General features: G+C 42.3%; 100 protein-coding genes, 1 tRNA gene and 3 pseudogenes (1 of these 104 cut by a window edge). 40 read left to right on the top strand and 64 right to left on the bottom strand.

The genetic code is table 11. The features are described 5' to 3' along the window. Together F897_RS08600 and F897_RS08595 are read right to left on the bottom strand one after the other, a co-directional pair. On the bottom strand, window positions 1–797 hold the 5' portion of the coding sequence (locus F897_RS08600; RefSeq protein ID WP_005235078.1) for an NAD(P)H-dependent glycerol-3-phosphate dehydrogenase. 277 nt of this gene lie to the left of the window's left edge; 797 of the gene's 1,074 nt are visible here — the first part of the coding sequence; its start codon is at window positions 795–797; the stop codon falls past the left edge of the window. A gap of 33 nt (window positions 798–830) precedes the next feature. After that, complete coding sequence (locus F897_RS08595) at window positions 831–1,409, bottom strand: nitroreductase family protein (protein ID WP_004782456.1); 579 nt, start codon at window positions 1,407–1,409, stop codon at window positions 831–833. Between the two features lie 265 nt (window positions 1,410–1,674). Here F897_RS08595 and F897_RS08590 point away from each other — a divergent pair, with 265 nt between their 5' ends. Further along, window positions 1,675–2,052 carry a hypothetical protein gene (locus F897_RS08590; protein ID WP_034170065.1) on the top strand — a complete coding sequence of 126 codons (378 nt, stop codon included), beginning with the start codon at window positions 1,675–1,677 and terminating at the stop codon, window positions 2,050–2,052. Window positions 2,053–2,114: 62 nt separating this feature from the next. Here the strand turns inward: F897_RS08590 and rhlB are convergent, their stop codons facing one another. Together rhlB and F897_RS08580 are read right to left on the bottom strand one after the other, a co-directional pair. Then, window positions 2,115–3,266, bottom strand: coding sequence for an ATP-dependent RNA helicase RhlB (gene rhlB, locus F897_RS08585; RefSeq protein ID WP_004782458.1), 1,152 nt, complete (start codon window positions 3,264–3,266; stop codon window positions 2,115–2,117). Window positions 3,267–3,362: 96 nt separating this feature from the next. Further along, a complete protein-coding gene (locus tag F897_RS08580) occupies window positions 3,363–3,578 on the bottom strand; it encodes a cold-shock protein (RefSeq protein WP_004782461.1) in 216 nt (71 codons plus the stop codon). Between the two features lie 383 nt (window positions 3,579–3,961). On the opposite strand from F897_RS08580, the gene F897_RS08575 reads away from it, so the two are divergent. From F897_RS08575 to F897_RS08550, 6 genes are all read left to right on the top strand, one after another. After that, on the top strand, window positions 3,962–4,195 hold the full coding sequence (locus tag F897_RS08575; RefSeq protein ID WP_175968201.1) for a sulfurtransferase TusA family protein: 234 nt from the start codon (window positions 3,962–3,964) through the stop codon (window positions 4,193–4,195). Between the two features lie 141 nt (window positions 4,196–4,336). Beyond that, window positions 4,337–5,206 carry an RNA polymerase sigma factor RpoH gene (rpoH, locus tag F897_RS08570; RefSeq protein ID WP_005235076.1) on the top strand — a complete coding sequence of 290 codons (870 nt, stop codon included), beginning with the start codon at window positions 4,337–4,339 and terminating at the stop codon, window positions 5,204–5,206. Between the two features lie 134 nt (window positions 5,207–5,340). Continuing rightward, window positions 5,341–5,706, top strand: a complete 366-nt coding sequence (locus tag F897_RS08565; RefSeq protein WP_005235075.1) for a DUF423 domain-containing protein — start codon at window positions 5,341–5,343, stop codon at window positions 5,704–5,706. 39 nt (window positions 5,707–5,745) lie between these two features. After that, a complete protein-coding gene (thiS, locus tag F897_RS08560) occupies window positions 5,746–5,943 on the top strand; it encodes a sulfur carrier protein ThiS (protein WP_005235073.1) in 198 nt (65 codons plus the stop codon). A 17-nt stretch (window positions 5,944–5,960) separates the two neighbouring features. Further along, entirely contained in the window at window positions 5,961–6,743 is a 783-nt protein-coding gene (locus F897_RS08555) for a thiazole synthase (protein ID WP_005235071.1), read from the top strand. Between the two features lie 309 nt (window positions 6,744–7,052). Then, window positions 7,053–7,778 carry a hypothetical protein gene (locus tag F897_RS08550; RefSeq protein ID WP_005235069.1) on the top strand — a complete coding sequence of 242 codons (726 nt, stop codon included), beginning with the start codon at window positions 7,053–7,055 and terminating at the stop codon, window positions 7,776–7,778. A gap of 40 nt (window positions 7,779–7,818) precedes the next feature. On the opposite strand, the gene F897_RS08545 is transcribed toward F897_RS08550, so the two are convergent. The 3 genes from F897_RS08545 to F897_RS08535 form a co-directional block, all read right to left on the bottom strand. Continuing rightward, window positions 7,819–8,130 (bottom strand): putative quinol monooxygenase, encoded by a 312-nt coding sequence (locus tag F897_RS08545; RefSeq protein WP_005235067.1) that lies wholly within the window; start codon window positions 8,128–8,130, stop codon window positions 7,819–7,821. Between the two features lie 15 nt (window positions 8,131–8,145). Further along, window positions 8,146–8,727, bottom strand: a complete 582-nt coding sequence (locus F897_RS08540) for an NAD(P)H-dependent oxidoreductase (RefSeq protein WP_005235065.1) — start codon at window positions 8,725–8,727, stop codon at window positions 8,146–8,148. A 156-nt stretch (window positions 8,728–8,883) separates the two neighbouring features. Beyond that, on the bottom strand, window positions 8,884–9,495 hold the full coding sequence (locus tag F897_RS08535) for a glutathione binding-like protein (RefSeq protein ID WP_004782472.1): 612 nt from the start codon (window positions 9,493–9,495) through the stop codon (window positions 8,884–8,886). A 216-nt stretch (window positions 9,496–9,711) separates the two neighbouring features. On the opposite strand from F897_RS08535, the gene F897_RS08530 reads away from it, so the two are divergent. Beyond that, window positions 9,712–11,157 carry a SulP family inorganic anion transporter gene (locus F897_RS08530; RefSeq protein WP_005235063.1) on the top strand — a complete coding sequence of 482 codons (1,446 nt, stop codon included), beginning with the start codon at window positions 9,712–9,714 and terminating at the stop codon, window positions 11,155–11,157. Window positions 11,158–11,307: 150 nt separating this feature from the next. Beyond that, window positions 11,308–12,024: a tRNA (guanosine(46)-N7)-methyltransferase TrmB gene (trmB, locus tag F897_RS08525; protein ID WP_005235062.1), complete on the top strand. Its 717-nt coding sequence runs from the start codon at window positions 11,308–11,310 to the stop codon at window positions 12,022–12,024. Window positions 12,025–12,067: 43 nt separating this feature from the next. On the opposite strand, the gene F897_RS08520 is transcribed toward trmB, so the two are convergent. From F897_RS08520 to F897_RS08500, 5 genes are all read right to left on the bottom strand, one after another. Continuing rightward, entirely contained in the window at window positions 12,068–12,844 is a 777-nt protein-coding gene (locus F897_RS08520) for a Rossmann-like and DUF2520 domain-containing protein (protein WP_005235060.1), read from the bottom strand. 83 nt (window positions 12,845–12,927) lie between these two features. Continuing rightward, window positions 12,928–13,725, bottom strand: coding sequence for a thioesterase family protein (locus F897_RS08515; RefSeq protein WP_005235058.1), 798 nt, complete (start codon window positions 13,723–13,725; stop codon window positions 12,928–12,930). Between the two features lie 62 nt (window positions 13,726–13,787). Next, entirely contained in the window at window positions 13,788–14,459 is a 672-nt protein-coding gene (locus F897_RS08510; RefSeq protein ID WP_005235056.1) for a class I SAM-dependent methyltransferase, read from the bottom strand. A gap of 242 nt (window positions 14,460–14,701) precedes the next feature. Further along, window positions 14,702–16,390 (bottom strand): AMP-binding protein, encoded by a 1,689-nt coding sequence (locus F897_RS08505; RefSeq protein WP_005235055.1) that lies wholly within the window; start codon window positions 16,388–16,390, stop codon window positions 14,702–14,704. A gap of 97 nt (window positions 16,391–16,487) precedes the next feature. Then, on the bottom strand, window positions 16,488–17,123 hold the full coding sequence (locus tag F897_RS08500) for a TetR/AcrR family transcriptional regulator (protein ID WP_004782481.1): 636 nt from the start codon (window positions 17,121–17,123) through the stop codon (window positions 16,488–16,490). Window positions 17,124–17,269: 146 nt separating this feature from the next. Here F897_RS08500 and F897_RS08495 point away from each other — a divergent pair, with 146 nt between their 5' ends. The 8 genes from F897_RS08495 to F897_RS08460 all read left to right on the top strand — a co-directional run bounded on the left by F897_RS08495 (window position 17,270) and on the right by F897_RS08460 (window position 26,755). Next, window positions 17,270–18,442 (top strand): isovaleryl-CoA dehydrogenase, encoded by a 1,173-nt coding sequence (locus F897_RS08495; RefSeq protein ID WP_005235053.1) that lies wholly within the window; start codon window positions 17,270–17,272, stop codon window positions 18,440–18,442. Between the two features lie 35 nt (window positions 18,443–18,477). Continuing rightward, window positions 18,478–20,079, top strand: coding sequence for a carboxyl transferase domain-containing protein (locus tag F897_RS08490; protein ID WP_005235052.1), 1,602 nt, complete (start codon window positions 18,478–18,480; stop codon window positions 20,077–20,079). A 12-nt stretch (window positions 20,080–20,091) separates the two neighbouring features. Further along, on the top strand, window positions 20,092–20,886 hold the full coding sequence (locus tag F897_RS08485; protein ID WP_005235051.1) for an enoyl-CoA hydratase/isomerase family protein: 795 nt from the start codon (window positions 20,092–20,094) through the stop codon (window positions 20,884–20,886). A gap of 19 nt (window positions 20,887–20,905) precedes the next feature. Continuing rightward, entirely contained in the window at window positions 20,906–22,900 is a 1,995-nt protein-coding gene (locus F897_RS08480) for an acetyl/propionyl/methylcrotonyl-CoA carboxylase subunit alpha (RefSeq protein ID WP_005235050.1), read from the top strand. Continuing rightward, a complete protein-coding gene (locus F897_RS08475) occupies window positions 22,897–23,799 on the top strand; it encodes a hydroxymethylglutaryl-CoA lyase (protein ID WP_005235049.1) in 903 nt (300 codons plus the stop codon). The genes F897_RS08480 and F897_RS08475 overlap by 4 nt, the downstream gene beginning before the upstream one ends. A 100-nt stretch (window positions 23,800–23,899) precedes the next feature. Continuing rightward, window positions 23,900–24,604 carry a CoA transferase subunit A gene (locus F897_RS08470; protein WP_005235048.1) on the top strand — a complete coding sequence of 235 codons (705 nt, stop codon included), beginning with the start codon at window positions 23,900–23,902 and terminating at the stop codon, window positions 24,602–24,604. Window positions 24,605–24,606: 2 nt separating this feature from the next. Next, the gene (locus F897_RS08465) at window positions 24,607–25,245 is read left to right on the top strand and encodes a CoA transferase subunit B (protein WP_004782495.1); all 639 of its coding nucleotides are present in this window, start codon (window positions 24,607–24,609) and stop codon (window positions 25,243–25,245) included. A gap of 97 nt (window positions 25,246–25,342) precedes the next feature. Beyond that, complete coding sequence (locus F897_RS08460) at window positions 25,343–26,755, top strand: short-chain fatty acid transporter (RefSeq protein WP_005235047.1); 1,413 nt, start codon at window positions 25,343–25,345, stop codon at window positions 26,753–26,755. Window positions 26,756–26,812: 57 nt separating this feature from the next. Here F897_RS08460 and F897_RS08455 read toward each other — a convergent pair whose 3' ends face one another. The 4 genes from F897_RS08455 to F897_RS08440 form a co-directional block, all read right to left on the bottom strand. Then, a complete protein-coding gene (locus F897_RS08455; RefSeq protein ID WP_005235046.1) occupies window positions 26,813–28,306 on the bottom strand; it encodes an OmpA family protein in 1,494 nt (497 codons plus the stop codon). Window positions 28,307–28,499: 193 nt separating this feature from the next. Continuing rightward, window positions 28,500–29,738 carry a dihydroorotase gene (locus F897_RS08450; protein WP_005235045.1) on the bottom strand — a complete coding sequence of 413 codons (1,239 nt, stop codon included), beginning with the start codon at window positions 29,736–29,738 and terminating at the stop codon, window positions 28,500–28,502. Window positions 29,739–29,748: 10 nt separating this feature from the next. After that, a complete protein-coding gene (locus F897_RS08445) occupies window positions 29,749–30,765 on the bottom strand; it encodes an aspartate carbamoyltransferase catalytic subunit (RefSeq protein ID WP_005235044.1) in 1,017 nt (338 codons plus the stop codon). Between the two features lie 224 nt (window positions 30,766–30,989). Continuing rightward, complete coding sequence (locus F897_RS08440) at window positions 30,990–31,322, bottom strand: hypothetical protein (RefSeq protein WP_005235043.1); 333 nt, start codon at window positions 31,320–31,322, stop codon at window positions 30,990–30,992. A gap of 655 nt (window positions 31,323–31,977) precedes the next feature. Here F897_RS08440 and rlmKL point away from each other — a divergent pair. Beyond that, window positions 31,978–34,182: a bifunctional 23S rRNA (guanine(2069)-N(7))-methyltransferase RlmK/23S rRNA (guanine(2445)-N(2))-methyltransferase RlmL gene (gene rlmKL, locus F897_RS08435; protein WP_005235042.1), complete on the top strand. Its 2,205-nt coding sequence runs from the start codon at window positions 31,978–31,980 to the stop codon at window positions 34,180–34,182. Window positions 34,183–34,248: 66 nt separating this feature from the next. Here rlmKL and clpB read toward each other — a convergent pair whose 3' ends face one another. From clpB to crp, 4 genes are all read right to left on the bottom strand, one after another. After that, entirely contained in the window at window positions 34,249–36,828 is a 2,580-nt protein-coding gene (gene clpB / locus F897_RS08430; protein ID WP_005235032.1) for an ATP-dependent chaperone ClpB, read from the bottom strand. 254 nt (window positions 36,829–37,082) lie between these two features. Beyond that, window positions 37,083–37,448: an MbcA/ParS/Xre antitoxin family protein gene (locus tag F897_RS08425; RefSeq protein WP_005235031.1), complete on the bottom strand. Its 366-nt coding sequence runs from the start codon at window positions 37,446–37,448 to the stop codon at window positions 37,083–37,085. 145 nt (window positions 37,449–37,593) lie between these two features. Beyond that, a complete protein-coding gene (locus F897_RS08420) occupies window positions 37,594–38,643 on the bottom strand; it encodes an NADP(H)-dependent aldo-keto reductase (protein WP_005235029.1) in 1,050 nt (349 codons plus the stop codon). Window positions 38,644–38,836: 193 nt separating this feature from the next. Beyond that, on the bottom strand, window positions 38,837–39,544 hold the full coding sequence (crp, locus tag F897_RS08415; RefSeq protein WP_005235028.1) for a cAMP-activated global transcriptional regulator CRP: 708 nt from the start codon (window positions 39,542–39,544) through the stop codon (window positions 38,837–38,839). A 147-nt stretch (window positions 39,545–39,691) separates the two neighbouring features. On the opposite strand from crp, the gene F897_RS08410 reads away from it, so the two are divergent. Beyond that, window positions 39,692–40,114: an OsmC family protein gene (locus F897_RS08410; protein WP_004782528.1), complete on the top strand. Its 423-nt coding sequence runs from the start codon at window positions 39,692–39,694 to the stop codon at window positions 40,112–40,114. A gap of 43 nt (window positions 40,115–40,157) precedes the next feature. On the opposite strand, the gene F897_RS08405 is transcribed toward F897_RS08410, so the two are convergent. The 10 genes from F897_RS08405 to efp all read right to left on the bottom strand — a co-directional run bounded on the left by F897_RS08405 (window position 40,158) and on the right by efp (window position 54,248). Next, complete coding sequence (locus F897_RS08405) at window positions 40,158–41,201, bottom strand: metallophosphoesterase (RefSeq protein ID WP_005235025.1); 1,044 nt, start codon at window positions 41,199–41,201, stop codon at window positions 40,158–40,160. Window positions 41,202–41,448: 247 nt separating this feature from the next. Beyond that, entirely contained in the window at window positions 41,449–43,686 is a 2,238-nt protein-coding gene (locus F897_RS08400) for an NADP-dependent isocitrate dehydrogenase (RefSeq protein WP_005235022.1), read from the bottom strand. Window positions 43,687–44,445: 759 nt separating this feature from the next. Beyond that, window positions 44,446–45,590, bottom strand: a protein-coding gene (locus F897_RS17055) for an IS3 family transposase (RefSeq protein ID WP_122959110.1) whose coding sequence is annotated in 2 segments (ribosomal slippage) — window positions 44,446–45,326 and window positions 45,326–45,590 — 1,146 coding nt in all. Because the reading frame shifts where the segments join, the coding sequence is not laid out codon by codon here. A 1,122-nt stretch (window positions 45,591–46,712) separates the two neighbouring features. Beyond that, window positions 46,713–46,789 (bottom strand) — tRNA-Val (locus F897_RS08385). A gap of 47 nt (window positions 46,790–46,836) precedes the next feature. After that, window positions 46,837–48,834, bottom strand: coding sequence for a transglutaminase TgpA family protein (locus F897_RS08380; RefSeq protein WP_005235019.1), 1,998 nt, complete (start codon window positions 48,832–48,834; stop codon window positions 46,837–46,839). Between the two features lie 11 nt (window positions 48,835–48,845). Then, window positions 48,846–49,751, bottom strand: a complete 906-nt coding sequence (locus F897_RS08375; RefSeq protein WP_005235017.1) for a DUF58 domain-containing protein — start codon at window positions 49,749–49,751, stop codon at window positions 48,846–48,848. Window positions 49,752–49,763: 12 nt separating this feature from the next. Next, a complete protein-coding gene (locus F897_RS08370; protein WP_005235015.1) occupies window positions 49,764–50,714 on the bottom strand; it encodes an AAA family ATPase in 951 nt (316 codons plus the stop codon). A gap of 381 nt (window positions 50,715–51,095) precedes the next feature. Next, window positions 51,096–51,398 (bottom strand): YbdD/YjiX family protein, encoded by a 303-nt coding sequence (locus F897_RS08365; protein ID WP_005235014.1) that lies wholly within the window; start codon window positions 51,396–51,398, stop codon window positions 51,096–51,098. Window positions 51,399–51,408: 10 nt separating this feature from the next. Next, complete coding sequence (locus F897_RS08360; protein ID WP_005235012.1) at window positions 51,409–53,508, bottom strand: carbon starvation CstA family protein; 2,100 nt, start codon at window positions 53,506–53,508, stop codon at window positions 51,409–51,411. 170 nt (window positions 53,509–53,678) lie between these two features. Beyond that, the gene (gene efp, locus F897_RS08355; RefSeq protein WP_004782608.1) at window positions 53,679–54,248 is read right to left on the bottom strand and encodes an elongation factor P; all 570 of its coding nucleotides are present in this window, start codon (window positions 54,246–54,248) and stop codon (window positions 53,679–53,681) included. 378 nt (window positions 54,249–54,626) lie between these two features. Between efp and epmB the strand changes: the two genes are divergently transcribed. Genes epmB through F897_RS08340 form a run of 3 tightly spaced genes read left to right on the top strand, consistent with a single transcriptional unit; the run spans window position 54,627 to window position 59,551 of the window. Continuing rightward, window positions 54,627–55,649, top strand: coding sequence for an EF-P beta-lysylation protein EpmB (epmB, locus tag F897_RS08350; RefSeq protein ID WP_005235010.1), 1,023 nt, complete (start codon window positions 54,627–54,629; stop codon window positions 55,647–55,649). 9 nt (window positions 55,650–55,658) lie between these two features. Continuing rightward, a complete protein-coding gene (locus F897_RS08345) occupies window positions 55,659–57,404 on the top strand; it encodes a hypothetical protein (RefSeq protein ID WP_005235008.1) in 1,746 nt (581 codons plus the stop codon). Beyond that, window positions 57,386–59,551 carry an EAL domain-containing protein gene (locus F897_RS08340; protein ID WP_005235007.1) on the top strand — a complete coding sequence of 722 codons (2,166 nt, stop codon included), beginning with the start codon at window positions 57,386–57,388 and terminating at the stop codon, window positions 59,549–59,551. The genes F897_RS08345 and F897_RS08340 overlap by 19 nt, the downstream gene beginning before the upstream one ends. A 98-nt stretch (window positions 59,552–59,649) precedes the next feature. Here the strand turns inward: F897_RS08340 and rpmE are convergent, their stop codons facing one another. The 4 genes from rpmE to F897_RS08320 all read right to left on the bottom strand — a co-directional run bounded on the left by rpmE (window position 59,650) and on the right by F897_RS08320 (window position 63,756). Then, window positions 59,650–59,874: a 50S ribosomal protein L31 gene (rpmE, locus tag F897_RS08335; protein ID WP_004782616.1), complete on the bottom strand. Its 225-nt coding sequence runs from the start codon at window positions 59,872–59,874 to the stop codon at window positions 59,650–59,652. A gap of 203 nt (window positions 59,875–60,077) precedes the next feature. Further along, complete coding sequence (locus F897_RS08330) at window positions 60,078–61,055, bottom strand: bile acid:sodium symporter family protein (RefSeq protein ID WP_005235005.1); 978 nt, start codon at window positions 61,053–61,055, stop codon at window positions 60,078–60,080. 144 nt (window positions 61,056–61,199) lie between these two features. Next, window positions 61,200–61,601 (bottom strand): lactoylglutathione lyase, encoded by a 402-nt coding sequence (gene gloA, locus F897_RS08325; protein ID WP_004782618.1) that lies wholly within the window; start codon window positions 61,599–61,601, stop codon window positions 61,200–61,202. A gap of 1 nt (window position 61,602) precedes the next feature. Next, a complete protein-coding gene (locus F897_RS08320; protein ID WP_034581150.1) occupies window positions 61,603–63,756 on the bottom strand; it encodes an AmpG family muropeptide MFS transporter in 2,154 nt (717 codons plus the stop codon). 196 nt (window positions 63,757–63,952) lie between these two features. Between F897_RS08320 and F897_RS08315 the strand changes: the two genes are divergently transcribed. Further along, window positions 63,953–66,604, top strand: a complete 2,652-nt coding sequence (locus F897_RS08315) for a Lon protease family protein (protein ID WP_005235002.1) — start codon at window positions 63,953–63,955, stop codon at window positions 66,602–66,604. 84 nt (window positions 66,605–66,688) lie between these two features. Here F897_RS08315 and grxD read toward each other — a convergent pair whose 3' ends face one another. Next, on the bottom strand, window positions 66,689–67,030 hold the full coding sequence (gene grxD, locus F897_RS08310; RefSeq protein WP_004782624.1) for a Grx4 family monothiol glutaredoxin: 342 nt from the start codon (window positions 67,028–67,030) through the stop codon (window positions 66,689–66,691). Between the two features lie 160 nt (window positions 67,031–67,190). On the opposite strand from grxD, the gene F897_RS08305 reads away from it, so the two are divergent. After that, the gene (locus F897_RS08305) at window positions 67,191–68,402 is read left to right on the top strand and encodes an aspartate aminotransferase family protein (protein ID WP_005235001.1); all 1,212 of its coding nucleotides are present in this window, start codon (window positions 67,191–67,193) and stop codon (window positions 68,400–68,402) included. Between the two features lie 56 nt (window positions 68,403–68,458). Here F897_RS08305 and F897_RS08300 read toward each other — a convergent pair whose 3' ends face one another. The 3 genes from F897_RS08300 to surE form a co-directional block, all read right to left on the bottom strand. Continuing rightward, window positions 68,459–69,388 carry a LysR family transcriptional regulator gene (locus F897_RS08300; RefSeq protein ID WP_005235000.1) on the bottom strand — a complete coding sequence of 310 codons (930 nt, stop codon included), beginning with the start codon at window positions 69,386–69,388 and terminating at the stop codon, window positions 68,459–68,461. Between the two features lie 91 nt (window positions 69,389–69,479). Beyond that, window positions 69,480–70,319 carry a peptidoglycan DD-metalloendopeptidase family protein gene (locus F897_RS08295; protein WP_005234999.1) on the bottom strand — a complete coding sequence of 280 codons (840 nt, stop codon included), beginning with the start codon at window positions 70,317–70,319 and terminating at the stop codon, window positions 69,480–69,482. A 107-nt stretch (window positions 70,320–70,426) separates the two neighbouring features. Then, a complete protein-coding gene (surE, locus tag F897_RS08290; protein ID WP_005234998.1) occupies window positions 70,427–71,203 on the bottom strand; it encodes a 5'/3'-nucleotidase SurE in 777 nt (258 codons plus the stop codon). Between the two features lie 108 nt (window positions 71,204–71,311). Between surE and F897_RS08285 the strand changes: the two genes are divergently transcribed. From F897_RS08285 to F897_RS08270, 4 genes are all read left to right on the top strand, one after another. Beyond that, complete coding sequence (locus F897_RS08285; protein ID WP_004782632.1) at window positions 71,312–71,683, top strand: MCR_0457 family protein; 372 nt, start codon at window positions 71,312–71,314, stop codon at window positions 71,681–71,683. Between the two features lie 159 nt (window positions 71,684–71,842). Then, window positions 71,843–72,223, top strand: a complete 381-nt coding sequence (locus tag F897_RS08280; RefSeq protein ID WP_005234997.1) for an MCR_0457 family protein — start codon at window positions 71,843–71,845, stop codon at window positions 72,221–72,223. A gap of 128 nt (window positions 72,224–72,351) precedes the next feature. After that, window positions 72,352–73,500, top strand: coding sequence for a D-alanyl-D-alanine carboxypeptidase PBP5/6 (gene dacC / locus F897_RS08275; RefSeq protein WP_004782636.1), 1,149 nt, complete (start codon window positions 72,352–72,354; stop codon window positions 73,498–73,500). A gap of 103 nt (window positions 73,501–73,603) precedes the next feature. Further along, a complete protein-coding gene (locus F897_RS08270; protein ID WP_005234994.1) occupies window positions 73,604–74,134 on the top strand; it encodes a gamma carbonic anhydrase family protein in 531 nt (176 codons plus the stop codon). Window positions 74,135–74,173: 39 nt separating this feature from the next. Here the strand turns inward: F897_RS08270 and F897_RS08265 are convergent, their stop codons facing one another. After that, window positions 74,174–74,689, bottom strand: a complete 516-nt coding sequence (locus tag F897_RS08265; protein ID WP_005234992.1) for a DUF1543 domain-containing protein — start codon at window positions 74,687–74,689, stop codon at window positions 74,174–74,176. A gap of 357 nt (window positions 74,690–75,046) precedes the next feature. Between F897_RS08265 and F897_RS08260 the strand changes: the two are divergent. Then, a pseudogene (locus tag F897_RS08260) lies at window positions 75,047–76,629 on the top strand (ATP-binding cassette domain-containing protein). Window positions 76,630–76,695: 66 nt separating this feature from the next. On the opposite strand, the gene F897_RS08255 reads toward F897_RS08260, so the two are convergent. Continuing rightward, complete coding sequence (locus F897_RS08255; protein ID WP_005234977.1) at window positions 76,696–78,630, bottom strand: acyltransferase family protein; 1,935 nt, start codon at window positions 78,628–78,630, stop codon at window positions 76,696–76,698. Between the two features lie 271 nt (window positions 78,631–78,901). On the opposite strand from F897_RS08255, the gene F897_RS08250 reads away from it, so the two are divergent. From F897_RS08250 to F897_RS08230, 5 genes are all read left to right on the top strand, one after another. After that, window positions 78,902–79,387, top strand: coding sequence for an NUDIX hydrolase (locus F897_RS08250; protein ID WP_005234974.1), 486 nt, complete (start codon window positions 78,902–78,904; stop codon window positions 79,385–79,387). Window positions 79,388–79,391: 4 nt separating this feature from the next. After that, window positions 79,392–80,531, top strand: coding sequence for a tRNA 2-thiouridine(34) synthase MnmA (gene mnmA, locus F897_RS08245; protein ID WP_005234972.1), 1,140 nt, complete (start codon window positions 79,392–79,394; stop codon window positions 80,529–80,531). A gap of 7 nt (window positions 80,532–80,538) precedes the next feature. Further along, window positions 80,539–81,270, top strand: a complete 732-nt coding sequence (gene hflD / locus F897_RS08240; RefSeq protein WP_005234970.1) for a high frequency lysogenization protein HflD — start codon at window positions 80,539–80,541, stop codon at window positions 81,268–81,270. Between the two features lie 57 nt (window positions 81,271–81,327). Further along, a complete protein-coding gene (gene purB / locus F897_RS08235) occupies window positions 81,328–82,716 on the top strand; it encodes an adenylosuccinate lyase (protein WP_005234964.1) in 1,389 nt (462 codons plus the stop codon). Window positions 82,717–82,805: 89 nt separating this feature from the next. After that, complete coding sequence (locus F897_RS08230; RefSeq protein ID WP_005234963.1) at window positions 82,806–83,447, top strand: DUF2238 domain-containing protein; 642 nt, start codon at window positions 82,806–82,808, stop codon at window positions 83,445–83,447. Between the two features lie 62 nt (window positions 83,448–83,509). Here the strand turns inward: F897_RS08230 and F897_RS08225 are convergent, their stop codons facing one another. The 10 genes from F897_RS08225 to F897_RS08180 all read right to left on the bottom strand — a co-directional run bounded on the left by F897_RS08225 (window position 83,510) and on the right by F897_RS08180 (window position 94,056). Then, window positions 83,510–83,746, bottom strand: coding sequence for a hypothetical protein (locus F897_RS08225; RefSeq protein WP_005234962.1), 237 nt, complete (start codon window positions 83,744–83,746; stop codon window positions 83,510–83,512). Window positions 83,747–83,773: 27 nt separating this feature from the next. Next, complete coding sequence (locus tag F897_RS08220; RefSeq protein WP_005234958.1) at window positions 83,774–84,235, bottom strand: hypothetical protein; 462 nt, start codon at window positions 84,233–84,235, stop codon at window positions 83,774–83,776. 107 nt (window positions 84,236–84,342) lie between these two features. Then, window positions 84,343–85,305 (bottom strand): protease SohB, encoded by a 963-nt coding sequence (gene sohB, locus F897_RS08215; RefSeq protein WP_005234956.1) that lies wholly within the window; start codon window positions 85,303–85,305, stop codon window positions 84,343–84,345. 138 nt (window positions 85,306–85,443) lie between these two features. Then, window positions 85,444–85,686, bottom strand: a complete 243-nt coding sequence (locus F897_RS08210) for a hypothetical protein (RefSeq protein WP_005234952.1) — start codon at window positions 85,684–85,686, stop codon at window positions 85,444–85,446. A gap of 202 nt (window positions 85,687–85,888) precedes the next feature. Continuing rightward, a complete protein-coding gene (gene pstB, locus F897_RS08205; RefSeq protein WP_005234950.1) occupies window positions 85,889–86,812 on the bottom strand; it encodes a phosphate ABC transporter ATP-binding protein PstB in 924 nt (307 codons plus the stop codon). A gap of 13 nt (window positions 86,813–86,825) precedes the next feature. Beyond that, window positions 86,826–88,217, bottom strand: coding sequence for a phosphate ABC transporter permease PstA (gene pstA, locus F897_RS08200; protein ID WP_005234946.1), 1,392 nt, complete (start codon window positions 88,215–88,217; stop codon window positions 86,826–86,828). Next, on the bottom strand, window positions 88,214–89,593 hold the full coding sequence (gene pstC / locus F897_RS08195; RefSeq protein ID WP_005234942.1) for a phosphate ABC transporter permease subunit PstC: 1,380 nt from the start codon (window positions 89,591–89,593) through the stop codon (window positions 88,214–88,216). The genes pstA and pstC overlap by 4 nt, the downstream gene beginning before the upstream one ends. 100 nt (window positions 89,594–89,693) lie before the next feature. Next, on the bottom strand, window positions 89,694–90,719 hold the full coding sequence (locus tag F897_RS08190) for a substrate-binding domain-containing protein (RefSeq protein ID WP_005234940.1): 1,026 nt from the start codon (window positions 90,717–90,719) through the stop codon (window positions 89,694–89,696). 194 nt (window positions 90,720–90,913) lie between these two features. Continuing rightward, a complete protein-coding gene (locus tag F897_RS08185; RefSeq protein WP_005234939.1) occupies window positions 90,914–92,296 on the bottom strand; it encodes an amino acid permease in 1,383 nt (460 codons plus the stop codon). A gap of 44 nt (window positions 92,297–92,340) precedes the next feature. Continuing rightward, a complete protein-coding gene (locus tag F897_RS08180) occupies window positions 92,341–94,056 on the bottom strand; it encodes an alpha-keto acid decarboxylase family protein (RefSeq protein ID WP_005234938.1) in 1,716 nt (571 codons plus the stop codon). Window positions 94,057–94,195: 139 nt separating this feature from the next. Between F897_RS08180 and F897_RS08175 the strand changes: the two genes are divergently transcribed. After that, entirely contained in the window at window positions 94,196–94,669 is a 474-nt protein-coding gene (locus tag F897_RS08175) for an Lrp/AsnC family transcriptional regulator (protein ID WP_034170074.1), read from the top strand. Window positions 94,670–94,721: 52 nt separating this feature from the next. Here the strand turns inward: F897_RS08175 and F897_RS08170 are convergent, their stop codons facing one another. Further along, entirely contained in the window at window positions 94,722–96,152 is a 1,431-nt protein-coding gene (locus tag F897_RS08170; protein ID WP_005234934.1) for an aldehyde dehydrogenase family protein, read from the bottom strand. A 304-nt stretch (window positions 96,153–96,456) separates the two neighbouring features. On the opposite strand from F897_RS08170, the gene F897_RS08165 reads away from it, so the two are divergent. Then, the gene (locus tag F897_RS08165; protein WP_005234931.1) at window positions 96,457–97,509 is read left to right on the top strand and encodes an aromatic ring-hydroxylating oxygenase subunit alpha; all 1,053 of its coding nucleotides are present in this window, start codon (window positions 96,457–96,459) and stop codon (window positions 97,507–97,509) included. Window positions 97,510–97,596: 87 nt separating this feature from the next. On the opposite strand, the gene F897_RS08160 is transcribed toward F897_RS08165, so the two are convergent. Both F897_RS08160 and F897_RS08155 read right to left on the bottom strand, forming a co-directional pair. Beyond that, window positions 97,597–99,129 carry a pyridoxal phosphate-dependent decarboxylase family protein gene (locus F897_RS08160; protein ID WP_005234929.1) on the bottom strand — a complete coding sequence of 511 codons (1,533 nt, stop codon included), beginning with the start codon at window positions 99,127–99,129 and terminating at the stop codon, window positions 97,597–97,599. Between the two features lie 3 nt (window positions 99,130–99,132). After that, the gene (locus F897_RS08155) at window positions 99,133–100,506 is read right to left on the bottom strand and encodes a diaminobutyrate--2-oxoglutarate transaminase (RefSeq protein ID WP_005234927.1); all 1,374 of its coding nucleotides are present in this window, start codon (window positions 100,504–100,506) and stop codon (window positions 99,133–99,135) included. Window positions 100,507–100,981: 475 nt separating this feature from the next. Here F897_RS08155 and F897_RS08150 point away from each other — a divergent pair, with 475 nt between their 5' ends. Continuing rightward, window positions 100,982–101,686 carry an SIMPL domain-containing protein gene (locus tag F897_RS08150; RefSeq protein WP_005234925.1) on the top strand — a complete coding sequence of 235 codons (705 nt, stop codon included), beginning with the start codon at window positions 100,982–100,984 and terminating at the stop codon, window positions 101,684–101,686. A 166-nt stretch (window positions 101,687–101,852) separates the two neighbouring features. Continuing rightward, a complete protein-coding gene (locus F897_RS08145; protein WP_005234923.1) occupies window positions 101,853–102,449 on the top strand; it encodes a phosphatase PAP2 family protein in 597 nt (198 codons plus the stop codon). Window positions 102,450–102,512: 63 nt separating this feature from the next. Here the strand turns inward: F897_RS08145 and proB are convergent, their stop codons facing one another. The 10 genes and pseudogenes from proB to F897_RS08085 all read right to left on the bottom strand — a co-directional run bounded on the left by proB (window position 102,513) and on the right by F897_RS08085 (window position 113,157). Then, entirely contained in the window at window positions 102,513–103,646 is a 1,134-nt protein-coding gene (gene proB / locus F897_RS08140; RefSeq protein WP_005234922.1) for a glutamate 5-kinase, read from the bottom strand. Window positions 103,647–103,673: 27 nt separating this feature from the next. Then, complete coding sequence (cgtA, locus tag F897_RS08135) at window positions 103,674–104,879, bottom strand: Obg family GTPase CgtA (protein ID WP_004782712.1); 1,206 nt, start codon at window positions 104,877–104,879, stop codon at window positions 103,674–103,676. 710 nt (window positions 104,880–105,589) lie between these two features. Beyond that, complete coding sequence (locus tag F897_RS08125) at window positions 105,590–105,898, bottom strand: hypothetical protein (RefSeq protein ID WP_005234917.1); 309 nt, start codon at window positions 105,896–105,898, stop codon at window positions 105,590–105,592. Between the two features lie 29 nt (window positions 105,899–105,927). Continuing rightward, window positions 105,928–106,302 carry a winged helix-turn-helix transcriptional regulator gene (locus F897_RS08120; RefSeq protein ID WP_005234916.1) on the bottom strand — a complete coding sequence of 125 codons (375 nt, stop codon included), beginning with the start codon at window positions 106,300–106,302 and terminating at the stop codon, window positions 105,928–105,930. Between the two features lie 209 nt (window positions 106,303–106,511). After that, entirely contained in the window at window positions 106,512–107,969 is a 1,458-nt protein-coding gene (locus F897_RS08115; protein WP_004782721.1) for a glyceraldehyde-3-phosphate dehydrogenase, read from the bottom strand. 246 nt (window positions 107,970–108,215) lie between these two features. Further along, entirely contained in the window at window positions 108,216–109,148 is a 933-nt protein-coding gene (rarD, locus tag F897_RS08110) for an EamA family transporter RarD (protein ID WP_005234915.1), read from the bottom strand. A gap of 169 nt (window positions 109,149–109,317) precedes the next feature. Beyond that, window positions 109,318–109,917, bottom strand: a complete 600-nt coding sequence (locus tag F897_RS08105) for a lipocalin family protein (RefSeq protein WP_005234914.1) — start codon at window positions 109,915–109,917, stop codon at window positions 109,318–109,320. 142 nt (window positions 109,918–110,059) lie between these two features. Continuing rightward, the gene (uvrB, locus tag F897_RS08100) at window positions 110,060–112,081 is read right to left on the bottom strand and encodes an excinuclease ABC subunit UvrB (protein WP_005234910.1); all 2,022 of its coding nucleotides are present in this window, start codon (window positions 112,079–112,081) and stop codon (window positions 110,060–110,062) included. Between the two features lie 223 nt (window positions 112,082–112,304). Next, window positions 112,305–112,715, bottom strand: a pseudogene (locus F897_RS17050) (transposase family protein); the annotation flags it as partial. A gap of 37 nt (window positions 112,716–112,752) precedes the next feature. Beyond that, window positions 112,753–113,157, bottom strand: coding sequence for a transposase family protein (locus F897_RS08085; RefSeq protein ID WP_005234907.1), 405 nt, complete (start codon window positions 113,155–113,157; stop codon window positions 112,753–112,755). Between the two features lie 252 nt (window positions 113,158–113,409). On the opposite strand from F897_RS08085, the gene F897_RS08080 reads away from it, so the two are divergent. Beyond that, the gene (locus F897_RS08080; RefSeq protein WP_005233117.1) at window positions 113,410–114,072 is read left to right on the top strand and encodes a hypothetical protein; all 663 of its coding nucleotides are present in this window, start codon (window positions 113,410–113,412) and stop codon (window positions 114,070–114,072) included. 380 nt (window positions 114,073–114,452) lie between these two features. Here the strand turns inward: F897_RS08080 and F897_RS08075 are convergent, their stop codons facing one another. Continuing rightward, window positions 114,453–114,902: a hypothetical protein gene (locus F897_RS08075; RefSeq protein ID WP_005233118.1), complete on the bottom strand. Its 450-nt coding sequence runs from the start codon at window positions 114,900–114,902 to the stop codon at window positions 114,453–114,455. A gap of 311 nt (window positions 114,903–115,213) precedes the next feature. Between F897_RS08075 and F897_RS17475 the strand changes: the two are divergent. After that, a pseudogene (locus F897_RS17475) lies at window positions 115,214–115,343 on the top strand (IS3 family transposase); the annotation flags it as partial.

The following is a 115,343-nucleotide window of genomic DNA, read 5'->3' as shown; positions in this document are numbered from 1 at the left end:
TTACAGGTGGCAAAAAGATCACCTACACCTGAAAGCCCAAGGAAAGTCAGCGGGTTTGCACCCAGCTTGACTGCAAACCGACTCATTTCCGCTAGAGCACGGGTCAGAATCATACTCTTGGTATTCTCACCAACATTATAGGCAGCCGCCATTCCCATTGCGACCGCATAAATATTTTTCAGTGCACCGCCCAGTTCTACGCCATGTACATCATCACTGGCAAAAACACGGAATAACGCACTATGGAGTGCTTGTTGCACTGCATAACGTACCAGTTCAGATTCACTGGCAATCACCGTACCTGCCGGCTGTCCTGCGACAATTTCCTTGGCCAGGTTTGGACCAGACAGCACACCATAAGGCACTTCCGGTAGTTCTTCACGAATGATGTCACTCATAAAGCTGAAAGTATTGGCTTCAATCCCTTTTGTCAGGGAAATCACCGCTTGAGATGTGATAAAAGGCTTGATCTGCTGCAATACATCACGGAAAGAATGGCTTGGAATCGCGACTAAAATAATATCGCGATCACGAACAGCCTTCTCCAGATCGGACACAGCAAGCAGATTTTCTTCCAGCTTAAAATCCGGAAGATAACGCTTATTGATATGTGTTGCATTAATATCTTCAGCTACTTCCGGGTCACGAATCCAGATCATGGTATCGCAGCCATTTCGAACCGCGGTATTGGCCATTGCAGTACCAAAACTACCACCGCCTAAAACTGTAATTCTTAAAGCCGTATTCTGGTTGACCGCAACCGGTTCAATCAAATTGGTAAAATTTAATTCTGACATCTTGCTTTCTAATATCCTGTGTCTTGAAATGCCTTAGTTTTGATTCCAATAACTTACATAATTCTGGGTTTGGATTTCAGCACGTGGTGCAATCGCTTTTGCCGCCGTACCGATATAGATAATGCCAGAAACCAGATCATCTTTACCAATGCCGAGCGACTGCTTGAAAAATTTTGATTCTACCACTGCGCCACTACGCCACATGGTTGAAAAACCTTGAGCCTGTAAAGACAGCAGGAAGTTTTGAATAGCGGCACCTGAACTCAGAATCTGTTCAAAATGTGGCACTTTAGGATGATCCTGCAAACGGGTTAATGCCAGTACCAGCAAAGGTGCACGAAAAGGATGATTTTTGACCCGTTCAATCTGAGCTGATTCAGTTTGACCCAAATCTATCAGTGCTTGTGATAATAGTTCGCCAAATGCTTCACGTTGCGCATCCGGGATGATCACAAAAGTGGTAGGCTTCAATCGGTGATGATCTGGTGCTGTCAAAGCAGCTTTAAATGCCAGTTCTAACTGCTCTGCATTCGGTGCAGGTGCCAGCAAATGCCCTATTGATTGACGTTGGTGAATATTTTGATGAACGATGTCGACCACAGATTCCGTCATTGCTTTATAGATCTATAACTTAAAAACTATGGTCAAGATTAGCATATTCCACTAACAATACTCTAGAAACTTGCAATAGCCTTTACCTTGAAAATATTTAAGGAAGATTACAATATTTTCCGTGGAATCAATAAAATGCCTCTTTCATTCACTTTTCTCTCATAGAGCGACATCAAAAATTGCCAAACTTATACAACAGCTCCTAATTCTGTGCTTTTTACTGTGTTTCAATATCCCCAGTTCTGTTTTCAAGCGAGATTTTATGATGAAAAAAACAATTGCGATCAGCGGACTAGCAGCTTCAGCTCTACTTTTAACTGCCTGTGCATCTAACCCGACTTCAGTAGCGGTTCAAAAGGAAAATAATCAGTTTGAAGTAACAGGATTAGGTAAAAACCAGTTAACCTCTAAAAATAATGCAGTGAATGCCGCCAGCAAAACCTGTGGCTCCAAAGCAACTGCGATTATTCTGGATGAAAAAACTTCTTATGATGGTGCACTAAAAGGTGTAGTCGATGAACAGACCGGACAAATGATTCAGGCTGCTGCGACTGTATTAGGCAATATTGCCGGCACCAATACCGGATTGAACCAGAATGATGATTATCAGACTGTTTTAACGTTCCGTTGTGAGGCTAAATAAGCTTCAACATGTGCAACAATAAAAAAACCGCTCTTTAAGAGCGGTTTTTTTTGCAATTTAGATTAGCAATAACCTTCCAAACGGGTCAGCGGTAATTTCTGTCCAATTGCTTTTTCAATCTCTGGCAGATAGAACGCATCATCTTCCGCCAGGAAACTGATACTTACACCACGCGTTCCCGCACGACCGGTACGACCAATACGGTGTACATAATCATCTGACTGTTCAGGCAAAGTAAAGTTAATCACATGGGATACGCCGTCTACATGAATACCACGACCGGCAACGTCTGTCGCAATCATGATGTTATGTTTACCATTTTTGAACTGGTCTAACATTTTCAGGCGTTTGTCTTGAGCAATTTCACCTGACAGCATCACCACCTTATAACCATCACGTTTTAAATGGTCATAGAGCTTACGCACCTGATCACGACGGTTAGCGAAAATCATTACCTTTTCAATCGGTTCATCACGCAGAATGTCTTGCAGCAATTTATATTTATCTGCCTTCGCGACCATATAAACACGTTGTTCAACGTCGGCATTGGTTTTCTTCTCTGGTTCGATTTCGACAGTGACCGGTTCAAACAACCATTGCTGTGCCAGATTCAACACATCATAGCTAAAGGTTGCAGAGAACATCAGTGTCTGACGCTGCTCTTTGCGTGGCGAGAAACGCACGATACGTTTTACTGATGGAATAAAGCCCATATCCAGTAGACGGTCAGCTTCATCAATCACCAGGAATTCAATCTGGTCCAGCCAGACTTCTTTTTGCTCGACGAAATCAATCAGACGCCCTGGCGTTGCCACCATGATATCGACTGGCGCTTTATCCAATTGAGCTTTCTGCTTGTCAAAATCTACACCACCCAGAAGTGTTACCACACTCAGGTCAGTAAACTTGGTCAGCTCATGCGCGTCGCTTTCAATCTGTAATGCCAGTTCACGAGTCGGTGCCAGAATCAGTGCACGTGGCTCACCACGATAACGCTGCTCTTTTACCGGATTGTTCAGCAAGTCATTAATCACGCTAATCAGGAATGCGGCAGTTTTACCCGTACCCGTTTGTGCACGACCAATAGCATCATGTCCTGCCAAGGTGAATTTTAAAACCTTCTGCTGAATCGGCGTCATGGAAGTAAAGCCTAAAGCATCAATTGCCTTTTTCAGTTGGGGATGTAAATTTAAGGTTTCAAAACCAGATGACATAAAGCGCTGCTCTAATTTGATAATCACTAAGATGGAATAGTATAAACAAAAAACGCCCCAATTTATATTGGGGCGTTTATTAGCTTAATCCGAAGATTAGTCTAATGGTTGAACTTCTTCAGCTTGGAAGCCTTTTTGGCCTTTAACTACACTGAATTCAACACGTTGGCCGTCACGAAGTGAACGGTGGCCTTCGCCTTGGATTGCACGGAAATGAACGAATACGTCATCACCGCCGTTGCGTTGAATAAAGCCGAAGCCTTTAGTGTCGTTGAACCATTTAACTACGCCTTGTTCACGAGCAGCTGTCATAAGTTAATCCTCATTGATACTAAAAAAAGGACCACCCGGTGTTGCAAACAGCAGAGCAAACAAGTTTGAAAATATTATTTTTAAGCTTGTAATCATTCTGTAAAACTATTAACAAAATCCCGGTTACATCCATTGTGTATAGGGCGAAAAACAATCAATTTGTTTATCTGAAATCCTAAATACGCAACGAGCTTAACATGGGTTTATGACAATTAATAGATATTTTTTAGCTTTGTTCCTTTTGATTTAGTTATTTTTTTCACAATATATATCAGAAAAATTATATATATTATTTCATGTAACTTTTTAGCCAAATAGTTGGGTTTTGGCATCCTATTTGCTAATATTTATAGCCTTTTTTTTGCGATATGAATAAAACGGAAATGAGTGATAACCACGGTCAAGCGCATATTATTGATGCCATGGGTAAACCCTGTCCGATGCCGCTCCTGATGTTAAAGCGTGCATTAAAAGCAGATCAGGGCAAAACATTCTTGCTAAAGTCATCAGATCCACATAGTCAAACTGATGTTACACGATATTGCCAAATGCATCAGTTAAAATGCGAATCTCAACAGATTTCTGCAACTGAATATCACTACCTGATTGAATCTTAAAAATTTTCAATTAAACTGGATGCTCTCCATACTCGTATAAAAGTTTACATTTCTCTACCCAAATATCCATTATTTGAGGAGAGTTTAGATTAAGATAAAACCTAGTTAAGGGTTAAATCCCCCGCACTTCAAGGAGAACACATGAGTGACAGCCGCAATCAATTGATGCCCCTGTCATTATCGGCGCCAGGTGTCAATCTTGGTGCTTATATTAGCACTGTCAATCAAATTCCTATTTTAACGGCCGAACAAGAAAAAGAGTTGGCCGAACGCTATTACTACGACCAAGACCTGGACGCAGCAAAAATGCTAGTCATGTCTCATTTGCGTTTCGTGGTACATATTGCACGTAGTTATGCAGGTTATGGCCTGCCTCAAGGTGACCTGATTCAGGAGGGCAACCTTGGCCTGATGAAAGCCGTTAAACGTTTTGACCCGAATATGGGCGTACGTCTGGTGTCATTTGCGGTGCACTGGATCAAAGCTGAAATTCATGAATATGTAATTCGTAACTGGCGTATTGTCAAAATTGCGACCACTAAAGCGCAGCGTAAACTGTTCTTCAATTTACGTAGCCTGAAAAAGTCATCTAAAAAGTTAACGCTTGAAGAAGCTCAGTCGATTGCCAATGACCTGAATGTAACGCCAGAACAGGTGCTGGAAATGGAAGGCCGATTGACAGCTTATGATGCGGCATTTGAAGCATCAGGTGACGATGATGACGAAAATTCAACTCACGTTGCTCCAGCACTATATCTGGAAGACAACCGTTATGATCCGGCACGTCTGATTGAAAATGAAGACTATGAGGAACAAAGTACCTCTGCCCTACATGAAGCGATGGAACAGCTTGATGACCGTTCTCGTAATATCTTGCAGCGTCGCTGGCTGGATGATGAAAAGTCAACCTTGCATGAACTGGCAGCTGAATATAATGTTTCCGCTGAACGTATCCGTCAGCTTGAAAAGAATGCAATGGAAAAAATCAAAGTGGCAATGTCTTCAAACTGACGTGTTGAATTAATAAGCTACTAATCTTAAAAAAGCCTTCATATATGAAGGCTTTTTTGTCTTTTAATGTCGTGTTTCGGTCTCTGCTTTTATGCTAAGGTTAAGCGCAAACTTTATTGAGAAGATCAATTCAAATGTGGATTGCGATTTCAGCACTGAATCTTGCGCTTGCGGTCATACTCGGCGCATTTGGTGCCCATGGTTTAAAGACTCGAGCGACTGAAGCACAGTTGACCTGGTGGCAAACGGCCACAGATTATTTCTTCTACCATGCTCTTGGCTTACTTATTCTGGCAGTGATCAGCCGAGTGATTCCTGAATTGCCAATCAAATGGAGTTTTCTCCTGATTCAGGCGGGGATTTTCCTGTTCTGTGGCTCACTCTATATCATGGCACTAGGTCTGCCGCGCGGTTTAGGTGCAATTACGCCAATTGGTGGTGCCTTAATGATTGCTGGCTGGTTAATTCTGGCCTGGAATGCCGTAAAATACCTCAAATAGGTCTGATGCTTTAATCAATAATCATGGAGGGTTGCCAAGATGCTGGTATATATCAATGGCGAACAACAAGAAACTCAATGCAAGAACCTGCTGGAACTGGTTCAAAGTCTGGCGCTTGAGGGTAAGCGCTTTGCTGTTGAGGTAAATGAAATGATTATTTCTAAAAGCAGATTGGGTGAAACGCCCATTTGCGAAGCGGACAAAATAGAAATTATTCACGCAGTCGGTGGCGGCTAATAACACTTGGAACAATTATGCAAGATTTATTACAGATCGGTTCACGCCAATTTCAGTCTCGTCTCTTAGTAGGCACAGGCAAATATAAAGATTTAAATGAAACAGATCAGGCCATTCAGGCCAGCGGTGCAGAAATTGTAACGGTTGCTATTCGCCGGGTGAATATTGGTCAGCATCCGGACCAACCGAACCTGCTTTCAGTAGTTCCACCAGAAAAATACACCATTTTGCCAAATACAGCAGGCTGTTTTGATGCCAATAGCGCAATACGCACCTGTATGCTGGCACGTGAACTGTTGGATGGTCATAACTTGGTAAAACTGGAAGTTCTGGGTGATGAAAAGACGCTTTATCCAAATATTACTGAAACCTTGAAAGCAGCGCGTACCCTGATCGATGACGGTTTTGAAATCATGGTCTATACCTCAGATGATCCGATCGTAGCACAAGAACTGGAAAGTATGGGCTGCGTAGCAATCATGCCTTTGGGGAGCCTGATCGGTTCTGGTATGGGGATTCTGAATCCACATACAATTTCGATCATTAAAGAAAATGCCAAAGTGCCTGTGCTGGTTGATGCAGGTGTCGGTACAGCAAGTGATGCAGCGATTGCCATGGAACTGGGCTGTGACGGCGTACTAATGAATACGGCGATTGCAGCAGCACAAAATCCGGTCTTAATGGCCTCTGCGATGCGTAAAGCGGTTGAAGCTGGTCGTGAAGCATTCCTTGCCGGCCGTATGCCATGCAAACGCATGGCCAATGCCAGCTCACCTGAAACCGGTTATTTCTTTAAATAATAATCAGGGCTAGAAGCTTAAAAGATTATTTGAATCATATCGATCTGTTCAGGAGTTTCTAGCAAACTCCTGAACTTTTAAATTTAGATACCCAAGTTAAATTTGAAGATTGAATATTAAAAGTTCACTTCTTGGTTTAGACAAATTTGAATAGGAACTTCAAATCCCCATAGTTGAATTTATAAAAAAGCTTTAAAGTTCACCATAAATATCTATCCAATATTCAAAGAAATGACTTAACCTTGTTGGCTAAACTTATTACTCAGCTTTGACCATCAAAAAAATTATAAATAAAAGGAATTTAAACCGATGCTTCATCAGATCAAACTGCCTTTCCTATTTAGCACCCTGCTGTGTATAGCATTTACACAAAATGCATGTGCAAAACCTCAGACAGATAGTTCTTTCAAATCAAGCTATCAATCTTTTATTCCGAAAAACTGGAAAGTTCTAGAAAAAACGCAAGGCGATTTAAATCAGGACGGTCAAGCAGATCTCGCGCTGATTATTGAAGATACTAATCCCGAAAACCTTGTTGCAAATGCAGGTGTAGGCAATCATGTTCTGAATACCAACAAACGAAAACTTTTGATTTTATTCAAGCAAGAAAGTGGTTATCAGCTTGCAGCTAGCAATACTACTTTGCCAAACGAAGGTGATGTTGAATCACCTTGTCTCGCTGATCCACTTGGTGAATCCGAAGCCTTAAGCATTCAAAAAGGTGTACTTCGGGTTCATTTATATTACTGGCTAAGCTGTGGTTCATGGTATGTCACCAATCATACTTATACATTCCGATACCAAAATAATGCTTTTAAGCTGATCGGCTATGATGTAGATGATTTTCACCGTGCTTCGGGTGAGAGTACAGCACTAAGCATTAACTTTTTAACAGGCAAGGTAAAAACTACAACAGATGAAAATGAATTTGCAGAACAGACGCAACCTGCCAAAGTTCAATGGTCCACTTTAAAACACCGCTACGCACTAAAATTTGAACAGGTTCAATTTAATCAGCCACAAGAGTTCAAATAAAATTAAATATCACAAACTCTTTCAAACTGAGAATTACAGCTTAAAGTGCTTCTAAAATTCGGATCTTTACACTCGCAACCGCACCTTGAGTGGCTTTAGCATGTTGCTGCATATTTACACTATGCATATGGGTTTCCAGATGCTGAATACTTTCCCATTTTTCAAACATCATGATTGAAAAAGGCACTTTGGTCTGTAATCGGCTCTCAATCTCTGGATGATCAATATAAACATCATAAAGATGACAGCCTGGCTCTTGTAATACCTGTGCGCGGATGTTGTTAAATGAATCCAGCACTGTTTTCATATCTTGTTCCGAATGACAAATGATTTCAGCAATAACGGTTAGCATGGTCATATCTCCTGGTTAAGCAAAAATTTGAATTAAATGTTCACGATACTGTGTAATATACGCTTCAACTTCAGGGGCTTTAATTACATCATTCACAATAAATGTCGGTAAAGCCTGCATCCCCAAGAATTGGTTGGCTTTATGAAAAGGTAGGTAAACGCCATCTACACCCACGCCATGAAAAAACTGCTCGGTATCCGTAAACGCATCCATCGGTGCATTCCAGGTAAGAGATAACATATAGTTTTTATCGTGAATCAGGCCACCTGAGCCGTATTGTTTTGAAGCATCTGAACGTGAGCGACCATCATTTGCATATAGGCTGCCATGCCCTTCGGTAAAAACATCATCAATATACTTTTTCACTGGCCACGGCGCACCCATCCACCAGCCTGGCATTTGGTAAATGACCGTATCTGCCCAAAGATATTTTTCCACTTCTGCTTTTGCATTATATTCACTATCAGCACGAGTCACCTGAACCTGATGCCCCAGCTTTGTTAATACTTCTTGAGCCAGTTCGGCCAAAGTATCATTTAACTGACCATTTGAATGGGCGAAAGCTTTTGCGCCGTTAATTAATAGAATATTTTTCATGGAAAGAACCTGAAACCAAAAATTTATACGGGCACTATATAGATTCTGCTTATTGCTAAAAAGCAGTGATTTTGCAAATCATTATTGACTAAATATCAACAATTACTTTGGAAGCAATAAAAAAGCGCCCTACGGCGCTTTTTCAAAATTTTGTGATTAAGGGATTAAACCTTCATCACGCATTGCAATCTGTACAGATTGACGTTCTGCAACCTTATTGCGGATATGAATAATATTTTTATATGGACTCAGATCATGTTCAATCTGGTTCGACCAGTTGGTCAGAACAAATAGGTAAGCATCTGCCGGACCGAAATTATCATCGACCAGATAATCATTGTCCGATTCACCAATGGCCTTATCGATATAACTCAATAAACGGTCAATTTCTGCATAGGCTTTTTCTTTGGCTTCATCTGATAATTTTCCTGTGAAGAAGACAGCATAAGCATCATGCAACTCTGAGTTGAGATAACCTAACCACTCCAGCACTTTGGCACGTCCCATGCCAGAAGGAGGAATCAGATCTTGTTTTGGATCGTGTTGAGCAAGAAACGGTAAAATTGCAACATTTTCTGTAAGAATTAAACCCGGATTAATTTCTAGTGCTGGGACATAACCCTTTGGGTTAATTTCGTAATAATCTGCACCTTTTTCTGTTTTATGGGTTTTTAAGTCAACACGTTCCAAATCAAAATCGACATTAATTTCATTTAAAATAATATGAGCTGCCAAAGAGCATGCGCCTGGCGAATAGTAAAGCTTCATTTCTGATCCTTGTTATACACTTCTCAATGTTTTAAATCGCTTCTGACAAACTTTCAAGTGATCAAACCTGTAAATTGCAAAAAAGCGTAACTGTGATTCGGCACAGTTACATATCCAATATTGAGGAATTTACAGGCTTTTGCAAGTCAATCTTGTGTAGATTTTTATCTGTATCTGTTTAAGATACGCAGGTTCTCAAAATTTAGATGATATTTCGTGATTAACCTGAAAAAAGAAGAATGGTTTTCCAATATCCGGACTGATGTGCTGGCAGGTCTGGTGGTTGGACTGGCCCTGATTCCTGAATCTATTGCTTTTTCTGCGATTGCAGGTGTTGATCCGCAAGTCGGCTTGTATGCCTCTTTCTGTATTGCGGTGTCCATTGCCTTTTTCGGTGGCCGTCCTGCCATGATCTCTGCGGCGACTGGTGCAATGGCGCTACTGATGATTACGCTGGTCAAGGATCATGGTTTGCAATATCTGCTTGCAGCCACAATTCTGACCGGGATTATTCAGGTGATTGCGGGCTTTTTTAAAGTTGCCAAGCTGATGCGTTTTGTGTCGCAGGCTGTGGTATATGGTTTCTTGAATGCCCTCGCGATCCTGATTTTTGTGGCACAAATCCCGGAAATTAACCGGATGGACAGTACGGGTTATCTGTTCATTTTAGTAGGTTTGATAATTATCTATCTGTTTCCTTATATACCGAAAATCGGTAAAGCGATTCCATCGCCTCTGATCTGTATCGTCGTGCTGAGCGCACTTGCGTTATTGCTTGGTGCAGATATGCGTACTGTGAGCGATCTGGGACAGTTTCCAGATACCCTACCCGTCTTTCTTCTTCCAGAAATTCCACTGAATCTGGAAACCTTGCAGATTATCCTGCCTTATTCCTTTACTTTAGCCACTGTAGGTCTGCTTGAAAGTATGATGACCACTACGGTCATTGATGAAGTTACCGGAACTGAAGGTGACCGCCATCGGGAATGTCGTGGTCAGGGTATGGCCAATATTGTCAGCGGTTTTATGGGCGGAATGGCCGGTTGTGCCATGATTGGTCAGTCGATTATCAATGTCTCTTCAGGTGCACGTACCCGTTTATCCACTTTGGTGGCTGGCGTGTTTTTGCTGTGTCTGGTGGTCTTCCTGAAAGACTGGCTGGCTTATATTCCAATGGCTGCGCTGGTTGCTATTATGATTATGGTGTCATTTACCACCTTCCAGTGGGGTGCAATCAAACAGTTTGGCAAGCATCCGCTAGAATTTAATACCGTGATGATTGCTGTGATAACTGTCGTGCTTGCTACTCATAATCTGGCGCTCGGTGTATTTGTCGGTGTATTGCTCTCTGCTTTGTTCTTTATTAATAAGCTAGAAAGAACTGTACATGTCTCGACTTATTTGCATGAGCCTAATTCACGTAGCTATAAAATTTCTGGACAGATCTTTTTCAGTAGTACAGAAAAGTTCTACCAGTTTTTTGATTTTAAAGAAAAGCTGGATCATGTTGAGCTGGATCTGACCCATGCACATATCTGGGATGTGACTTCAGTAAATATGCTCAATAATGTCATCCAGAAGTTTAAAGCCCAAGGCATAGACGTGACCGTAATTGGTTTAAATGAAGCCAGTAGCACTTTGATCGACCGTTTTAGTACCTGATCAAGCTTGATCTATAAAAGAGCCAACTGGCTCTTTTATTTTGCCTGGGATCTCTGGCTCGATTTTTATGGAGAAATACCGAGAAAAGTTTGACTTGCACCGCTCAGGACTTAAAATACCGCATTCTGAATTTTTAGATTTGCCAAAATTATGTCGAACGATCAATTAGACCAGCAAGTCGTGGAGCTGGACAATTTAAGCGAGCACCGTGAAATTGTGACGTTTATGCGCCGCTCAGCGCCATTAAATACCTCTCAACGTACTGCGCTTGAACAATATGGTCACTTAATTTTGGAATATCCGGTAGGTGATTTGCGTCAGTATTTTGAACATCCTGAACGTCCGCTGACTGTAGAAATCGGTTTTGGTATGGGCCGCTCTCTGGTACTCATGGCTAAAGCGAATCCAGAGCGTAACTTTGTCGGAATTGAAGTGCATGTACCGGGGATTGCGCAGTGCGTGTATGAAGCAGGTATGGCGGGCGTGACTAATTTACGTGTACTGGATGCTGATGCGATTCAGGTGCTTCGTGAAATGCCAGACAATAGCATTAACACCGTTCAGTTGTACTTCCCTGACCCATGGCAGAAAAAACGTCACTTTAAACGCCGTTTTGTATCTCATGACCGCATGTCATTGGTTGAGCAAAAACTGGAACTTGGCGGTACTTTCCATGCTGCAACAGACTGGGAACCGTATGCTGAGTGGATGCTGGAAGTTCTGGAAGAACGTCCACGTTTAGAAAATCTGGCGGATAAAGGCAACAGCTATCCTCGCCCTGAATGGCGTCCACAAACCAAGTTTGAGCGTCGCGGAATCGAAGCTGGCCACAAGATTAATGACTTTATCTTTAAGAAAATTTCTTAATATCTATAAGTCTAAAAAGCGCTGATTATTCAGCGCTTTTTTATTAGCTATGATGGCGTTCTAAAATCTGCTGACTGAGTAATTTATACACACCTGCCAAGTCTTGTCGTTGAGATTGCTCTAGCATCTGCTGATGCATATTCAGAATATTCTGATCACCACGCATCGCAGGTCCCGTCTGTCCTTGGCGAGGATCATTTTGCGTCGCCTTATTGGCTGTTTCCAGAATCAATGGATAAAGCAGGCTAAAATCTACCTGTTGTGCATCTACCACCTGCTTAGCCATGTCATAACAGTAATTGCTAAAATTGCAGGCAAACACAGCAGCCAGATGCAAGCTCAAACGTTGGTCCGAACTATATTGATAAACTCTTTTGCTTAGGCTATTTGCTAAATGGGTTAAGATTTCTTGATCTGTTGGGTCAGATGCTTCAATAAATAAAGGCGTATTTTCCCAGTCGATTTCACGTTCCAGACTAAAGGTTTGCAATGGATAAAAGACGCCAGACTTTGCATGTATATCTGCTAGAACATTCAGGTGAGTACTACCCGAAGTATGGACAATCAGCACATCTTGCAAATAAGAATGGACTTGTCTGATGACATTAGCAATTGATTGATCACTCACGGCAATGATGATCAAATCTATATTCTGATTCAGATTCTCAGGTTGAGCGATAGCTTGCGCTTTAAATCGATTAGCCAGTTGCTGTGCTTTATCCAGAGTCCGGCTGTAGATCTGTACAATTTCATGTTGTGCTGACAATACACGGACAAGATGATAAGCCACTCGTCCTGCCCCAATGATACTAATCCGCATTCATCAATATTCCTGAACCATTGCGCACAGCATGCCAATAAAAAAAGGATGAATCAATTCATCCTTTTGCTTTTGAATCGGATTTAGAATTTACGTAAGGTCAGAATCTGTTCACTGCGACCGAAAGGCCCGTGAATATCATGCAGCACACCGCTGGTGAGACCAATCCCATCTTCACCATACTGTTGCACTACTTCCAGCCCCAGCCATTCACCTTGCGGCAGACGGTGCATATGAATCTGTAAATCCAGATTTGGAAATCCCCAGCCCGCATTTGGATCCTGACGCGGCACAATGCCATTGGCCGTATCTACCATACCAAGTAAACGACTAAAATCTGTAGTCGGTTGTCCTTCGACCATATCCAGTGAATTTCTGAGCCAGACAATGCCTTTGCCTGCTCGATGATCAGGATGTGCACGGGTTTCAATACTTTGAATATAACCACCCGGCCAGCAACTCATACCCTCCCAAACCGGTAAAAACTCAGGGCTTTCAATCGGAAAATCTTCGATACCTGCAATGGCCCGGCTATCCGAAGTCAGCATCCTCCAGGCACGAGCAACGATACAGGTTTTTCCATTGGCACACATTTCCGCCTCAATCAGTTCAATAGTTTTGCCAGGACGGATCATGCGCGTAGTAATAGAAAACTCACCAAATGCAATCAGTCCAAAAATATCCAGTCCAACCCGGCCAATACGCATTTCTGATCTAGGCTGAAACTGTTCTAGTTCAACACATAGAATACCGGTTGCCGGTGCCATGTGCTGTTCATGAGGATTCCACGCACCTTGAGCATGAATATTGGAACGATAATAGGCAGTAGTACTGCCATCTGCATGCTGTTCGCGCTGGATCAAACTATAATATGCTGACATTCTTGTTAAACTTCCTTGATTATTCTCTTAAACTTTAAAATTCATATAAGGTTTCATGATCTTTATTTTCTGAGTAAAAAACCACAATAATTCATAATTTGACTATAAATTTTGTGTTGTTTAAATCCGACTTTTGTTAAAAGTTCATTTAAATTTTCTACTGAAATCAGGAAAAAGTCCTGCTGCAATCTGGCCATCATATTTTCGCTTTGCTGCACACTAAGTCCGGTTTGTTGTGCCATTTTTTGCATTACCTTTAATTCATTCTCACCTTCAGGCTGCATCAGATCATAGGTCAATACGATCCCGCCAGTTTTAAGGCTGTGATAGATATCCTGAAAAAAATCAGATTTCTGAGGTTCAGGAATAAAATGGGCGACTAAAATAGCGAGTGCAGCATCGTAAGTATTTTGCTGATCCAGTTCTTGAGTGGTGCACTGTATAAACTGAACTCGTTGTTCAACTCCAATAGAAGCCAGATGCTTCCTTGCCTGCCCAAGCATCGCAGCGGAAGGATCAATCGCAGTAAATGTCCAGTTTGGATGCTGCTGCAATAAATAAGATAGCTCATAACCCGTCCCGCAGCCCACTACCAAAATATGAGCGGTTTCCGGGAGTTCAGTGCTGAGAATTGCTTCAATCTGCTGATGCACCAGTTCATATCCGGGAATCAGTTTGCGGATATGATCGTCATAGCTGGCGACCACGACTTCACTGTGAAAGTTTTTTGCCATCTGTTTACTCTGATTTATATAGAAATAAATTTTTATCTATTTAAAGAAATTGCTAAATACATGACCTCAATTTGCAAGATGGATTCTTCTTCCATTGTGCAGGTGCTTCGTTACTTTGACTGGGCAAAGTAACCAAACCCTTCTGTTTCATTGATATGGCATCCTTGCCATACAATGAAACGGCGGCATCCATGCCGCCAGGTCATCTGATCAAATACTATTTAAACTTAGCTTTAATTAATTTAAGCAATCTCTTTTAAATTTAATTCTTCACGCATAAATTCACGCAACTTGAACTTCTGTGCCTTACCTGAAGCTGTCATCGGGAATTCATGGAAGAAACGCACATAACGCGGCACTTTATTGTGAGAAATATGCTCAGCACAATATTGGCGGATGGCCTCTTCGGTACATGGGTCATTTTCATGCAGGATAATGCAAGCACAAAGCTGTTCACCATATTTATGGTCTGGCACGCCAATCACCTGTACATCTGAAACCGCTGGATGGGTATAAAGGAAATCTTCAATTTCTTTCGGGAATAGATTTTCACCGCCACGAATGACCACATCCTTGATACGACCCTTGATTTTGACAAAGCCTTCATCATCCATTTCCGCAATATCACCAGTATGCATCCAGCGCGCAGCATCAATGACTTCCTGGGTCTTGTCCTGATCTTCCCAATAACCCAGCATCACGGAATAACCACGCACACACAGTTCACCCAATTGACCGCGCGGCACCACCTTGCCATTTTCATCGACAATTTTAACTTCCAGATGCGGATGGACACGGCCAACTGTACTCACACGACGTTCAACACTGTCTTCTGTTGAACTTTGGGCACTTACCGGTGCTGTTTCAGTCATGCCATAACAGATGGTAATTTCAGACATATGCATTCGCTCTATTACACGCTGCATAATTTCCTGTGGACATGGACTACCCGCCATAATGCCGGTACGCAGGCTAGACAGATCAAAATCGTCAAACTGTTCATGTTCTAGCACAGCAATAAACATGGTCGGTACACCATAAGCTGCCGTACATTTTTCTTGTTGAATGGCTTTTAAGGTTTCCAGCGGATTAAATACGGCAGATGGATAGATCATGGCTGAACCATGGGTAATACAAGCCAGATTACCCATTACCATGCCAAAGCAGTGGAATAATGGAACAGAAATACAGACACGGTCTTCTGGAGTTAAGTGAATCGCTTCACCCACAAAGTAACCATTATTTAAAATATTGTTATGGGTCAGCATCGTACCCTTAGGGTTACCTGTGGTGCCTGACGTAAACTGGATATTAATGGTTTCATCGAACTGCAAATCAGTGGAGATCTGTTGCAGCTGTTCCAGCTCTTGAGCACTTGGTATAGGCATTAAATCCTGAAAACGATGAATACCCGTATGCTGCTGCTCATCAATTTTAATGACATGCTTTAAATGTGGTAGACGCTCTGCATTCAGTAATTTATTTTCAGCCTGTTTTAATTCAGGCGCAATTTTGGTCAGAATTTCCTGATAGTCCGTTGTTTTAAACTGCGATGCAATAACCAGTCCCTTACAGGACACTTTATTCAAAACATATTCCAGCTCATTGCTTTTATAGGCTGGATTCAGGTTAACCAGAATAATGCCTGCCTTGAAAGCTGCGAATTGGGTAATAGTCCATTCCACACAGTTCGGCGACCAGATCGCTAGACGGTCACCTTTTTGCATACCCAATTTCAGCAGCTGACAGGCAAAGGCATTGACCTGATCCTGTAGCTGCCGATAACTCAGGCGTATGTTCTGATGCATGCTGACGACTGCATCGCGATCTGCATATTGCTCGCAAGCCTGATCAAATTTTTCACCAATCGTCATGCCCAATAAAGGCTGGCTGCTGGTTCCATAGGCATAGCTTAACCGTACTTGTGTCATTGAATCGATCTCCTTGATTCTTTGTAATTCTGATTTTCAACTTTACTAATTGTTTTATGACCACGACGACCTTGTCTATGTGCCTGTTTTTGTGTGTTTATGCTGCTGAATTCCCCTCCTGTCGATGTACTGCGTTAACACAAAAATCGGCAATCTGTTTGACAAAGTGATCCTTGTAGTTCTGATCAAACATCACATTACGGGACGGATTCAAAGGTTCAATCACGACAAAGGTCATGGCACCGACCACACCCAAAGCTGCCGTATTTAAATCTTCAAACTCGAACTCTCCATTCACCTTTCCTTCGGCCAGGATTTCCTTAATGCTTTGTTTAAGCAGCTGTTTACTGCGAAAACGCTCATGTTCCATTTCCGGATCAACCGGTTCAAACATAAGTGAATACGCCAACTGGGGGCTATTCATGGCACGTTTCACAAAAGTTGTAACAGATTTTTGCAATTTCAGTTTTGGCGACAAATCCGACCCAGCAATGGAAACAAGAATTCCCACTTCGTGCTGAATCGCTGCCGACAAAACCTCAATCAAAATCTGGCTTTTGTTTTCAAAATATCGATATACCAGCCCTGTAGAAACGCCTGCGCGTTCTGCAATCGCCTGAATCGACGCCTCTTTAAAGCCCCCTTGAGTAATCAGTTCACGAGCAGACTGTAAAATCGACAAACGATTTTGTTCCATTCGTTCCTGCATCAGTGATGATCTTTTATAACTCATAATCTTATTCTCAACCAGATAAAATGAATTGTAAATCATTTTGTGAATATAGGTTCACTTTTTTAATTTTTCGTTGTATGTTAAAAAAACAAGCACAACAAAAATGCTTTTGGACACAACAAATATAATCTCAGGATGGATGAAGAATGAATTTACAAAGCTTAGATTTCGGTTTGGATGAAACTCTTATTGCGCTTCGTGATTCAGTGGCCGCTTTTTGCGCCAAGGAAATTGCCCCAATTGCCCAGCAAGTTGACCGTGACAATGAATTCCCGGCTCACCTCTGGAAAAAATTTGGTGATATGGGCCTACTTGGTTTAACGGTCAGTGAGGAATATGGCGGTACCAATCTAGGGTATCTGGCCCATATTATTGCCATGCAAGAAATTTCCCGTGCTTCAGCATCCATTGGTTTGTCCTATGGCGCCCATTCTAACCTATGTGTAAACCAAATTAAGCGAAATGGTAATGAAGAACAAAAACAGCGTTACCTGCCAAAACTGATTTCTGGCGAATATGTCGGTGCATTAGCAATGTCTGAGCCAAATGCCGGATCAGATGTGGTCAGTATGAAACTGAAAGCCGAAGATAAAGGCGATCATTATCTACTCAACGGTTCCAAGATGTGGATCACTAACGGTGGTGATGCCGATGTACTCGTTGTCTATGCCAAAACCGATTTACAAGCTGGCGCCAAAGGCATGACTGCTTTTCTGGTTGAGAAAAATATGCCAGGTTTTAGTCACGGCACTCATTTAGATAAACTGGGTATGCGCGGTTCCAATACCTATCCACTGTTTTTTGACAATGTCGAAGTTCCGAAAGAAAACGTGCTTGGCGGTGTCGGCAATGGGACTAAAGTGCTGATGAGCGGACTGGATTATGAACGTGCGGTTCTCAGTGCTGGTCCATTGGGTATTATGGATGCCTGCATGGATACAGTGATTCCTTATATTCATGACCGTAAACAGTTTGGTCAGGCACTCGGTGAATTCCAGTTGATGCAAGGCAAAATTGCTGACATGTACTCTACCTGGCTGGCATGTAAGGCACTGGTGTATGCCGTTGGTGCTGAATGTGACAAAGCCGAACATAGCCGTAGCCTGCGTAAAGACGCTGCCAGTGCCATTTTATATGCCGCTGAAAAAGCCACCTGGATGGCAGGCGAAACTATTCAGACCCTAGGTGGTAACGGTTATATCAATGAATTTGCTGCAGGCCGTTTATGGCGCGATGCCAAACTCTATGAAATTGGTGCCGGAACTTCCGAAATCCGCCGCATGCTCATTGGCCGTGAGCTCTTCAACGAAACAGCCTAAACCTGAACACTTAGAATAAAACAAGGATGTTCGTCATGAATCAGTTACAGAGCAAAATCAATATACGTAGTGAAGAGTTTAAGACCAACCAGGCTGCCATGCTGCAACTGGTCGATGACCTGAAACAGAAAGTAGAAAAAATTGCCTTGGGTGGTGGAGAAAATGCCCGCCAGAAACATCTGGATCGCGGCAAATTACTGCCGCGTGAACGGATTAATCATTTAATTGATCCAGGCACAGCTTTTCTGGAAATTGGTCAACTGGCTGCCTATCAGGTTTATCAGGATGATGTTCCTGCAGCAGGTGTAGTCGCGGGTGTGGGTCAGGTCAATGGTGTGACCTGCATGATCGTGGCCAATGATGCCACAGTCAAAGGCGGTACTTATTATCCCCTTACGGTGAAAAAGCATTTACGTGCCCAAGAAATTGCCGAACAGAATCATTTGCCATGTATTTATCTGGTCGATTCTGGCGGTGCTTATCTGCCTTTACAGGATGAAGTATTCCCGGATCGTGATCACTTTGGCCGTATTTTTTACAATCAGGCACGTATGTCGAGTCTAGGTATTGCCCAGATTGCTGTAGTGATGGGTAGCTGTACAGCCGGTGGTGCTTATGTGCCAGCGATGTCAGATGAAACCATTATTGTGCGCAATCAGGGTACGATTTTCTTGGGTGGCCCTCCTCTGGTAAAAGCAGCTACCGGTGAAGTGGTTTCTAGTGAGGATCTCGGTGGCGGTGATGTACATACCCGTTTATCCGGAGTTGCCGATCATCTGGCAGAAAATGATGAACACGCAATTGCCATTGCCCGCAACATTGTGGCGAACCTGAACAAAAAGCCAAATAAAACTGCAGATGAAATCGAAGCACCGCGTTTTGATAGTTCAGAGCTGTATGGCATTGTGCCAAGCGATGCCCGTAAACCATTTGATATCCGTGAAGTGATTGCGCGTATTGTCGATGGCTCACGTTTTGACGAATTTAAGGCACGTTTCGGGACTACCCTAGTGACTGGCTTTGCCAAGCTCTATGGAATGCCAGTTGGAATTATTGCCAACAATGGGATTTTATTCTCTGAGTCTGCGCAAAAAGGCGCACATTTTATTGAACTCTGTACCCAGCGCAATATTCCGCTGATCTTCCTGCAAAACATCACCGGCTTTATGGTGGGTCGTCAGTATGAGAATGAAGGTATTGCCAAAAATGGTGCCAAGCTGGTGATGGCCGTCGCGACAGCCAATGTGCCTAAACTGACTTTAGTGATTGGCGGCTCTTTTGGCGCCGGTAACTATGGCATGTGTGGTCGTGCTTACTCGCCACGCTTTATGTGGACCTGGCCAAACTCGCGTATTTCGGTGATGGGCGGTGAACAGGCTTCTAGCGTATTGTCAACTTTGAAACGCGATCAGATTGAGCAAAAAGGTGGAACCTGGTCAGCTGAAGAAGAAGACCAGTTTAAACAGCCAATTCGTGACCAATATGAACGCCAAGGCCATCCTTATTATGCTTCTGCGCGTTTATGGGATGACGGTGTCATTGATCCAGCGCAATCGCGCGAAGTCCTGGCCCTAAGTCTGGCTGCAGCGATGAATGCACCAATCCAGCCAACCAAATTCGGCGTGTTCCGCATGTAAGAGGTGACAAAAATGGACTATCAATTTTTACAGCTCGAGCAGCAGAATCAGGTAGCAACAGTCTGGATTAATCGTGCTGAATTGCACAATGCGTTTAACACCCAAGTCATTGAAGAGCTACATGCTTGCTTCCAGTCTTTAAATCAGCGTGATGATATACGCGTGGTGATTCTGGCAGGCCGAGGCAAAAGCTTCTCTGCGGGTGCAGACTTGAACTGGATGAAACAGGCCAGTCAGGCCTCACAGGCAGATAATGAAGCCGATGCTTTAAAACTAGCAAAAATGTTGCAAAGTCTGGCGACATTAAAACAACCCACCATTGCCCGTGTCCATGGTATTGCTTTTGGCGGCGGTATGGGTCTGGCATCCGCTTGTGATATCTGTATTGCCAGCACCGAAGCCAAGTTTGCAACTTCCGAAGTCCGTTTAGGTCTAGCACCTTCAACGATTAGCCCTTATGTGATTCGCGCGATTGGCGCCCGTCAGGCGTCACGTTATTTCCTGACTGCTGAGCGAATTTCAGCTGAACAGGCGAAAACCATTGGTCTGGCACATGAAGTGACTGCACCAGAACAGCTCGACAGCAAAATTGATGAGATTGTGGAAGCGCTCTTACTCGGTGGACCAGCAGCGCAAAACGCTTCAAAACAGCTGATTCAACTGGTTGATCAGCAAGTTCTGACTGAAGATCTGCTGCTTAAAACCGCACAGCATATTGCCCATGTTCGCCAGGGAGATGAGGCGAAAAATGGACTGAATGCATTTTTAAACAAACAAAGCCCGGCCTGGATCAAGACCACGGCATAACAACAAGAAGGATCGTAGGATGTTTGAAAAGATTTTAATTGCCAACCGTGGTGAAATTGCCTGTCGTGTAATTCGTACAGCGAAAAAGTTAGGCATCGCTACTGTTGCCGTATATTCCGATGCCGATGCACAGGCACAGCATGTCAAACTGGCAGATGAAGCCATCCATATTGGTGAATCGCCTGCTGCACAAAGTTATTTACAGATTGAACGTATTATTCAGGCAGCTAAAACTACCGGTGCTCAGGCCATTCATCCAGGTTATGGTTTCCTGTCTGAAAATGACCAGTTTGCCCTGGCCTGTCAGGACAATAATATTGTCTTTATTGGTCCGCCAGTGGATGCAATCTTAGCAATGGGTCTGAAAGCGACCTCTAAAGCACTGATGGAAAAAGCTGGTGTACCGTTAACCCCAGGCTATCATGGTACCAATCAGGATGCGGATTTCCTGAAACAGCAGGCAGACAGTATTGGCTATCCGGTACTGATCAAGGCTAGTGCTGGTGGTGGCGGTAAAGGCATGCGTCTGGTCGAGCGTAGTGAAGATTTCCTCAGTTCACTCGCTTCATGTAAAAGCGAAGCACGCTCCAGTTTCGGCAATGAAGATGTGCTGATTGAACGCTATGTCGTGCAGCCACGTCATATTGAAGTTCAGGTCTTTGGTGACACACATGGCAATTATGTGCATCTGTTTGAACGTGATTGCTCCGTGCAGCGTCGTCACCAGAAAGTTCTGGAAGAAGCACCAGCACCTAAAATGCCAGAAGACAAACTTGAAGCGATGCGCCAAGCCGCGATTGATGCTGCACGTGCCGTGAATTATGTTGGTGCGGGTACAGTCGAGTTCATCGTTGAACAAGATGGTACTGCCTACTTCATGGAAATGAATACCCGTCTACAGGTTGAGCATCCGGTCACTGAAATGATTACCGGTCAGGATCTGGTGGAATGGCAACTGCGCGTAGCTTTTGGTGAGCCTTTACCAAAACAGCAGCATGAATTGCAGATTAACGGTCATGCACTCGAAGCCCGGGTCTATGCCGAAGAGCCGGAAAAAGGCTTTATCCCGGCGATTGGTCAGATTAGCTATCTGCATTATCCAGAGCAAAATGACTATGTCCGTGTGGATAGCGGTATTGTCGAAGGCGACGAGATCAGCACCTATTATGATCCGATGATTGCCAAACTGATTGTCTGGGGCAAAAACCGTGAAGCGGCTTTAACCCAGATGCATCACGCCTTGGGTCAGTTCCATGTCGATGGACTCGGGAATAACATCGCTTTTCTTGATCGCTTAGTATTATGTGACTCATTTAAAAATGCCCATCTCGATACTGGCCTGATTCAACGCGAAGAAGAGTTCCTACTCAAACCATCTGCTGATATCAGCGCAGAATTAGTGGTCAGTGCCGCCTTGGTTGAACTGTTATCTCGTCTGGCTCAAAACCCGACGAGCAATAATCCTGTCTGGCAGCAAAAAGCATTTTGGCGTCTGAATCAGCAAAATAGCTACACAATCAAATTACAATGTAATGACGTTTTACGTGTGGTGAGCTTTAAAGCGCTAGAAAATAGCTTCCTGGCAAACCATGAAGGCCAGACACTCAATATCCAAGGTGAACTGCTCGATCAACACCTACTCCAGTTAAATCTTGCAGGTCAACAGCAGAAACTGGCATTTAGTCAGACTGAACATGGCATTACCCTGTTCCAAAATGGGCAAAGTTACAAGTTTACTTATCTGAAGTCTGATTTTAATGGCCAGGATGAACAAGGCACTGAAAACAATCTGACTGCACCAATGCCAGGTGTGATTACTCAGGTTCTGGTTGCGGCAAATGACAAAGTGAAAAAAGACGATGTACTGCTGACTTTGGAAGCAATGAAGATCGAATATACCATTCGCGCTCCGCATGATGGCATTATCGCAAACTCATACTTTCAAAAAGGTGACCAGGTTAAAGCTGGCGATGAACTGGTAGAGTTCCAGCCTCTAGCGGAGGAAGTTGCATGACAGATTTCGTTAAAATCGTAGAAGTCGGGCCACGCGATGGTCTGCAAAACGAAAAAACACCTTTAACACTAGATGACCGCAAAAACCTGATTCTGGATTTGATGAAAACAGGTTTACAGGCAATTGAAGTCGGTTCCTGTGTTTCAGCCAAATGGGTCCCACAGATGGCAGATAGCGATGTGCTATTTGCCAGCTTGCCTAAAGATCCGAATATCCAGTTCAGTTTACTGACGCCAAATATGAAAGGTTTTGAATCAGCGCTGGCTGTGGGTTGTAAAGAAGTTGCGGTATTTACCGCAGCTTCTGAAAGCTTTACTCGTAAGAACATCAACTGCTCTATTGATGAAAGCTTTAAAAAGTTTGCAGATGTGATGGCAGCTGCCAAAGCTAATGATGTCAAGGTTCGTGGCTATGTCTCTTGTATGGTGGACTGCCCTTATGAAGGTGCAATTGATCCGAAGCAGGTCGTAAAAGTTACGCAGCGCTTACTAGATATGGGCTGCTATGAAGTATCACTGGGTGAAACCATTGGTACGGCAACTCCAGATCGCGTGAAGAACGTCTGGGATGCCTGTCTTTCAGAAATTGATAGTAAAGTGCTGGCTGGCCATTTTCATAATACCTATGGCATGGCCATCGCTAATATTTACCAGTCACTATTACGAGGTATTCGGGTATTTGACTCCTCTATTGCCGGCCTCGGTGGCTGTCCTTATGCCAAAGGTGCTTCCGGCAATGTTTCAACTGAAGACCTGTATTACCTGCTCTCTAAGATGGGCTTTGAAACCGGTATTCAACTGGATACTCTGATGCAGACCAGCCGTAATATCAGTGAGGTTCTACAACGCAATAATCCCTCCAATTATGCCAATGCCTATTGGCAAAAAGCCTGTGCTTAAAAACTTGAAATAGCCGGACACTCTATAAGTCCTCATGGATAGAAATCAGCAGATCTTTAGATAAAAGAGATCTGCAAGAGAAGAATAAATCGAGGTAAAAATGTCAAATAAAGTGTATAACAGTGCAAAAGCCGCTTTAGACGGCGTGGTCCAGGATGGACATACTCTTGCAGTTGGCGGTTTTGGACTCTGTGGTATTCCAGAAGCCCTCATTGCAGCTTTAAAAGAAACCGGTGCCAAAAATCTGACCTGTATTTCCAATAATGCCGGTGTCGATGGCTTTGGCTTGGGACTATTGCTGGAAACCAAACAGATTAAAAAAATGATCTCTTCCTATGTGGGCGAGAACAAGGAATTTGAACGCCAATACTTAAGCGGGGAGCTCGAAGTTGAACTGACCCCTCAAGGAACTTTAGCTGAAAAATTACGTGCCGGTGGTGCAGGTATTCCCGCTTTTTATACCGCGACCGGTGTTGGAACCGTTATTGCTGAAGGTAAAGATGTCCGTGAGTTTAATGGCAAGTCTTATATTCTGGAAGAATCCTTAACTGCTGATGTAGCTTTGGTTAAAGCTTATAAGGCCGATAAAGCCGGCAACCTGATTTTCCGTAAAACTGCCCAGAACTTCAATCCGGTCTGTGCCATGGCTGGTAAAGTGACCATTGCTGAAGTCGAAGAAATTGTCGAGATCGGTGCCCTTGATCCAGATGAAATTCATCTTCCAGGCATTTATGTGAACCGGATTGTACTCAATACCCAACCAGAAAAACGGATTGAACAGATGACTTTAAAGGCGGAGGCTTGATCATGGCTTGGACACGTAATGAAATGGCGCAGCGCGCCGCACAGGAACTTGAAGACGGTTTCTATGTGAATCTGGGTATTGGTCTGCCAACCTTAGTCGCGAATTATATTCCAGAGAATATTAATGTCTGGTTACAGTCTGAGAATGGCCTATTGGGTATTGGAGAATTTCCAACGGCAGATACTGTAGATGCCGACCTGATCAATGCTGGCAAACAGACGGTAACTGCCCGCAAAGGTGCTTCTTTCTTTTCCAGTGCCGACTCCTTTGCCATGATTCGTGGTGGTCATGTCAATATCGCCATTCTGGGTGCTATGGAAGTCTCAGAAAATGGTGATCTGGCCAACTGGATGATTCCGGGCAAGAAGGTCAAAGGCATGGGTGGTGCCATGGATCTGGTTGCAGGCGTACAGAAAGTTGTGGTGCTGATGGAACACTGCGCCAAAGATGGTACGCCTAAAATTGTCTCACAATGTAGTCTTCCGCTTACTGGCCAGGCTGTAGTGAACCGGATTATTACTGACTTAGGTGTATTGGATGTCACACCTGAAGGTATTCAACTTGTAGAACTGGCACCCGATGTCAGTTTTGATGAAATTCAGAAAGTCACCGGTGTGCCTTTACTCCGTAAAGCAGCTTGATTGTTCCCAACCCTTAAAATGAAAATTTTTAAGGGTTTCTTTTTGGCTGAAGAAAGCCACTTCTTAATAACAAATGCAGAATAAATGGATTTTAATCATGCAAACTCAACAAAATATCTTGCAGCGCTTTGCCATGCGCGTCAGCGACTGGTCTGAAAAATGGTTTCCGGACTCTTATATCTTTGCCCTACTCGGTGTCATCATCGTTGCGATTGCCGCGATTGGCATTGGTGCACCGGCACAAGACGTCGCGATTTCATTTGGTGACGGATTCTGGAGTCTGATTCCCTTTACCTTACAGATGTGTATGCTGATCGTGGTCGGTTATGTAGTTTCGGTTTCCAAACCGATGCAATTATTGATTCAGAAAATGGCGCGCATTCCTCATTCTGGACGTGGAGCCATCGTTCTCGTCGCCACAGTTAGCCTACTGATTTCCCTGATTAACTGGGCGATGAGTACAGTGCTAACTGCACTTTTGGTGATTGCCTTGGCACAGCGTAAAGAGCTAAATATGGATTACCGTGCAGCTGCCGCAGCAGCGATTATTGGGATGGGTGCAACCTGGGCGCTCGGTATCAGCTCATCTGCCGCACAATTACAGGCCAACAAATCCAGCCTGCCAGAACCTCTGTATAATCTGACTGGTGTGATTCCATTTACTGAAACGATTTTCCTGCCGCAATCCATGATTATGACAGCAGTCTTGATCATCGCCTCGATTGCCATTGCCTACTGGTCTGCGCCCAAAGGCAATCATATTAAAACCATTGATCACTTCCGGATCCAGATTGAAGAAGAAAAGACTGAAACCGTGATCCATAAACGGCCAGGTGACTGGCTTGAAAACTCGCCAATCTTAAGTATTCTGATTGTGGTTCTGGGTCTGGTCTGGATGTTTAACGAGTTTTCCAAGAGCAATCCGATTCTGGCAATCTCCAGCTTAAACACTTATAACTTTATCTTTCTGATTTTAGGTGTAGCTTTACATGGTACACCACGTAATTTTCTCAATGCCGTATCCAAAGCTGTGCCGGCCATTTCAGGGGTGCTGATCCAGTTTCCGCTTTATGGCAGTATTGCCTTTATGATGACCAATGCCCTGAATTCTGCTGATCTTTCCCTGTCACATTATATCGCCGAATTCTTCGTGTCGATTGCGTCGCAGGAAACCTTTGCCATCGTTATGGGAATTTATTCTGCGATTCTAGGCTTCTTCATTCCTTCTGGTGGAGGAAAATGGATTATTGAAGCGCCTTATGTGATGCAGGCCGCACATGACCTGAAAGTACATCTGGGCTGGTCTGTCCAGATCTATAATGCAGCCGAAGCCTTACCCAATCTGATCAATCCTTTCTTTATGCTCCCCATGCTGGGAATCTTGAAATTAAAGGCTAAAGATGTAATTGGCTTTACAGTGACACAACTGGTCTTTCATCTTCCGTTGGTACTGTTCTTACTCTGGTTCCTGGGAAGAACTTTGACTTATACCCCACCTGTCTTCTCTTAATTCATAATAAATAAAAAAGGACGAATCATTCGTCCTTTTTTATGATGAAAGAATTATTTAGCTGGCTTTCTTTTCAACTACGCCTTCATTATCTACAGTATGGACACGACCATCTTCGGTACTCATAACTTCAAAAGTTACACGACGGTTTTGATACTGACCGTTCGAAGTCGCATTCGATTGAGCAGGCTGATTCGCCGCCATACCTACTGGTTGTAACTGCGCCGGGTTCACCCCTTTCTGCACCAGATAATTCACAATGGCTTGAGCACGTTTTAAAGATAGCTCCTGATTTTGAGTGCTGCTGCCTTCTGTATCAGTATGGCCCATCACGATTAGACGTACATCTTTGGCATATTGTAATAAAGCTGCGGTCTGATCCAGCAAGCTTTTATTCACTTCAGGAATTTCGGTGGAACCTGTCGCGAAATGAATAATTTGCAGGTTTAAGGCAGTTGCAACATCTAACGCCTCAATATTTTCCATCTGAAGTTCGTCTAAAGCTTTTTTAGCCTCGGTATTGGCTGTATTGATCGCCTCATCCATATCAACTGGTTTTTGGGTCACAACTTCTACATTTTTAGCCAGACCACGAATCTGACCCGCCAGACGCTGTGCATCTGCACTGTTCGCTGCCTGTACAGACACCTGATTACCTGCCCAAGTCAAAGTCACATTTGACATGCCTTGCAGTAATTTCAATACGGATGGAATTGTATCCTGATCAATAAATTCTGAGTGGTAATTTTCATTGGCTACTGCGCCACAGCCAATACTGTAATTAAAGATCTGTTTAATTTCATTTTGCAGAATTTGCATATATTTCGGATCATTCATCTGTACCTGACAGTTGACAATTTCACCTTGGCTACCGGTGCTGATTTTTAAAATTGCAGGGTTCGTTGCAGCAGCTTCGCTTACCGCCTGAGCATTTCGTAATTCATCCGGATCATCATCACGCAGGCATCCACGGAAGAAGAATAAGATAATCGCCGCAATAATCACGAGTAAAATAAAAGGCCAGAACACCACTGCCTTTTTCTCTTCAGTCAGTACTGGTTCTGCTTCCGGTTCGGAAGCCAGACCCGGTGCGCGGTTCAGATTTTGTCCCGCCAGCGGAGATACACCTAGAGATGCCAGTATAGGGCCAGCCCAGACTGGTAATGCCCGTTGAATCGAGTCTGCATGGGTATCTAACAAATGGCCTACTGCTTCAGCAGTGGGTGCACCCGCTTCTGCCTGCAAGAAGTTCATGATTGGAACAATTGCCCGGTTCAGGGTCTGTTCAATTTCATCTTGAGGTGCAGTTGAATCTAACTGAGCCAGGAATTGTTGTTTTAGGGTCGGATTATTATTAAATAATTCATCAATCTTGGGATTAAGTTGCTGACCCAGACCTTCAATCCAGGCCGGTCTTGCACGAAGAATACTTAACAATACAGGATAGAATTGGGCTAAGGCCTGATCCTTGGCAAATAGATGTTCTGTTTCACCTTGCAGCACAATGGCGGTCACATCACTCTTTAAACGTTCAATTAAATCTGTATTCATCAAGATCACCATTATTCTAATTTATAATGTTTAATATTTAATCAGTGTAGCGACCCACCCTCTTTGGAATGTTAATAATTGTACTGATATCATAAAGTTTCACTGTTTATGTAGGGCTAACTTTTCTAGTATTTTAATTAAGATATAAAAAAGTCAGCCGAAGCTGACTTTTTGTAAACGCGAAATGTAAGTGTTATGCAGCAATAAAAGTTTGCAGCACTTTACCTTTCACTTTTTGATTGAGCAGTGGTGTATTTTTACCTTGAGAAACGATCGTTTCTTTACTCAGCGTCCACTCCTGTTCTGGATCAACCAGTACCCAACCAGCTTCTGCCTTCCAGCGATTAAACATGTTAGCGACTTTCGCGGGAGCAACTGTGACTTTCTCCACCCATTCTAACGACGTAAAGAAACCTTCATTCACCAGTTGGATACCGAACGGTACGTAGGTATCAAAAGCGGTAAAACCAGGCTGTGTCTCTGCGAACGGTGCCATTTTGGCAGAGCTGCTTAGTGGTTCATGATGGGTACAGATCGCATCAATCACACCAGATTTTACGCCCTGACGCAGTAATTCTTTGTCAGATTCAGAACGTAATGGTGGACGCACGTGTGCAAGAGAGTTAAAGCCATCAATCAGATGGTCAGTCAGATGCAATTGGTGCATTGCGACATCACAAGTTACTGGCAGGCCTTTTTCTTTGGCAATACGGATCAGTTCTACTGATGCACCACAAGATAACAAGCCGAAATGAGCGCGTACTTTAGTTGCTTCAATCATGAGCAGGTATTTGGCAATGGCCACAGTCTCTGCTAATGCCGGAATCATTGGCAAACCTTGGCGTGAAGCAATAAAGCCTTCATGTACACAACCATCTTTGGCGATTTGAGGTTCTTCTGCATAGAACACCACAGTTAGGTCCAATCCCGCTGCATATTCAAGTGTACGCAATACCACATCATCATTGGCAAACGGCGCACTGGCATTAGAAACCGCAGTACATCCGCCCTTTTTCAAACCTGCCATATTGGCCGGTTGCTGACCTTGCAGACCTTGAGTCTGTGCACCGATCACCTGTAAATAAATACCACCATCCAGCATGGCTTTTTCAACCAGACCATGAATCAGTGCACCATTATCCTGTACAATCGGTTTGGAATCTGGCGGGGTAAATACATGCAGGATCCCGTTTTCACGTGCAGCCTTACCTTCAGACTTTAAAGTCCCGTGTTGCTGCTGACCCGGTTCACGTAAACGTGCGCATAGATCCACCATAGTAGGCATCAGCCATTTGCCCTGCCCATCAATGGTTTCAGATACGTTAGCAGTTTCTGCAATACGTTTACCATTTTCCAGATAAACCGTTTCGACTGAATCAGTGTTTTGGATTGGGTCAAGAACACGGACATTTTCAATTTTTACAATAGACATGACTTATTCCTTATACCGCAATCGCTTCAATCAAACCCTGTTCCTGTAACTGACCCTGCATCGCAAGAGCCAGTACCGCCATACGTACTGCAATCCCGTTAGTAACCTGTTTCAGAATCACGGATTGCGGACCGTCTGCAATACTGGAATCAATTTCCACACCACGGTTCATTGGTCCTGGATGCATCACGATACAATCCGGCTTGGCCATGGCGAGACGTTCTTTATTCAGGCCATACATTTTGTAGAATTCAGCCTGAGATGACAGCGCTGGTGAATCAATACGCTCGTTTTGAATACGCAAGGTAATGATCACATCACAGTCTTTGATGCCATCTTCCATTTTATTAAACAGGCGCACATCTTCACTGTAGTCATCAAAACCGTATGGCAACAACGTATTCGGCGCAATCACGCGAATATCTTTACAGCCTAAGGTTTGCAGTGCCGCCACATCTGAACGTGCTACACGCGAATGCTTGATATCGCCAATAATCGCAATCGACATATCTTCGAATTTTTTATTGGTCTCGCGGCGAATGGTCAGCATATCCAGCATCGCTTGAGTTGGATGGGCATGACGGCCATCGCCTGCATTAATAATGGCGACATTTGGACAGACATCTTTGGCAATAAAGTGTGCTGCACCTGAAGATGAATGACGTACCACGAAAATATCTGCCGCCATAGCTTCAAGATTCCACAAGGTATCACGTAAAGTTTCACCTTTAGAGGTACTTGAACGGGCAATATCGATATTCAGCACGTTGGCAGACAGACGTTTGGCCGCTGCCTCAAAAGTAGTACGCGTTCGGGTAGAATTTTCAAAAAATAAGTTCATCACCGTTTTGCCTTCGAGCAAATTATTGGTGATCAGCTGATTTTGGTCATTAAAAAAGGACAACGCAGTGTCCAGTATTTTTGTAAGAGTTTCTTTAGAAAGACCTTCGATGGTCAGGAAATGTTTAAGATTACCTGCTTTGTTGAGTTGAATCTGGCTCGGTGTATGCAATGCCGCCAAGTGCATGAGAGATTCCTTATACGTTAAGTCAACGTATTATACAGAGATTAGCGAATCTTTATAGTTGATAAAGAGCTCAGTTGTACAAAAACCATCTCAGTAATAAGAATGGAAATTTAAATTCCCATGCATTTTTTCAATAAGATAATTTAACCTGTTTATCTATATGCTTGTTTTTTCATTTAAACATGAGTGCTTCAGTCTGGAGCATCCACACCCAATCCCCCCAATTAGCGCAATGCGCCAATATAATGATGTGAAACCTGTGCGCGATAGATATCTTCTTCACTTGGTTCTACAGAAATCAGTTCCTTTTCCGCCTGTTCTTCAGCCTGTAATTCTGCAAATGACGATAAATCCAGAGTGGTTTTTAAGCGGTTGACCAGATGTAAAAGCTCAGGATCTTCAGTCTGCTCTGCCAGCCCAATCACATGCTTTGCATAGTGGATATTTTCTGCAAGATACATGGCATCAATTACTCGTCCAGTTACTCGTCTTAAACGTGCGTAGATCAAGGTAGCGATTGAAAATGCCTCATTCCTGCGTAATTGAAGATCCAACATCTAAGCCCCTCCGAAATAATAATTAAGAATAAAGATGAAGCTGTAATGATTCCCCTCAGCATTACAGCTTCATTGATATTAGATAGAGCAATAAACGTACCAAAATTACTAAATAAGTTATGTAAGTTATAAATTGATATGAATGAAAATTGATCTACCCCGAGCAATAGTAGGTCAGTGTCTTTTTTGTTTTAGATTCACTCCTCGTCTGGCTAGTCAATTCTTAGTCTCGATCACTTGACATGAATGACCAAATTTTAGCTTTTACTTTTAGAGTAATGCTGTTGCCATGAGGTGTATATAAACGACCCTGTATCAGATCCATCACATCATTAATCCGATTATTTATCTTTCTAAATTACACATACAACATGGTCGCAATTGAAGAGCTAGATTGCGAATTAGTTTTAATACCTACTACATATCCCTCTGTAAAATAAAATATTTAATTAAAAATCCACCTTATTGGCATTGTGTAGTCTTACATATCTCGTAAATTTTCAGTTTGCTTTTTAAGTCAACATTTAGCGCTTTTTAGGATGAATAACACTAGGCTGTATATGCTCGATTTTAAAAAATTTCCAAAGCTTTAACAGGCAAAATACGCTAAACTGAGCGCAGTTTTTTATTTATTCTTTTCCGGTCTCTCTATTTTATGAATACCTCTTCACGTTTAAGCAATTATTGGGTCACCTGTGCCGATGGTCTGGAAACCTTATTAGAAGAAGAAATCAAAGGTTTAGGTGTTCAGGATATTGAACGTTTCCCAGGTCGTCTGACCTTCAAAGGCACGCTTGAAAATGCTTACCGCATCTGTATGTGGTCTCGTCTGGCTTCTCGTGTCCTGATGCCAATTCATACGCATGAAATCGAATTCTCCCACGATGCGCGTGATGTTGCAGAAGAGCTTTATGAAGGTGCGATGAGCTTTGACTGGTCACTGATTTTTGCACCACAAAGCACCTTCGCAATTCGTCTGCACGTTGAACGTGATATTAAGGTCAACACCCAGTTTGCAACTCTACGTGCCAAAGATGGCGTCGTCGATTCCTTTATGGAAGCTGTGGGCAAGCGTCCAAGTATTGATACCAAACAGCCAGAAATCACCATGTACATTCTGGCCGGTAAAAAAGAACACACTTATTGTTTAGACTTATCCGGTGATTCCTTGCATAAACGAGGCTATCGCCGCTTTATGACTGAAGCACCAATCAAGGAAAATCTGGCGGCTGCGATCCTGCAAAAAGGCGGCCTGAAAGACATTAACCCGGATATTGTGGTTGATCCAATGTGTGGTTCAGGGACGTTTATCATTGAATCACTGATGATTCTGACTGACCGTGCCCCAGGTCTGGTGCGTCGTTTCGGATTTAATGGCTGGAATGGTCATGATCATGAATTGTGGATGGGTATTAAAGCTGAAGCGGCTGAACGTCATAAAGCTGCGCTAGAAAACCCATTACCAAAATTCTATGCCTTTGATGCCGACTGGGAAGCGGTGAAAGCCACTAAACAGAATATTATTGCGGCAGGTTTTGAATCAGCCCTCGACCAGATCAAGATCGAAGAGCGTACTTTGAATGACTGGCCAGATTTCCAGGCTGAAGGCAAGAAAGTCTTCTTTGTGACGAATCCACCGTACGGTGAGCGTTTAGGTGATAAAGCCTCTAACCGTGCCTTGTATCTGGGTCTGTCTAACCTGCTACAAAAGAATTTCCCGAATCAAAAAGCCGCAGTCATTGCTGCTCAGGTGGAACAGGCCGATGTCTTGGCGTTCAATGATCCACAAATTCTGCGTTTGATGAACGGTAAACTACCAATCTATATCCGTTTCGGTACTGTAAAACCGGCAGCAGTCACACGTCCTTTCCTAGAAAGCTGGCAGCCGCAACAATTCGAGCCGATTGAAGGTGCGATGGAATTTGCTAACCGTCTGACCAAGAATATGCAAACCCTGAAAAAATGGGCAGTAAAAGAAAATATTCACTGCCTGCGTTTGTATGATGCGGACTTGCCGGACTTTAACGTAGCAGTTGATCTATACGGCGAACGTCTGCATGTTCAGGAATATGCACCACCGAAGAAAATTGATCCTGAAAAAGCCAAAAAACGTTTCAATTTGGCTCTGCAGGCGATTCGTGCCGTGACCGGTTTGGGCCGTGATGCGATCTTTATCAAGACCCGTGCCCGTCAGGAAGGTAAAAACCAGTACACCAAACAAAGTACCGCGTCTAAGCGTTTTATCGTACAGGAAGGCCAAGCCAAGATTCTGGTCAACCTGACCGACTATCTGGATACTGGTTTGTTCCTAGATCACCGTCAGATGCGTTTGCGTATTGCCAAGGAAGCCAAAGGCAAACACTTCCTGAATCTGTACAGCTACACCTCTACCGCGAGCTTACATGCAGCTTTAGGTGGTGCAGCGAGTACCACCAGCGTGGATTTGTCTAATACTTATTTGAACTGGTCAAAAGAGAACTTTGTGCTAAATGGCCTGACTGTAGACCATGCCGATCAACAACATCAGTTCTTTGCATCTGACTGTTTTGAATGGCTGAAAGAAGGCCATGAGCAATATGACCTGATTTTTATCGATCCACCAACATTCTCTAACTCGAAAAAATTCTACGGGACTTTCGACGTTCAGCGTGACCATGTCTCTTTATTGAAGCGTGCCATGAACCGTTTAACCACTGACGGTACTTTGTATTTCTCGAATAACTATCGTGGTTTCGAAATGGATGAAATGATTGAAGGTTTGTACGACGTGGAAGAAATCACGCATGAAACCATTGGTCCAGACTTCAAGCGTAATCAAAAAATTCACCGTGCCTGGAAAATCACTCATCCAAAAATGTAAGGTGTGAATATAAGATAGAGAAAAACCCAGCCTAGGCTGGGTTTTTTGTTGCGAGGAAAACTGGTATTAGCTGAGTTTCAATTTTTCAAAGACCAGTTCGCCGCTTTCACCACGAACGACGATAGTATCACCAGGACCAAACTCACCTGCCAGGATGCTTTGTGCCAAGCCATTTTCAATACGTTGCTGGATCGCACGTTTTAATGGACGCGCACCATACAACGGATCGAAACCAGCTTCGATTAACTGATCGAAAGCACTGTCATCCACAGACAGACGCATATCGCGTTCTGCCAGACGTTGACGCAAGCGGTTCAACTGGATATCAGCAATACCACGGATCTGGTCTTTTTCCAGTGCATGGAACACCACTAGCTCATCAATACGGTTGATAAACTCTGGACGGAAATGTTCCGATACCGCATTCATCACCACTGTACGGACTTCTTCACGAGTTGCTTTATCACCCAGCTCACGGACATCTTGTGAACCCAGGTTCGAAGTCATCACAATCACGGTATTTTTAAAATCCACCACACGGCCTTGCGAGTCGGTCAGACGACCATCGTCCAGCACTTGCAGCAGAATGTTGAACACATCCGGATGCGCTTTTTCGACTTCATCGAATAACACCACGCTATATGGTTTACGGCGCACCGCTTCAGTCAGCACACCACCTTCTTCATAACCGACATAGCCCGGAGGTGCACCGACCAAGCGGCTCACCGAATGTTTTTCCATAAATTCGGACATGTCGATTCGGATCATGGCATCGTCACTGTCGAACAGGAAGTTCGCCAAGGCTTTGGTCAATTCTGTTTTACCCACACCTGTTGGGCCTAAGAACAGGAATGAACCACTTGGACGGTTTGGATCTGACAAGCCAGCACGTGAGCGACGTACAGCATTAGATACAGCCACTACGGCTTCTTCCTGACCAACAATACGATTGTGCAGGAAGTCTTCCATATGCAGCAGTTTGTCACGCTCACCTTGCAGCATTTTTGCTACAGGAATACCGGTCGCAGCACTGACTACTTCAGCGATCTCATTGTCAGTGACTTTGTCACGTAGCAGTTTTGGTGCTTCGCTTTCTTCAGCCGCTTCAATACGTTCCAGCTGTTTTTGCAGCTCCGGAATTACACCATACTGATAACGTGCTGCTTCAGCCAGATCACCTTCACGCTGGGCTTTTTCCAGAGCAATGCGAGCCTGATCCAGTTTCACCTGAATGTCTTTGTTGCCTGCTACCAGCGCTTTATCGGCACGCCAGATTTCTTCCAGTTCGCTGTACTCTTTCTCTACAGTGGCAATCTGCTCTTCCAGGTGTTTCACTTCGCCCTGCGCACCAGAATCTGCATCTTTTTTCACCGCTTCAAGCTGCATCTTCAGCTGAATCAGACGGCGTTCGAGTTTATCCAGTGCTTCAGGTTTAGAATCCAGCTCCATTTTGATACGGGATGCTGCTTCATCAATCAGGTCAATGGCTTTATCAGGCAATTGACGGTCAGTGATGTAACGATGTGACATTTTCGCCGCAGCAATAATTGCTGAGTCCAGAATCTGCACACCATGGTGAGTCGCATAACGGTCTTTCAGACCACGCAGGATCGCGATGGTGTCTTCCACGCTTGGTTCATCCACCAGCACTTTCTGGAAACGACGCTCTAAGGCTGCATCTTTTTCAATGTACTGACGGTATTCATCCAGAGTCGTTGCACCGACACAGCGTAATTCACCGCGCGCTAATGCAGGTTTCAGCATGTTACCCGCATCCATAGCACCATCACCTTTACCGGCACCGACCAATGTATGCAGCTCGTCAATGAACAGGATGATTTCGCCTTCATGTTTAGCCAGATCTTTCAGAACAGCTTTTAGACGTTCCTCGAACTCACCACGATATTTGGCACCAGCTAACAATGAACCCAAGTCCAGTGACAGAACGCGTTTGCCTTTCAGGCCTTCTGGAACTTCACCATTGACAATACGTTGTGCCAGACCTTCGACAATCGCAGTTTTACCGACACCTGGCTCACCGATCAGTACCGGGTTGTTTTTGGTACGGCGTGACAGCACCTGAATCGTACGACGGATTTCATCATCACGACCAATCACCGGGTCAAGTTTGCCTGCCATGGCACGTTCAGTTAAATCAATCGTATATTTATTCAGTGAGTCCCGTTGATCTTCATGATTATTGCTCATGACTTTTTCATCGCCTCGAATTTGATTAATAACCTGTCGTAAAGTTTCTGTTTTTACGCCAACACTGTTTAATAAGGTTTTGGTGGCACCCGTTTCTGCAAGTGCCAGTAATACCCAGTCAGTGGACAGGAACTCATCTCCTGCTTTCTGTGCATAACTGTCCGCAAGATGCAGGGCTTTGGCTGCTTCCTGACTGATATTGATATCGGCAGAGGGATTACCGAGCGTAGCTACATTATTTAGCGCAGTTTGTACTTTGCTTTGCAGTTCACGCAGGTTCGCTCCTGCCTGTTGCAGCAAGCTCACATTCGATGCTTCTTCCATCAAGGTGGACAAGATGTGAATCCCTTCAATGGCAGCATGATCCTTGCTCATTGCCAGAGATTGCGCATCGGAAAGGGTTTGCTGTAAGCGATTAGTAAATTTCTCAAAACGCATTCTTGTTATTCCTCACAACAAATTTTCTACTTGATAAATATATGGGTGCTGGAAATAAAATTTCAAATAATTTTTTTATTTATTTTTCAAAAACTTAATTTAATAATGGACAGAGTTATCAGTATTAATATTGGTATTCCAGGAAAATATTTCAAGTGAGGGAAAGTAGAATTTTTAAAGTGAAGATCAATAATTAATATCTGATTTAATTGACTCTGCTATTTTTCGGCTGGGTAGAAAATAGAGAAAGACTTTTAGTGCGGTTGCAAGCGTCCTAGTAATCGCAATACTGCACTCAAACCATGTTCTGTTTGTATCAAGGATCTTGGCGTTTGCTCATCCAAAAGCTTGTTAGGCGAATTGATAAACTGGCGCATCCAGCTCAAGTCTCCACCAGTCAGACTAAATAATGCCTGATAGATATTGATTAAAGTTATTGCTCTTTTACCTGCGGTAGTATCTGGTTCTAATTCTTTTTGATTTATGATTGACGATAATTCTGCTTTAGATAGATCCAGAACTAATGCAAGCTCAAATTCTTGCAATTGCAACTGTTCAGCGAGATTGAATATTGCTATAGCTAATACTTGGGATTTAGAAATATCCGTTTCATTATTCATTTTTGTCAAATTCTATTGATGAATCTTGTTTTGATTATGCTGCCTTTATCCTTTTCTTGCTATATTGTTTATCATTAAATTTGATCCTTTATTGAAACAATAAATACCCTCACTTGGAGGGCATTTAAAGAGAACAATTAAACGATTATGGTGCCGGATTGGGCTGCTGACGGTGAATCACTTCAATGCCCTGCAAGACTTCTTCAGACAGATTCACGTCAAACGCCTGAATGTTTTCTTTGAGCTGATCCAGATTGGTCGCACCGATAATGGTACTGGTCACGAAGAACTGCTGTTTAATGAAAGCCAGTGACAACTGGGTTAATGTCAGGCCATGCTGCTCAGCCAGTTGTGCATATTGCTCGACGGCCCACTCGCTTTCCGGATTGCTATAACGGCTAAAACGAGAGAATAAAGTCACACGTGCATTGGCTGGACGTGCACCATTGCGGAATTTACCAGTCAGATAACCAAATGCCAGCGGTGAATAAGCCAACAAACCCACACCTTCATATTTGGCAATTTCCGACATGCCAATTTCATAAGTACGATTCAGTAGGCTATATGGATTTTGCACGCTAACAAATTTGGACAGTCCCAGTTTCTCTGCCAGATGCAGGAACTTCATGGTGCCCCAAGGGGTTTCATTCGACAGGCCAATATAACGGATACGACCCTTCTTAATTTCGTCATGCAAAGCCGTCAGGGTTTCTTCCAGATTCGTTACGGCACGATCATCTGCAGCTTCTGCATTGCCATAACCCAGCTTGCCAAAGAAATTAGTCGCACGCTGTGGCCAGTGCAATTGGTACAGATCGATATAATCAGTTTGCAAACGTGACAATGAATTATCAATTGCTGATGCAATTTCCGAAGCCACGAACTTAGTCTGACCATCACGGATATGGCTCCCACCTTGTGACGGACCCGCAATTTTCGAAGCTAAAAACAGTTTGTCACGACCACCGCGTGAAGCAATCCAGTTACCAATAATGCGTTCAGTTGCACCCTGCGTTTCTGCCTTAGGTGGCACTGGATACATTTCTGCGGTATCCCAGAAATATAAACCTTGATCCAAGGCATAGTCTAATTGCTGAAAAGCCTCTTCCTGAGTATTTTGCTCACCAAAAGTCATGGTGCCCAAACAGATTTCTGGCAATAAGATTCCCGTATCCGCCAATGGTCTGAATTGCATAAAAATGTCCTTTAAGTTTATCTGTTATTTATCAAGAGCAAGTGTGCTATAGCCTATCGGAATTATAAGACGGACTTAAATCATCTTTTCTAACAAGCTTGTGCCAATTTGTTATGTTCTAAATCAGGCTGAAATTTTTAAACAGGAATAAAAAAAGCAAACCCGAAGATTTGCTTTTTATCGTGCTTTTGGCTTATTCGTCTTCGAACTCGCCAGCACCCAGTGCTTCAGGTTCTTCCAGCGATGCATCAAAAATCAGAATCGCCTTACCATCGGTTTCAATCATGCCCTGTTCTTCTAGAGTTTTTAGAACACGACCGACCATTTCACGTGAACAGCCTACAATACGGCCGATTTCCTGACGGGTAATACGGATTTGACGACCATTTGGCAAGATCATCGCTTCTGGCTGAGATGACAGGTCAATCAGACAACGCGCAATACGACCAGATACATCAATAAATGCCAGGTCAGTCACTTTACGTGTGGTATTTTTCAGACGGCGAACCAGCTGGGCAAAAACTGCATAGCTAAGGTCTGGATATTGTTTGCTAATTTCATGAAAGTTTTCATAGGTAATTTCAGCAATTTCACAGACATCACGAGTACGCACTTCCGCAGTACGCTGTGGATTTGCTTCGAAAAGACCCATTTCCCCAAAGAAGTCTCCCGCATTTAAATAAGCTACCACAATCTCACGTTCATCATCTTCACGAAGAATGATAGACACAGACCCCTTCAGAATTAAATACAGAGATTTAGATTCTGACCCTGCATCCACGATCGTGGTACGTTTTGGATAGCGATTGATATATGCACGTTTTAATAACGCTTTCACTGATACAGGTAGTTGCCCCGGCGAAAGTGCGTCTGTGCTTAATTGTGAAAAGTTTGAAGTCATGCTTACAGTTCCGAATATGGATAATTTATAGATCGCACAAGACCTAATGTGAACTTGTCACACAGTGGGATTGAAATTCCTTATCAACCCAATTTATGTTAGTGTACAGTTACTTCGTAAATTTATAGCTTTTTTTAGGTAGTTGCAATGCAAACGAGTGTTCATTGGCTAGAGAATGTTGCTTTTGAAGCAAAAACTCAAAGTGGTCACAGTATCATCATGGATGGTTCACCTGAATATGGCGGTGAAAACCGTGGTCCTCGCCCAATGGAACTGATTTTAACCGGTCTGGGCGGTTGTGCTTCTTTTGACATTGTGACAATTTTAAAGAAAGCACGTCAGGAAATTACTGATGTTCGCTGTGAATTAAAAGCAGAACGCGCCGATACAATTCCTGCAGTATTTACCAAAATCCATTTACACTTTGTGGTCAGCGGTAAAGGCATCAAAGAGAAACAAGTCGCTAAAGCGGTAGAGCTTTCTGCTGAGAAATACTGCTCTGCCAGCAAAATGCTGTCTGATGGTGGTGTCGAAATCACCCACGATTTTGAAATTGTAGAAGTGGAATGATCCGCTAATTTCATTAAAAAAGCAGTCTTCGTGGCTGCTTTTTTTACGTCATTTTTTGAGTGAAATACTGCTGGTCATCTTCAAAAATCACCAGATTTTCAGGCAGTCTTAAAGCCCCAAGATGATGAGCATACTCAGCCTGTTGCTGTCGGTCACGATAACGCCTGCCTACTGAATAGTCCACACAGAATACATTCTGCTGCTGTCCAAACCATTGCAGGGCATCAATATGCTTAAACAGACCGGATTTTTCTTCGGTGTTTTTAAAGTTTCGCCAATAATGGCCAATCACGACAGGTATCGTATCTGTATAACACTCCCACCATGGCAAACGATCAATCATGCGCCAGCGTCCCCCTGCATAGACTGGACGTTGCGCAATTTTCTCTGCGCCTGAGCTTAAGGTACGAATCGGATTTTGCATCTGGTCGCGTAACTCTTTCTCAGCGATATATTTTAATAAGGGAATGCTAGCTGCTGGATCCTTGAATTGTCCTTGGTATTGCTGCTGTTCACTCTGGATATATTCATCAAAGCCTAACGTCTGCAACTCAAGCTCATTTTTCAGGACAAAATAATCATAAGCCTGTCTGATTGAATTAAAAGGAACAGATTTCAATTGTTGAATTGCCTGCGTATCCCAGCAAGCATGCACAATTCTTAAATGGGGTGCATCTAGAGCCAAAGGCAGGCTGTTTAGAAATTCTAGAATCCATGCACGATCCTGAATTGAAGCCTGAACTGAATCAAAAGTTTTGAGATCATCCTGATGCGGTGAACCAAAAAACCAGCCATTGCCTTCCCGTAGCGTATCGGTTAACAAGTTGATTTCATGATTACCTAGAATGCATTGCGCATTGCCATTTTCTATTAAGGTTTTAACCTGTCTGATGACAGCGATACTGTCTGGTCCACGATCACACAGATCCCCGACAAAAATCAGTTTACGCTGTTCAGAATGACGACCTTGCAGATCGTAGCCCAATACTTCTAACAATTGTTGTAGCGCGTCGATCTCACCATGAATATCGCCAATAATATCCACCGGACCATCAAAAGTCTGCTGTATGAATATCTGATTACTCATGGCTCTACCCTACCCAGGTCAATAAAACCTTTTTTAATATAGCGTTTATACTTTAAATCAATATAACAAGTTCAGAATTATTTTTTAATCATCTCGATCATTTAATCAAATAATGATAGATCAGAAACTTAACTCGTATCCTATTTCCTTCATTTATTATTTAAATGTATATCTAAAAACAATAAAAAACCGGCGCCTAAGCACCGGTTTTATTCACTTTACGATCTTTAAAGCTAGTACAGCCTGATTAAGCGTTTAGTGACTCAATGATTTGGTTCAATGTAGCACTTGGACGCATTACAGCATTTACTTTCGCAGGATCAACCGCATAGTAACCACCGATATCTACAGATTGGCCTTGAACTGCATTCAATTCGCTTACGATCTTCTCTTCATTTTCAGCAAGAGATTGAGCGATCGGTGCAAATTTCGCTTTCAATTCTGCATCTTCGTCTTGCGCTACAAGTTCTTCAGCCCAGAATTTAGCTAGGTAGAAGTGGCTGCCACGGTTGTCTAGCTCGCCAGTACGACGTGAGGGAGACTTGTCATTGTCAAGCAATTTACCAGTCGCAGCATCCAGTGTTTTCGCAAGCAGTTTCGCACGTGCATTGTTTTCTTTAATGCCCATTTCTTCCAGAGAAACAGCCAATGCCAAGAACTCCCCTAGAGAATCCCAACGTAAGTGGTTTTCTTCTACCAACTGTTGTACATGTTTAGGCGCAGAACCACCAGCACCAGTTTCGTACATACCGCCACCTGCCATTAAAGGCACGATAGACAGCATTTTCGCAGAAGTACCCAGTTCCATGATTGGGAACAAGTCAGTCAGGTAGTCACGCAGGATGTTACCAGTTACAGAAATCGTATCCAGACCGCGAGCAACACGTTCAAGTGTATAACGCATCGCACGTACTTGAGACATGATTTGGATGTCTAAACCTTCTGTATCGTGGTCTTTTAGGTATGTTTGAACTTTTTTGATCAGTTCGTTTTCGTGTGGACGGTACGGGTCAAGCCAGAAGATAGCAGGCATGCCAGAGTTACGTGCACGAGTTACAGCCAATTTCACCCAGTCGCGGATCGGTGCGTCTTTCACCTGGCACATACGCCAGATATCGCCTTCTTCCACGTTTTGAGACATCAACACTTCACCTGTTTCAAGGTCAGTGATGTTCGCAACACCAGCTTCTGGAATTTCGAAAGTCTTGTCGTGAGAACCGTATTCTTCAGCTTTTTGAGCCATCAGACCAACGTTAGGAACTGTACCCATAGTACGTGGGTCGAAGTTACCATTCCATTTACAGAAGTTGATCATTTCCTGGTAAATACGTGCGAAAGTAGATTCAGGCATGACTGCTTTACAGTCGTAAGGTTTACCATCAGCACCCCACATTTTACCGCCAGTACGGATCATTGCAGGCATAGAAGCATCTACAATCACGTCGTTTGGAGAATGGAAGTTAGTAATACCTTTTGCTGAATCAACCATCGCAAGTGCTGGACGGTGTTCTTGACATGCATGAAGATCTTCAATGATTTCTTCACGTAAAGAAGTCGGTAAAGATTCGATTTTTTCGTAAAGACCAGCCATACCGTTATTTACGTTAATGCCTAGCTCGTCGAACAGTTTACCGTGTTTCTCAAATGCATCTTTGTAGTAAATACGCACACAGTGACCGAATACGATCGGGTGTGACACTTTCATCATGGTCGCTTTAACGTGTAAAGAGAACAGGATGCCAGCTTCTTTACAATCTTCTAATTCTTTTTCATAGAAGTCGCAAAGCGCTTTTTTGCTCATAAACATTGAGTCGATGATTTCACCGTCTTGAAGCGCAACTTTTGGCTTAAGAACGATAGTTTCACCAGACTTAGTGATCAGTTCCATTTTCACATTACGCGCACGGTCTAAAGTCATAGACTTTTCACCATGGTAGAAGTCGCCTTCTTGCATGTGTGAAACGTGAGTTTGTGACCAAGGTTTCCATTCACCCATAGAATGTGGGTGTTTTTTCGCGTAGTTTTTCACTGCTGTCGGCGCACGACGGTCAGAGTTACCTTCACGAAGTACCGGGTTCACTGCTGAACCTAAGCACTTGCTATAACGCGCTTTAATTGCTTTTTCTTCTTCAGTAGTCGGGTTTTCTGGATAGTCAGGCAGTGCATAGCCCTTAGACTGAAGTTCTTTAATACATGACGTCAACTGAGCAACAGATGCACTAATATTAGGGAGTTTAATGATATTAGTATCTGGATCTTGGGTAAGACGACCTAATTCTGCCAGGTTATCTGAAACTTTCTGCTCATCGCTTAGATAGTCTGCGAATTCTGCAAGTACGCGTGCGGCTACAGAGATGTCTGTCTTAATAATCTCAACGCCCGCCGGCTTAGTAAAGGTCTCAATGATCGGCAGTAGAGAGTAAGTCGCCAATAATGGCGCCTCGTCGGTCAGTGTGTAAATGATTGTTGACTTTCCACCAGCCATATATAGCCCCTTGCTTTGGATTGAGTTTCTGATCATCAGGCTTTTGGCCTAATTTCAGCGAACCGGTTACTTAAATAAACTTTGAAAGTAGTGGTGCTGGTTGCACCTTAGTCAAAGGAATATCAATACATATTCAACTTTGCCTGAAAAATTCGTATAGATCGTCAGTGTGATTCACCGACAGCAGTATTCTACGTGAAAATGAACCTTTTTTCGAATTGGCACATTGCCAAACCATGTGATTTTTGCATTAGAAGGTTAATTTGCGAATTTTGCTTAATTTTACCAAAAACTATAATTTAAGCATTATAATTCAATTACTTAAATTAAAAATCAAACAAATTCACCTATAAACTTAAAGTGTGCTTAATTCAGTTTTTTGCCATCAATTTTTATCTACATGTTGGGTATCATGAAAATAAATTATCAATGACCGTAATTTCCATAAGTATGGGTTAAAAAGCGAATTGAAACAGATCTGTGCTTTCCTATCGAAATTTATGATCTGCACCTGATAAATTGATAGTTGATCCTGAAGGCTTAAGACAACCTAAATAATAGTCACCTTTCTACTCTTTCTTCAGTTTAAATTATGTGCATTTTTTTAATTACCTTTACAAACACTGGAAATGTATCGACCGTAATTGCAATAAAAAATTGGTTTTATTGGTTTAATAGGCTTTAGATGATGCCAGTACAGAGGTGGTCCCACTTGTTTGAACAACTAAAAGCGTATTTATAAGTGATATTCCGCTCTAGTTAAGCCACCTTGTTTTGTTGGGGTAGCTGATCATAGTAAAACTCATTTGGTGTCATTTTGTCTAGACTCGAATGAGGTCGTTTCAAATTATAAAACTCAAAATATGCACTTAATTGCTTTTTCGCATCTGTGACACTGCTATAAGCTTTGAGATACACCTCTTCATATTTAACGCTCCGCCATAATCGTTCAACCATCACATTATCTACCCATCGACCTTTACCATCCATACTGATTTGAATGCCATTTGATTTCAATACATCAATAAATGCATCACTGGTGAACTGACTGCCTTGGTCTGTATTCAATATTTCAGGTGATCCATATTTTTCAATCGCTTCATTTAAAACCGAAATACAAAAATCCACATCCATACTAATCGATACCCTATGCGCAAGTACCTTGCGGCTATGCCAATCAATCACAGCACATAAATAAACAAAGCCTTTTGCCATAGGAATATACGTTATATCCGTAGACCACACTTGATTACTGCGCAGAATAGCCAACCCTTTGAGCAGATATGGATATTTACGGTGAGCTTGATTAGCCTGGCTTAAATTTGGTTTGCAATATAACGCCTGAATACCCATTTTCTTCATTAAAGTACGTGTATGACGTCGTCCTATATGATGCCCTTGACGATTCAACAAATCACGCATCATACGACTGCCTGCAAAAGGATATTGCATATGTAATTCATCAATACATCGCATCAGCTTCAGATCTGATGAGCTAACAGGTTTTGGGCGATAATAATAACAACCACGGGAGACTTTCAGCAGCTTAGCTTGCTTAGATACTGAAATCTGAAGTGAGTCGTCGATTAACTTTTGTGGTTGAAGCGGCCCAGTTTCTTCAACACACCTTCTAAAAAATCAATTTCTAATGCCTGCTCACCGATTTTTGCATGTAACTTTTTAAGATCAATGGGGGGTTCTGATGGAGCTTTTGATTGATCGAAAGCTTGCGAGGAAGCTGAGATCAATTGATTTTTCCAGTCAATAATTTGGTTTTGATGAACATCAAATTCAGCACTCAATTCAGCAAGTGTTTTTTCTGCTTTAATCGCAGCAAGTGCTACCTTAGCTTTAAAATCATTTGAATGATTTCTTCTTGGTCTACGTGCCATAAAATACTCCATATATTGATGTTTATAACATCATTTGAGGAGCAGAATATCACTTATAGGAGTTGTTCAAATTTACGGATCCATCTCTGTACGTTGGTTTAATTAATAAGAATCTTCTAATTAAATTTGGGTAGAATGCTGATTAACTTACAATAAGGACTTATTTTATGCTGAATTATTTAGTTAGTTTTTCGACAGGGGCTAAGAGCAATTCAGGACAGATTCAGATTCTGATAGGCATATTAGCGCTAAGTCTGCAATTTTTGATTATAGACAAATAATTGAACAGATAAAAATTGCAAAAAAAATAGAAAGATCGTGCAGATGAACAAAGAAAATTTGAATCAAAAATACAATCCCTTAATATGTTACTCATAGCTTTGGATAAAAACGTATTAAAAATAAATAATTTACAAAAAATATTAGAATTGTCGTAAGGGTCTATCAAATCACTCGATCAGAATAGCGAAGTAATAGAAGGTGATATTCGAAAGTTAATTACACCCACTAAAGAAAAAATTAACCATGCCGAAGAAGTTCAAAAAAATACTTTTGATATGTATAAGCGTATAAATAGAAAGAGCGCTTTCAATAGCCTAGATGAGCTAACTGCTATATATGATGTATTAGTTTCTATAATATATGATACAAATAATACTGACCTAATAATTCATCACTTTACAATAACTGAAGATTAACAATCTCGTATCACACACAAATCCTCAGCCTCACTACCCACATAGTTACCCTACCCCATTAACTGAATAAGGCTTTTCGTATGCTGCCTCTAACATGTCAGCAAAATCTTCGATCCCGGATGTAGTAAGTATTTACAAGCACCTTGATATACGCCCATTGATCAGGGCCAGCACATCAATCGATAATTTCTAATTATTCACAAAGGGTTGAGTGCTTCATGTCGCGTGTCATAAAAATGAATATCAAAACGCCCTGCTTTTTGCTTTTTCTTAGCTTAACTTAAATAGTTTCATGACGTAATTTAAGCCTTATAATCGGTAAAAAGCAGTAATTTTAAAGATAATGCGGATAAAGGTACTTTTTACTATAGGCATAAAAAAAAAGTTTTAAGCTACTGTTTTCGCTTAAAACCCTTATAACATTAGTTTTGAATCTTGGTAGGTGTATCCAGACTCGAACTGGAGACCTCTACGATGTCAACGTAGCGCTCTAACCAACTGAGCTATACACCTAGAATGCTTGGCATATTATAAATTTTTCGATCCTAAGACAAGCCTTTTCATTTAATTTTCAATATATACGTACAAGTTTTAAGCAAATCTTTGAATTGTTTCAGATCTTGGTCTGAGAATTCCCTACCAGAATAAATTGATTTTTCAAATAGTCTGATTGCTTCAAAAAATACAGACTGATCTTTATCCTGAACTTGCTGAGATAGCCTTAACATCCATTGGTGAAAAGTCTCTGCAGGTTGTCTTTTTAAATCTTTTTTTAAAGTCTGATTAAATTGCTGAATGGAGTAATCAAAGGGTGACTGTAATTGTCGAGCTTTAAGGTAGATTTTTAGAATATAAAGCAATATGAGTATGCCAATACCGGATATGAGAATGATCACACTGGAATAAACTGAACTTAGACCTAGCTTCGCTAACCAGCCTTGTTGAGATTCAGCATTATAGCCCACGACCTTACTTTGCCATTGGTAACTTGCATAATCACTCCAGACTCTTAGTTTGGTCAGCCATACATTACGCTGTGATGTCCAACCAGAATTACTTGCCCATACTCGCTCATCTTGCGAGATTAAATTTTGCATCCCATCATCAATACGTTGCGGGGCTACCATTGCGGTAGGATCAAAACGCTGCCATCTTTGGTCAATCCAGACTTCTGTCCAGGCATGAGCATCCAACTGACGAACCTCCCAACTTTTCCCATCGGGTGCCAATTGTCCACCTTGATAACCTGTGACCACACGCGCCGGGATTCCAACATATCGCATCAGCATGACAAAACTAGAAGCATAGTGTTCACAAAAACCCTGCCGGGATTTAAACAGAAATTCATCAATCCGGTTTTTGCCGAGTACACCTGGTTTCAGGGTATATACAAAATGATTTTGCTGGTACCAGTTCAAGACTGTTCGGATATAACGTCGCGGATCCTCCCCACTTTGTAGATATAAACGCTGTGCCAACTGTTGTGCCTGAGTATCCAAATGGACTTGAGTCTGGGTATTCAGTCGCTGAACAAATTGCTCCGGTAAAATACTTTCAGTATTTTGACTACCTAGCCATTGCAGATGAATCGGTTCTACCCTTTGGGTCAAACGCCTTGGTACGATACTCCAATCCTGACGATTATAATAACGGCGTTCCAAAGGCATCGATTTTTCCAGCCCCATCACCCAGAACACAGAAGGATCAGCAGCCAGATATTGGTAATTCCACCCTGATGGGGATACTGGAACAACTTCTCCAGGCTGACGGATTAAAGGCTGCTGATTAATAAAGCTACTGGTCCAGCGTTGTCCATCATACTCATCTAGCACCAATGCCCGCCAATACAACTCTGAACGTGGCGGCAGTTTACTAACATCACCAATAATCCGGAAAGCCAAAGCATTAGATTGAGATAATTCAGCAATATCTCCCGGTGACATACTGTCACCGATCCCGGTCACGCCTTTATTTTCTGGAATCGGGATATGCCAAAGCGGTGGCAAACGCGGAAAGAAGATGAATAACAAAATAAAAAACGGCAGAGCATAAAGCACAAAGCTGCCGACATATTTGGCATCTTGCTGCAAGGCTATACGTGGTGATTGCTGACTCTGCTGAAACTCACTGGTCTGAATCCGGTATAAGCCAATTAGACAGCTCAATAAGCATAGAATAATCACAACAGCCATACCAAAAGACTGGCTATATAGAAATGAACTGGCCGCAACAAAAAGCGCAAAATTAAACAGGATAATCAGATCCCGCCGGTTTTTCGTTTCCAGTGATTTGGCAAATAAAAAAGTGGAAAGAACTGCAACACCTGCCTCCACTCCAATAAAACTTTGGTGGCTAAGATAAATACTACCTAATGCTAAACTAGTGAGTAGAAAAGTCCCTATTTTAGGAAATGGTTTTTGCCGTTTAAGAAAAATCCAGATACACAGTAGGCTAATGACAAAGATAATGCTGAGCAGCACCGGGATGAAAGCTACTTGGGCAAGGATGATCAAGCCTAGGGTCAAGACGATCGAAATTCGGATTTTTCCATCAATCATAGATTCACCCGTTATGCCTGAGCCAATAATTGTTTAGCCTTACGTAACTGTTCTTCACCTGCTCCCTGCGGCAATTCTACCTGTGGTAAATGTAACGCATATGCACATTGCTGCTGCTCACATTGCTCAATCAGTCCCATCATCAAGCCCAGTTTCTCCTCATGCGACTGGCTAGGCATATGTTCATAATGAATCTCAATGCTATGTTCATCCTGATACTGTTCAAAGACTTTGACATATAAGCCTTGCCCACGTGCAAACTGTTTCCAGGAAACCGCCTGCAATGAGTCTCCAGATTGATAATTTCGTAATTCACGGAACTCATCCATATCCGGTTCAAAGCTATTTTGATAAATCTTATTTTCCGAAGTGTTATTTTGGGCTTTGGGTGCCACCCAGGCAAACTGATGATGATAAAGGTAGGTCCAGGCTCGAACCAGACCAAAAGGATAAACCGAATAGATCTGAATCACCGGATACTCAAATTTACCGCGACGTTCCGCATAAAAAGGCAGCACCCAATGCTGCTTTTGTTCAGTCAGATAAACTTTCTCCAGCTGATTGCCGGCCTTAATATACAGATAACGCGGCCGGGCTGTGGCTTGCTGAAAATAAAAATGCAAATTGAGTGCATGACCCACCTGTCCGACGTCTTCAGCAACCATTTCAATATCCAGATCATGCAACTGTTTAAAGGTCAGATAGAAGCTGACACATAGCACTGCACTGATCAGAAAGCAGAAACCTAAGATCAGGTTATTGGCATAATTCACGCCAGCAATAAAGGTGATAAAAATCAGAACCAGATATAGATAACCCTGCTGATAAATAAAGACCAGTACATCCTTTTGGGAAAGCTGTTTTTGCTGTGAAAATTGAAAACGTTTCGCCAGCCAGTTTTGCCAGGTTTTATCCAAGAGCGGACTCCTTTAACTGACTGCAACCTGTTGCATCACATTTAATGTTTCTGCATCGCTCAGTCCCAGACGATGGGCGGCGACTGCCACAAAAACGGCTTGCACATCGTCTGGAGTTACAAAGCTACGTTGCTGAATGATGGCATTGGCCTGTGCTGCACGTTTAAGCGCCAGCAAACCTCGTGTTGATAAGCCTTGGCGTTTCTTGCGAGTTTCTTCCGCAAGATCCAGCATATATTCCTGGACCGTTTCACTGATAAAAATCTGCTGGGTCAACTGCTGTAATTCCAGCACTTCATTTTCGCTAAACACATGTGCCAAGCTGGCGATCAAGGCAAAACGAGATTCCTGTTGTAATAACAATTTTTCAGCATGTCGCGATGGATAACCCAGAGATAGACGCATTAAAAAGCGGTCAAGCTGAGATTCAGGCAAGGCATAAGTGCCACTTTGAAATAACGGGTTCTGGGTCGCGATTACCCAAAATGGCTTAGGCAAGGCATAACGTATCCCATCCACAGTGGCATAGCCTTCTTCCATCGCTTCCAGCAAGGCACTCTGAGTTTTGGGACTGGAACGGTTAATTTCATCTGCCAGCAAAATCTGGGTAAAAATAGGTCCCTGTTTAAACTCGAACTGATGTTCTTTCTGGTTAAACATATTGATACCAATCACATCACTAGCCAGCATGTCATTGGTAAACTGGATCCGCTGAAATTTCAGTCCTGCGAGATGGGCTAGGCTGCTTGCCAATGTTGTCTTGCCCAAACCAGGTAAATCTTCAAACAAAACATGCCCGCCTGCAATCAGACAGCATAGTGCTAATCTGGTCTGTGCATGTTTATCCAGAACAATCGCATTAATTTCTTCGAAAAATTTTTGAATCTTGGGTGCATAATCAGCCAGCTTCTGTTCAAGCTCATCATTATCGTGCGCAATATCCAGCTTTTCTTTTTGTTTCATGCCCCAGATCACAATATTTTCCCTAATAAAACATGCTGTAGGATTAACATACACTGTTTTTTAAAATTCCCCAAAGATCAGTCATCTGCCGGCTTTATTTCTACAGAATAAATTGGGAATTTTACATGATTAGATTTGCTATAAGAACTAATTGAAGCTTTAAGATTAAAGTTTAGATAAGTTGCATTTTGATTGGCATATTTATTAGAAATAACAAGCTATTAAAAATCTTTGAGATCTGAACTTATACCTAAAAGGTAAAGACTTTTAAAAATTTAAATTCCCAATGTCAAAATAGATCATGATTTTGTTTTATCTTGTTTGAATCCTAAAATTTTCCCATAAAAAAGCGCCCCGAAAGGCGCTCATTTTATTCATGCATTAGCATGGACACTTCTTCATCTCTCCACCGGCAGATGGATAACGCGAATCTACACAGTGACGATAAAATGTTTTAGGGTCCATCGCTTCCAGATCAGGATGGTGCTTTTTCATATGCGCCAAATAGGTCTGATAATCAGGCACACCCACCATCAGGCGGAAACTCTGCTGTAAACGCTGCCACAACGTCGTAATCCGTGACCAGTTTTTCGGGTTCAGGATCAGGTCTTTTTGTGACATCACGGTCATCTTGATGATTTTATAGATAACCGCTTTTCCACCTTTAGCAAACTTCAAGTTCATGCGCTGCTCCTTAATGTCCTTTTGCAGGCTGAATTTCTTCAGGATCACCATATACTGCTTCTGCTTCATTTACGGTTGGTACCGGGCTCGCCAGGGCGCGACGGATTACGCCAATTGCAGCAAATAGCATTACAAACGCCACAATCATAAAGAAGCCACAAAGTGCTGCGTTGATCTGGTTCGACATTGCAACAGTCTGCATTTCAGCCAGAGTTTTCGCTGGTGCCAGAATTTCATTATTCGCAATTGCCGTATTGAAACGCTCTGCCTGTGCCAAGAAACCGATTTTCGGATTTTCATGGAAAATCTTCTGCCAGCCGGCCGTCATTGAAGTAATAAACAGGAATACGGTTGGAACAATGGTTACCCACACATATTTCTCTTTCTTCATCTTGAACAGGATGACTGTACCCAGAATCAATGCCATTGCAGCCAGAATCTGGTTACCAATACCGAACAGTGGCCATAAGCTGTTAATACCGCCTAATGGATCAACGACACCTTGATAAACGAAGAAGCCCCAACCCGCAACAGCAACGGCTGTACCCAGCATATTACCGAAGAAGTTATGAGATTGTTTTACCGCAGGAATCACGATACCAACTGTGTCCTGAACCATGAAGCGACAAGCACGAGTACCCGCATCTACTGCGGTCAGAATGAATAAAGCTTCAAACAGAATTGCAAAGTGATACCAGAAGGCCATCATTTCACGACTGTTAAAGATTTCGGTAATGATATGCGCCATACCAATCGCGAAAGTTGGTGCACCACCCGTACGTGACAGAATCGAATTTTCACCTACTTCCTGTGCCAGCAATGTCAGTGCTTCAGGTGTTACCACAAAACCAAGATTACGTACTGCTTCAGCCGCAGTATCTACGGTTGTACCTAGTAGTGCTGCTGGTGAGTTAATCGCGAAGTACACACCTGGATCAAGAATCGCGGCACAGATCAAAGCCATGATCGCTACAAAGGATTCCATCAGCATACCGCCATAGCCGATTATCCGGATATCGCGTTCGTTGTTGACCAGTTTCGGTGTTGTTCCTGAAGAAACCAGTGCGTGGAAACCGGAAATCGCACCGCAGGCAATGGTAATAAACAGGAATGGGAACATTGAACCCGCGAATACTGGGCCTGTACCATCGACAAATTTGGTAATCGCTGGCAACTTCATTTCCGGCATCGCGAACAGAATGCCAATCGCCAGACCGGCAATCACACCAATTTTCAGGAAGGTAGATAAATAGTCACGCGGTGCAAGTAATAACCAGACGGGCAATACCGATGCAATAAAACCATAAATGATCAAAGCCCAAGTCAGTTCAGTACCAGTTAAAGTGAACAACTGTCCCCAGTAGGGATGCTGTGCAACGTTTTCACCATAGATAATGCCAAGCATCATCAATACGAAACCAATGATCGAAACTTCTGCAATTTTACCCGGACGGATAAATCGCATGTAGATACCCATGAAGATGGCGATCGGAATCGTAGCGGCAATACTGAATACGCCCCATGGACTGTTGGTCAGTGCTTTAACAACGACTAGCGCCAATACTGCTAGGATGATGATCATCACACCCAGCGCACCGAGCATCACGATAATACCGGCAAAGGTACCCAGTTCCTGTTTCGCCATTTCACCCAGTGAACGGCCGTCACGACGAGTAGAAATAAACAATACCAGGAAGTCCTGTACCGCACCTGCCAGTACCACACCGACCAGTAGCCAGATCGTGCCCGGCAAGTAACCCATCTGTGCTGCAAGGATTGGACCGACTAAAGGACCCGCACCGGCAATCGCGGCAAAATGGTGACCGAATAACACACTTTTATTGGTCGGCACATAATCCAGACCATCACCCAGACGATGGGCAGGCGTTAAACGGCGTGCGTTCAGTTCAAAAACTTTATTGGCAATAAATAAACTGTAGAAACGGTAAGCGATGCTATACACACAGGCTGCGGCCAGTACCAGCCAGACTGCATTCACATGCTCACCACGACTGAGTGCAAGTATCCCGAAGGAGACTGCCCCGACTATGGCTACCAGGAGCCAGATGATTTTCGAAGTCATGGTTGACTTCTGTTGTAAAGTTTCCATTCAATCCCTCATTTTGTGAAGCATATAAATCAGCGTGATTTTTTTATTCGAGGTACTGCTGTTTTCCCTTGCGACTTTACGCTTGTTCCTTTCGAATTCCTCTAAGACTTTGGCATAAAAAAAGGGACGATTTTAGTCATCCCCTTTGATAATAGTCTATTTTCCGACCATTATGCACGTTCTAAATAGTCACCAGTACGGGTGTCTACGCGAACGCTTTCTTCTTGCTGAACGAATAATGGAACACGTACTACTGCACCTGTTTCAAGTTTCGCTGGTTTACCGCCACCGCCAGAAGTATCGCCACGAACACCCGGATCAGTTTCAACAATTTTTAATACTACAAAGTTTGGTGGGCTTACTGTTAAAGGTACGCCATTCCACAACATGATAGTACATTTTTCATTTGAATCGTCTTTTAACCATTTTGCAGCATCGCCCATTGCTGTTTTATCAGCAGCGATCTGTTCGAAAGTTACAGGATCCATGAAGTTCCACATTTCGCCATCGTTGTACAAGTATTCCATTTCTACTTCTACGATGTCTGCAGCTTCTAGAGAATCACCAGATTTAAAAGTTTTTTCCAAAACTTTACCACTGCGAAGGTTACGTAATTTAACGCGGTTGAACGCCTGGCCTTTACCTGGTTTAACGTATTCGTTTTCCATGATTGAACATGGGTTACCATCAAGCATAACCTTCAGGCCAGACTTGAAATCGTTCGTAGAATAATAGGCCATGATTGGCTCACTCCAAACTTACTAACTTTAAGCTATTGATGCTATGGGCTGTTGCAATGTCATTTAGCAAGTCTGACACGAACATGAGTTGCCACATGCACATTCATTTAATGTTGCGTATTCTAAATGAGCAATACACCAAGTCGCAACGAAAAAATCGGTTTTAACTTGCTGACACTGCTTAACTTAGCATCAGCTATTCCAATACTGGTGCACAACCAGTCTTCCAAGCATATAAAAGTCTCTATGCTTTTGCATACCATAGCAAACTGATCGTGTTTAGAGAAATTTTAGCCAGCTTTCACATTCCCATCTCTAGACAAACTGCTAAACTGCTCACTTCTGGCTATCGTCTTCATCTTTTTTTGATCTTCCGGCATGACACAGTATTTATATCAAGAAGCAAATTGGCAATCGCAACTGAGCGACCTGATCACCGATCCACAGGAACTACTACAGATTTTACAGCTTTCCCCAGATCAGCTGTTATCTGGTGCTCTTCTGGCCTCTCAAGCCTTTAAATTACGTGTGCCACGAGCTTTTGTTTCCAGAATGCAGCTAGGCAATCCTTTAGATCCACTTTTATTACAAGTGTTACCGCATCATCTGGAACTGGAAGATCATCCGGGATTTGTCACCGATCCCTTGGGTGAAGAACAGGCCAACCAGCAACCTGGTGTTCTACATAAATATAAGTCACGTTTTCTACTGACCTTAACCGGCGCCTGTGCAGTTCACTGTCGTTACTGTTTCCGCCGGCATTTTCCCTATCAGGAAAACCTGCCTAAAAATGAGGACTGGATTAATATCAAACAATATCTGGAAAGCCAGCCAGATATTAATGAAGTAATTCTGAGTGGCGGTGATCCACTGACCTTATCTAACCGAAAATTAAAAACCTGGATTGAACGACTAGAATCGGTACCACATCTCAAATTTTTAAGAATACATTCACGAGTTCCTATTGTAATCCCAAACCGGATCGACGAAGAGCTACTAAGCATGTTAAAAAACAGTAGGCTACGTATTATTCTAGTGGTACACTCGAACCATGCATCAGAGCTGGATGACCTGACCTGTAAGCAGCTTAATCAGCTGGTTCGGCATCAGATCACGGTACTTAATCAGGCAGTTTTATTAAAAGGGGTTAATGATTCTGCTCAAGTTTTGATTGATTTAAGCTATCGCTTGTTTGATGCTGGCGTGATGCCCTATTATTTACATGTACTTGATAAAGTAAGAGGTGCGCATCATTTTGATTTACCTGCTGAGCACATCAATGAGATTTATACAGAAGTTTTAGCGAACCTACCGGGGTATCTGGTTCCTAAACTAGTTCGAGAAATAGCGGGTGAGAAGAATAAGACACCGCTTTTTGGGGTTTCAACATTTTTGAGTTAAATAATAAAGATGAGTAAGCATACTGCAGACATTTTTCAGACAACGGCTGAACTCACCATAGAACAGCTAAGTTTTTGTCCCACAAATGCCAAAGCATTGCAGGAATGGGTCGCAGGAATTTCAATCTTGCAATTGGGGAATTCATCCAAGTCTCTGTTCAGTGCTTTACTGGAAATTTCCGAACTGAAATGTGCGGAAACCTTGCGTTTTGACCTGATTCAGGTATTGCACCCTACCCTTGAAAATGTTTTGGTCAGTCTTGAGAAACATTTCGTCAATCAGAGTCTGATCACGACAGATCGCAATGACCAGATTATTGAACTGGCCATGCTGTTACGCAGCTATTTTACCAAAATCTATATAGATATTGCCAAACGCTGTAATCATCAGCTGAATCATCAAAAGTTTTCACTATTTTCCTTGGGTAAAAAGAAAAGCCTGCAAAGTGTCCGGATGGTGTCCATCTACTATGGCCTGCAACAGTTAAGCCTGCTGCTCTATCAACAGCATATGCTGTATAGCACACCTGGCGCTGGTCAGTGGTTGGCAGCACATCAGTTGCTAGAATGTGCGATGGAAAATAATTTCTATCAGACCAACATCAATCAGGTTCTTAGCACCCAGCACGAAATCCAGAATATTGCCCAAGCCTATGCACGACTAATTTTGCTGGATATTTTCAATACTCATCAGATTCGTCCTGCTGAAATTCAGGGCTTATATTTATGTAGTGCAGACTGGGCGAAACTGGTTCAGATTCTACCGAAAGAAACCACGCTGTCACGTTATGTGGTTGATGCCAGCAAAGATCATCCACCTTTATTAAATTCTCATCAGGGTCAGCATTTCCAGCCGAGCTTCTATATTTCGACACAAAACCTGATGGAACACCTGACCGGCACTCAAAGCAAAAATGCCCAATATCTGTCACGTAATGAAAAGCTGTTCCTGACGCCTGCCCTGCATTTTCATATCTATAACCTGCTTTCGAATAATGTCGAACGCCGTCATGAGCGTTATGAATATTCTGCACAGATCAATATCTGCTTTGGCTTAACGGTGGCGCATTTTTATCTGTCTAAGGGTAAAAACTTTAATGAAACGCTGGAACTGGAAGGTAATTATGGTTTCCAGAGCGAAAGCAGTTTTATCAGCTCAATGCATAATACCGTTCCAAGCGGATTCAGCAGTATCAAGGCGCTCGATCGCGAAGCCAAACAGATTCATACCGCTGAAGTTCTCGATATCAGTGTTAATGGTTACCGGATTAAATGGTCAGGTATCACACCTGCCAATCTGAAAACTGGCGAATTTATTCTGGTTCAGGAAAAATCTCAAAGCCAGTGGCGTGGTGGTGTCATTCGCTGGATCAAACAGTCTGCTGATAAAAGTCTGGAAATTGGTCTGGAAATTCTCGCACAGGAACTGTTCCCTTGCGCAGTCTATGCCCGTACCGACAAACACAGTGTCAATTATCAGCCAGCCATTCTGGTACAGATGACCCAGCTTGATCAGGTCTCAACCAGTATTATTGTCTCTGGCTCACAAATGTTTAGGGAAAAACAGACCATTCATTTACGTCTTGGCCAAAAAGAACTCAGAATCTACCTAACCAAGGCGCAGCTCATTACACAAAGTTTTATCCGTTTTGACTATGAATTATTAAATGATCAAGAAGAAGATATCATCGAAAACTTTATACATAAGCAATTGAATGAAACTAGAAATCACGATTTATGGGAAGCATTGAAGTGAGAAATCCATTATTGTCTAAAAAGTTAAAACGTACTGAAACACGTTTACTGATCATTGATGATAATCAAATTAGATATAACCAAATCCGTGATCTCTTAACCAGCAATGAATATCAGGTCGACGCCGTTCTGCTTGATGATCTGCAATCTTTTGAAAAACAGTTAAACTTTAACTGGGACCTGATTATTTTTGGTCGTGCGTATGATCTGAAATATGAGCAGGCCTTAAGTCTGGTTCAACTTTCGCAGCAACCTGACCTTCCTATTCTTTTGTTAAAACCAGAAGATTATCAGGCTGAACAATATGCCCAGTATATCCGTAAAGGTATTTTTGACATTCTGAATCTGGATTACCCAGACCGCTTCTTCCTTAATCTGGTACGTGCCCTTTCCTTTAGCCGTACGATGCAAGCACAGCGCCATTTAATGGAAGAACTGGAAACTGCACAAAGCCAGGCACAATCATTGGTAGAAGACAGTAACCGTGCGGTCGCAACCATTCAGGAAGGCATCCATATTCAGGCTAATGCCGATTATCTCAAACTGTTTGGCCTTAAAAGCGAGGATGATATTATCGGTCTGCCGCTTTTAGACCTGTTACAGCCGAAAGATCTGAATGATTTTAAAACCCGCTTTAAAAAGATTTCTCAGGGCCAGTTTGATTTAGGCCGTTTTGATATTACTTCGTCGAATCCAAATGTGGCTGCTGTCAATCCATTAAAACTGGAATTTCTGGCATCTAGTGCTGAAGAAGATGCACTACAAATTACGATTGATACAGCGACTACTCAGGCAAGTGCCTCTTCTGAAAAAGTTGCAAACAAGCCAAATACCTTACAGTCACTTAAGCGTGAACTCAATCGTGAGCCGGCCAAAGCCAATGCATTGATCACTTTCTCCTTTGCTGCGTATGAGCCGCAAGTCCTGAATGGTGACTGGGCGACCTACATAGGTTACTTCCATGAAATTAAGAAATTCCTGAAAGAGCAGGTTCGTATTCCGCTCTTCAAACTGGAACATGATGTTCTGGTGGGGATCATTCAGGCAGATGCGCAAGACATTCTGGAATCCAAACTGGTTGGACTAGGTTCATTGACCAAACCACAGCTCATTACAGTGAATCAGCAAACTTATCCGCTCAATCTGCGCATCGGTTATACCCTGCTTGACGGTGAACTGCGTGATGAAAGCCATTGTAATGAATTAATCGGTCGGGCTTTCTCTACTCCTTTACCACAAGCACAAAAAACTTCTGAGTTTGTTCTGGATATTCCTGCAACGACTCAGGAATCGATTTCAATGCCAAGCATTGACTTCACGGTTTCAGAACCCGTTATTCCAGCGCCTGAGTCCATACCGGTCAGTCCAGCAGTCAGTGCTGTACCACTGACTACATCGCCAGTATTAAAAGCACTGCGTGAATGTCTGGAACGTGGTGAAATTCATCTGAAATATCAACAGCTGTATGATAAAGAAGATACCAACCTCTATATGTATGAGGTGACTAGTGGCTTTATCTTTGAAAATAAATGGCAGGACATTTCTTCCTTGATAGAACTCAATGAAGATGATGAATTATCTATTAAACTCGATCGCTGGATTCTGGTTGAATCAAGCAAGCAATTGCACAACTTCATTACCCAGTATCCGGATGCCCGTTTAATCGTGAACCTGAACCGTGCGGTGCTATTTAAAGACCGTACTTTTCCTGAGTTTATTTCCAAACTAATTACCATTATTCGCAGTAAAGTCGAACATCCTTTAACTTTACAGTTCTCAGAAGAAGATATCCTGATGAACCAGCAGGATGCGCAGAAATATCTACGTACTTTACGTGAACATGGCGCGCGGATTGCGATTCGTAACTTTGGTCACTCAATGTATAGTGAAACCCTACTACGTGAGTTCGATATCAATGGTCTGAGCCTGGATAGCAAACTGACCAAGATGCTGAACAATGATGCTGAAATTGAACAGTTACAGGAAAAAATTACCACATACAATGAAATCAAACCAGTGAATATCATGATCCGTGAACTGAATGACATGACCTTATTTGCGAATGCCTGGAACGTCGATGCACGCTTTATTCAGGGTGATTATTTCCAGAAAAAACTGGATCATCTGATTGATGTACAAGACCACTAAGGTCTTGTACTCGCCTTTCAATCTAGAAACGTGAAATGATTTTCTAAATTGCAGGCACAAAAAAAACGGGCATAAAGCCCGTTTTTTCATTTTGGGTATTAACGTTTAACAGAACGTGACATACCAGCAAAACGTTGTTTGAACTTGTCGATACGGCCGCCAGTGTCAACGTTCTTTTGCTTACCAGTGTAGAATGGGTGGCAAGCTGAGCATACGTCTAGGTAAAGAGTTTCTTTACCAACAGCTGAACGAGTTTCGATTACGTTACCACATGAACAAGTAGCAACTAGTTTTTCGTATTTTGGGTGAATATCGGCGCGCATCGTCGATTACTCCATTAAGATGAAAGAAGGTTTTGCTGTCATCGCAATTGATCACTCTCAAATATTGAGGAAGGGCCAGAATCAGGATTCAGGCAGATCAACACCACAACAGACCATTCTTTTGGCCCACCGAGACGGATACCGTCAGAGCTAAGCACAACAAGTTGGGCAGTATTATACGGCAAACAAATCCAATAAGCGAATTATTCTTCTGTATGTACGGCCTGTTTGGCCCAGAGATTCGCAATCACACCACAGGCCATGAGCTGGATTTGATGGAAAATCATAATTGGTAAAACAATCATGCCAAGTGGCTGACCAATAAACAGAATCTGTGCCATCGGTACACCACTGGCAAGCGTTTTTTTGGAACCACAGAAGAACACCGTTTTCTGGTCAGCACGATTAAAGCCCAACCAGCGTGGAATAAATAGCGACAACAGCATCACAATGGTCAATAAAACCGAACATGCCAGCAGCAGCAAGAGCAAAGTACTTAAGCTGACTTCACGCCAAAGCCCAGCCACCACCGCACTGCTAAATGCCCCATAAACCACCATCAGAATTGAGCCCTGATCGAATACTTTAACGATCTTGGGCATCTTCTGCATTTTTGGGAAAATCCACGGACGCAGTAACTGACCTAAAATAAAAGGCACCAATAACAGCAGCGTAATCTGTAGAATCGATGCCGTCGGATCGAAGCCGTGCTGGGATTGTCCAAGAATAAAGAATGCGACCAGCATCGGTGTAATAAACATCCCGATAATATTGGAAAATGAAGCACTACAGATCGCACCGGCAATATTCCCTTGAGCCACTGAGGTAAAGGCGATCGAAGACTGTACGGTTGATGGCAGGAAACACATAAACAGGAATCCCCAATATAATTCCTGCCCCAGCATTGGCAATAGGATTGGCTTTGCCAGCAAGCCTAAAATTGGAAAGAGTGCAAAGGTCAAGGCAAAGACCAAAGTGTGTAATTTCCAGTGCATCAAGCCTTCAATTACAGCTTCACGCGAAAGCTTGGCACCATGCAGGAAAAACAGGATGGCAATGGCTGCTGTCGTGATCCAGCTAAAGACTTCAGCTGCCTGCCCTGACACTGGCAATACACTGGCCAGTAACACCATAACAAAGAGCAAGATCGTAAAGCGGTCCAATGCCAGCAGTTTAAGCATCTGATGTCCTTCCCTCAAAATTTTATTATTCGATAAAAAATACCCGGCTATCTTAACAGATGCCGGGTCCATGTTATGCATTCAGATTGATGGAATATTTTCATCCATACATGAATACATTTCACATATCTCGCTCTATAACACTTAGTTATTACGTGCGTTATTGTCTTGCTGGATCAATTCGATTTTATAACCGTCTGGATCTTCCACAAATGCAATCACAGTGACACCGCCTTTCATTGGGCCAGCTTCACGAACAACATTGCCACCACGTGCCTTGATTTCTTCACAGGCTTTATAAGCATCATCTACCGCAATCGCAATATGACCGTAGCCATTGCCCAGGTCATAGCTTTCTGTATCCCAGTTATGGGTCAGTTCAAGCACAGTGTGATTTTCTTCATCGCCATAACCTACAAAAGCCAAGGTAAAACGACCTTCTTCATAATCTCGCTTACGAAGTAAAGTCATACCAAGAACCTCAGTATAGAACTTGAGTGATTGTTCCAGATTGCCTACACGTAACATGGTATGCAGCATGCGCATATTAATCATCCTTATTTACAGATTGTTGTTGGTGTTCACCGAGTAATTTTGCCACCCAAACCACCAGAATCAGGATTGGAATCCCGATTAAAGTGGTCATCAGGAAGAAATTCGGATAACCGATATTGGTCACTATAGTACCTGAATATCCACCTAAAATCTTAGGGGTTAAAGTCATGAGTGAGCTAAAAATAGCATACTGAACAGCGGTAAAGGACACACTGGTCAGACTGGACAGGAAAGCAATAAAGGCTGCACCTGCGAGACCTGCAGCCAGATTATCGACAATAATTGCAAAATACAGCCACCATGAACTATAAGGTTTAATCACTTTACCCTGAATTTCGACATTCTCACCAGTTCCAATTGTAATTGGCTGAACATCGATATCCATCGGATTGGCTTGGGTCTGCGACAAGTCCACAGCATATGAATGCTGCTGGGCAACTATCGGATGCTCTTGCTGCATTAAGCTTGCATTGATTTGCTTCACAGGTGCAGCAATCAGTTTTTCGGCAGGAATAGCAGCACTAAAGACACGTCCTTCATCCAGCTTGGTTTCGAATTTATCGCCATTCAGCTCTAATACAATTTTTTGCTCTGCAGTTAAATCCGGCCCTAGATACTGACCGCGAACCACGATGCTATTTTCCTGTTCATTGGCACTGATCAGGTTATCTGTGGTAACAGGCAGAAGCTGTAATTGTGCTGCTTTCGAATCATTCTGTTGCAGATAAGGCAGGTTGACTTGTACTGCATCTGCCGGATGATTCAGATAATGTGCACGAACCTGAATCTGTTCGGCCTCTTTAAAAGCAGTATTGGGTACATTCAGTTTCCAATAACCGACTTCATCTGTATCTGCCCGAAAGGTTTGCTGACCTACCTGAACTTCGACCTGCCCCAGCTTTTCACCAGACTTCACTAAGCCAATAAAAATCAGATTGGTTGAACAGGCCAGAATCGCGCCTACAAACATCAGTTTCATGATGTTCATTTTCTGGGCCAGCAAGCCACCTAAAAAACCGCCAAGCAAGGAGAAAATTACCCCATACACTTTCACAGCTTCAGCAATCTGCTCCTTGCTAAAATTTAGATCCTGATAAAACACATTGGAAATCACACCGGCAATAATATCGGAGACCCGATAGAAACCGATCAACAATAACAACACCAAAGCCAGCTTTAAGCCATAGCGATCAAAGAAATCTGCTACGGGATTGACCCAGGTTTCGAATGCCATCTGCTTATTCACAGCACCCATTTTGACCAGAATCGTACCCACACTGAAAGCAACAGCACCTGACCCGATAAAGCGTAAAGCCTCAAAACAGAACAAGGCAAAAGTATCCTGAATTGCCCACTGTTCAGTGATACTCGATACCAAGTCACCGGAATAGACATAACTCAGCACAAAACTGATGACAGCTACGAAAAACACGCCAACCAAGCGGAAATAATCACTGCGCTGGTAATCTTTACGTATCCGATCCACCTGAGGCTCACGGATGACCAGTGTAGTAATAATCCCAACCAGCATAACCGCTGCCATCGCCAGATAAGTCCATTTCCAGGCATCATAGATATAATTGCCTTTGGCCGTGCCTAAATATGCCGCCAGAAACAGAGCTCCAGCGCCAGCCACAATCATCCCGATCCGGTAACCCGCATTATAGGTCGATGCCAGTACGGTCTGCATCTGAGTTTCGGCCAGCTCAATACGATAGGCATCAATGACAATATCCTGCGTTGCAGCCGAGAATCCCAGCAGGACTGCACCTAGTGCCATCTGCTGTAAATGTGCCTGCCCCAATGCTGGATCTGAAAAAGCCATAATTGAAATCGCAGTTACAATCAGGATCTGAGCAATCAATAGCCAGGCGCGCCGGCGACCCAAAGCTTTGGTCAGAAATGGGACAGGTAATTCATCAATCAATGGCGCCCAGACAAACTTAAATGAATAGCCTAGTGCAGCCCAGCTAAAAAAAGTCACCGCACTTTTACTGATTCCGGCTTCACCGAGCCATAAAGACAAACTGGAAAAGATCAAAAGAATCGGGACACCGGCTGAAAATCCGAGAAACAGCATGATCAGGGCACGTCGATCCAGAAATGCTGTAAATGCGGATTTCCAACCCGTCGTTTGTGTTATCATTGCTTTGTTATTTTCCACGAAAACCAATTGCTGCTATTCAATCCTTTAATAACGTATCTTTCAACAAAATTTATATATTTCTCGCATACCCGATTTTTTATTTTGTGGCAAAACTGACATGTTGGCTTGAATTTTTCAAGTAAATCTGTATACCTTAAACCTTATCCACGTCATATTTCGTTTTGGACTTTCAACAGTGACTCAGAGACTCGATCAAATTCATTCTTCAATTTCAAGTAATACAACTATATCTCAACAAAACATCAGCTCCGACCTACTTATCTCAGCCTTTGAACAAAGCGAAATTACACCAACCCTTGAAAAGACATGCCTGAAACCGGCACAACTGACGCGTATTGCCGATCCGGATAAAATCCCGGCATCGACCAAGCGAATCAAGCCTTTAAATAATTTTCTAGGCCAGGACCGTGCCCGTGCTTCGGTTGAAGCTGGTATTGCCCTGCCATATTCAGGCTATAACATCTTTGCGGTGGGTACAGCAGGACTCGGCAAACGCACTATGGTGAAGCGTTTGTTGCAGCAACATGCCAAAACCATGCAAACGCCAAATGACTGGGTCTATGTCAATAATTTTCAGAATCCTCGTCAGCCTATCGCACTGGAATTTCCAGCTGGTCAGGGACCCAAGTTTCAGACGATGCTGCATCAAAGCTGGCAATCCATTCTAAAACAGCTGGAGCGCCGTTTTACTACAGAAAACTATCACAACCGGATTGAAATGATTCGTCAGGAAACGGGTGATGAACAGCAACTCGCACTGATCGAATTGACCCGTGAAGGTGAAGAACTCGATCTGAAATTGATTTCTCGCAATGATGAACATTGTTTTGTACCGATTCATCTGAAAGATGACAAAGTACAGGAAATGTCTCAGGAAGATTTGAATGCTTTAAGCAATAAAGATCGTGCTGAAATCGCGTCAAACATGCGTTACATGGACAAGAAACTGGAACGCCTAGGTCTTCATTTAGGCGATCTGGAAGATGATGCGCGTGACCGTGTTCAAGTATTGAACCGTGATATCGCTAAACAGGTGGTCATGCCACGCGTTGAGCAGATGCTGACTAAATTCAAGCATGTCGAAGGTCTAGAACAATATCTGAAGCAATATGCTGAAGACATTATTAATAATGTTGAAATTGTACTGGAACAGGAAGAAGACGATTTTACCCCTGCCCAGTTCAGCCGCGTACCAGCGCGCTTTCAGGCCAATGTGATCGTCACCCATAAGCCAAATAGCGGTGCACCCGTTATTTTTGAAGATTTCCCGACGCATTACAATCTATTGGGTCATGTAGAACAGCTGACCCAAAATGGCACCATTACTACAGATTTCACGCTGATCCGTCCCGGCTCCTTGCATAATGCCAATGGCGGTTTCCTGATGCTTGAAGCTGAACAGTTACTGGAACAACCTTATGCATGGCAAGGTTTGAAACGTGCCTTGAAATCTGGGCATCTCAAGCTTTCATCTTTAGAGCATATGCTGACTCTCACCGGTAGCATTTCCATTGAACCAGCTTCTATTCCGCTGAATATCAAAGTGGTGCTGCTGGCAGAGCCAGAAATTTATTATGAAATTCTGGAACTTGAACCAGAACTAGGCAGTATCTTTAAAATCCGTGCTGATTTTACCGATACCTTGCAACGTAATGATGAAAATGAGCAAGCCTATATGCAGCTCATTGCTGACTATGTGCAATCAGATAAATTATTACCATTTGACCGTTCTGCATTATCTGCCCTGCTGACCGACTCAAGCCGTCAGGCTGAAGATCAGAGTTCCCTGTCACTACATGCATTAACGCTGGGCGACCTGATTCGTGAAGCGCATCATCATGCATTCGAAGCGGGTGATAAGATGGTGTCAGAAAAGCATATCAATACCGCACTGGATCATCGTAAATATCGCTTAGGCTATTTACGTGAGCTATTCTGGCAAGATCTGACCCGTGGCACTCAACTGATTGAAACTCGCGGTCATCGTCTAGGCCAAATCAATGCGCTGTCTGTGATTCATTATGCAGATGTTGAATTTGGTCTACCTTCACGCTTAACTGCTTCTGTATATCAGGGTGGCGGTGATATTCTGGATATCGAACGTAGCGTAGAACTTGGCGGTTCTTTACATGCCAAAGGCGTGTTATTGATGGCCTCTTTTCTAAAAGCACATTTTGGCCGCGAACAGACCCTGCACTTCTCTGCCGCTTTGGCTTTCGAACAGAGTTATGGTCAGGTGGATGGTGACAGCGCGACAGTCGCTGAACTTTCAGCGCTTATTTCTGCGATTAGTCAGTTACCGATTGACCAGTCCTGGGCGATTACCGGTTCCATGAACCAGCTTGGTCAGGTGCAACCGATTGGTGGAGTTAATGCAAAAATTGAAGGTTTCTTCGATGCCTGTAAGCTGCAAGGCCTGACAGGTAAGCAGGGTGTGATTATCCCACGACAAAACATGCAGCATCTGATGTTACGTAAAGATGTTATTGCTGCAGTCGAAGAAGGTCAGTTCCATATTCATGCCATTGATAATATCGCGCAGGCTTTGGAAATTCTGATGGCACGTCCGGTCGGGACTATGGACAAGAAAGGCCGTTATAGCAAAAACTCGATCTTTGCTGCTGTGATGGAACAACTCGAATACTGGCAAGCCATTGAAGATGGTGCCGAGTTTGAGGAAGAACCTAGGAAAAAGAAAAAAAAGAAGAAAAAGAAAAAAGATAAGGCGCCTATAAAGGAAGTTCTGACCGATCCAGATACCTTAGCTGAGGCCTTGGTTGCTGAATCAAAAGAACTGGAAAAATCTGAGGATCAGGCAGAAGATTAATTCTGCCCCCTCCTCACTATTCACCCATAAAAAAAGCGCTTCTTTCGGAAGCGCTTTTTCATATCTATCAGTTTAATCCAAGGATTAAGCTTCAGGTGCTGGACTGTATTGCTCTACTAAAGGCTGTAATTCACCTTTTTGGAACATTTCTAGGATGATGTCACTACCACCGATCAATTCACCATTGATCCAAAGTTGTGGGAATGTCGGCCAGTTCGCAATTTGTGGCAGAGTTGCACGAATATCTGGGTTTTCCAGAATATTAACATAAGCAAATGGACGACCAATTTGACTGAGTGCTTCTACCGCACGTGCAGAAAAACCACATTGTGGAAATTGTGGTGTGCCTTTCATATAAAGAAGTACTGCGTGCTTGGCAATTTGGTCACGAATTAACGCTTCGGTATCGCGTGCTTGTTCAGTCATTGATAAATCCTCAACTAATCTGTCTCGCATTATACCCAAAACAGAGAAAAACAGTACGTCTAAAGTAATAAATCCATTTTTATTTACAATTACCCTTTAAATCTGACCAAGTTTTTGCTTATATAAGTTTTTCTTTCCACCTAACAGTAAAGAGTTAGTCATGAACAATATTACCCTCGCTCCGGTACAAACTGATCAACCTTCACATTTGATGCCAGTCTTTGGTCGTCAACCGATCAGCTTTGTCCGAGGACGAGGTGCATATCTTTATACCGAAGATGGTACAGAGTATTTAGATGCCTTAACTGGGATCGCCGTTTGCGGTTTGGGTCATGCTCATCCAGTGATTGCTGAAGCAATTGCGGAACAGGCTGCAACCCTGATTCATACCAGCAACCTTTTTGAAGTGCCTTGGCAAACTGCTGCTGCACAGAAACTGGCTGAAGTCGCTGGCATGGAAGAAGTTTTCTTCTCCAACAGTGGTGCAGAATCGAACGAAGGCGCCATCAAAATTGCGCGTAAATTCGGTCATATGCAAGGTATTGCGTCACCAAAAATTATTGTAGCTGACAAATCTTTTCATGGCCGTACGCTGGCAACCCTGTCTGCAACCGGTAACAAAAAAGTTCAACAAGGCTTTGGTCCATTGGTTGAAGGCTTTATTCGTGTACCTTTTGGTGATATTGAAGCCATTGAAGAAGCTGCAATTAACCATCCGAATATCGTGGCTATTCTGGTTGAACCAATCCAAGGTGAAGGTGGTGTCAATACAGCACCGCAAGGCTTTAGTTACCTGGAAGAAATCCGTCAGATCTGTAATCAGCACAACTGGTTGATGATGCTGGATGAAGTACAAACAGGTAATGGCCGTACCGGTAAATATTTTGCTTATCAGCACACCAATATTGTGCCCGACGTATTGACGACTGCTAAAGGTCTGGGCAATGGCTTCCCAATTGGTGCCGTGATGACTCAAGGTCGTGGTGTCGGTGTTTTAACTGCGGGGAATCACGGTTCGACTTATAGCGGTACTGCATTGGGTTCACGCGTGGTTTATACCATCATCGATATTATGCAAAAAGAAAATATCGTAGCCAATGCCGCTGAAAAAGGTGCATATATTGTTGAGCAGTTACGTAACCAGCTTGCAGATCATCAAGTGACTGTACGCGGATTCGGTCTGATGATTGGGATTGAGTTGCCTAAAGACTGTGGTGAGCTTGTGGATATTGCACGCGATGAATACAAAACCATTATCAACGTGACTGCAGGTAATGTCGTTCGTCTGTTGCCTACCCTGAATATTACACAGGAACAGGCCGATCAACTGATCGAGCGTTTAGTGAAAATGATCAAGGCCTACCTTGCTTAAGTCTATCTTGAAAAACAAAAAAGCCGCTTTAAAGCGGCTTTTTTTTTATAGGGAATTTATGATGCGACTTGCAACAAACGTCCACCAGAGATCTGGCTAAAATATTGTTTCAATGCATCCAGACAGCGCAGGACTTTAGTCGGTTGCTGTTCTCGATTAGGCATAACTGCATAAAGGGTGACTGGCGGAAGTTTCCATTCAGGCAAGACTTCAATCAGTGAACCATTTAATAAATCTTTTTTAACATCAAGATATAAAATCTTGGCAACCCCGTTGCCTTGCAGGCACATGGCTTTTGCAACCAAGCTGTTATTGGTACTAAAGCGTGAGCTTAGTTCAAATTCAACCTTTTCTGTGCTATGCACATGCTGAAAACTGAAATTCTGATGATTTTTAATATGCGTTAAAGGCAAAACATCATGGTGTTTCAGGTCTTCAGGACGCGAGATAATTGCGGTCTGGTTAATATAGCTTGGCGCAGCAACAAGAATCTGTTCAATCTGCATTAATGGCACAACCTGAAGGTTGTGGTCATCATCGTTCTGGTCAAATCGCAGGGCAATATCAATACGCACTTCCAACAAATCAACCTCATGATTGTTTGTTTCCAGGTGGACTGTCAGGCCACGGTGTGCGGACATCCAGTGAGAAAGTGCAGGAATCACATGATTCGCACACACTTCCGGTAAGGATACAATACGAAGTTCACCAACAAGATCGTCACGTAACTCGTTAATGCGAACCTTTCCACGCTCAGCAGCAGACAACATTTCCTGGCAGCTGTGAAAAAAAGCTTGTCCCGCTTCGGTCAGACTTAATTTTCTCGTAGAACGATTTAGAAGTACAACTTCCATATCCTGTTCCAAAGAGCGAATTTGTTGACTCACGGCGCTGGTTGTAATCCCTAACTCACGTGCAGCACCGCTAAACGAGTTCTTTTCCACAACACAAGCAAAGACACCCATTGCTCGAAGTTGATCTAACATAAATTCCCCTCTAAACTTATGAGATGCTTCATCTTTTTATAAAAGCAACTCATTGTATTATACGGTGAAATTTACGTTTTGCATTATTTATTTAATTATTTGGTAAAACTGTTGTTGGATTAATCGGTTTTCCGTCCAAGCGAACCTGAAACTCAAGCATAGTGCGGGTTGTACCAGTCGCCCCCATCTCGGCAATTTTTTGACCAGCCGTTACATTTTGGCCACTTTTCACGCTTAATTTGCTGTTATGCGCATAAGCGGTGATATAGCCATTAATGTGTTTAACTAGTACCAGATTACCATATTCCTTCAGGCCATCTGCTGCGTATACCACCTGCCCATCTGCTGCAGCAAAGACCGGATCTCCGACATTACCGCCATAACGGGTACCTTTGATATTTGCGGCCAGATCATAGTTTTGTAATACCGGACCATTTGATGGCTTGACCCAACGTAATCCTGCTGCTGTCGATACTGGGGTAATCGGTGCGGAAGTAGTGGTGGCAGGTTTTGGCGTAGTCTTAACAGTTGTTGGAGCGGGAGTGGTTGGCGCTGGAATCGCAATCGTTTGATGCTGAATCGGTGAAGCTTGGGTAACAGGTTGAGTCGCTGTAGTACGGCGAGCGGTAGTGTTATTTTTCAGGCGAATCGACTGACCCACATAAATACGATACGGCGGAGCAATATCATTCATCTCTGCCACACTGATATAGCTCAGACCATAACGTGCAGCAATGCCACTCAAAGTATCCCCAGAGCGTACCGTATAGAAGTCAGGCGCTGCGGCATAGCGGGTCATATTATTGACCTGAGGTTTAGTGGCACAACCAGTAATAATCATTGTGGAAACAACCACAGTGGACAAAACCAGAGTTTTGATGAAGCTGGATGGTGAAGCATGAATGAAGTATTTCGGTGACACCAAGGACATTATCTTCCTCTCTAACATCTATACGGTTGCAAAAACCCAGTAAGATTAGCAAAGTTTTACTACAATATACTTGTAAGCTTTCATTTTTCACAAACTTATAACATTCATTAGATTTTATTTAGAATCTGGGCTTGCAAAGTGTGAAGTGTGTCATAGTTTGTGGCATCCATCTGAATTGGCGTCACGCTTACATAGCCATTGGCAATTGCAAAAAAGTCTGACTCGATTTCAGTTCCTTTATGTTTTGGCATTGCGACTGCTTCACCCGATAGCCCAATCCAGTAAACCTGGCGACCACGTGGATCTACATGACTGGTAATCGGCTTGGACTGGCTACGGCGTCCCTGAAAGGTCACTTTAGTTCCTTTCAGCTCAGCCATATCAGGAATATTCACATTAAAAATATGACGTTCAGGCAAAGTCGGCAAACCTGCCGCGATAAAATCATGTACCCATTGCGCTGCAATGCGATAATCTTCTGGCAAGGTATAAGATCGAACGTTTTGCCCACATAGAGAAACTGCCAATGCAGGTTGTTTGGCCAGACGGCCTTCAAATGCGGCACCCACCGTCCCTGAGTACAGCACATCATCTCCCAGATTGGCACCACTGTTAATGCCGCTGACCACCAGATCGAATTCAACATCAAATAAACCATTCATGGCCAGATAAACACAATCTGCTGGCGTACCATTCACTGCCCATACATCGGGAGAAATCTGGATTGGTCTTAATGGTCGGTCTAAAGTGAGTGCACTGGAAAATCCGCTACGTTCACTTTCCGGAGCTACCACCACAACGCGTCCTAAAGGTCTCAAGGCCTGCGCCAATGCCTGTATACCCGGTGCAAAAACACCATCATCATTTGAAATTAATATATTCACTGCAAAATCTCGTTGAGCTAAAAAATGACTCGCTAGGACATTTCATTGTATTAGTTCAGGAATTATATATATTTGTAGCACGATATCCATTAATACATATGGCTTAAGATGATGAAAAAATTCTCTCTTTGGGGTACTTTGGCTTTAAGTTTGGCAACTTTTGTATCTCCTGCAGTTATTGCCAATGATTTGACAGCTGAAGAAAATGACATGATCGTGAAAGAAGATGTTGCGTCTGCACAGGTAATGATCGAAGTATGTCCAGGCATTATTGGTCAGAATGCAAAATTCGATACAACGATTCAGCAGCTGATTCAATCTTATCTAAAAGAATACTCAGACAAATCTATGACCTATCAAAAACTTCAGGCAGACAGTGAATACAAGACTGTGCTTGAAGAAGCGCGTCAAGGTGCAAAACAGACTGCAAAAGACGAACAAAAAACAGCGTGTGAAGATGTTTTAGCCTATCAGGAATAAGGTTTTTCTCGCTGAAATGAGACGATGCCAGCATCGTCTTTTTTCTCTTACACATTTCTTCATAATTCTACAGCTTCACTACATTTCCCCTCTTTTCAATTTTAAAAATATCTTTAAGCTAACAAATTATTGTTCTACATGTAATTTTTGAGTTTTTTGATGAAACATACATTAATTAAAAGTTTAAGTTTATCTGTTGTTGCTGGTATGACACTTTGGGGCAGCTCGGTTTATGCAGCAAATGAAAATATTGAAGTCACCCCAAACCAGGAAATTACCAAGCAAGAATTGGCTGCGATTTATGTCCTTTCTGAAATTTGCCCAAGCATGGTCAAAGACAAAGCAAAATTCAATCAAGGTTATAACCAGCTCGTGATTGAATATTTGCCGGGTCAAAAAAATCCGGTTGAACGGCTGAACCAGATGGTAAAACAGTCAGATTTCCGTAACATTCTGGCCGAAGCACAGAGCGACGCCAAAAAGGCTGGCAAGAAAAAGAATCAGGCCATTTGCAATGAGTTGGTGAGCTACAGTAAATAATCCACTTTTTGAGTGATTGCTTACAATACTTTTGAAATAACCCCGGGTTTCCCATAGAAGTCAGCCTAGCTTTGTCCTAAAATGCTAGGCTCTTCGTGCTTACATCAAGATATTGGAACCCACTAGAAATGACCCAAAAAACTGCCCTTGCTGCATTATTATTAATTCCTAGTTTTAGCTTTGCAGCAACTGTCTTATCTGCACCACCAGAATTGAATAATAAATCTTATGTGCTAATGGACTACGAGACAGGGCAAATTCTCGCATCAAAAAATGAAAATGAAAAATTAGCCCCTGCTTCAATGACCAAGATGATGACCAGTTACATCATCGAGCAGAAGTTATTAAGTGGTGAGCTGACTGAAGATGAACAGGTTCGCATGAATGAATCTGCATGGTGCCGTGGTAGCAGTGCAGAATCATGTATGTATGTACCTTTAAACGGTACGGCGACTGCACTAGAAATGTTGCGTGGGATTATTATCCAGTCTGGTAATGATGCGTCTAAAGCGATGGCTGAACATATTGCAGGGAACGAGGGTACCTTTGCACATATGATGAACCAGGAAGCGAAACGGATCGGCATGACTAATACCAGCTTCATCAACTCGACTGGTATGCCAGCTGAAGGCCATTATTCGACAGCGAAAGATATGGCAACTTTGGCTCAGCACATCATCAAAGACAGTTCAAAATACTATCCAATTTACTCTGAAAAAGAATTTACTTTTAACGGGATTAAGCAAGGTAACCGTAATGCCCTGCTCTATACTGATCCAAGTGTAGATGGTCTGAAAACTGGTCACACCGATGAAGCCGGTTACTGCTTAACGACTTCTTCAAAACGTGGTCCGACTCGTCTGATTTCAGTGATTTTCGGTGCACCAACCATGAATGAACGTGCATCACAAACACGTGAACTTCTGGCTTGGGGTTATGCAAACTTTGAAACCAAAAATGTTCAGCCAGCTAAACAGGTTCTAGCCAAGTCTAAAGTCTGGTTTGGTAAGGAAAATGAAGTTCAGATCGGTCTTGCAGAAAACTTTAACGTGACTATGCCTAAAGGTCAGGCCAATGCCATTAAAACTCAATTGGTCGTTCAGCCTAAACTGACTGCACCTTTACAACCAGGTCAAGTCGTAGGTAAATATGTGGCGACTTTAAACGGCAAAGTGATTGCTGAGAAACCACTTGTTGCACTAAAAGCAGTTGAAGAAGCTGGTTTCTTTGCTCGTATGCTGGATCATATCAAACAATTTTTTAGTAACCTGTTCTAATATTTATTATCAATATTAGATCTTACTAAAGCGAAAGCACACATTCATCGAATGTGTGCTTTTTTATTTTATAATACTTATAAACTTTCAGGATGATACTGACATGAGCCAAAACATTCGCCCTTATCTGGATACTCGCCCGCAAGTCGCTGACTCCTGTTATATCGATCCGATGGCGGTAGTCGTAGGTGATGTTGTTTTAGGCGAAAATGTATCTGTATGGCCTTTTGCCGTAATTCGTGGTGATGTGAATCATATTCGTATTGGTAAGAACTCGAATGTACAGGATCATTCCATGTTGCATGTGAGTCATAAAAAGGCGGATAAACCTGAAGGTTCACCATTGATTATTGGTGAAGATGTCACGATCGGTCATCATGTAAAATTACATGGCTGTACCATTGGTAATCGTGTTTTAGTGGGTATCGGTACAATTATTCTGGATGATGTAGTTGTTGAAGATGATGTGATGATTGGAGCAGGTTCACTGGTACCACCGAATAAGGTATTAGAAAGTGGATACTTGTATGTAGGCAGTCCAGTCAAAAAAGTGCGTCCACTGACTGAGAAGGAAATAGCTTTCTTGCCTTATTCAGCACAGAATTATGTGAAAATCTCAGGTCATTACAAATAAATCGACAAACTAAGGCTACTTTATGTAGCCTTATCTTAATTAAGGAATAACCACATAATCGTTCTTAAAACTATTGGCTTCAAAGTCTCCCTCTACTAGATGCACAAATTTCTGGTCAATCTTGTTCAGTTCTAAGCAATCATCCACATCAATCACGGCATCGGTATGAGGTTTAAACCAAGTTTTTTCAATGGCCAGCTTGCCTTGTGCTTTAGCCTCAGTCTTATTTTTTGCAGCAACTACCAGATATTTATGGATTTCACCAAACTGATCTGGCACATAAGCACCCAGATTGATCAGGAATAGTTTTAAATCCTGTTTTACAGGTATGTCCGTCACCTGAACCTGATAATTCAGATCCTGATAGTTGACACCATTGATCGTCATCCAACCATCGACATGCAGGCCTTTTTGTAAACCAAACCATTGCTGCTTCAAATATGGGAAAGCTGTCTTAATATCTGAACTAATGACCGGAATTACGTCATGTACTTCTACATTGGCTTTTTCATGCTTTCCGCCCAATAAAGCAATGTAGAGCTTGAGTTCAGACATAAAAAAATCCTTTAAAAGCAAAATAGAGAAGACTTTAGCCGCATAGTATAAATGAAACTTACTCGTTCCACTTCAAGTCAATCATCTCATATTCTTAAAATCCTGAAATTCACTTAAATCAGCATCAATACAGTGGATAAACAATCCTAATTTGATCTATTTTTAAGCAAGCTTATTTATATTAAAATAAGGTCCGAACTCCCCTTCTCTTATAAATGAGTCACGCCAATGAAGTAAGTCTATTTTTCTCATCAACGATTATTTTTAGATTGATGTGCAAAATAGATCGTCTGGCTTGATCTTTTCTAGAAAAAATCTCTTGTTTATTTTGTGCATCCTGTATTTATGAGGTTATTTATGACTCAACAGGCATGTGTAATATCCAATCTGACTTTAGAATTCCCGTCCAAAGTCATATTTCAGAATTTAAATTTTACCCTTCCTAAAGCTCAGGTCAGCGCTTTAATAGGCCGTAATGGACAAGGTAAGTCTTTGCTCATGCAGCTTTTGCATCAGACTCAGTATTCTACTCCACATTGCTCAGGTAAAGTTTCCTGGCAAATGCATAATGCCTATCTACCACAATTGCATCGGTTAAAGGCAGCCACAATTGCTGAAGCACTCGAAGTAAGTCAATTACATCGTGCTTTTAAAAATGTTGAACATGGTACAGTCAGTTTCGAGGATTATGAGCTACTTGAGGATAGTTGGCACTTGCCGCATGAATGGCAGCAACTGTTGAGCTCAGCACAATTACCCACCGATCTGGACTTTCCTGTGCAATATTTGAGTGAGGGCCAAAAGACCAAACTTGCTTTATGTAGCTTGTTCTTAAAGCCTGAATATTATTTATTGCTGGATGAACCGACTAACCATCTGGATTGTGAAGCACGAACATGGTTAATAGAGCATTTAAAATTACATCCTGCTGGTGCGTTGATCATTAGTCATGACCGGACTTTACTAGATCAGGTTGATCATATTTATTATTTAAATGAGTATGGATTACAGCACTCTACTGGAAACTATGCGGAGTTTTTTGAACAGTATCAGAAAAATGTCGCTTCACTCGAACAGTCAATTCAACAGAGTCAGCGTGATATTAAACAGATGAAGCACAAGCAGCATGACGTTTTAATGAAAGTATAAAAGCAGGAACATGCCGGAAACAAATTACGTGATTCGAATTCCCAAGCCAAAGTGCTTTTAGACTTTAAAAAGAACAGGCTGGTCAAAGTGTAGGGAAAGTTCAGGCACAGCACCAACGGCAAATTTCGAATGAACAATCTGAATTAAAAGTTCAAAAGCAGCGACTTAAAAAGATAAAACCTCAGCTATTTCAATTTCCAGACCTTAAACTACAGTCTGGTGAAATTCTGCGGGTTAAACACTTAAAGCTTCTTTTTGGTACTCCATAGCCTGTGAATCTTGCTTTAAGTGCAGGTGAAAAAATCCATATTGTAGGCCGAAACGGAAGTGGTAAATCCACTTTGCTGAAACTGACCGCCCTACAAAAGCAGCAACCTCTCGATCAAATCTTTTTGGCACGAAACTGTTTTTATCTGGATCAAAATTTTAGTTTTCTCAATGAAGCACTAAGTGCAATTGAAAATTTAAGGCAGATGAATCCTGATATTCCGGAAGTGAAATGGCGTAATTTATTGGGCCAACTTAGAATTCGTGGTGATAAAGGTACTTATCCTTTGCCTCAGTTAAGTGGTGGTGAAAAGCTGAAAGTGGCGTTACTAGGTCTCAGCCAAGTCTCTCCTCAACCCGAACTTTTATTATTGGATGAGCCAGAAAATCATCTGGATATTGAGTCTAAAGCTTCGTTGGCAAGTGCAATTCGGTCTTATAAAGGCGCTATGATTTTAGTTTCACACGATGAACAGTTTGTGCGTGATTGCGGGATCACTGAAGTGTTCAATATGAATGAATAATTTTGATTAAACTTATATACGTAAAAGCCACCTCAATGGGTGGCTGATCAATCATAGGAAATAAGCTTATTGTTTTGTGGTCACATCCTGAGAATATAAATTTAATAAGTATTTTGACAGTATGGTATTCCCCACAAATAAAGAGCCTGATTCACTTAGGTGCCCATAATCCACCTGAAGCAGGTCTTCTCCTTGAGCTGCCCGAATCCGACATTTGTATTGCTGCTGCACATCATCTTTTTTACATAGATGATCAATGAGGGATATATAGGTAATTCCCTGAGGATATTGTAATTTTTTCATTTTCTCGTCTACCTGAACTGCTCTTAGATCCAGCCCGGCATCAAATATAAAATCTTCAGCACTATTCCAGTTTTTCGGTTTCACCATCACTTTAGGAAGCGAAGGTTTCCATTGCGAAATTGGCCCCACAATGACGATATTGGATACGCCAAGCTGAAGTAAACTTTTCCCGATATTTTCCCAATTCGTTTCGTCGTGTTTCAGGGCTTGGGTGATAACCACAATTTTGGGTTTCAGTTCTGCGATGCTCTTTAGTGCCAGTTTATTGGAATAGTCACAGGCCTCTTTATAAGCTCCTTTATGATAGTGGATCTCGGTCAGCGATGCCCGGCAGATAGAAGAGGTTTTCTGATAAAAAGGGATATCATTGGATTTTAGTAATGTCCTCAGCCCTAAAGAAAGTGCCTCAGCATGAGAATCTCCCCATAAGAACACCCCACCTTCCTTTTGTTTCGTGATACAGACCGGATCAGGATCATAACTATTATGCTCGGTCAGGCTCACGTAAGTATCACATTTTAGCCAGTATGCATCCCTTAAATTTTTGAATTTCTCATTATAATAATCTAAAAATTTTGCCTGTTCTGAGGCTGCACCTTGGCGCAGATCTGTATTAAAACCATTAAATATATTTAAAGTAACTCCTAAGCCCATGAGCACTAGAGAAAAATAAAGCGGTTTTATACGATAAATATCTTTCCACTGATGATATGAAGGTAATTTAATCTGCTCAATATATTTATAGCTCAGAAAACCTAACACTATAGAAAGTGCTATTCCGGCATACACATAATATTCAGGCAATGAGTAGATATAGATCAGAACCACCAAAGGCCAGTGCCAGAGGTAAATAGAATAAGACCAGGCCCCTAATTTTTGAAATACAATATTATTGGTAATAATGCTGTCATTTCGATGCGACTGAATCATCAGGAAGGTGCCGATAACAGGAAAAACTGCCAGATAGCCAGGCCACAAATCTTCTGCAGAAATGAAAAAATAAGACCCTAGAATAAGTGCCAATCCCGTTCCTTCCAGCAACCTTTTCTTATTTTCCTGCAAGGCCAAAGGGTAAAGATAAGCAATTCCCCCGATCATCATTTCCCAGGCTCTGGTAGGTAACAGGAAATAAGCGGGATTTGGCCATTTGTAGGTAGCGATCACAGATAGAATGAATCCTAAAATCGTTCCTGCCAGCAGCATAAATTTCATGGTCTGAATGGACATGAACTTGCGCATTGCAATGAGAACAAGCGGATAAATCATATAGAATTGCCATTCGACGGAAAGTGACCAAGTATGTAATAACCACTTTTCGTGAGTACCTGCCTCAAAATAACCGGATTCCTTCCAGTAACTGATATTGGATAAAAAAGTCATGCTACTTGCGGCATGTTTACCCAATAATTTGTAATCAAAAGGCGTCAGATAAAACCAGCCAAAAATCATTAATACCAGACACAGCACGGCCAAAGCTGGAATAATCCGATTCGCACGAGCCACATAAAATTTCAGAATAGAAAATTTTTCATGTTCTAAATCTTTAAATATGATTCCAGTCATTAAAAAGCCTGAAATCACAAAGAAGACATCTACTCCAATAAAACCGCCAGGCATCCAGGCCGCATTAAAATGAAATAGCATGACTGCAATCACTGCAATTGCTCTGAGGCCATTGATGTCTGTTCTGAATTTCATTGGAATCCTGTCCTATAAAGCCTGTTATTTATTTTAATTGTTATGAAATACTGCTAATTTTTATTAAATTTTATTTTAAATCAAATTCTTATATTAAAGCGTAGAATGCAAATATTGCTGTTTTAGTATTTTATGCACTCATTATATTCTACGCTTTCTTTTTCGCCAAATACATTTATTGTTAATCATCTAAATTAAAATCCCGAGTATCAACATAGCCACCGCCGCCTAAATTTTGTAGAATACAGTTTTTATTCCATGGTGCTCCTCTATGACCGCTTGGACTGCTCACGTCACTGTCGCAACTGTCGTCGAAAAAAATGGAAAATTCCTGTTCGTTGAAGAACATACTGAAGGTGTTACCCATACCGTATTCAATCAACCGGCAGGCCATGTGGAGGCAGGTGAAACCATTGTCGAAGCAGCCATTCGTGAAACTATGGAAGAAACCGGTTATCAGGTCAATGTTACTGATCTGATCGGCATCTATACCTATACCCCGCCGATGTTCCCGGATCGTACCTATTTCCGTTTCTGCCTGAGAGCAGAAGCCGTCAGCCATGATGAAAATGCTGAACTGGATACCGGTATTGTCGGTGCAGTCTGGATGACGCTGGATGAACTGGTTGAAACCGCACGTGCTCGCAGCCCATTGGTGATTAAAGCCGTGCAGGATGCCCAAGCTGGCAAACACTATCCTTTATCGCTCATTTACGAGCACCAAAATTCTCCCTTAATTTCAAATTTGGATGCCTAATCCTATGCAACAACGTGTCATCGTCGGTATGTCTGGTGGTGTAGATTCATCTGTGTCTGCAGCTCTCCTCCTTCAACAGGGTTATCAGGTTGAAGGTCTTTTCATGAAAAACTGGGAAGAAGATGACGGCACAGAATACTGTACGGCAATGGAAGATCTTGCCGATGCACAAGCCGTTTGCGACAAGATCGGGATCAAACTGCATACCGCCAACTTCGCGATGGAATACTGGGATCGCGTGTTCGAGCATTTTCTGGCTGAATATACTGCTGGCCGTACCCCAAACCCGGATATTTTGTGTAATAAAGAAATCAAATTCCGAGCCTTCCTGGATCATGCGATCAATCTGGGCGCTGACTTTATCGCGACTGGTCACTACTGTCGTCGCGGCAAAACCATGACCAATTCGCGCGGTGAGCAATATGCCCAATTACTGCGTGGTTATGACAATAATAAAGACCAGACTTACTTCCTGCATGCGGTCCATGGTCGTGAAATTAATAAGACCCTGTTCCCTGTCGGCGAAATTGAAAAACCGCAAGTCCGTAAAATTGCAGAAGAATTAGGTCTGGCAACAGCGAAGAAAAAAGATTCTACGGGTATCTGTTTTATTGGTGAACGTCGCTTCAATGACTTCTTAAAGCAATATTTGCCGGCGCAACCTGGAAAAATCGTGCTGGAAGATAGCAAAGAGGTTGGTGATCATCACGGCTTAATGTACTATACGCTCGGCCAACGTGGCGGGATCGGTATTGGCGGTATGAAAGGCGCGGAAGAGGGTGCCTGGTTTGTACTGCATAAAGATATTGAAGGTAACCGTCTGGTGGTGGGTCAAGGTCATGAACATCCACTGATGCACAGTACCATATTGTGGTCTGAAGCGATTGACTGGGTAGCCGGTGAACAGGATATTCCTGAAACAGGTTTCCGCTGTACGGCAAAAACCCGCTACCGTCAGCCTGACCAAGCGTGTACTATTTTCAAGGATCCAGAAACACCAAATGGTGTTCGTGTTGAATTTGATGAGTCGCAACGTGCAGTGACCCCGGGTCAAAGCGTTGTATTCTACTCAGGTGAAGTTTGTTTAGGTGGTGGCGTGATTCATCATACCAATGCGCCTAAACCTGATTTTATTAAAGGATGATTTCGGTATGACGGAGTTACCGTTTCAACAAGCCACAACGTTGAATGTTCGTCAAAATCGTGCGTTGGCGCTAGCGGGGGTTTTTCAGGCCACCCAGCTGACGCATATGACTGCATTGACGGGACAGCAAAGCATTGGTGAAAGCGGTAATTTCTATTTTGAACAGTTGATTAAAGCCAGTTTAAATATCCGTCCAAGTGGCAAGTTAAATGCCCAGACCTTAGACTTCTTTAATCAGCTGGCCGATATTTCCCTCGGTTTAAAAACCCTGGAAAGCAGCATTACCCAACCTTTTAATACTTCCCCAAAATCCAGACTTCCAAAACTTTCATCGACCAAGCTTCCAATGTCCTATGCCATGGCACTTCTTCAGTTAGAAAAGAAGGTCTATAGCAATACCAAGTTTGTTGAAATCATCGAACAATCCCAGCAAAAAATCCTCAGACAGCTCTCCTTCTTCGATAACAATTACATGCACCCCAGCATCATTGCCAATCTCGCTCAGACCTATGTCGATACCGCCGGCCAGATCAATCCGCGGATCATGGTGCGTGGCAATGCTGAAGCCTTTAAAGATTCCGGTCATACCAACCGCATCCGTGCTTCACTCTTTACTGGACTGCAAATGGCGCACTTATGGCGTCAGCTTGGCGGCAGTTCATGGGGCATGATTTTTGGCAAGCGCAAGTTGCTACAGGATATCCAAAATCTCGCGCGCTTACAGTTTCAGGTGATCTAAACCATGTTGTTGTACGCGCACCGTTTTTCGTTTAATTCCAAAATTTAGGGAATCGATATGAACGCTTTAACTGCACTTTCTCCATTAGATGGACGCTACGCTAGCAAATGTGATGCGCTGCGCCCTTTTCTTTCTGAGTTTGGTCTGATCCATGCTCGTGTGACTGTTGAAGTGCGTTGGTTACAAGCGCTTGCCAACCGTCCTGAAATCACTGAAGTGCCAGCGTTCTCATCTGAAACCAATGCTGCACTTGATGCGATTGTTGCCAGCTTCTCTGAAGAAGATGCCAACCGCATTAAAGAGATCGAACGTACTACGAACCACGACGTGAAAGCGGTTGAATATTTCCTGAAAGAAAAAATTGCAGGCATTGAAGAACTGAAAAATGCAGGCGAATTCATTCACTTTGCATGTACTTCTGAAGACATCAATAACCTGTCTCATGCATTAATGCTGAAAAGCGGTCGTGATGTACTGGTTGAGTCTATGCAACAAATCATTGATTCAATTGTTGCATTGGCTGAGAAACATGCTGACCAACCAATGTTGTCTCGTACACATGGTCAAACAGCGAGCCCAACAACTTTGGGTAAAGAAATGGCGAACGTGGCTTACCGTCTTGCCCGTCAAATCAAACAGTTCAAGCAAGTTGAGCTACTGGGCAAAATCAATGGCGCAGTGGGTAATTACAACGCGCATCTTTCAGCTTACCCAGACATCAACTGGCCTGCGCATTCACAAGCATTTGTTGAATCTTTAGGTTTGACTTTTAACCCGTACACCACCCAGATCGAGCCACATGACTACATGGCGGAACTGTTTGATGCGCTGCGTCGTTTCAATACTATCCTGATCGATTTCAACCGTGACGTTTGGGGTTATATCTCACTTGGTTTCTTCAAACAAAAATTGAAAGAAGGCGAAGTGGGTTCTTCAACCATGCCGCACAAAGTTAACCCGATTGATTTCGAAAACTCAGAAGGTAACTTGGGTATTGCCAATGCAGTTCTTGCGCATCTAGGTGAAAAACTGCCTATTTCTCGCTGGCAGCGTGACCTGACTGACTCAACTGTTCTTCGTAACATGGGTGTAGGTTTTGCGCAAAGCTTGATCGCGTTTGAAGCTTGCTTAAAAGGCGTGGTTAAACTTGAACTGAATGCTGCACGTATTGATGAAGACTTAGACAATGCTCAAGAAGTCTTGGCTGAACCAATTCAAACGGTTATGCGTCGTTATAATGTTGAAAAACCATATGAAAAATTAAAAGCACTGACTCGTGGTCAAGCCATGACTCGCGACATGATGGTTGATTTCGTAAACGGTAACGAATTAGAAGCTGTTCCTGCAGCGGATCGTGCTCGTTTGGCTGAAATGACACCTGCAACATATACAGGTAATGCATCTGAACAAGCAAAACAAATTAAAGACTTAATCGCTAAAATCTAATTTAGACAATTAAGACCAAAAGCGAAGCTCCGGCTTCGCTTTTTTATTTATAATCATGTCTAACTTTAAGAAAAATGATATAGAAATAGATGATGGATCATCGATTAAGCAGCAAACATTTTGTTAGTTTAGGGATTTTGGCAATTGCGATTATCTTTGCCAGTATTCAACCTTTAGAAATGGAATCTTATCTGCTCCATCAAACAGGTACGGTTTTTATGATCGTTATGTTGATCTTGTGCCTGTATAAAATCGGATTGAGCTTCTTCAGTTTCAACCTTTATCTGGCTTTTCTGCTGATTCATGTGGTTGCTGCACATTATCTGTATTCTTATGTACCTTATAATGAATGGACTCAGACACTCTTTGGCTTTGACCTGAATGCTGCCATGGGCTGGTCACGCAACATGTTTGACCGTTTTGTGCACCTGGCTTTTGGTCTTTTACTCTACCCGGTATTTTACCGGTTGTTTCAGGTCTGGCTGCCGCAGCAGAAACCTGTGGTCATTTTCCTGCTGGTGATTCAGTTTGTGGTGGCCAGCAGCATGCTCTATGAATGGCTGGAATGGCTGATTGCCATTGGTCTATCTCCTGAGGAAGCTGAAAACTATAATGGACAACAAGGTGATATGTGGGATGCACATAAAGATATTTTGCTGGCAACCATTGGCGCTATATTTACGGGGAGTATCATGCTATTACAAAAAAAGCCCATAGAAGCAAGCTCTTAAACTCAGCATCTCATTGAATTAAAGTGTGTCATCACAAATTTAATGAGCTGCATATTTTTCAATTATGGAAGTGGGCAATATCGCATCCAATCATCTTTCATTTTTTGCAATTCATGACCCGTCAATATCTCGCTGTAATAAATAAAATAGGTGGCATCAGGATATTGAATCTCATGGCGGAACATCATGCCACGCAGTGACACAGATAACTCCTCAGGAAAATCCTCTAAATTCAATTCTTCAAACTCGTAATTAAAATAACAATTTTGCGTTGCAAGATATGCTTCAGCGACAGCCATGTTTCTGCTCTAACAGTAAAATATGCTTTATTTTATATGATTTACCTCAGTGCTGGTCGGCATTTCAGTGGGGTCAATCCATTTAACAAACTTAGATTTTGACAAGTGTGGGTATTTAAACTTATCTAAATACTCAAAACAGACCCTTTGCCCTTTCGGCATTTTCTCAAAATGCTGATCGAAATATAAATAACGACTATACTTGGCACCATTGAAGCGAATGATCACGCTTTCATGCTGAGTTCCACCTCGAGTTTTATATACCTGATAAGACTGCACCACACCACATTCTTTCGATGAAGTAACGGGTGGATTATTTGGCTTTAAAACACCATATAATAGAAAAATACATGCACCAGGTAGAAAGCTCAGCCAAAACAGAATCTTCTTCGAATCATTATTTATGAGTTTGGCTTCAGCATAGAGCATACATAACATCGGAATAAACACGATGTTAAAGAATCCCAATAATAAAATAAACGTGAGCATATGAGCCTAGACTCAACCAAAGTACTTCACTTATATCATAATGATTTGATTTCAAAAATAAAAAAGCCCACCAAGTGAGCTTTCCATATCATTTTTAGAGCAATAAATTAAAGTTTCGGATCACGCATCTGAACCAGATTTGAATTGGCTTTGGTTAGCGTATCTACCACTTTATCCATCACCGCGGGGATAAAAGAATCTGCGATTTGTGCTGCTTGCAAACCTAGTTTTTCGCCCAGCGTTGGTTTTTTACGGGTCTGGATTAAATACACATCATGTTGCGGTAAAAGACCTAGCAGATATTCATCAGAAGTTTGCAGTTTATCTACCAGATTCAGGTCTAGGGCATCCTGACCATACCAGTGTTCACCCGTTGCCACTTTTTCAACATTTAACTGTGGACGATATTTTTCCACGAAGTGTTTAAATAAGGCATGTGTCTGTTGCAATTCTTCTTCAAACTTGGCTTTGCCCTCTTCGGTATTTTCACCAAACATGGTCACCGTACGTTTATATTGACCCGCAGTATAAAGTTCAAAATCGATCTTGTTTTCTTTCAGTAGACGGTTAAAGTTTGGCACCTGTGCCACTACCCCAATTGAACCCACAATCGCAAACGGTGCAGAAAGCACTTCATTTGCAATACACGCCATCATATAACCGCCACTGGCTGCAACTTTATCGACACAGATGGTCACATGAAAACCCGCTTCACGTAAGCGCACCAGCTGCGCAGCTGCAAGACCATAACCATGTACCATACCACCCGGACTTTCTAAACGTACAATGACACGATCACGACCAGCTTTGGCTGTAGATAGAATCAGGGTAATTTCTTCACGCAAGCTTTCTACTGCTGACGCAGCCATATCACCTTTAAAATCGAGTACATAGATTTTCTGGTTAGTTTTCTTACGCGCACGCGCTTCTTTTGACAATTGCTGGCTCAATTGCAAAAGTTCCAGTTTAGACGACGTTGTTTGCGCTATTTTTTTTCGTTGCTCATTAATGCGCGCATTCAAATGACTAATACGGATTTCAGCGGGTAATTTGGGGGTATGAAATAACATAAAAATCGGGTCTCAATTATTTATATAGGTTTCAATTTAAGATAAGGTCAAATGAATTTTTTTCAATAGAATATTGTTGTTTAATTGCTGAAACTGAGCAGTATCCATATGGTCTTAGTAAGGCAAAAATAATTCGCACTATAGAAAATTAATACCATGTTGATAACCTGCCCAGACAATAACTCCTAGCAATATAGTAGAATTCGTATATAAGGCTTTTTCCTGCTTTTTGAAATAGAAATTCAAACTGAGTCCATACAGCAATCCAATCAGTATATAAAACATTCTGCCGCCTTGTAATTGATGCCACAGACCACCGATGCTTAAACTTAATGCGATCAGCAGCATCAGAAAAACTGACATCGTTTTGAGTGTTTCCATAGCGGATGCAACCTTTTCTTAACATCTATCTTTTGACAGCTCTGCCATGTCAAAGACGGCATATTCTATAAGAATTTCGGGCACAATAGGATTCGGTTTATTTTTCCACATTTCACTGATTAAATTGATATATCTTATTCTTTCGTTACTTTTGGATATAAAAAAAGAGCTTTTTAGCCCTTCTTTCTTGAGATAAAACTTCTTAACCAAAACGCCCGGTAATATAGGCTTCTGTAAGCTGATGGTCAGGCTGAGTAAAGACTTTCTCGGTCGAGTTGACTTCAATCAGATCACCTAAATGGAAATAAGCAGTCCGATCAGAGACTCGCGCTGCCTGCTGCATGGAGTGAGTCACAATAGCAATGGTGTATTGGGTTGAAAGTTCAGAGATCAGTTCTTCAACTTTAGCTGTTGCAATCGGATCGAGTGCTGAACAAGGTTCATCCATCAGAATCACTTCAGGAGAAACGGCAATCGTCCGTGCAATACATAAACGCTGTTGCTGTCCGCCCGACAACCCTGTACCCGGCTGATTTAAACGGTCTTTGACTTCATCCCACAGCCCTGCCTTACGCAAGCTGTTTTCTACGATTTCTTCCAGATCATATTTATCCCGTGCCAGACCATGCAATTTTGGTCCATAAGCGACATTATCAAAAATTGACTTTGGAAATGGGTTTGGCTTTTGGAAAACCATACCAACTTGTGCACGTAGTAACACCACATCTAGATTTGGATCATAGATATCTTGATTATCCATCATCACTTTACCTGTTACACGGCAGCTATCAATGGTGTCATTCATACGGTTTAAGGTACGTAAGAATGTTGACTTACCACAGCCAGATGGACCAATAAATGCAATCACTTCATTTGCATAAATATTTAGGTCAATTCCTTTAATGGCTTCAGTCTCACCGTAGTAAACATGAACATCTTGTGTGCTAATTTTTACATCAGTAGGTTTGGCATCTTTCTTTTGACTTGTCTGTGTATCGAACTGAGACACAAACGAAGTCGATGGCTGTTTTTGACTGCCCTGAGCAGAGGTAAATTGCGTTGGTTCTGGATTCACGGACTTATCCTGTTCTAAGGAATTCTGTTCTAGAGTAATAACTGTATTCATATAATGCTCTCAATTACCAGCGTACTTCAAATTTCTTACGTAGCCAAATGGCTAGACTGTTTAAGCCAATCATCAGTGCAAGAAGTACAATAATCGCTGCTGCGGTACGTCCTTCGAAGAAGTTACGCAATTCATTCCCCTGCCATAAGAAAATCTGAACAGGTAAAGCAGTCGATTGATCAAGTGGCGTAGCAGGTACGTTTGCAACGAAGGCGCTCATACCAATGAGTAATAGTGGTGCTGTTTCACCTAAAGCTTGGGCAACACCAATAATACCGCCCGTTAAAATACCCGGCAAAGCCAATGGCAATACATGGTGGAAAACTGTTTGTAAGCGTGATGCACCTAAGCCTAAAGCGGCTTGGCGAATCGAAGGTGGAACGGCTTTTAAAGATGCACGCGTTGTAATAATTACGGTTGGTAGTGTCATTAAACTTAAGACCAAACCACCCACAACAGGTGCAGAAAGTGGCATATGCATCCAACCAATAAAGATTGCTGCACCCAACAAACCAAATACGATCGATGGTACTGCTGCAAGGTTATTGATGTTGACTTCAATAATGTCAGTAATCCAGTTTTTCGGTGCAAATTCTTCAAGGTAAATAGCAGATGCCACACCAATTGGAATAGACAACACAATCACAATCAGCATCATAAATAGCGAGCCCATAAATGCGCCTGCTAAGCCAGAAGTTGCTGGTGAACTACGTGAATCTGGATTTTTAAAGATTTCTGTATTGAAGCTATTCGTGATTACACCATCGGCTTTTAACTGATCGGCCAATTGACGTACTTCAGGGCTCAGCTGTTGCTGTTCATCTGGAAGACTACGGTCAATATTACCTGCTAACCATACATCGACATTCGCATCAGCTAAAATTCTGAAGTCCTGCGTTTTACCAATCAGTGACGGATCTTTCATCACCATATCACGTAAGCGATAAGCTTCGGAACTGGTGTAAATACTATTCAACTCATCACTTTGATTTGCAATTTCAGGTGCTTTTTTAACAATGCCATTAACAATGAGCGCATCCCAATCCACCATACCCATTTCAGTTTGCCAAGCGATAAAACGCTCTTCAAACTGTGCAGGTGACTCACCTCCTTTTTGAACCGGTTTAGGACCGACTTGAATAATTGCTGGATCAAAAAACACTGGCACAGTCATGCTACTTTGCCAAAATGCAGGTAAGCCTTTTGCCAAGATACTGCCAAATAGCAAAGCAACAAATAATAAACCTGTAATGACCGCACCGAAGCCAAACATACGAAATGTCTTTTCTTTACGGTGACGCTTTGCCAATGAGCTTTCGATGATTTTTTTACGCTTTTCACGCTGCTCAGCAGCAGCTTGCGGATCGAATGTTTGATCCATATTTGATGTATTAATCGTACTCATTCGTATTGCTCACGGTATTTACGCACGATGTACAGCGCAACAATATTCAAACCTAAAGTAATTACAAACAGCGTTAAGCCCAATGCAAAAGCAACCAAGGCCTGAGGACTCGCAAAATCTGTATCACCTGTTAATTGATTCACAATGGTAATTGTGACTGTCGAAACCGCTTCGAGTGGATTGATATGTAACAGCGGACTATTACCAGCGGCTAGTACCACAATCATGGTTTCACCAATGGCACGTGATGCTGCAAGCAAGAACGCACCGATAATACCTGGCAATGCTGCTGGAATAACCACTTGGCGAATCGTTTCAGATTTTGTCGCACCTAATCCGAGTGAACCATCACGTAGTGCTCGTGGCACTTGAGTAATGATGTCATCTGATAATGAAGAGACAAATGGAATAATCATAATGCCCATGACAAAACCAGCGGTTAAGGCACTTGTCGCATTAATTTCGAGCCCAATCATTGCGCCTAAATCTTTAGCAAATGGACCAATGACCATTAAAGCAAAGACACCATAAACAATGGTTGGAATACCTGCCAATACTTCAATCGCAGGTTTTGCCCATGAACGAAAACTTGGTTTTGCATATTCAGCAAGATAGATCGCAATCATTAAACCAACAGGAACAGCTACCAATAATGCGATACCACTCACCATGAGCGTACCCCACAATAAAGGTAACAAGCCGTAACTGCCTTCTGCACTTCCCGAAGTACTAAAACCTGGGTTCCATTCAGTACCAAAGAAGAAGTCGAGAGGATTAACAAAACTAAAGAAGCGCATTGCTTCACTAAACATCGACATGACAATACCGACAGTGGTCAAAATCGCCACGCCTGAACATAGTGCTAGTGCTACATTTAAGACTTTTTCAACTTGATTTCGTGCACGATATTTTTCTGCAATGCGACGTTTAGCCATCACTAAACCAATCAATGCCGCACTTACAACAACTGCTAATTTCGCGAATGAACCAATGTTCTCAATTTTCTTTAACTGTTCTGCTGCTGCAAGTTCATAAGCAGCTGGTGTATCGCTCACCCCAAAACCCGAAGCCAATGCTTGTACACGCTCAACCATCACGCTTGTACTCGCCGGATCTAGCGTCGCACGAATTTGTTCAGGCACATGATTTAAAATGACTTGTTGAAAAATACTTGGTTCAACTAAATTCCAAACAATCAGAATTAAAAATGCTGGGATACCACACCACAACGCGACCAATGCACCATAGTAACCCGGTCGAGAATGCAGCATCGCTGAGTTATTCCCTTTACCTGCAAGTTTACGGCTCTTGGTTAAGCCAACTTGATAGGCAATGGCAATAATCGCCAGTAACACACCAATGAGGAGCAGATTCATGTAATCTCCACTGTTTCTTCAATTACACACTTTGAAAAAACGGTTTCTTTGCAAAAAAACCAAAGGCAGGTCGACCCTGCCATTGGCTATTTCCATACTTTTATTTAACAGCTTTACCCGCTTTGAAGTTTGCTAGTACCGCAGCACGTTCTTTGTCAGACATTGAAATCAGGCCAGCTTTTTCAAGCTTAGAACCTTTACCAGATACTTTTTTGCTTACAAAGAATTCTGTAAATTCTTTCAAGCCTTTGATTGATTTAAGATGTTCACCTTTCACGTAGAAGAACAATGGACGTGATACAGGGTAAGAACCATTCAGAATTGTTTTCTCAGATGGAGCAACGTTGTTAACTGTCGCTACACGTAATTTGTCACGGTTTTGATCATAGAAACCTAAACCAAAAACACCGACTGCATTTGGAGATGTTTTTAAACGTGCCAGTGTTTCAGTGTAGTCGCCAGAAATTTCAATCACACGGCCATCTTTACGGAATGTAGAACATGCCTTTTTCTGTGCATCTTTATCTAACTTCGCAAATGCTTGGTAAGTTTCACAGCCAGCATCAACCATTTTTTCTTGGAACACTTCACGTGTACCGTGGTTTGATGCAGGAATCACTAAAGTGATTGCTTCATTTGGAAGTGTTGGATCAATTTGGTTCCAACGTGTATATGGGTTTGCAACCATTTTACCGTTAGATGGTAATTCAGCAGCTAAAGCAGCGAATACATGTTGTGGACGTAATTTGAATGCCGCTTTTTTAGCGTTTGATGCAAACACGATACCGTCATAACCTACTTTAATCTCAAGAACTTGGTTTACACCTGCTTTTTTACAAGCTGCAAGTTCAGTGTCTTTAATTTTACGAGATGCATTAGCAATATCGATAGTGTTATCACCAACGCCATTACAGAATTGTTTCAAACCACCCGAAGTACCACCAGAACCTACAACAGGTGCTTTAAATTGTGGGAATGTATTACCAAACTCTTCTGCAACAATACTCGCGTAAGGCAAAACTGTAGAAGAACCAGCAATTTGGATCGTGTCACGAGCTGCATTTGCAGTTGTTGCAACAGCTACCCCTGAAAGTGCCAACGCAATTGCGATATGATTGAAGCGCATTCTCATCTCTCTTTATTGATGCATTTATTGGAGTACGCCACTTTCTAATAAAGTCTTGTACTTTTTCGATACACGCATTTTGATTTTAGAATATGACAGCCGGGTTACAGCTTTATGACGGTTTTATGATAATTAATTCGTTACCTGCTCAAGACAATATAATAGAAAAAAGACCCTTTTCAGGGCCTTTCTATTTAAGTGGTGGGTTCAGTAGATTCAGGCAAGAGTACCGGTTTCTTGCGATATTTCATCACATACATCACCGTCAAAAACAGCAACCAGACCGGCACCAATGCAACGGCAATCTGCATTTCTTTGGTAAAGCTCATGATCATTAAAATCATGATGATAAATGAAATTATCAGGTAATTACTCCAGCGGCCAAACAGGCTTGGGAATGCGGTCGTCTGCTGCTGTTCCTGCATGGCTTTTCTGAATTTCAAATGGGTCAGTGAAATCATCAGCCAGTTAATTACCAAAGCATAAACCACCAGTAGCATCAGAATACCGAAAGCTTCACCCGGCATGAGGTAATTCATTAATACACAGATACCGGAGACTGCTGCCGAGAATAGAACAGCATTTACTGGGATACCCCGGCGGTTAATTTTCTTTAAAAATGCCGGTGCATTACCCTGTTGAGCCAGACCCAACAACATGCGGGTATTACAATAAATACAGCTGTTATAGACCGAAAGTGCAGCAACCAGAACTACAAAATTAAGAACATTCGCCACACCATGACTGTTCAATGACTGGAAAATCATTACGAACGGACTACCGCCCTGCGCCACCAGATTCCATGGATACAGACATAGCAACACGCCAATGGCACCAATATAGAAAATCAGTACACGGTAGACAATCTGATTCACTGCTTTTGGAATGGTCTTTTCTGGATTTTTGGTTTCACTGGCGGCAATACCAATCAGCTCCAGCCCACCAAATGCAAACATAATCACGGCAAGTGCCATCATAAAACCTGACCAGCCCTCAGGGAAAAATCCGCCATGCTGCCACAAATTTGTCACACTGGCCTGACTTCCTGCAGAACCGCTAAACAGCAGATAGATCCCGAATCCGATCATGCTTAAAATGGCAATAATCTTGACCATGGAAAATATAAATTCACTCTCACCGAAGAATTTGACATTGACCAGATTAATACCATTCATGAGCAGGAAGAATGCCAGTGCCGTGAGCCAGGTCGGAATCTCCGGCCACCAGAACTGAACGAAAGTACCAATTGCACTCAACTCAGCCATACTGACTAATACATAGAGCACCCAATAGTTCCAGCCTGAAATAAAGCCTGCTTTTTTGCCCCAGTATTTATTGGCAAAATAACTGAATGAACCACTAACCGGTTCATGCACCACCATCTCACCCAATTGGCGCATGATCAGAAATGCAATGATGCCAGCAATGGCATAGCCTAAAAGTACTGATGGACCTGCCAGCTGAATCGTATGTGATAAACCTAAAAATAATCCTGTACCGATCGCTCCGCCTAAGGCAATTAGCTGGATATGCCGGTTGGAAAGCTGTTTTTTTAATTGATGATCTTCAACATCCATATTGTCACTCCTTGTGAACAATTTTTTTTAATTTCTACATTTTGCTAGATTGCCTTTTTGTAGGGAGGTGTATTCTGCTCAACCAGCTGCTTATAACCATATTCACCGTAGTCATAGCGTGCCACGACTTCAGCAAACTGTTTTAAGCGTTGTGGTGCATCCATACGTGGGAGTTGCAGCTCAATCAGACATAATTCCTCAGCCTGATGAACCTGTGCGAGTGTACGCTTTAATTCTGCCGGGGTTTTCACTATATGAGCCTGATGCGGAGTATCAGCAGAAAAGACTTGAGCAAACTGGCTGTATTTCCAGTTCTGAATATCGTTGTATTTGGCATTTTCACCCATGATTAAACGTTCAATGGTATAACCGCCATTATTTAAAATAAAAATTACAGGTTTTAAGCCTTCTCTTAATAAGGTAGAAAGCTCCTGAATGGTCAGCTGAATCGAACCATCCCCAATAAAGAGCAGATGACGGCGCTTCGGTGCAGCAAGCATACTGCCAAGCAAAGCAGGCAAGGTATAACCAATCGATCCCCAGATCGGTTGAACCAGATACTTAGCAGTCACAGGTAAAGTCAATCCTGATAAACCTGCATTGGCAGTGCCCACTTCTGCCACAATCACATCATCTTCCTGTAAGAACTCAGAAATTTGCTGCCAGAGTGCAGTTTGGCTAAGCGCAGTATTTTCTTCGATCTGTTGAGTTTGTAAAAGTGGTTTTGGTGCAGGATTAAAAGTACGTGGTTGATCATCTAAAGTCTGTTTTGAGATGGCTTGGATCAACTGAGCTAAATCCAGTCCACTGATCATCTGCCCATCCAAGCAAAGACAGGAATCCGCCAGATACAACATATTTTGTGCGGATACACGATGTGAGAAAAATGCTGTGGCAACATCGGTAAAACGTGGCCCAATAGCGATCAGGCAATCTGACTGCTCTACCAACTGACAAGTCGATGCTGCGCTTGCTGCACCTGCATAAACGCCCGCATATAAGGGGTGACTTTCATTCATGATATTTTTGGCAGTAGACAGACAGGTATAGGGAATCTGCATGCGCTCAGCCCAATTTTGCAGCATATCGGTAAGCTGGAAAATTTCAGCTTCATTGTCAATGAGCAGAACTGGCTGACGTGCCTGTTTGATGCGTTTGGCTATCCGTGTCGCAGTTTCTTGCAGAAGTTTTGGATCACTTTGGGGTCGGCTCAGATCTAGAGGCTGCTTTGGCACTTTAATCTGGAGATGGGTAATATCTGAAGGGAGCTGGATATGAACCGGTCGACGCATCAAAATACATTGCTTTAATACCCGGTCAATTTCACTCACTGCATTGGCTGGAGTCAAACGCGTCTGTGTCACGGTAAATTCGCGCATGCAGTTCATGATATTGTCATAATCACCATCGATCAGGGTATGGTGTAACAAAGCGCCCTGTTCTACGGCATGTAAAGGCGGAATACCGGAAATATGCACCATGGCAACCTGCTCGGCATATGCACCTGCAATGCCGTTAATCGCGCTCAGGTCACCCACACCATAAGTGGTCAGCAAAGCACCGACACCATGCAGACGTGCATAACCATCTGCTGCATAGGCTGCATTTAGCTCATTACAGTTACCGATAAATTCCAGTTTTGGATCAATTTCGATCTGTTCTAAATAGGAGAGATTAAAGTCACCTGGCACACCAAAAATATGCTGAATTCCTAGTTCTTGCAGGCGCTGATTAAGGTACTGACCAATTTCCATAAACATTATTATTTTCCCTATCACTTATTATGCTTCAATTACAGAATATTGCATTTCATTTTCTGATTTCGTGCATAATGCAAGTCACAATGATTCAAAAACACATAAAACGTGTATCGGATAAGGATTCAGTGCAATGGATGCAATGGATAAATTTGACTGGAAAATCATTCAGGCTTTGCAAAAAAATGGGCGCCTGACGAATCAGGAAATCGGGGATTTAATCGGTCTGTCAGCCTCTCAATGTTCTAGACGGCGTCAGCTGCTGGAGCAAAAAGGAATTATTTTGGGTTATAGCGCCTGCATTCATCCTGAAGCTTTGGGAATTGCAGTTTTGGCTATGGTTCAGGTCAATCTCAAAACACATGACGCAGCAGCCAAGATCGCTTTTCAACAATTGATTGAAGAAGAAGAAGCCATTCAGGAAGCTTTTTCTTTAAGTGGTGATGCAGATTTCATGTTAAAAGTAGGCGCTAAAAATCTGGAAATGCTGGCAAATTTTGTGACTGAAAAATTGCTGAGCTGTAATTTTATTGGTCATATCAAATCTTATATTGTCTTAGATAAATTCAAGCAATTACATTTTGATTTTCAGGCTGCCCGCCCTTTATTACGTTGATATATTTTAAGTAAAAGAAAAAAGCTCAAGTTTAACTTGAGCTTTTTTTGATTTAATTTTTATTGATATGAACAATCTGCTGAATCGTATTTTCGAGCAGACCACTCAGTCCGAACTGGGCACCGACACCTGAATGCTTCCATCCGCCAAAAGGTACATGTGGGAAAATCTCACCATGCGTATTGATCCATGCCGTACCACAACTCAGCCGTTGAGCAAACTGCTGCGCCTGCTCCAGATCGGATGACCAGATTGAGCCACCTAAACCAAAATCCGTATTGTTGGCTTCAGTCAGTACTTCTTCAATATCGTGATAACGGATCAAAGGTAATACCGGACCAAACTGCTCTTCCTGCACCAGACGGCTATCTGGGCTTACATTGGTCACAATCGTCGGTGCAATAAAATAGCCTGTATCCGATAGATTCTGACCAGATGTCATGACTATTGCCCCTTCATCCCGGGCTTCCTGAATCATGGCCTGAACTTTTTGGTATTGCTTAATATTTTGTACCGGACCAAAAGTAGTCGTCTCGGCTAAACCATCTCCCAGAGATTGTTGCTGTGCGACTTTTACTAATTCCTGTGCCAGTGCATCATACTGGCTGTCATGCACATAAAGACGCTTCAACGCAGCACAGGTCTGGCCCATGTTGATAAAAGCTCCATGAAAGATTCGGACTACCATTGCCTGAATGTCGGTATCTGGCAAAACAATGCCTGCATCATTGCCACCAAGTTCCAGTGTTAAATGCTTGAAAGTCGCAGCTGCGTTCTGCATGATTCTTTGACCAGTTGCGGTCGAACCGGTAAATACCACTTTAGCAATTACAGGGTGACTGGTCAGCTTGGCCCCAACTTCGCCGCCTCCAGTAAGTATAGATACGACTCCAGGTGCAACTTCTTGCTGAATCAGCTCACCGAGTCGAAGGGTCGACAATGGGGTAAATTCTGAAGGTTTATTGATGACCACATTGCCAGCGCGAATTGCCGGCATGATATGCCAGACAGCAATCATTAAAGGCCAGTTCCATGGAGTGACCGATGCCACAATCCCTAAAGGCCGATGATGCAGTTCGATCCGTTTATTGGCATCATCCTGTAAGATTTCAGTTTCAATCTTGAGTTCTGCCTGATAGCGGGTCCAGGCAATGGCCCCACCGACTTCAAATTCGGCCAGCGCATAAGGTTTGCCCTGCTCCTTCACCACCAAACGCGCTAACTCTTCCCGATGTTCTTCAATACGATCCGCAATACGATGCAAGATTGACTGTCGCGTGGCCTCATCCGTATTTTTCCATTGATGAAAAGCCTGCTCGGCACTACGGATGGTGTCTTCAATTTGTGCTTCTGAGGGAGAGGAACACAGTGCCAATACCTGCTCATCAGCAGGATTGATCACTACAAAACTTTCGGCAGCGCCTTGTATCATTTTTCCTTGAATAATACAGTCAACGGGTTGGGATACATGCAAATTAGTCATCTCTTCATCCTGAATCAGATATTTTTGTTGTTCCCTGACATTAGCTGATTTTGTCTGAATGGAGCTTGCATATCACATTAGGTATAAAGCCCTGAATACACATTTTGTGCATGGAAAATAGAAGAAGTATCTTTCGGTATACCTTTTTAAGGGCTTTAAATATCGCTTCCTTTAATTTTTTTGTCTATAGCTCATTCTTCCTTACATCCTGTTCGAATTTATGCAACAGGATGTCCTGATCTTTGAAATTTCGTAGAACATCACATTGGCCTATATTGAAATAAAGAATTACAGTGATAGCACCATGAACAGCACCACCATTCCAGTTTTCAATCCCGATTTACCGATTCACATGACATTTGAAGAACATGACTGGCATCTCCTAGCTCAATATTGGTATCCAGTGGCCTTAGCGCGTGATGTCTCTGAACAGCCACTAGGAACAATGTTGCTAGATATGCCACTGGTTATTTACAAGATGCAGGATGAACTGATCGTGGCCAAGGATGCCTGTCCGCATCGTGGTGTGCCCTTAAGTCTGGGAAAAAATAATGGTCAAGGCGTGGTCTGTCCTTATCATGGCTTGCGTTTTGGTATACAAGGTAAATGCAACCGTATCCCTGCACATCCACAGCATAAAATTTCAGATCGGTTTCATTTACGGACCTATGCCGCGGTTGAACGTTATGGTCTGATCTGGTGTTCACTGACAGCAGACAAAGACGCTGAACCGAATATTCCAGTGATGCCTTATTGGAATGATGCGGATTATCAGCAACTGGTTTGCCCACAAGTCGACATCAAATGTTTTGCTGGCAGACAGCTAGAAGGCTTTATTGATGTAGCCCATTTTGCCTGGGTACATCCGGATACCTTTGGTGATCCGAATGATGTTGAAGTCCCGAATTACACCACAATAGAAACTGAATATGGTTTCAGTGCCGACTATATCAGCAGTGTTGGCCGTTATCCGATTGGGTTAGATCAGCGTGGTCAGGAAGATTTTAAATGGCTACGACATTTTGAAATTAGTCTGCCCTTTACCGCGACCCTGACCATTCATTTCCCTAATGATGCCAAACAGGTGATTATGAATGCTGCTTCACCGATGACCGCCCGTCAGACCCGACTGTTTGCTCCTATCTGTCGTAATTATGATAAAGACCTACCCGTCGAAGAAGCCTATGATTTTAATCTGAAGATTTTTGAAGAAGATCGCCTGATTGTCGAAAATCAGAAGCCAGAGTTTTTACCGCTGGACTTATCTCTGGAAGCACATTTCCCGGCAGATCGCAGCTCCAGCATGTACCGCAAACTGTTAAGGAAAAAAGGCTTTAGTCCTTTATTTGCAGCTTAATTTTATTTAAAAATCATTATCTATGTGTCAGCCAAATTCCAATAAAAAAGGAGATCTTAACGATCTCCTTTTTTCACCTGCAACCGCTTATGCGATTGGCGGCGTATAAGTACCATCAGCAATTGAACCCTTGATACGATCCGCTTCTGCAAGCACAAGTGCCAGCAAGTTCTTCACGTTTTCAAGTGTTGCAACTGGGCTTAAAGTCGTCATTTTCAGAGATTGAACCTGACCGACTTTGGTGACACCAATATTCGCTTCACCACGCGCAAACAGTTCATCTGCGACGTTCTGGTTCAAGGCATCGACAAACTCAGCTGGATAGCCTGCTGGAACCACACGGAATAATACCGATGCAAATTGTGGCTCAACCAGAAGTTCCAGGCCATCAGTTGCCTTGATGTAGTCAGCCACTTCACGAGTCAGTTTCACACCATGGTCGATCATTGAACCATAAAGCTCTTCACCCAACGCTTCTACAGTCATCCACAATTTCAACGCGTCAAAACGACGAGTCGTTTGTAGAGACTTCGATACCAAGTTAGGAACACCGTGCTCTTCATCATAAGCAGAGTTCAGATATTCTGCTTCGTAGTGCATGAAACGATAGTTCGCTTCATCTTTCAGCAAGAATGCACCACATGAAATGGTCTGGAAGTAATGCTTATGGAAATCCAGTGTCACAGAATCAGACAGCTCGATGCCATCCAGCATAGAACGATAGTCATTCGACAGGATCAGCGCACCACCCCATGCTGCGTCGATATGCATCCACGCGCCATATTTATTGGTGATTTCACGAATCTGTTTCAGTGGATCAATTGCGCCAGCATCAGTCGTACCCGCTGTTGCGACTACACATGCCACGATCTTGCCTTCAGACTGAAGATGCGCCATGGTTTTTTCCAGCGCATCAACGTCCATCTGAGCATTTTCATTCACAGGCACAGTCACGACAGATTGGAAGCCCATGCCCATCATCGCCATGTTCTTTTGCACAGAGAAGTGTGCATTTTCAGAACAGATGACTTTGACGTTACGCATTGCATCCGCAGGGATGCCGTCACGCTGAACAGACCACGGATTACCGTTTTCATCTTTCCAGTTTTTCGCGATGCAGGCATCACGTGCCAGTAATACACCCATCAGGTTGGATTGGGTACCACCAGAAGTGAACACACCTGCCTGACCTGAGCCATAGCCAACTTTCTGACGTAGCCAGTCAATCAGCTGCACTTCCATCAAAGAACCTGCCGGGCTTTGATCCCAAGAGTCCATTGACTGGTTAGTGGCATTAATGAGCACTTCCGCGATCTGGCTGGTGACCATCGTCGGGCAATGCAAATGTGCTAGCGAATGCGGATGATGTACTTTCAAGCTCTTGTTGAGGAATAGCTCAACCATACGCTCTAAAGATTTCTGTACGCCCAAGCCTTCTTTAGAAGGATTGAACGCAATTGCGCTACGCAATTCCTTGATGCTACCGCCGGTATACATCTTGTCGTTTTGCAACCATGCTGCAACCGCTTTGGTCGCCTGATCCATCGCCGACTCATAGTCAGCGATAGATGCAGCATCATTGCAGAGTAACGCTTTACGGTGTTCTGCAAAATCTATCATGAATTACGCGCCTCGAACTGCGACTAGAGCTTCAGCAACCGCTTTCTTGAAGCGAACCAGAACTTCTTCACACTCAGCCTGAGTGATGATCAATGGGCAAAGTAAACGGATTACTGTACCATTACGCCCACCTTTTTCCAGCAACAGTTTGTTGTTGAAACAAGCGGTTTGAATTGCTGCAGCCAATTGGCCATCAGCAGGGAAAGAACCCATATGATCCGCTGGTTTACGCTCGTCGACGATTTCAACACCGATCATCAGACCGCGACCACGCACGTTACCGATACATGGGAATTCAGCAGCCAGTTTTTTCAGTTCAGCTTGCAGGAAATCACCACGCTCTTGTGCATTTTGCGCCAGGTTCTGTTCTTTAATGGTATTGATCGTTGCAAGACCTGTGCCCATCGCCAATTGGTTACCACGGAAAGTACCGGTATGACCAGCAGGTTGCCAAGCATCAAACTTACGTTTAATACCAAGTACGGCAAGCGGCAAACTACCACCTACAGCTTTAGACATTACCACCACATCAGGTTCAATCCCCGCGTGTTCGAATGCAAACATTTTGCCTGAACGCGCAAAGCCTGCCTGAACTTCATCAAGAATCAACACGATGTTGTGTTTTTCAGTCACTTCGCGGATTTTTTGCAACCATTTTACTGGTGCAGTTACCACACCGCCTTCGCCCTGAATCGCTTCAAGAATCACAGCTGCAGGTTTAGTCACACCGCTTTCTACATCTTCAATGAAATTTTCAAAGTAGTAAGTCAGAGCATCAACGCCGGCTTCACCGCCAAGACCCAGTGGGCAACGGTATTCATGCGGATACGGCATGAACTGTACACCCGGCATCAAACCGTTCACTGCATTTTTCGCAGACAGGTTACCTGTCATTGCCAATGCACCGTGAGTCATACCATGATAACCGCCAGAGAAGCTGATCACTGAGCTACGACCAGTAAAGGTTTTCGCCAGTTTAATCGCGGCTTCAGTTGCATCTGCACCTGATGGACCACAGAACTGCAAGCAGTACTCTTCTTGGCCACCTGGAAGATAAGAAAGAAGTGCTTCGGTAAAAGCATCTTTTAAAGGAGTAGTAAGATCCAGGGTATGCAATGGTAAACCGCTTGCAATTGTATCCTGGATACTTTGAATGACTGCAGGATGATTATGGCCTAAAGCCAACGTCCCTGCCCCAGCTAAACAATCAAGGTACTCAGTACCTTCAACATCGGTAACCCAGCAACCTTGTGCTTTCGCTATCGCTAACGGTAATTTACGTGGATAACTACGCACATTCGATTCCATCTGACTTTGGCGAGTCAAGTAGTATTCGTTTGTGGAATTGGTGGCAGGGTTTACAGAAGTAACGCTCATATCGAATTACCATCTCTGATATGGGTGAAAGAAATAAGTCTGGTGACGTTTGGTCCTTTGACTCGGCGCTTTATAAAGGTTCTAGCTAGCAGTTTTGTATTCGAACAACTAGGAGGCGGATGATACCGAATTTTTCAGGAAAATAAACAACTTTCAGTCACATTTTGTCCTAATCTTTATCGAAAAAAAACATCATGCTAATCCATCCCCTAAATCATCATCTTACAGTGTGACAGCAGAAAGAAAAGCGTGTTCTTTTATGCTTTTTTGTAGCGCAGGCGGCATTCAGGTAATCAATCTTAAAATTATTTATTAAGTATTTAATTATTAATAATAAATATAAATTAAATAATGAGATAAAATTAAAGAAAATTTAACACTCTTACGACAAATATTTCGTAAAAAGATCACAATTGAGATTTAATATTTTAACAACGGCTTAGATGGCCAATTTTAAGAAAAACAGGACAATTTCATGCGTCTCTTAGCACTTACCAGTTTGATCCTTGCCAGCACCCTCTCCACAGGCACATTCGCAGCTCCTGCTGAATCTCTGAATTATAATGTTGTTAATCTTTCAGCAGAGGCCAGCCGTGAAATCTCAAATGATGAAATGCATGCTGTGCTTTATATTGAAAAATCCAACAAACAACCAGCTGAACTGGCCACTCAAATTAACCAGCTGATGAGTCAGGCGATCGCCACAGCACGCAAATATCCAACTGTGAAAATCGAGACTGGGGCACAAAGTACTTACCCTATTTATGACAATGACAACCGTAAATTGAAAGAATGGCGTGGTCGTGCCCAAATTCGTCTGGAATCGAAAGATTTTAAAGCGACATCTCAACTGATTGCCGAATTACAACAGCACTTCCAGACCCAGTCGATTAACTTTAAAGTATCAGACGAAAAGCGTAAAAAAGTTGAAAGCGAACTGATAATTGAAGCCACCAAAAACTTCCAGCAACGCGCACAGGCACTCACCCAGACCTGGAATAAACCGAGTTATCAACTGGTGAACTTAAACCTGAATACTAACAATTATTCACCACAGCCAGTACCGCGTATGGCCATGATGAAATCTGCATCGGCTGATATGGCGGTTCCTGAGCAGGAATTTGCGGCGGGTGAATCGCAAATGACCGTCAGCGCGAATGGGGCGATTCAGTTTAAATAAGACTTCATTATATTCCTCAGACTTTTAAGAACCACTCTTTTGAGTGGTTTTTTTATCATGTGAATATTCTCTGAAAAATCAATGCTACAAATTCATACAAACTCAGATATGAATTGAGCTTTGATCGGTTTAGAGTAACGGACATTTGTGTCAACCCTCTCTCCTCATGTCACTCGATCAATTGAACCTGTATCTGTTTCATCTTCTCAATGTACCTGACCAAGCCTCGATCTGGATGATTAACTATGCCAGTCTGATAGCGCATGATCTGGTGTATGTATTCCTGCTGATTTTTGCTATTGCCTGGCTGCGTGGTAGTCATGAAGTAAAAACCGGGATTATTAAAGCTGCAATCTTCACAGCAATTACCTTGTCGATTAGCGAGGTATTATCTGCAGTTCTAAACACACCTCGCCCTTTTGTCATGGAAGTTGGCCGAACTCTGATTGAACATGCGCCTACAGGTTCATTCCCAAGCAATCACATGAGTATTTTCAGCGGGATTGCCTTTGCCTATTATTTCTCAGCACAACGTGATTTGGGACGAATCCTGCTCTGGACTGCTTGGCTGGTAGCCTGGTCACGAGTTTATGTGGGTGTACATTTTCCGATTGATATGGTGGGAGCATTCCTGATTGCTTTAGCAGTCAATCTTGCCGGCTTACCGCTCTGGTGGAAATATGAGAATAAAATCATGCGCTTTATTTTCAGTATTCATCAATTCCTGTTTAAGCCTTTTATTCGAATGGGATGGATTAAATAAACTTAATCCAAATGTCATAAAAAAATCCCGCTCGAAAGCGGGATTTTTTTATAGACCGAAGATTTAGTAAATCGCCATATGATTGCGGTGAATCATCTCTAAAGAACGCGCTTCACCTAAGACCTGATGCACTTTATCTGAGGCCAGACCTTTGACGATTTCTGCTGAACGCGAACTGAAGTTGACACGTCCTACAGCAATACGGTGACCTTGTCGATCGACACATTCCACTACATCACCACGGTCAAAATGTCCTTCTACCGCTTTGACACCGACAGGCAACAAGCTACGGTGATTTTCTTTGATGGCTTTAACCGCACCATCATCAATCACCAGACGACCTGCAGTTTGCAGATGCGCTGCTAACCATTGCTGATGTGCAGTCATGCGATCATCATCAGTGATAAAAAGTGTACCCAACATTTCACCTGCCATTAGGCGCGATAAAACATTGTCGCTATCACCACTAGCGATCAGCGTTGGACAACCAGATTTTGCAGCCAGACGTGCAGCACGGACTTTGGTCAGCATACCGCCACGACCAAATTTTCCGCCGCCGCCTGCCATATCAAACAGGCTTTCATCCATGGCACGCACGGTATGAAACAGTTTGGCATCCGGATTAGAACGTGGATCCGAGTCAAACATGCCTTCCTGATCAGTCAGGATAATCAGCAGATCTGCATGAACTTGACCTGCGACCATCGCTGCGAGTGTATCGTTATCACCAAAGCGGATTTCATCAGTAGAAACCGTGTCATTTTCATTAATGACTGGAATCACATGCCAGTCAATCAGGTGTTGCAAAGCATCACAAGAGTTGAGATAGCGACGACGGTCTGCCAGATCATCATGAGTCAATAATACCTGAGCGGTTTGAATGCTGTGTTTTTCCAGTACACTTGACCAGGTCTGGATTAAACCCATTTGACCAATGGCAGCACAAGCCTGAAGACTGGGTAGATCCGTGGGTCGATTCTCAAGTTTCATTCGAACCATACCTTCAGCCACAGCTCCGGAAGAAACGAGAATAATCTCGTGTCCGGCATTGTGTAGATCCGCGATTTGTCCTGCCCAATGCGAGATCGCATCTAAATCTAAACCTTGCCCGTTTGCTGTGAGTAAAGATGATCCGATTTTAACAACGATTCGTTTACAACCCTTGAGCTGACGTTGCCCATCTACCACTTCTATCATCTTGTCCTCAGACTTATCTTTAAAAGATTAACGTACGTAATATACTTCTACGTCGCTGTCGTCATCATCTTCATCATCAAAGTCATCGCCACCCAGACGTTGAGCGCGACGCATTTCACGATAAGCTTCTTTCGCAGCAATCGTTTGTTCACGTGTTTCAGCTTCAAGCTGATCACGGAATTCTTTCATCTCTGCTGCGTATTCAGGATCTTCAACTTCGCGTTCGCGTTGCTGCTCGATTTGATCCATCAGGTAATACACCACATCCTTAGTGCCTTCAGCCGTTAAGCCTGAAGTTTTAAAGACAGGACCTTCCCACTGCAATTCTTCAAGAATGTGATTACACCATTCGTCACGAGTATCTACAGCAAGCTGATCGACCTTGTTTAGAACCAATACCACTGGTAATTTTGAAAGTGTTGGGGAGAATTTTTGCAACTCATTCAAAATCGCTTTGGCATTGTAAGCTGGATCTGAACCGTCAATCGGTTGAACATCTACAATGTGAAGCAGAATACGGGTACGTGCCAAATGTTTCAGGAAGCGAATCCCGAGACCTGCACCTTCTGCCGCACCTTCGATCAGACCTGGAATATCCGCCATCACGAATGAACGGTGACGATCCGCATCCACTACACCCAGGTTAGGCACCATGGTTGTGAATGGATAATCCGCCACTTTTGGTTTTGCAGCAGAAACTGCACGGATAAAGGTTGATTTACCTGCGTTTGGCATGCCGAGCAAGCCAACATCAGCCAGCACTTTCAGCTCAAGACGGATTTCACGGAATTCGCCTTTGGTACCATGCGTACATTTACGCGGAGAACGGTTGGTTGATGATTTGAAGTGGGTATTACCCAAACCACCTTGGCCGCCATGTGCCACTAATACTTTCTGGCCGTCTTCAACCAGATCTCCAATAATATCGCCAGATTCAGAATCGACGATAGTTGTTCCCACAGGAACTTTTAAAATAACTGATTCGCCACCACGACCAGCACAGTTTGCGCCAGCACCGTTTTTACCACGTTCAGCGCGAAATTTACGGGTATAACGATAATCTACAAGGGTACTCGTGTCGTCGTCAGCCTGAATATAAATGCTGCCGCCACGACCACCATCACCACCATCTGGACCACCAAATGGTACGAACTTTTCACGGCGAAAACTGGCTACGCCATTGCCACCGTCGCCAGCCTCTACGGTAATGACTGCTTCATCAACAAAGCGCATAATGCCAATCCTCTAAAAACTTTAAAAACCGCCTATTCTGCCATATTTTAAAGCATTTCTCGACTATATTTATTGGGCTTTCCATGAAGAAGACCCAATTTAAGATTATTTTATATTATTCAAGCAAAAAGCTGATACAGATTGACGATTTATCAAGAAATTATTGTGAGGAACTTATACAAAATAAAGATCAACAAAATATTTGTACTTAGCTTAGATTTGAGTTAGGTCTTTTCTTATAGTTGAAGTGATTTACTACTTTAAGCTTAATTTTCTTGATTGTGTTTTACTCTTTGATTGAGTTGATTTTGAAAAATAACTCATTTGTAATCCAAAAAAAAATTATCAACTGTCTTATTAAGTTTTATAAAAACAAGGTTGATGAGCTAATTTCTAAGCTCTTGGGTCGGTCTATTAGCTTCACCTACTGTCATATCAAGATCATTTTCATATTTTAAATAATTAGCTTTAAAGTAAGTATCATCGTTACCATATGTTCCAATATGATCACAGAGCCCTTTTATACCTTCATTCACCAACTCACATTCAGAATTAAAATTATTTACCAATGTCTTTAATTCTATATTTTCCTTTTGATACCGAACTATCATATCCAGATTTTTTTTGAGTGAAGACGTTCGATCTTTTAATTTTTCAATTTCAAAAAGATACTGGTTATTAAAAAGTTTTTCTCTATTTTCACTTAATTGTCATGATTTAAATTGATATTTCACGCTATTTGCTACATCTATCAAATGACTCTCTAATGCAAGCAAAGATGCATAATTATCTTTAGACATACTAGATAGAATTTCACTCCCTTTCTGCTCTCTCCAGCTTGTATAAGTCATTAATACGGCTATTGGAGCAAAGATTGCAGCTGACCAAAGTAAAAGATTAGTCGCTAAAGTGAGATCAACTTCTAAAAGTTGAAAGATCGCATAAATAGCGATGCATAAAGTTAGGATAATTGCGTACACTGCCAATAATCGAGCAACTAAATTTTCTGATTTATCCATTTATTGCTTCCCCAAAAGCAATTTAAGTTTTATTTAGCAACACGCTCTTTATTTTCCAAAATCTCTGGCAAACTCCGCTCTACCCAGCCAATCAAATAATTTATTTTTTCTGCCGCTTGCGAACCAGTAATGGTCAATTGATATTCCACTTTAGGGGGTACAATCGGATATACCGTTCTTAAAATAAAACCGTCCTGCTCCAGCATTTTTAAGGTTTGTGCAAGCATCTTTTCACTGATCCCTTCAATTCGCTGCTTCAGCTCACTAAAACGATGTACACCCTCACTTAAACAGCGCAATACCAGCACTGACCATTTATTGGTGAGATGTTCCAGTATTTCACGGGATGAACATTCATTAGATAGCACCTGTCCCAACAATGGACTGATTGCATACTTGGTCATTGAAAAGTTCCTTTCTTGATCACAGTTTTTAGTTATTACTTACTATTTTTATGTACTTACCATTTGTAAGTTAACAGATTCATATGGACGTATCAAGGTGAATTTTCCATCAATTAATGCAATAGTTTTATAAAGCTGATTTGCCACCTTTATCTTCCACAATAAAAAAGAGCCTCAAAAGAGGCTCTTTTTTAGATCACTTCTACAAATTATGCATTTGTTTCAGCAGGAACTTTTGGATAGCTTACGCCGCCCATTTGTTCAGCAATGCGAAGTACCTGGCAGCTATAACCTACTTCGTTGTCATACCAAACGTAGCAAGTTAAACGGTTGCCTGAAGTGATAGTCGCTTGAGCGTCGAATACACCTGCAGTACGCGAACCGATAAAGTCAGAAGATACAACTTCAGTAGAGTTTGTATAACCGATTTGACCTTGAAGGTTAGAATTGATTGAGATTTGGCGAATGTATTCATTCACTTCATCACGATCAACTTCTTTATCTAAAGTCAGGTTCAGGATCGCAAGAGATACGTTTGGTGTAGGAACACGTACAGAGTTACCAGTCAACTTGCCTTTCAGTGCAGGAAGTGCTTTCGCAACTGCTTTAGCAGCACCAGTTTCAGTGATGACCATGTTCAATGTTGCAGCACGGCCACGACGGTCAGCTTTGTGGTAGTTGTCGATCAGGTTCTGGTCGTTTGTGAACGAGTGAACTGTTTCAACGTGACCATTGATCACTGTGTATTTGTCGTTTAACACTTTCAATGTTGGAGTGATCGCATTGGTTGTACAGCTTGCAGCAGAGATGATTTGATCTTCATCAAGGATGTCAGCCTGGTTCACACCAAATACAACGTTCTTCATGTCACCTTTACCAGGTGCAGTCAGAATTACACGGGCAGCGCCTGGGCATTTAAGGTGTTGAGCAAGACCTTCAGCATCACGCCATTTACCAGTGTTATCGATCACTAATGCATTTTCGATACCGTATGCAGTGTAATCCACTTCAGATGGATTAGATGCATAGATCACTTTGATGAACTGACCGTTTGCAATAATTGCTTCGTTTTCTTCATCTACAGAAATCGTACCCGCGAATGGACCATGGATTGAGTCACGACGTAATAAAGACGCACGTTTTTCAAGGTCACCGTCAGATGATTTACGAACTACGATTGCTTTCAGGTTCAAGCCACGGCCTAGACCTGACTGGCTGATCATCAAACGGGCAAGGATACGACCGATACGACCGAAACCGTAAAGAACAACGTCTTTACCTTCAACAGAAGTTGCATTGCCTTCAAGTGATTTCACAGCATCAGCAACGAATGCGTTAACATCACCACCTTTCGCTTTGAATTCAACAGCAAGTTTGCCTAGATCAATTTCAGCAGTACCGATGTTTTCCACTTTTGCCAATGCTTCAAGGATTGGGAAAGTGTCTACAACAGAAAGCTCAACGTCTAATACGCGAGTACGACGATGCGCTTTAAGGATCTGGATTACAGAACGGTTAATTAAAGAGCGACCGTAAACTGTAGCTACGATATTTTTTTCACGATATAACTGACCTACTAGGGCAATCATACGTTCCGCAAGTTCTTCACGGTTTTTCCAACGACCTTGGTGCTCTGCATGGAGGGCAACGATAGTGTCTTTGCTCACAGATACGTCCTCTAATTAATTGTAAATCTAAGCATAAATTTCAAAACCCGATAATTGTAATGGAATTAGCCGCAAGTTTGAATCAAAAGCTGATTAACTCTGGCCGAAAATCCGATATATTCACTATAAATTTTGAAAATAATTGTAATTAGTCAGATGATTTTGCATTTAAAATTTGAAAAATCATCTACTAACTATAAAAACCAGATTTTTGTTAAATGTTGTTTATTCAGTCAAATTTATCATTCAAGAATCTAAACGTTTCTGATAACGCTCTAAATTTTGTGCTAGTGCCAAGCGTCTTTTTCGTTGTTCAATAATGTGTAGTATACCTTCAATCACCAACAATACGACGGCCAGCCAGATCGGAAGATAAGTCAGCCATTCGCCAGCTTCAACCCGCTCCCCTAATGCCATAGACGCAAAAGCCAAAAGTACTGGTTCTAAATAGCTCAATAACCCAAAGATGACAAAAGGCAAATAGCGACTCGCCAGAATATAGCTTCCCAATCCTAACGCACTTAAAAAGCCTAGACCCAATACCGCAAAAATCAAATGCTGTGCATTAAGAATTAATTGCATGGAATCGCTATGAATAAAGCCCAGATAAATCGCGACAGGCAGAATGATGAAAAGGTCCCACCAGAAACCGCCCAAATGATCCGTCTGGAATTTACGGCGCATAAAGAAATACAGCGGATATGCCAGTGCTACATACACCGTTTCCCACGCGATCGAACCGATCCTCCAGATTTCATGTCCTACACCTAATATGGCCAGTGCGACTGCTGCCATTTGCCAGCGAGACAACTTCTCTTTATAGAGCACACATCCGACCAAGACCATGACTAAAGGCAACAGGAAATATCCCAGGGATACCTGTAAACCGCGGCCATTAATTGGTCCCCATAAAAAGAGCCACAACTGTGTCGTACATAACAGGGAACTGATGATCAACCAGATCAGAAAAGCAGGCTGTTTGAGAATGCGTTTAAAAATATGAGTGATATGACTCAAATCGCCTGACCACCACATGAACGCAGTCAAAAATGGAATGGTCGCCAGCATCCGCCAGGCAAAGGTTTGTTCACTGTCTAAAGGCTGCAACAATGGCGTGAATATATAAAGAACACCAAATACCACTGATGCCAATACCGATAATGCAATACCTTTATACATGCTTCAAATCCAAGATCATTCCAGCACATTATAACGATTAGTCTAAAATAAAGCTTGAAGATTCATCTGACCAAAGGTAATAGCAAGGCAAAATATATAATTCAAAAAAGAGATGGATTAAAAAAAACCATGCCGAAGCAGGTTTTTTATACATAACCCGATTGGCCTTTTATTTTCTTGCCTGTTGGGTCTGTTTGGTATGTATCACATCACTCAAATCATAACCCACAGATTGCGCATATTGCAGGTATTCATTCACCACGTTCTGATCAAGTTGAGGGTCACGTGACAATACCCACATATATTTACGTTTAGGCTCGCCTACCAGTACGGTTTGATAATTATCATCCAGTTTCAATACCCAATAATCGCCACGGCCCACTGGCAACCAGCGAATAAACTCTGGTAAGAAACTTACTTTGAGCTTGGTGTTATAAGGTGCATTCTGAATGTATGCCTCACCCACTGATTGGGTCACCTGACCATTTTTCTGGATACAGCGGTTATCTACATTAACGTTACCATTTTCATTTAATGTATACGTCGCCGTAACATCACGATCACACTTGTTCTGGAATGTAAGTGGTTTACGAGCCACTTCATACCAGGTGCCCAAATAACGGTCCAGTTCAACTTTCTCTACAGTGGGTAAAGAATCGTTCTTGGCATAAGCCATGGTTGCAGCCCCGAGTCCAAGTAGAACTGCACCACCCACTGCAATTTTTGCAAGTTTCAATCCCGCATGAGGGAGATTATTTTTAGTTGCCATACAATACCTATTTGATCAGGACAAAATTTTCAACATGAATATTTCGTACTTACAATAGCGACATCCGCAGACATACTTTGTAGCATTATGTTAGGTTTGTGATTGATTTTGCGTAATTTAAATCTGTAATTTACACACAGACCTAACTTAACATCTGCGCTTTTAAACGTAAAATTTCATCCCGTATACGTGCAGCCTGCTCAAATTGTAGCTCTTTTGAAGCCTTGAGCATTTCTTTCTCCAGTTTATTGATATGCTTCGCGAACATCTTTGGATCGGCCATGATATGGCGCTCATCTGCACTGATCGCACGGGCCTGATCCGAAGCTTTCAGCTCAATAGTTTCATCATCCAGCACTTCACCCGTATCAATTTCCTTAATCACCTGACGTACTGCACTACGTGGTGTAATACCATGCTCTTCATTGAACTGAATCTGTTTGGCACGACGGCGTTCAGTCTCATCAATGGCTTTTTGCATTGAATCGGTGATGCGATCCGCATACAAAATCGCTTTACCTTTCAAGTTACGCGCAGCACGACCAATGGTCTGAATCAATGAACGTTCTGAACGCAGAAAACCTTCTTTATCCGCATCCAGGATTGCAACCAGTGAAACTTCTGGCATATCCAGACCTTCACGCAGCAGGTTAATGCCGACCAGAACATCATACACACCGGTACGTAGCTCATGAATAATCTTCACACGCTCAACGGTATCAATATCGGAATGCAAATAGGCAACCTTGATTCCATATTCTTTTAAATAGGATGTCAGGTCTTCTGCCATGCGCTTGGTCAAGGTCGTCACCAGCACACGCTCATTCATTTCCTTACGGATATTGATTTCAGACAGTACATCATCGACCTGAGTCAGGACTGGACGGATTTCAATTTCCGGATCAATCAGACCGGTTGGACGAACCACCTGCTCGACCACCTGTTCAGATTTTTCCAGTTCATATCTTGCAGGTGTGGCACTGACGTACACGGTCGTCGGTACAATACGTTCCCATTCCTCAAATTTCATCGGACGGTTATCCAGCGCACTTGGCAAGCGGAAACCATAATTCACCAGATTTTCTTTACGGGAACGGTCACCTTTGTACATGGCTCCAATTTGTGGAACAGTCACGTGCGATTCATCAATAATCAGCAAGGCATCATCAGGTACATAATCAAAAAGCGTCGGCGGTGCTTCGCCTGCCGGACGACCCGATAAATGACGTGAATAGTTTTCGATCCCGTTGGTATAACCGAGCTGCTGCATCATTTCCAGATCATAACGGGTACGCTGCTCGATCCGCTGAGCTTCCAGCAACTTGTCATTTTCACGGAAAAAGACCAGACGTTCTTTTAACTCATCTCGAATCGTTTCAATCGCGCGAGCCAGATTGTCTTTAGGTGTTACATAGTGACTTTTAGGATAGATCGTGACACGCGGCACTTTACGGATCATTTTCCCGGTTAAAGGATCAAACCAGCGAATGGAGTCGACTTCATCATCAAACAGTTCAATCCGGATGGCATCCTGATCCGATTCGGCTGGGAAAATATCAATGATCTCACCACGGATACGATAGGTACCACGCAGGAATTCCAGTTCATTACGTGAATACTGCATTTCGACCAGACGACGGATAATATCATCACGACCAATGCGATCCCCTTCCACCACATGCAGCAGCATGCTCATATAAGCATTCGGATCACCCAGACCATAAATTGCAGACACCGAAGCAACAATAATCGCGTCACGTCGTTCTAAAAGTGCACGAGTGGCCGAAAGACGCATCTGGTCAATGTGGTCATTAATCGCCGCATCTTTCTCGATAAAGGTATCTGAAGATGGCACATAGGCTTCTGGCTGATAGTAGTCATAATAACTGACGAAATATTCAACCGCATTATTCGGGAAAAATGCTTTAAATTCGCCATAAAGCTGTGCAGCCAGCGTTTTGTTATGGGCCATGACAATAGTCGGACGCTGGGTACGGGCGATGACATTGGCCATAGTATAGGTTTTACCTGAACCGGTAACCCCCAGCAAAAGCTGATCGTGATAGCCTTTTTCTATACCCTTGACCAGCTTTTCAATGGCCTGTGGCTGATCGCCAGCAGGTTGATAATTAGTCACCAGTTCAAAGGGTTGTTTATCACTCATAGCTTTAATAATTTCACTGCGGATATCGACTCAATTTATTATGGGGGTAAAATTGAATTACTCAATCCCTATCCAGGTTTCTGTTTAGTAAAATAAATCGAGTGAAATATTATGCTTTCGTAGCCTAAAACCATTTTAGTTCTAATCTTTTCTATCAAAATTGAATCAGTATAAGTTTTGATTCGGTTCCTTACCTTATTCTGGCTTATTCAATAGACTTCCTTCATAAATCATTTTTCAACCAATTTAATTGTTTATCTTTCACCCAATCTAAATTGTATATGCCAGCAAGTAAATTAAACCGCAGGTTTAATCGTTTACGACGATTTCTATATACACAAGATAAAATCTTAAAACATTTCATCCTTCCAAATACATGCTCTACTTGAATTCGTCTACGGCCAATCTCTTTATTTAACTTTTTTAATTCAGAATCTAGTTGTTCAGTTTTCTTTGCTTTAGATGGCATGAGGCATCCAAAACCCAATTTCTTTATCCCTAAATACCCCTTATCAACGATAAAAAAGGGCTTAAATTTTAATTTCCTCATGCTTTTTTTGAATATTTTAAAATCATGCATGCTTCCATGACTTCCACATACACTCAGTATTTCACCTGTTGCATAGTGCATAGATAGCTGAAATTTAAAGGTATGTCGCTTTTTTTTACCGCTATACCATTTCTTCTGTTTTTTTTGGACGTTGAATTAATATTTCAGTTGCATCAATCACAACAACTTCCCAATCCACTTCATCTCGATTAGGAAGTTGTTTTGGCAAGTTAAATTTTCCAGAACGGATTAAGGTATCTTCAATAACACGTGTGATACGAATTGCACTCGTTTCAGATACACCGTAACTCATACCAAGATGAAAAAATGTTCGATATTCTCTCCAATATTCTATACATAAGAGCAAACGATCTTCCAACGGTAATTTATGCGGTCGTCCTTTACCAATATGACAAGGTAAATGCTTATTTAGCTCGGCCAACATGAGGTTAAATGTAGCCCAGCTAACACCGGTAAGCCTACGAAATTTAACGTCTGATAATTTTTGAATATCTTTGAATTTCATCCAAGAATTATCCCTTGAATTAAATAATTTTGCTGATTAATTTAAGATCAAATAAATTGTACGTTTTTTGATTTATGACGGAAGTCTAATCTATAAAAGAATTTTTTAGACATATTAACCAATTTTTTATTATCGATAACTTGCGATATTTTTATAGTTAATAAGATCCTTTGTAAAGTTATAAAAGCTTATAACTTTTTAATTATTAAATTATATTACTGCTAATTAAATAGAGAGAAAAATCTAAAAATCATGAAACCATTTCAATTTTTACCATTACTATCAATTTTATTTCCCACAATAACTCAAGCTGAAAACTTATCAGTTATACCTTATTTCCAAGGATATGGAACATATGAGTTTGGGGTTATTGTGAAAAAGCTAATGCCTAAAGAACAGCATGTATGGTGGGATTACTTATCAAATGAAAAAAATATTAAATGGTTAACAAGTGGATCTAAAGAAATTATTAACTATGACGGCTCTATAGAATCTTCTAGACAAGGTTTGGTCCGTATTAATGTTTTAGGTAGTACCCCAACAATTCTCAAAGATCGTAAGTATGAACTCCCTTGGACAATAACCTATAAGGGGGGACAGGCAAGATTTGGAGTTACGAAAGTATTGTTAGAACCTGGAGATATAACTAATGGCTGTTTTGGTTATCCAACAAGTAATTGTTCATTTGAACATATTCCATCTTTAAAAAAGCAGGGGATTATTACTAAAAAGATTTGTTTAGATAAAACAAAAAATTCACTTGTATATGAAGCTTATCAACTATCTGCTGCTGGAAAAAAAACCACTTATCTTTACAAGGTAAACAGTATTGGATCTGGTGGAGATTCTACAAGTTTTGAACTTTACTACTCATCAAATGCACAAGAATTTTGTTCTCAAATTGATGTTTTTTAATTAAAGGGCTTATTTTTATAACTTATTGATGTAACTTTTTGCCAATTTTACCTTATAAAAAAAATACTTGACTATTTCCTTCATGGGGTTGTTTCCTTAAATAGCTAAAACAACCCTATTTTTAAAAAAAATTAACCATAAGTTATTGTTTTATATTAGAAATATTTTAAAAAAGAATCAAAATTATTTTTTTTGGTAGCTTATGCTAATAAATAAAGTAGTTTTACCTCACTCAACTAAATCTCTTTGAGTTTTGTTCTTTAATTTAACGAGTGTTGTAAAAAGATTCAGGACATTGCCCTTTTATAGAATGTAAATTTTTATTATTTAGACTAAGTATTAAAAGACCCACTGAAGTGGGTCTTATTTTAATTTCTTTTTTAACCTAAGCCTATTACGACTTGAGCTCCCTGAAAAGTATTACCTGAAAAACTTGATCCACCAATACTAAGGCTTTCTTGATTTCCAGTAATATTTAAGCCAATTGGCCTTAGATCCAATTTGGAAATAACTGCAGAATCACTCCCTGTCTTTTTAATTCTCAAAATTTTTGTAGTTCCAATAAAAATCTCAATTACCCCTTCTTCAGGTTTAGTGACCTCAACACCTTTTACAGTTGGAACATTTCTATCAACTAACAATATTAATTCTTTCGTTGATGAATTTTGCACAGCTTGAAGCCAAATTACAGGACCTGGGCCATTTCCGACTAGCAATGGTAATTCACTACCTAAAGAAAATGGAAAACCACCACCTAAAACCTTATTGCTACATAAATTAAGCGTTTGGAATGCTTTGTAGTCTGTTGGAAGATTATGAAGACTATACATTACTTATCCTTCGCCTTAACAGTTGATCGTGATGGAGGGTTACTTTTGAAATGTTCATCTATACGCTTTAGAAGTTCTTTTTTAGGATTTGGAACTATATAAAGACCAATAAAATAACCAATACATGCAATACCTACTGCCACAAAACCTGTAACCACCTCATATGGTTCTAACTTTGTTGCATAACCAAGTTGTTGAGCTATAAATCTTCCCACACTTGTAAGAAGTAATCCAAAACCTATAAAGAACACACTGCTTGAATGAACCGTACCGGGTTTGTCGGAGAGTCAATATTCTGAGAGACTACCCCGATGACAAAATTAAAATATACCCCTGAAATCAGAGAAAGAGCGGTTCAATTATTGATTGAATCTGAAAAAGATTATCCTTCTACTTGGGCTGCAATCACAGCAATTGCGCCTAAGATTGGTTGTACTCCTG

This window comes from Acinetobacter variabilis, assembly GCF_000369625.1.
Classification (GTDB): Bacteria; Pseudomonadota; Gammaproteobacteria; order Pseudomonadales; family Moraxellaceae; genus Acinetobacter; species Acinetobacter variabilis.
Note: the sequence above shows the minus strand (reverse complement) of the source record. Positions and strands in the feature narration are given on the sequence as shown.

Bases quoted from the DNA above. Each gene is read 5' to 3' on its own strand.
- F897_RS08150 (WP_005234925.1), top strand. From the start codon at position 100,982: ATGCGTCTCTTAGCACTTACCAGTTTGATCCTTGCCAGCACCCTCTCC.
- F897_RS08565 (WP_005235075.1), top strand. From the start codon at position 5,341: ATGTGGATTGCGATTTCAGCACTGAATCTTGCGCTTGCGGTCATACTC.
- crp (WP_005235028.1), bottom strand. From the start codon at position 39,544: ATGACTTCAAACTTTTCACAATTAAGCACAGACGCACTTTCGCCGGGG.
- rlmKL (WP_005235042.1), top strand. From the start codon at position 31,978: ATGAATACCTCTTCACGTTTAAGCAATTATTGGGTCACCTGTGCCGAT.
- F897_RS08085 (WP_005234907.1), bottom strand. From the start codon at position 113,157: ATGAAATTCAAAGATATTCAAAAATTATCAGACGTTAAATTTCGTAGG.
- F897_RS08475 (WP_005235049.1), top strand. From the start codon at position 22,897: ATGACAGATTTCGTTAAAATCGTAGAAGTCGGGCCACGCGATGGTCTG.
- rhlB (WP_004782458.1), bottom strand. From the start codon at position 3,266: ATGTCATCTGGTTTTGAAACCTTAAATTTACATCCCCAACTGAAAAAG.
- proB (WP_005234922.1), bottom strand. From the start codon at position 103,646: ATGATAGAAGTGGTAGATGGGCAACGTCAGCTCAAGGGTTGTAAACGA.
- sohB (WP_005234956.1), bottom strand. From the start codon at position 85,305: ATGTTATTTCATACCCCCAAATTACCCGCTGAAATCCGTATTAGTCAT.
- F897_RS08305 (WP_005235001.1), top strand. From the start codon at position 67,191: ATGAACAATATTACCCTCGCTCCGGTACAAACTGATCAACCTTCACAT.
- uvrB (WP_005234910.1), bottom strand. From the start codon at position 112,081: ATGAGTGATAAACAACCCTTTGAACTGGTGACTAATTATCAACCTGCT.
- F897_RS08465 (WP_004782495.1), top strand. From the start codon at position 24,607: ATGGCTTGGACACGTAATGAAATGGCGCAGCGCGCCGCACAGGAACTT.
- F897_RS08590 (WP_034170065.1), top strand. From the start codon at position 1,675: ATGAAAAAAACAATTGCGATCAGCGGACTAGCAGCTTCAGCTCTACTT.
- F897_RS08370 (WP_005235015.1), bottom strand. From the start codon at position 50,714: ATGAAACAAAAAGAAAAGCTGGATATTGCGCACGATAATGATGAGCTT.
- F897_RS08460 (WP_005235047.1), top strand. From the start codon at position 25,343: ATGCAAACTCAACAAAATATCTTGCAGCGCTTTGCCATGCGCGTCAGC.
- F897_RS08255 (WP_005234977.1), bottom strand. From the start codon at position 78,630: ATGAAATTCAGAACAGACATCAATGGCCTCAGAGCAATTGCAGTGATT.
- F897_RS08420 (WP_005235029.1), bottom strand. From the start codon at position 38,643: ATGCAATTCAGACCATTGGCGGATACGGGAATCTTATTGCCAGAAATC.
- F897_RS08555 (WP_005235071.1), top strand. From the start codon at position 5,961: ATGCAAGATTTATTACAGATCGGTTCACGCCAATTTCAGTCTCGTCTC.
- F897_RS08285 (WP_004782632.1), top strand. From the start codon at position 71,312: ATGATGAAAAAATTCTCTCTTTGGGGTACTTTGGCTTTAAGTTTGGCA.
- F897_RS08550 (WP_005235069.1), top strand. From the start codon at position 7,053: ATGCTTCATCAGATCAAACTGCCTTTCCTATTTAGCACCCTGCTGTGT.
- F897_RS08295 (WP_005234999.1), bottom strand. From the start codon at position 70,319: ATGTCCTTGGTGTCACCGAAATACTTCATTCATGCTTCACCATCCAGC.
- F897_RS08075 (WP_005233118.1), bottom strand. From the start codon at position 114,902: ATGTATAGTCTTCATAATCTTCCAACAGACTACAAAGCATTCCAAACG.
- F897_RS08170 (WP_005234934.1), bottom strand. From the start codon at position 96,152: ATGACTAATTTGCATGTATCCCAACCCGTTGACTGTATTATTCAAGGA.
- F897_RS08220 (WP_005234958.1), bottom strand. From the start codon at position 84,235: ATGCTCACGTTTATTTTATTATTGGGATTCTTTAACATCGTGTTTATT.
- F897_RS08545 (WP_005235067.1), bottom strand. From the start codon at position 8,130: ATGCTAACCGTTATTGCTGAAATCATTTGTCATTCGGAACAAGATATG.
- F897_RS08520 (WP_005235060.1), bottom strand. From the start codon at position 12,844: ATGCGGATTAGTATCATTGGGGCAGGACGAGTGGCTTATCATCTTGTC.
- F897_RS08540 (WP_005235065.1), bottom strand. From the start codon at position 8,727: ATGAAAAATATTCTATTAATTAACGGCGCAAAAGCTTTCGCCCATTCA.
- dacC (WP_004782636.1), top strand. From the start codon at position 72,352: ATGACCCAAAAAACTGCCCTTGCTGCATTATTATTAATTCCTAGTTTT.
- F897_RS08470 (WP_005235048.1), top strand. From the start codon at position 23,900: ATGTCAAATAAAGTGTATAACAGTGCAAAAGCCGCTTTAGACGGCGTG.
- F897_RS08405 (WP_005235025.1), bottom strand. From the start codon at position 41,201: ATGAGTAATCAGATATTCATACAGCAGACTTTTGATGGTCCGGTGGAT.
- F897_RS08340 (WP_005235007.1), top strand. From the start codon at position 57,386: ATGGGAAGCATTGAAGTGAGAAATCCATTATTGTCTAAAAAGTTAAAA.
- F897_RS08145 (WP_005234923.1), top strand. From the start codon at position 101,853: ATGTCACTCGATCAATTGAACCTGTATCTGTTTCATCTTCTCAATGTA.
- F897_RS08380 (WP_005235019.1), bottom strand. From the start codon at position 48,834: ATGATTGATGGAAAAATCCGAATTTCGATCGTCTTGACCCTAGGCTTG.
- grxD (WP_004782624.1), bottom strand. From the start codon at position 67,030: ATGACTGAACAAGCACGCGATACCGAAGCGTTAATTCGTGACCAAATT.
- gloA (WP_004782618.1), bottom strand. From the start codon at position 61,601: ATGCGCATGCTGCATACCATGTTACGTGTAGGCAATCTGGAACAATCA.
- F897_RS08225 (WP_005234962.1), bottom strand. From the start codon at position 83,746: ATGGCTGTCGCTGAAGCATATCTTGCAACGCAAAATTGTTATTTTAAT.
- F897_RS08250 (WP_005234974.1), top strand. From the start codon at position 78,902: ATGACCGCTTGGACTGCTCACGTCACTGTCGCAACTGTCGTCGAAAAA.
- F897_RS08455 (WP_005235046.1), bottom strand. From the start codon at position 28,306: ATGAATACAGATTTAATTGAACGTTTAAAGAGTGATGTGACCGCCATT.
- F897_RS08080 (WP_005233117.1), top strand. From the start codon at position 113,410: ATGAAACCATTTCAATTTTTACCATTACTATCAATTTTATTTCCCACA.
- F897_RS08125 (WP_005234917.1), bottom strand. From the start codon at position 105,898: ATGGATAAATCAGAAAATTTAGTTGCTCGATTATTGGCAGTGTACGCA.
- F897_RS08515 (WP_005235058.1), bottom strand. From the start codon at position 13,725: ATGTCAGCATATTATAGTTTGATCCAGCGCGAACAGCATGCAGATGGC.
- F897_RS08575 (WP_175968201.1), top strand. From the start codon at position 3,962: ATGAGTGATAACCACGGTCAAGCGCATATTATTGATGCCATGGGTAAA.
- F897_RS08500 (WP_004782481.1), bottom strand. From the start codon at position 17,123: ATGAGTTATAAAAGATCATCACTGATGCAGGAACGAATGGAACAAAAT.
- F897_RS08105 (WP_005234914.1), bottom strand. From the start codon at position 109,917: ATGGCAACTAAAAATAATCTCCCTCATGCGGGATTGAAACTTGCAAAA.
- rpoH (WP_005235076.1), top strand. From the start codon at position 4,337: ATGAGTGACAGCCGCAATCAATTGATGCCCCTGTCATTATCGGCGCCA.
- F897_RS08180 (WP_005234938.1), bottom strand. From the start codon at position 94,056: ATGTTTATGGAAATTGGTCAGTACCTTAATCAGCGCCTGCAAGAACTA.
- purB (WP_005234964.1), top strand. From the start codon at position 81,328: ATGAACGCTTTAACTGCACTTTCTCCATTAGATGGACGCTACGCTAGC.
- F897_RS08595 (WP_004782456.1), bottom strand. From the start codon at position 1,409: ATGACGGAATCTGTGGTCGACATCGTTCATCAAAATATTCACCAACGT.
- F897_RS08120 (WP_005234916.1), bottom strand. From the start codon at position 106,302: ATGACCAAGTATGCAATCAGTCCATTGTTGGGACAGGTGCTATCTAAT.
- epmB (WP_005235010.1), top strand. From the start codon at position 54,627: ATGACACAGTATTTATATCAAGAAGCAAATTGGCAATCGCAACTGAGC.
- efp (WP_004782608.1), bottom strand. From the start codon at position 54,248: ATGGCCTATTATTCTACGAACGATTTCAAGTCTGGCCTGAAGGTTATG.
- F897_RS08330 (WP_005235005.1), bottom strand. From the start codon at position 61,055: ATGCTTAAACTGCTGGCATTGGACCGCTTTACGATCTTGCTCTTTGTT.
- F897_RS08320 (WP_034581150.1), bottom strand. From the start codon at position 63,756: ATGATAACACAAACGACGGGTTGGAAATCCGCATTTACAGCATTTCTG.
- F897_RS08265 (WP_005234992.1), bottom strand. From the start codon at position 74,689: ATGTCTGAACTCAAGCTCTACATTGCTTTATTGGGCGGAAAGCATGAA.
- hflD (WP_005234970.1), top strand. From the start codon at position 80,539: ATGACGGAGTTACCGTTTCAACAAGCCACAACGTTGAATGTTCGTCAA.
- pstC (WP_005234942.1), bottom strand. From the start codon at position 89,593: ATGAATCTGCTCCTCATTGGTGTGTTACTGGCGATTATTGCCATTGCC.
- F897_RS08230 (WP_005234963.1), top strand. From the start codon at position 82,806: ATGATGGATCATCGATTAAGCAGCAAACATTTTGTTAGTTTAGGGATT.
- mnmA (WP_005234972.1), top strand. From the start codon at position 79,392: ATGCAACAACGTGTCATCGTCGGTATGTCTGGTGGTGTAGATTCATCT.
- F897_RS08365 (WP_005235014.1), bottom strand. From the start codon at position 51,398: ATGAACTTGAAGTTTGCTAAAGGTGGAAAAGCGGTTATCTATAAAATC.
- F897_RS08165 (WP_005234931.1), top strand. From the start codon at position 96,457: ATGAACAGCACCACCATTCCAGTTTTCAATCCCGATTTACCGATTCAC.
- F897_RS08360 (WP_005235012.1), bottom strand. From the start codon at position 53,508: ATGGAAACTTTACAACAGAAGTCAACCATGACTTCGAAAATCATCTGG.
- pstA (WP_005234946.1), bottom strand. From the start codon at position 88,217: ATGAGTACGATTAATACATCAAATATGGATCAAACATTCGATCCGCAA.
- F897_RS08440 (WP_005235043.1), bottom strand. From the start codon at position 31,322: ATGTTGGATCTTCAATTACGCAGGAATGAGGCATTTTCAATCGCTACC.
- clpB (WP_005235032.1), bottom strand. From the start codon at position 36,828: ATGCGTTTTGAGAAATTTACTAATCGCTTACAGCAAACCCTTTCCGAT.
- F897_RS08345 (WP_005235008.1), top strand. From the start codon at position 55,659: ATGAGTAAGCATACTGCAGACATTTTTCAGACAACGGCTGAACTCACC.
- F897_RS08160 (WP_005234929.1), bottom strand. From the start codon at position 99,129: ATGATAGATTTTGCAGAACACCGTAAAGCGTTACTCTGCAATGATGCT.
- F897_RS08480 (WP_005235050.1), top strand. From the start codon at position 20,906: ATGTTTGAAAAGATTTTAATTGCCAACCGTGGTGAAATTGCCTGTCGT.
- F897_RS08280 (WP_005234997.1), top strand. From the start codon at position 71,843: ATGAAACATACATTAATTAAAAGTTTAAGTTTATCTGTTGTTGCTGGT.
- F897_RS08505 (WP_005235055.1), bottom strand. From the start codon at position 16,390: ATGACACAAGTACGGTTAAGCTATGCCTATGGAACCAGCAGCCAGCCT.
- F897_RS08410 (WP_004782528.1), top strand. From the start codon at position 39,692: ATGCAAACGAGTGTTCATTGGCTAGAGAATGTTGCTTTTGAAGCAAAA.
- cgtA (WP_004782712.1), bottom strand. From the start codon at position 104,879: ATGCGCTTTGTTGATGAAGCAGTCATTACCGTAGAGGCTGGCGACGGT.
- F897_RS08425 (WP_005235031.1), bottom strand. From the start codon at position 37,448: ATGAATAATGAAACGGATATTTCTAAATCCCAAGTATTAGCTATAGCA.
- F897_RS08210 (WP_005234952.1), bottom strand. From the start codon at position 85,686: ATGGAAACACTCAAAACGATGTCAGTTTTTCTGATGCTGCTGATCGCA.
- F897_RS08175 (WP_034170074.1), top strand. From the start codon at position 94,196: ATGGATAAATTTGACTGGAAAATCATTCAGGCTTTGCAAAAAAATGGG.
- F897_RS08490 (WP_005235052.1), top strand. From the start codon at position 18,478: ATGAATCAGTTACAGAGCAAAATCAATATACGTAGTGAAGAGTTTAAG.
- F897_RS08300 (WP_005235000.1), bottom strand. From the start codon at position 69,388: ATGTTAGATCAACTTCGAGCAATGGGTGTCTTTGCTTGTGTTGTGGAA.
- rpmE (WP_004782616.1), bottom strand. From the start codon at position 59,874: ATGCGCGCCGATATTCACCCAAAATACGAAAAACTAGTTGCTACTTGT.
- F897_RS08155 (WP_005234927.1), bottom strand. From the start codon at position 100,506: ATGAGCGTTACTTCTGTAAACCCTGCCACCAATTCCACAAACGAATAC.
- F897_RS08510 (WP_005235056.1), bottom strand. From the start codon at position 14,459: ATGGCAAAAAACTTTCACAGTGAAGTCGTGGTCGCCAGCTATGACGAT.
- thiS (WP_005235073.1), top strand. From the start codon at position 5,746: ATGCTGGTATATATCAATGGCGAACAACAAGAAACTCAATGCAAGAAC.
- trmB (WP_005235062.1), top strand. From the start codon at position 11,308: ATGTCGAACGATCAATTAGACCAGCAAGTCGTGGAGCTGGACAATTTA.
- rarD (WP_005234915.1), bottom strand. From the start codon at position 109,148: ATGTATAAAGGTATTGCATTATCGGTATTGGCATCAGTGGTATTTGGT.
- pstB (WP_005234950.1), bottom strand. From the start codon at position 86,812: ATGAATACAGTTATTACTCTAGAACAGAATTCCTTAGAACAGGATAAG.
- F897_RS08535 (WP_004782472.1), bottom strand. From the start codon at position 9,495: ATGAAGCTTTACTATTCGCCAGGCGCATGCTCTTTGGCAGCTCATATT.
- F897_RS08580 (WP_004782461.1), bottom strand. From the start codon at position 3,578: ATGACAGCTGCTCGTGAACAAGGCGTAGTTAAATGGTTCAACGACACT.
- F897_RS08495 (WP_005235053.1), top strand. From the start codon at position 17,270: ATGAATTTACAAAGCTTAGATTTCGGTTTGGATGAAACTCTTATTGCG.
- F897_RS08270 (WP_005234994.1), top strand. From the start codon at position 73,604: ATGAGCCAAAACATTCGCCCTTATCTGGATACTCGCCCGCAAGTCGCT.
- F897_RS08190 (WP_005234940.1), bottom strand. From the start codon at position 90,719: ATGCGCTTCAATCATATCGCAATTGCGTTGGCACTTTCAGGGGTAGCT.
- F897_RS08185 (WP_005234939.1), bottom strand. From the start codon at position 92,296: ATGGATGTTGAAGATCATCAATTAAAAAAACAGCTTTCCAACCGGCAT.
- F897_RS08450 (WP_005235045.1), bottom strand. From the start codon at position 29,738: ATGTCTATTGTAAAAATTGAAAATGTCCGTGTTCTTGACCCAATCCAA.
- F897_RS08485 (WP_005235051.1), top strand. From the start codon at position 20,092: ATGGACTATCAATTTTTACAGCTCGAGCAGCAGAATCAGGTAGCAACA.
- F897_RS08400 (WP_005235022.1), bottom strand. From the start codon at position 43,686: ATGGCTGGTGGAAAGTCAACAATCATTTACACACTGACCGACGAGGCG.
- F897_RS08445 (WP_005235044.1), bottom strand. From the start codon at position 30,765: ATGCACTTGGCGGCATTGCATACACCGAGCCAGATTCAACTCAACAAA.